We start from the raw sequence: 114,654 nt of genomic DNA on the forward strand, positions 1-114,654 counted from the left end.
CCGCGCCGCTTTCCTTGCGCAGCGACAGCGGGGCCGCCGCGCCCGGGCCGGCGGCGGCCGCCGGCAGATCCGCGGTCAGCGGCGCCAACTCCCCGTACGTACGCGCCCGGTAGGCCGCCTCCAGCCGCTCGTCGAACTCCGCCATGTCCAGCCGCCCTTCGGCGACGGCGTCCCGGAGAATCTCGGCGACCCGCTCGCGGTCGGCATCGGCGGCCCGCAACTCGGGGAGTTTTTCCGTCATACAAGCAGACTAGACCGTGTCCATGCCCGAGACGGCACGGTCGCGGGGGGAACCTCCGCCCGCGTACAGCTTCGCGATCACTTCCTCGATGTCCGGCTCCCGCACCGACAGGTCCACCAGCGGAAAGCGCTCGGCGACGGCCGCGACCAGCGGCGCCGCGCTCTGCGCCGCCGGGAACGCCAGCCACTGCCGCGGCCCCTCCACCTTGACCGTACGGGCCCCGGGCACGCCGTCGATCGGCGGCAACTCCCGTTCCAGGTCCACCACCAGCGTCCGCTCGCCCTCCCCGGCCGCCCGCAGCCCCGCCAGCCCGCCGTCGTACACCAGCCGCCCGTGGTCGATGACCATCACCCGGCGGCACAGCTGCTCGATGTCCGTCAGGTCGTGGGTGGTCAGCAGGACGGTGGTGCCCCGCTCGGCGTTCACCTCGCGCAGGAACTCCCGTACCTTCGCCTTGCTGATGACGTCGAGGCCGATGGTCGGCTCGTCGAGATAGAGCACCTCGGGGTCGTGCAGCAGCGCCGCCGCGATATCGCCGCGCATCCGCTGGCCGAGCGACAGCTGCCGTACCGGGACGTCCAACAGGGGTCCCAGGCCGAGCAGTTCGACGCAGCGCGCGAAGTTGGCGCGGTAGACGGGCCCGGGGACCCGGTACATGCGGCGGACCAGTTCGTAGGAGTCCTTCAGCGGCAGGTCCCACCACAGGGTCGTGCGCTGGCCGAAGACCACCCCGATCCGCCGGGCCAGCCGCGTCCGCTCGCGGGCGGGATCGATACCGGCGACCCGCAGCCGGCCCCCGCTGGGGGTCAGAATGCCTGTCAGCATCTTGATCGTGGTGGACTTCCCGGCGCCGTTCGGTCCGATGTAGCCGACCATTTCACCGCGCGGCACCCGGAAGGTGATGCCGTCCACGGCCCGCACCTCGTGCCGCACCCGGCGCAGCCGGCCCGCCCTGCGCCGTACCGAGAAGACCTTCTCGATCCCGTCCACCTCGATGAGCGTCGTTTCCGCCCCGTCCGTCATACGCCTCTCCTCAGCTCCCCGTGCTCCGGTACGCGCGCAGCCCGCAGCGCCACGCCAGCCCCGCGCCCGCAGCCATCAGCGCCGCCACCGCCGGCCCCATGAAATCCACCCAGCCCGGCAGCCCCAGCGGGTCCGGACGGCCCAGCAGCCGCAGCGCGGGCAGCCAGTTCACAAAGGCCAGCGGGATGACGAAGGTGACCCCGCGCACCAGGTCCCTGGCGAAGACGGTGGGCGGGTACTGGAGCAGCGTGTTGCCGCCGTAGGTGAAGGAGTTCTGCACCTCGGCCGCGTCCTGCGCCCAGAACTGGAAGGCCGCACCGGCCGTGAACACCGCCGCGAAGATGACCGCTCCGCACACCGCCATCACCGGCACCAGCAGCATCCGGCCCGCCGTCCAGTCCACCTCCAGCCGGGTCAGCGACCAGCCCAGGACCAGCACCGCCTGCCCGATCCGGCCCAGCCGGCGCAGCGCGAACCGGTCCGCGGCGACCTGCGCGAAGACCGGCACGGGGCGCAGCAGCAGGGTGTCCAGGGTGCCGTCGCGCACCCGCGCCCCGAGCCGGTCCATGCTGCCCAGCGCCAGGTCCGCCAGGCCCAGCGAGAGGCTGGAGGTGCCGTAGAGAAAGGCGACTTCGGGCAGCGAGAAGCCGCCCAGGACCTCGATCCGGGAGAACATCAGCAGGATCGCGACGAAGTCCAGGGCGCTGGCGGCGAAGTTGCCGACCGCCATCAGCACGAACGACGTCCGGTAGGCGAGGGTGGAGCGGATCCACATCCGGACGATCAGGACGTACGCGCGCAGGCCGTGCGCCCACAGCGCCGCCCGGCCCGTCCGCTCCCCGACGGCCCCGCTAGCCACCCTGCACCACCACCTTGCGGGTGGCGGCGCGCTGCACCAGCCGCCCCAGCGCCAGCAGCGCCACCCCCCACCCCGCCTGGAAGGCCAGCCCGCGCAGCAGCGAGCCGCCGGTCCGGACGCCGATCAGCACATCCACCGGCACCTGGAGGACCGCCGCCCACGGCAGCAGCTGCGCCACCTCGGCGAAGCCACCGGGAAAGGCGCGCAGCGGCAGCACCATCCCCGAGAAGAACAGGCACGCCAGGCCGCTGATCAGGGCCAGGCCCGCGCCGTCGAGCAGCCAGAAGGACGCCAGGGAGACGAGATAGCGCAGCGCGAAGCTGACCAGCAGCCCGAGCAGCACCGAGAGCAGGAACGTCAGCCAGGTCAGCGCCTCGCGGGGCAGGGCCAGCGGAAAGCAGACGGCGCCCACCGCCAACGGCACCACGCCACGGCCGATCAGCTGGAGCGCGGCCCGCCCCAGGTCCGCGGCCAGCCACCACAGCTGGAGGTCGGCGGGGCGGTAGAGGTCCACCGCGATGTCGCCGCTGCGGATCCGCTCCTGGAGCTCGTCCAGGCCGCCGCCCATCAGCAGCGCCGACGCGGCCAGCAGCGCCTGCGCGGTCCATACGAACGTCAGCGCCTGCGCCTGGTCGTAGCCGCCCAGATGCGGGCGCTCGGTCCACAGGGCGATGTAGGTGGAGGCGACGATGAAGCCGAAGACGGTGTTGGTGAAGACACCCGCCACGGTCGCGACCCGGTAGGTGGCGTACCGGCGGAAGCTGCCGGCCGCCACGGCCGTGCACCACGACACCTCCGCGCCCCCTCTTGTCGTTGCTCTTGTCGTTGCTCTTGTCGTCGAGCGGCAAAGCATCGGAGCCTAGTTGGGCCGACGTCGGCCGCACCATCGCTTTATCACCGGTTCGGGTGAGTCCGGGGCGCCATCCGGCCGGTCAGGGGGCGGTCGTCGGTGCGCGCCACCCCTCGCGACCGGGACACATGATGCGACAGTTCTCCAACAGGGCCTTCCGTTCCTTATCGGGTGAGCGCACCTTTCCGGGCATCACGCGCGATTCCCCGACGCCATATCGATCCGCCGCAGCACAACCTTCGGCGGCCGCCGAGGAGTCCATACAGACATGAGCGACGATCCGGAGGGCAGGACGACCGCCCGGGACAGCGCCGCACGCCCGCGGCGCACCGGCTGGCGCCGCGCCATCCCCACCTGGCGGACGGTGCTGGCCGCCGTGGTGCTGTTCCTGCTGGTGATCGTGGGCGGCCTCGTCGCCGGGTATCTCCTGGTGGACATCCCGCCCGCCAACAGCGCCGCCCAGGCCCAGAGCAGCGTCTATCTCTACTCCGACGGCTCCTTCCTGGCCCGCGACGGCGACATCAACCGCGAGAACGTCTCACTCAGCCAGATCCCCAGGTCCACCCAGCAGGCCGTACTGGCCGCCGAGGACCGCGATTTCTACTCCGAGTCCGCCGTCGACCCCGCCGCCATGGTCCGCGCCGCCTGGAACACCGTCACCGGCAAGGGCAAGCAGTCCGGCTCGACCATCACCCAGCAGTACGTCAAGAACTACTACCTCGGCCAGGAACAGACGATCACCCGCAAGGCCAAGGAGTTCTTCATCGCCATCAAGCTCGACCGCGAGGAGACCAAGGACCAGATCCTCGAGGGCTACCTCAACTCCAGCTACTACGGACGCAACGCGTACGGCATCCAGGCCGCCGCCCAGGCCTACTACGGCAAGAACTCCGAGCGCCTGACCACCGCCGAGGGCGCCTACCTCGCCACCCTCCTCAACGCCCCCAGCGCCTACGACATCACCGCCCACCCCGAGAACAAGCGGCGGGCCCTGGCGCGCTGGAACTACGTCCTGGACGGCATGGTCAAGAAGAAGTGGCTCCCCCGCGCCGAGCGCGACGCCATGAAATTCCCCGAACCGGGCCCCGTCAAGGCCTCCGCCGGGCTCTCCGGCCAGCGCGGCTATGTCGTCGAAGCCGTCAAGGACTACCTGATCCGCAACAAGATCCTCGACGACGACACCCTGCGGGCCGGCGGCTACCGCATCACCACCACCCTCGCCAAGGACCGCCAGGACGCGTTCGTCGACGCCGTCGACAGCCGCCTGATGGACAAGCTCGACCACTCCCGCAAGGTCGACACCTACGTCCGGGCCGGCGGCGCCTCCATCGACCCCGCCACCGGCCGGGTCGTCGCCATGTACGGCGGCATCGACTACGCCAAGCAGTACGTCAACAGCGCCACCCGCCGCGACTACCAGGTCGGCTCCACCTTCAAGCCGATCGTCTTCGCCTCCGCCGTACAGAACCGCTCCACCACCCAGGACGGCGTCCCCATCACCCCCGACACCGTCTACGACGGCACCAACACACGCATGACCCTCAGCCACGGCTCCCCCACCGGCTTCGCCCCGGCCAACGAGGACGACCGCTCCTACGGCCCGATCACGGTCTCCGAAGCCACCGACAAGTCCGTCAACGCCGTCTACGCCCAGATGGGCATCGACGTCGGCCCGGCCAAGGTCAGGAAGACCGCCGTCGCCCTGGGCATCCCCGCCGACACCCCCAGCCTCTCCTCCTCCCAGGGCGCCATCTCGCTGGGCACCGCCACCCCCAGCGTCCTGGAGATGACCCAGGTCTACGCGGGGTTCGCCCACCACGGCACCCAGCGCCCGTACACCCTCGTCGACAAGGTCTCCAAGAGCGGCGAGATCCTCCCGCTGCCCGAACGCGCCGAACGCACCGCCCTCGACCGCGGCGCCGCCGACACCACCACCTCCATCCTGCAGAGCGTCGTCGACGGCGGCACCGGCACCGCCGCCCAGGGCGCCGGACGCCCGGCGGCCGGCAAGACCGGCACCGCGGAGAAGGACAAGGCCGCCTGGTTCGCCGGCTACACCCCCGAACTCGCCACCGTGGTCGCCGTCTTGGGCCAGAACCCGGAAAGCGCCGCTCAGGAGCCGCTGTACGGGGCAGCGGGACTGCCGCGCATCAACGGCGGCGGCTTCCCCGCCCAGATCTGGGCCGACTACACCGCCGCCGCCCTCGAAGGGCAGCCGATCACCGACTTCGACCTCCAGCTGGAAGCGGGCGCCGGCTCCCCGCCGCCCGCCCCGACGACCACCGCCCCCCTGCCCCCCGACGAGTCCGCCCCGCCGACCAGCACCGAGCCGAGCGTGCCGCCCACCTCCGGCGCGCCGACGACCGGCATCCCCGGCACGCCGACCGTCGAACCGCCCAGCCCCACCTTCCCGACCGAGCCGCCGACCACCGAGCCCACCGAGGAATTCCCCACCGTGGGCCCGGAGGGCGCGGAGGCGTACACGGGGCGGCGGACGCTGTGGGACGGCCTCGCGGCACCCCCGGTATGACGCCGGCGCACGGCCGGGGTCAGTGACCGGACGTCGCCTTGAGCCCCACCACCGCCACCAGCAGCAGACAGATGAAGAAGATCCGGGCCGCGGTCATCGGCTCCCCGAGCATCAGCATGCCCACCACCGCCGCACCGGCCGCACCGATACCGACCCATACGCCGTAGGCCGTACCGATGGGCAGCGTCCGGGCCGCGTACGAGAGCAGCAGCATGCTGGCGACGATGCCCGCGCCGGTGAACACACTGGGCCACAGCCGGGTGAAACCCTCGGTGAACTTCATCCCGACCGACCAGCCGACCTCCAGCAGACCGGCGACGACAAGCAGGACCCATGCCATGACGGCACCTCCGTGAAAACGCTGCAACAGCTTCAACAGGGGTGCGTCGTCTTGTCGTGACCCGGTACGGCGCGTCTCGTCGGGTACTTACGAGGCTAGCAAGCGGCGGACGGACGGCAGACGGAACGGGCGGTGACCTCGGTCACCGCCCGTCGTGGACAACAGCGGGGAAAGCTACGGGGTACGGGGTACGGACCCGCCGACCAGCCGACTACAGGTACAGGCCCGTCGAATCCTCCGCGCCCTCCAGCCGCTCCGCGGCCACCGCATGCAGATCGCGCTCCCGCATCAGCACATACGCCACACCGCGCACCTCGACCTCGGCACGGTCCTCCGGGTCGTACAGCACCCGGTCCCCCACCTCGACGGTCCGCACGTTCTGCCCGACCGCGACCACCTCCGCCCAGGCCAGGCGGCGGCCGACCGCCGCGGTCGCCGGAATGACGATGCCCCCGGTCGAGCGCCGCTCGCCCTCGGGGATGTCCGTCCGGACCAGCACGCGGTCGTGCAGCATCCGGATCGGCAGCTTGTCGTGGGTGTCCTTGGTGTTATTCGGGCTCACGGCATGACCGTACCTGCCCGCCGCCCGCCACCACGCACCAACGCCGGACCCCGCAGCCCGCACCCGCCGACGCCGGACCCCGGACCCGCCGACGCCGGAGCCTGCACCCGCCGACGCCGGACCCCGGACCCCGGACGAACGGGCCCGGCCCTCCGGACAGCGGCCGACCCTCCGGACAGCGGCCCAACCCTCCGGACAGTGGCCCGGCCCTCCGGACAGCGGCCCGGCCGCCTGGGCAGCGCCCCGGCCATCCGCTGGCGAAGGGACCACCTGCCTGAGCCGCCACGGGAACTCCCACCCGGCGAGCCCGCGGGAATACCCGTCCGGCCCCGCCGCGTTGTGGCCCCGCAGGGGGCGCTCGGAACCCCTACGGGTTGCGTTCGACCGTCCCCTAGGAGCGGCGCCGCTTGGCGCTCAGCGCCACCAGGCCCAGCACGGCCACACCGATCATGGCCACCGGAACGATCCGCTCGAGCCGCGGTGCCCCGTCCTCCGACACCAGCTGGCCCCGCACATCCGACACAGCACGGTGCGCGGCCACATACGCCCGCCCCGCCGTACGGTCCACCGCCGCCGCGGTTGCCGCCTTCGCATCGCCGATGATCGTCTTCGGGTGCAGCCGCACACCGATCTCGTCGAGCGTCACGGCGAGCTCGCGCCGCCTGCGGACGATGTCCGCCTCGATCTGCGCCGGGGTCCTGGCCTCCGCCACCGCGCTGCCTCCGTCGTCTCGCGCCATCCGTGATGGACAGTCTGTCAGCTCACACCCGTACGCGCCCCACAGCACCCCCGTTTCGCGCGGCCGAGGCGCCCGCGCACCCATCGCCCGGCCCACCTGGCTAATGTCGGGGGCCTACGGATCCAGCCGAAGGAGAACCATGAGCGAGCGACTGCAGCCCGGCGACACCGCCCCCGCCTTCACCCTGCCCGACGCCGACGGCAAGCAGGTCTCGCTCGCCGACCACAAGGGCCGCAAAGTCATCGTCTACTTCTACCCCGCCGCCCTGACCCCCGGCTGCACCAAGCAGGCCTGCGACTTCACCGACAACCTCGACTTCCTCGCCGGCCACGGCTACGACGTCATCGGCATCTCCCCCGACAAGCCGGAGAAGCTGGCCAAGTTCCGCGAGAAGGAAGACCTCAAGGTCACGCTGCTCGGCGACCCCGACAAGAGCGTCCTCGAGGCCTACGGCGCCTTCGGCGAGAAGAAGCTCTACGGCAAGACCGTCACCGGCGTCATCCGCTCCACCGTCGTCCTCGACGAGGACGGCAAGGTCGAGCGCGCCCTCTACAACGTCAAGGCCACCGGCCACGTCGCGAAAATCATCAAGGACCTCGGGCTGTAACCCCCAAGGCCGGACCGGCGCCCCGCGTCGGGGTGGCCCCGGGCAGGAGCCGTCGTCGGCTGCGGTGAACGAAACACCGACCCCCGGCGCCCTCACCGCCGGCGCCCCGCGTCGGGGTGGCCCGGGGCAGGAGCCGTTCTCGGCTGCGGTGAACGGAACACCGACCCCCGGCGCCATCGCCGCCCGGTCCGGCAGTTCCAGCACCGCCGGCGCCCCGCGTCAGAGTGGCCCAGGGCAGGAGCCGTTCTCGGCTGCGGTGAACGAAACACCGACCCCCGGCGCCATCGCCGCCCGGTCCGGCAGTTCCAGCACCGCTTCGGCGCCGCCCTCCGCGGCGGCGCCGAAGTCCAGCCGCGCCCCCAGCACATCCGCCTGCCCCGCCGCGATCGTCAGCCCCAGACCGTGCCCCGTACCCCGCTCCGGCGCCGCCGTACGGAACCGCCGCGGCCCCTCCGTGCACAGCTCCGCCGGATATCCGGGACCGTGATCGCGCACCACGATCCGCGTCCCCTGCACCACCACCTCGATCGGCGGCTTCCCGTGCTTCGCCGCGTTCGCCAGCAGATTCACCAGCACCCGCTCCACCCGTCGCCGGTCCGTCTCCACGATCTGCGGTGCGCCCTCGACGGCCACCGACACCTCGTCGACGCCCCACTGCCGCTCCGCTCGCCGGACGATCCCGCGCACCAGCGACGGCAGCTCACAGGCGTCCAGATCCGCCCGCTCCACCCCCGAATCCAGCCGCGACACCTCCAGCAGGTCCTCGACCAGCCGCCGCATCGCCTGCGCCCGGTCCTGGACCATCTCCACCGCCCGCGGCTGCGGCAGCAACCCCGCCGCCGCCACCAGCCCGGCCACCGGGGTGCGCAGCTCGTGCGCCACATCCGCGGTGAACTCCCGCTCCGCCTCCACCCGCGCCGCCAGCGACATCGCCATGTGGTGCACGCTGCGGCCCAGTTCGGCCACCTCGTCCCGGCCCTTGCTGGCCAGCGCATCCGCGTCCGGCGGCGCACCCGCCGCGATCCGCCGCGCCGCCGCCGCACTCAGCCGCAGCCGCCGCGACAGCCGCTGCGCCACGAACCACGACACCACCGCCATCAGCACGACCGTGCCGCACCCGGCGATCAGCAGCGCCCGGTCCAGCGCCAGCAGCACCGGATCGTCGTCCGGAAAGACCGCCGACACCGACAACGACCGCGCCGGACGGTTCCCGCCGCCGTCACCGACCCCGGTCGCCGCCCATACGCGCGGATCCTCACCGCCAGTGACATACGTCCCCGACCGGTTCTTGAACACCGCCTCGCGCAGCGGCGACGGCACCTTCGTATCGTCCAGCTGCGCGCCGAGCGCCAGCGTCCCGTCCCGCTCGTAGAGCTGCAGCGCCGAACTGAGCCGGGCGTCCTGGAAGGCCCGCGCCGATCGTTCCCGCTCCGCCTCCGCTATGTGGTGCACGGCGAACCCGAGCACCACCACGGCCAGCGCCGTCACACAGGAAATGGCCAGAGCGATCCGGCCTCGAATGCCCATCACGCGAGGTCGTACTTCTCCGTCATGTCGCCGAACGGCGTCGAGCCCTCGTACGTCACCTCGAGCTCCGTGAAGGCCCGCGCTCCGTCGATCGTCTTGACGCCGTAGAGCCGGAAGGTCGCCGGGAACCCGGAATCCGTCGCCACTCTCGCGGCCTTCTCCCCCACCTGCACCACACCGGTGCCCTCCGCCTCCCCGGGGCCGTACCGGTCCCAGGTGATCGCGGTCGCCACCATCCCCGCATCCGCGCAGGCCAGCGTGATCACCGGCGGCTTGACCTGCGGATCCCCGATCCCGCAGTCGCGCACGCCCGGCAGGCCGCCCTGGTCCTGGACGTCCTCCTTGACGTCCTGCACCGCCGCGGTCCTCGGCGCCGTGTCCAGCGCCGACGCGCGGTCCGACGCCTGGCTGAACCACACCCCGCCGGCCGCCAGCACCGTCACCAGGACGAATGCCGCCACAGCGGTACGCCCGCGAGCCCAGCGGGACCCAGCGCGCTCGGTCATCACCCTCTCCTCCCGGGACTCACGCCCCGTACCCCCACAGCACACACCCGCGCACCCGCGCCGCCCGAACGGGCACCGGTGAGTGAGCGCCACACGCTACGGAAGAGCGGTTTCACGACCGCCACGTTCCCCCTCCCCCGCACAAGGTGACTGCTTGGACACGGCAATATCCGCGCGGGCGTGTACCAGTCCTGTAACAGCCCCGCCGATTCCCTGGCACGCAGCCTCCCTCCCATGAAAACGAGCGGACTCCGTCGGGCGGACACCCCGCGTGCCGCACCTCACCCGACCCGCGAATTTCGGCCAGAGTGGTTTGGAACGCGCTCCGCTGTGCAGGCGCACCTGTCGTATCCGTCGCATCCCCACCGCGCACCGCGCGCTGACCGACCCGAGAGGACCGCCTTGTGACGCACGGGAGCACCGCAGTGGAACCACCCTTCGAGGACAAAGAGGCCCTCCGCCGGCACCGCGTCCTCTTCCGCGCCATCGCCCGGCGCCGAAATCCCAAGCTGCGGCGCACCGATATCACCATCACCGACGAAAAGGTGGTCAAGCGGGCCGTCAAGGCGGCCGCCCTCGGTAACGCCATGGAATGGTTCGACTTCGGGATCTACAGCTATCTCGCGGTCACCATCGGCAAGGTCTTCTTCCCCGGCGGCAGCGACACCACCAGCCTGCTCTCCTCCTTCGCGACCTTCGCCGTGGCCTTTCTCGTACGGCCGCTCGGCGGCGCCTACTTCGGCCCGCTCGGCGACCGCATCGGCCGCAAGAAGGTCCTCGCCCTCACGATGATCATGATGGCGCTGGGCACCCTCTGCATCGGCCTGATCCCCTCGTACGCGGCCATCGGCTTCTGGTCCCCGGCGCTCCTCATCCTCTTCCGCCTCGTCCAGGGCTTCTCCACGGGCGGCGAATACGGCGGCGCCTCCACCTTCATCGCCGAATACGCCCCCGACAAGAAGCGCGGCTATTTCGGCAGCTTCCTGGAGATGGGCACCCTCATCGGCTACACGGGCGCGGCCGGCATCGTCCTGCTCCTGAACACCACGCTGGGCGACGACGCCATGCTCGCGTGGGGCTGGCGCCTTCCCTTCCTGATCGCCGGCCCCCTGGGCCTGGTCGGCCTCTATCTCCGGGTCAAGCTCGACGAGACCCCGGCCTTCCAGAAGCTGGAGGCCTCCCAGACGCATTCCGCCGCCGGCTCCGCCGTCGAGGCCGAGGCCGAATTCTCCCACCTCTCGGAGAACGCCCCGAAGAAGAAGCTGCGCGAGATCTTCGCCCAGCAGTGGCCGACGCTCATCCTCTGCATTGCCCTGGTCGGTGCCTACAACATCACCGATTACATGCTGCTCTCCTACATGCCGACGTATTTGACCGACACCCTCGAATACAAGGAGTCGCACGGCCTGCTGATCCTCCTCGGCACGATGATCGTCCTGATGTGCATCATCAGCACCATCGGCAGGCTCAACGACCGCTACGGCCGCAAGCCCCTCCTGATGACCGGCATGCTCGGCTTCTTCCTCACCGCCATCCCCGCATTCCTCCTGGTCAAGCAGGGCAGCGTGCCCTCGGTCATCGGCGGCATGGCCCTCCTCGGCCTCTCCCTCGTCTGCCTCCTGGGCACCATGTCCGCCGCCCTCCCCGCCCTCTTCCCCACCAACGTCCGCTACGGCTCCCTCTCCATCGGCTACAACCTCGCCGTCTCCCTCTTCGGCGGCACCACCCCCCTGGTGATCACCGCCCTGATGGACGTCTTCGACAAGAACGTCATGGTCCCCGCCTACTACACAATGGGCGCCGCCCTGGTGGGCGTCATCGCCGTGGCCTGCATGAAGGAAACGGCCCAGCAGCCGCTCGACGGCTCGCCGCCTTCGGTCGCCACCAAGGAGGAGGCCGTGGAGATGATCGAGGCCCAGACACCGGAGCCTCGCTTCTGAGAAACGGCAGTGACTGATGGGGCCTTGGGGTTTTCCCACCCAAGGCCCCAGGGCCTCGAAGTCGACCATCGCAACGGCGACCGGCTGGACAACCGCCTGGAGAACCTGCGTTGTCTGTGCCCCTCCTGCCGCAGACCGGCAATTTCTCCGGTCGGTCACCGCGTCCGGGCATCCCCCGGCAGGTGCGCGGCCGGGCACAGTAAAGTAGGCGGCGCGCGGGCCCGTACCCCAGCTGGCTAGAGGGTGCCGGTTTAGGTCCGGTATGTCGTGGGTTCGAGTCCCACCGGGCTCACCTACGCACACGGCCTCCCCCGTCATCGGACGAGGGGGGCCGTTTCCGTACGCCCGCGGTTAGCCCAACAACTCCCGCACCACCGGCACCAACGCCCGGAACGCCTTCCCCCGATGGCTGATCGCGTTCTTCTCGTCGGCGGTCAGTTCGGCGCAGGTGCGGGTCTCGCCGAGGGGCTGGAGGACGGGGTCGTAGCCGAAGCCGCCGGTGCCGGAGGGGGCGGGGCGGAGGGTGCCCTCGAGGGTGCCCTCGACGACTCGCTCGGTGCCGTCGGGCAGGGCGAGGGCCGCGGCGCAGGCGAAGTGGGCGGCGCGGTGTTCGTCGGAGATGTCGCCGAGCTGGGCGAGCAGGAGGTCGAGGTTGGCCTGGTCGTCGCCGTGCCGGCCGGCCCAGCGGGCGGAGAAGATGCCCGGGGCGCCGCCGAGGACGTCGACGCAGAGGCCGGAGTCGTCGGCGACGGCCGGGTGGCCGGTGGCCCTGGCGAGGGCGTGGGCCTTGAGGAGGGCGTTCTCGGCGAAGGTGACGCCGGTTTCCTTGACGTCGGGGACGTCGGGGTAGGCGTCGGCCCCGACGAGTTCGACGTCGAGGTCGGCGGCTTCCAGGATGGCCCGGAGTTCGGTGATCTTGCCGGCGTTGCGGGTGGCGAGGATGAGGCGGGTGCGGGGCGCGGGGCGTCCGTCCGTTCGAGGCTGCATGGGGAGTGATTATCCCGGGGGACGGGGGCCTCGTGGGGCGGAAGTGGTCAGCCGGGGGTGCAGGTCTTGGTGAGGTCGCCGGCCCCGTCGGTGATGGGCTGGAGATCGGGGACGTTGTTGCTCTTGATGTCCTTGCGGGCGTTCTTGATGCCGGCGTTCATCTTGTCGAGGGACTTGGCGAGTTCGGGGTCGCTCGAGGAGTCGCGGACCTTCTTGAGGTTCTGGTCGATCTTGTCGAGGGCCTGCTCGGCCTTCTGCGGGTCGTCGAGGGAGTTCTCGGCGGCCTGCTGGAGCTTGTCGACGGAGTTGACGATGGCGGTGGCGGCGTCGGCGCAGTCCATGGCCTTGTTGACCGCTCCGCAGGCGGAGAGCAGCGGTATCGCGAGGGCGGCGGCGGCCAGCGTCGCGACGGCGGTGACGGGGCGGCGGTGGCGGCGGGCGGGGCGAGGGGTGCGCGGGGACATGGAAGAGGTTCCTCCTTGGGTCATGAGCGGGCAAAGGGAGAAACGCATGGCGCCCCGTTTTGGTTGACGGGGCGCCAAGGAAGGGTGGGCGGCGGGCCGGAGTCCGGACAGCCGGGCGGGTGGTGGGGCGACGGGCCGGGGGCGGCTCAGAGCGTCGCGGCCAGCGCCTCCCGCTGGGCGGTGTCGAGTGTGGTGCAGCCGGTGACGGCGAGGTCGAGGAGGGCGTTGAGTTCGTCGCGGGCGAAGGGTTCGGCTTCGGCGGTGCCCTGGACCTCGACGAAGCGGCCGTCGCCGGTGCAGACGACGTTCATGTCGGTGTCGGCGCGGACGTCTTCCTCGTAGCAGAGGTCGAGGAGCGGGACGCCGGCGACGATGCCGACGCTGACGGCGCTGACCGTGCCGGTCAGCGGCTGGCGGCCGTGCTTGATGAGCTTCTTGTGCTGGGCCCAGGCGATGGCGTCGGCGAGGGCGACGTAGGCGCCGGTGATGGCGGCGGTGCGGGTGCCGCCGTCGGCCTGGAGGACGTCGCAGTCGAGGACGATGGTGTTCTCGCCGAGGGCCTTGAAGTCGATGACGGCGCGCAGGGAGCGGCCGATGAGGCGGCTGATTTCGTGGGTGCGGCCGCCGATCTTGCCGCGTACGGATTCGCGGTCGCCGCGGGTGTTGGTGGAGCGGGGCAGCATCGAGTACTCGGCGGTGACCCAGCCTTCGCCGCTGCCCTTGCGCCAGCGCGGGACGCCTTCGGTGACGGAGGCGGTGCAGAAGACCTTGGTGTCGCCGAAGGAGATGAGGACGGAGCCTTCGGCGTGCTTGCTCCAGCCGCGTTCGATGGTGACCGGGCGGAGCTGTTCGGGGGTGCGGCCGTCGATGCGAGACATGGCGTAGACCCTATCGGGAATGGCAAGGGCCCCGTTCCGGTACGGGCGCATGCACCGGCGGGGCCCTGGGTGAGCGCTGGGCTCAGCTCACATCATGTCTTCGATCTCGGCGGCGATGGGGTCGGCGTCGGTGCCGATGACGACCTGGATCGCGGTGCCCATCTTGACGACGCCGTGGGCGCCGGCGGCCTTGAGAGCGGCCTCGTCGACGAGCTCGGGGTCGGCGACTTCGGTGCGGAGGCGGGTGATGCAGCCCTCGACCTCTTCGATGTTGTCGAGTCCGCCGAGCCCGGCGACGATCTTCTCAGCCTTGCTGGCCATGTCCACTCCTGCTTGTCTCGGCCGTCGGCGGCTCCGCCGAGCGGTTTTTCCACCGTAGTGCACGCATATGAGCGTTTGTGTGGGTCTGTGCCCGTTCAGCCCAACTATGCGGGCGGTTGGGCGCCATCTGGCGAAGGATGGCGATCACTCGAAGTGCGTGCCGGGCTGCCGGCCCGCACCCCAAGTGGTCTACACCATCAGTATGCGGCAAGCGCCGGGGCGGTTGTCGACGGGCCTTGCGACGGGACGCGTCGACGGGGCCCGTCGAACGGGACTTGTCGAACGACCCCGCCGATGGACCCCGTCGACGGGACCGGCTCAACGGACCTGGTCGGGACGCCGACCGCCGGGAGGACGGAGATGAGCGCGAACGCCGCGGCGGCGGAGCCGAGGAAGCGGCCGGGGAAGAGCAGGGCGTCGGCCGTCTTCCAGGGCCTGCAGAAGATGGGCCGCAGCCTTCAGCTGCCGATCGCCGTACTGCCCGCAGCGGGCATCCTCAACCGCCTCGGCCAGCCGGACGTGTTCGGCGACAAGGGCCTGGGCTGGAACGACGTCGCCAAGGTGTTCGCGGGTGCGGGCGGCGCGCTGCTGGATTCGGGACTGGGGCTGCCGCTGCTGTTCTGCATCGGCGTCGCCATCGGGATGGCGAAGAAGGCGGACGGTTCGACGGCGCTGGCGGCGGTGGCGGGCTTTCTCGTGTATTTCGCGGTGCTGCACCAGTTCCCGGTGATCTGCGGTGCGGGGCAGACATTCACGCAGGCGGGACCGTGGGGCGGGGTGTGTGTCGACAAGGGCGGGAACGCCACCCAGGCGACCTTCCAGAATCCGGGGGTCTTCGGCGGCATCGTCATGGGCTTTCTCGCCGCCTGGTTCTGGCAGCGGCTGCACCGGGTGAAGCTGGTCGACTGGCTGGGCTTCTTCAACGGCCGCCGACTCGTACCGATCGTGATGGCCTTCATCGGTCTGGCCTTCGCGGTGGTGTCCCTGTGGATCTGGCCGCCGATCGGTGAGGCGCTGACCGCCTTCAGCAAATGGCTGACGGATCTGGACTGGCTCGGGTCGGGGCTGTTCGGTGTCGCCAACCGCGCGCTGCTGGTGATCGGGCTGCACCAGTTCCTGAACACCTTCGTGTGGTTCCAGTTCGGCAGTTATACGGAGCCGGACGGCACGGTCGTGCACGGTGACATCAACCGGTTCCTGGCGGGCGACCCGACCGCGGGGCAGTTCACCACCGGCTTCTTCCCGATCATGATGTTCGCGCTGCCGGCCGCGGCGCTGGCCATTGCGCACTGCGCCAAGCCGCATCGCCGCAAAGAGATCGCCGGAATGATGCTGTCGGTCGGGCTGACGTCCTTCGTGACGGGCGTGACCGAGCCGATCGAGTATTCCTTCCTCTTCGTCGCACCGTTGCTCTATGCGCTCCATGCGCTGCTGACCGGTGTGTCGATGGCGGTGAGCTGGGCGCTGGGGGTGCACGACAGCTTCAGTTTCTCGGCGGGGCTGATCGATTACGTCATCAATTGGGGGCTGGCGACCAAGCCGTGGCTGATCATTCCCATCGGGGCGTGTTTTGCGGTGGTCTATTACGCCGTCTTCCGGTTCGTGATCACGAAATTCGACCTGCCGACGCCGGGGCGCGAACCGGACGAGGTGGGGGACGCCATGGAGGAGGAGAACATCAAGTAGGCGGCGGAGCAGGCGGCGGCCGTCGCCCCGCACCCGGCCCCCAGGTCCCCGGACTTGGGGGCCGTCGCCGTGTGGTCCACACCACTTGGAAGAATGGATTCCTTTGTTCCGGGACGGCGTGCTAAGAATGGTCTAAACCACCAGTGGTGTAGACCAAGGTGTAGACCAAAGACCAGGGTAGACCAAACAAGCGGGCCGTCCCCCTCTTCCGAGTGCCCGCCTCACCAGGAGGAATCCGATGAGTTCGGACACTGCCGCGAAGGCGGCCCCGGAGAAAAAGGGCCGCGGCTCCAGCGTCATGGCAGTGGGGCAGCGCATCGGCCGCAGCCTCATGCTGCCCATCGCCACGCTGCCCGCCGCCGCGCTGATGGTCCGCCTGGGCCAGCCCGACATGCTCGGCAACAAGACCCTCCCGGCATTCCTGAACAAGCTCGCCGAGTTCATGGCGGCCGGCGGCGGCGCCCTGCTCGACAACATGCCGCTGCTGTTCGCGGTCGGTATCGCCATCGGCTTCGCCAAGAAGTCGGACGGCTCCACCGCCCTGGCCGCCGTCGTCGGCTACCTGGTCTTCAGCAAGGTTCTGGGCACCTTCACCGACGACAACCTCCCCAAGGTCCAGCAGGTCGTCGACGGGAAGATAGCCGAGGTCGCGCCGCCGGTGAACGCGGGCGTCCTCGGCGGTGTCGTGATCGGCATCGTGGTCGCCCTGCTCTACCAGCGCTTCAGCCGCAAGAAGCTCCCCGACTGGCTGGGCTTCTTCAGCGGTCGCCGGCTCGTCCCGATCCTGGCCTCGTTCGCCGGCCTGGTCATCGGCATCGTCTTCGGCTACATCTGGCCGGTCCTCGGCGCCGGTCTGCACAACTTCGGTGAATGGCTGGTCGGCTCGGGCGCCGTGGGCGCGGGCATCTTCGGCGTCGCCAACCGCGCGCTGATCCCGGTCGGCATGCACCACCTGCTGAACTCGTTCCCGTGGCTGCAGGCCGGTGACTTCCACGGCAAGCACGGCGACATCGCCCGGTTCCTGGCCGGCGACCCGAGCGCCGGGCAGTTCACCACCGGCTTCTTCCCGATCATGATGTTCGCCCTGCCGGCCGCCTGCCTGGCGATCACCCACTGCGCCCGCCCCGAGCGCCGCAAGGTCGTCGGCGGCATGATGGCCTCCCTGGCCCTGACCGCCTTCGTCACCGGCGTCACGGAGCCGATCGAGTTCACCTTCATGTTCATCGCGCCGGTGCTGTACGCGATCCATGCGGTGCTCACCGGTGTGTCGATGGCGCTGACCTGGGCCCTGGGCATGAAGGACGGCTTCGGCTTCTCGGCCGGCGCCATCGACTTCCTGCTCAACCTGGGCATCGCGTCCAAGCCCTGGATGCTGGCACTGGTGGGGCTCTGCTTCGGAGCGCTCTACTACGCGGTCTTCCGCTTCGCCATCGTCAAGTTCAACCTCCCGACGCCGGGCCGCGAACCCGACGAGGAGCTGCCCGAGCCCGAGCAGGCCAAGGCCAAGAGCAAGGCGGCCCTGGCCAAGTAGGCCCGGACCCCGGACGGTGCAACGGCCTCCCCGCGAAGAAGCGGGGAGGCCGTCGGCGTTCCCGGGAAGCCGCGGGCCGCACGGCCGGCGCCCCGGCCGCGGGCCTTCAGATCTCGTACGACGCGCCCGCCTTGGCGACCTCGACCGGGCCGTCGTAGACCTTCTGCGCGTCGCGGATGTTGATGTCCGGGTCGGTCCACGGCGGGATATGGGTCAGCACCAGGCGGCCGGCGCCGGCCCGGCGGGCGTGTTCGCCGGCCTCGCGGCCGTTGAGGTGCAGGTCCGGGATGTCTTCCTTGCCGTGGGTGAAGGACGCCTCGCACAGGAAGAAGTCGGTGCCCGCGGCGAGGGAGTCCAGCGCCTCGCAGGGGCCGGTGTCGCCGGAGTACGTCAGGGACCGGCCCGCGTGTTCGATGCGGAAGCCGAACGCCTCCACGGGGTGCCTGACCCGTTCCGTGCGGATCGTGAACGGTCCGATGGTCCGCGTACCGGGCTCGAGCGTGCGGAAGTCGAAGACCTCGCTCATCGCCCCGTCGTACGGCAGGTCGGCGTGCGCGACGGTCAGCCGGCGCTCGGTGCCGGCCGGGCCGTAGACCGGAATCGGCGCGCAGCGGCCGCCGTCCGGCCGGTAGTACCGCACGACGAAATAGCCGCACAGGTCGATGCAGTGGTCCGCATGCAGATGCGACAGGAGGATGGCGTCCAGGTCGTAGAGACCGATGTGGCGCTGCATCTCGCCGAGGGCGCCGTTGCCCATGTCGATGAGCAGCCTGAAGCCGTCGGCCTCCACGAGGTAGCTCGAGCAGGCCGATTCCGTGGAAGGGAACGACCCCGAGCATCCGACGACAGTGAGCTTCATGCGGGCGTGAACCTCCGTGGGCGGGGGCGGCGGGACGGGGGCCTCCCCCTGCTCACGGGGTCTCCGCCCTGCTCGAGCGGGGTCGAGAGGGCGGGGGAGCCGTGGAGAGCTCGGGGAAGGGTCCATCCGGGGTTTCTCGGCGGGTCCTTGCCGGTATGTGCCGGGTCTTGGGTGGTTCTGTGCGGTGCCCACGAGCGTAAGGCGCGAACGGTCCCCTGGCGCCTGTAGCGGGGCGAGCTGTGGGCGGAATCACCAGTCCGGGTGGGGCCGTACGTCCGGCATTGCGCCGTCTTCGATTCTCCCGGGCGCGCGCGGTGCGGGGACGGCCCGCGGTGCGGCGGATCGCGCCGGGCGCCCGCCGCTGCCCCGGTCGCCACGGCGCCGCGCCGCCGGAAGTGCGGCGCCGCCGTGGCACGGGGCCACGGCGGCGGGGGGACGGGCGCGGCCGTTCGGCCGGACGGGCGATGCCTAGGCCCAGAGCTGGCCGTGCAGGGTGGCGATCGCCGCTTCCGTCGACTCGGCGGTGTAGACGCCGGTGGAGAGGTACTTCCAGCCGCCGTCGGCGACGACGAAGGCGATGTCGGCGCTCTGCCCGGCGCGTACCGCCTTCTTGCCGACGCCGATCGCGGCATGCAGCGCCGCGCCCGTGGAGATGCCCGCGAAGATGCCTTCCTCGGCGAGGAGTTCGCGGGTGCGGCGGACCGCGTCCTCGGAGCCGACCGAGAAGCGGGTGGTCAGGACGGACTCGTCGTAGAGCTCGGGGATGAAGCCCTCGTCGAGGTTGCGCAGGCCGTAGACGACGTCGTCGTAGCGCGGCTCGGCGGCGACGATCTGGACGCCGGGGACGTGCTCGCGCAGATAGCGGCCGACGCCCATCAGCGTGCCGGTGGTGCCCAGGCCCGCCACGAAGTGGGTGACGGAGGGGAGGTCGGCGAGGATCTCGGGGCCGGTGGTGGCGTAGTGCGCACCGGCGTTGTCGGGGTTGCCGTACTGGTAGAGCATCACCCAGTCGGGGTGCTCGGCGGCCAGCTCCTTGGCGACGCGTACCGCGGTGTTGGAGCCGCCGGCCGCGGGCGAGGAGATGATCTCGGCACCCCACATGGCGAGCAGTTCGCGGCGCTCGGAGGAGGTGTTCTCCGGCATGACGCACACGATGCGGTAGCCCTTGAGCTTGGCCGCCATGGCGAGCGAGATGCCGGTGTTACCGCTGGTGGGCTCGAGGATCGTGCAGCCGGGGGTGAGCCGGCCGTCCTTCTCGGCCTGTTCGATCATGTGCAGCGCGGGCCGGTCCTTGACCGAGCCCGTGGGGTTGCGGTCCTCCAGCTTCGCCCAGATGCGGACGTCGTCGGAGGGCGAGAGGCGCGGCAGGCGGACGAGAGGGGTGTTCCCGACCGCCGCCAGCGGGGAGTCGTAGCGCACCGTCAGACCATTCCGCCGGCCACGGCCGGGAGGATCGTGACGTTGTCGCCGTCGGCCAGCTTGGTGGAGATGCCTTCGAGGAAGCGCACGTCCTCGTCGTTGAGGTAGACGTTCACGAAGCGGCGCAGCTGCTGCTCGTCGTCGACCAGGCGGGCGCGGATGCCGGCGTGCCGGGTCTCCAGGTCGGCGAAGAGGTCGGCGAGGGTCTCGCCGCTGCCCGGGACGGCCTTCTCGCCGTCGGTGTAGGTGCGCAGGATGGTCGGGATTCGGACCTCGATGGCCATGGGAGTGCTCCTGTGGGAGTGGGGTGGCGGGCGGGTGCTGTGCGTCCGGGTGCGGGGCGGCGCTGGGGCCGTACGGCGTGCCGGGAGGCGTCGGGTGACGCGGGGGTGCGGGAGCGCCGGGCGGTGCGTGCCGCGCGCCCGGCCGGGGGGCCGGGTCAGGCGGCGGCGCAGCGCGGACAGATGGCGCTGGAAAGGCGGCACAGATCGACGTGCAGCCGTGCGGCTCCGCAGCCGAACGCGCCCAGCAGGGCAGATGCGGAGCGACGCGTGGCGAGCGGAGCGAGCAGCAGCATGCCCGGCCTCTTCTTCTCGCTCACGTCGTGGTCAACCATGCGGTCATCGTATCGATTCCCGGTCCGGGTATTGGAACCTCGTCCCATGATGCGGACGATCGGTGTACGCCAGGTGGGACGCGATCATGCGCGGGGCCCGCCGGGCGGTCAGGAGTACGCCGTGACGACCTCGACGTCCTCCTCGGTGACCTGGCCGTCGACGATCCGGAACGAGCGGAACTGGAAGGGTCCGGCGTCGTCGGCGTCGGCGGTGGAGACCAGGACGTAGTGGGCGGCGGGCTCGTTGGCGTAGGAGATATCCGTCCGGGACGGGTAGGCCTCGGTGGCGGTGTGCGAGTGGTAGATGATCACCGGCTCCTCGTCCCGGTCGTCCATCTCGCGGTAGAGCTTGAACAGGTCGGAGGAGTCGAATTCGTAGAAGGTGGGCGAGCGGGCGGCGTTCAGCATCGGGATGAACCGCTCGGGGCGGCCGCTGCCGGCCGGACCCGCGACCACGCCGCAGGCCTCGTCGGGGTGGTCCTGGCGGGCGTGCTCGACGATCCGGTCGTGGAGGGCCTTGGTGAGGGTCAGCATGCGGCCAAGAATAAGCAGAGGGCCCGTACGTACCGAAGGATGGTACGCACGGGCCCACATGCTGGACAGGCTGGAAGGTCAGTCCTTCTTGGCGAGACCGGCCGCCGCGTCCCGGCGCTTGATGCACAGGTAGCCGACGCCCAGGATGAGCGCCCAGACGGGAGCCGCGTAGAGCGAGATCCGGGCGTCCGCGTCGACACCCATCATCACGATCACCATGGCGATGAAGGCCAGCGCGAAGACCGAGGTGTAGGGGCTGCCGGGAGCCTTGAACTCGGACTGCGGCAGCTCGCCGCGGTTCGCCTTGGCGCGGTAGCGGAGCTGGGAGAGCAGGATGACGATCCAGGCCCACATACCGGAGATGGTGGCGAAGGAGACGACGTAGTTGAACGCGTCACCGGGCCACTGGTAGTTGATGTAGACGCCGAACAGCATCATCGCGACCGAGACGCCGGTACCCCAGGTGGGCAGGCCGTTCTTGCTGAGCTTGGTGAAGAACTTCGGGCCCTGGCCGTTGAGCGCGAGGTCGCGCAGCATCCGGCCGGTGGAGTACATGCCGGAGTTGGCCGAGGAGAGCGCGGCGGTCAGCACGACGAAGTTGACGATGCCGGCGCCGGCCGGGAGGCCGATCTGCTGGAAGGCGGCGACGAAGGGGCTGACGCCCGGCTTGAAGGCCGTCCAGCTGACGACGGACAGGATGATGATCAGCGCGCCGATGTAGAAGAGGCCGATCCGCCACGGCACGGTGTTGATCGCCTTGGGCAGGACCTTCTTGGGGTTGGTCGCCTCGCCCGCGGTGACGCCGACGAGTTCGACGGCGAGGAAGGCGAACATCACGATCTGCAGCGTCATCAGCGTGCCGCCGATGCCCTTGGGGAAGAAGCCGCCGTGGGACCACAGGTTGGTGAAGGAGGCGGTGTCACCGGCGTCGGAGAAGCCGAGGGTGATCACGCCGAGGCCGATCAGGATCATGCCGATGATCGCGGTGACCTTGACCATCGAGAACCAGAATTCCAGCTCACCGAAGATCTTTACGGAGATCAGGTTGATACCGAAGAGCGCACACGTGAAGACGAGTGCCGAGGCCCATTGCGGTATGCCCTCGTTCCAGTACTGCACATAGGTGGCCGCCGCGGTCACTTCCGTGATGCCGGTGACGACCCAGAAAAGCCAGTACGTCCAGCCGGTCACAAAACCGATGAACGGGCCGAGGAATTCCCGGCCGTACTCGGAGAAGGAGCCGGAGACGGGCCGGTACATGAGCAATTCGCCCAGAGCCCGCATGATGAAGAAGATGACCAGACCGACGATGGCGTAGGCCAGGATGATGCTGGGCCCGGCCATGGAGATGGCCTTGCCCGCTCCGAGGAACAGGCCAGTACCGATGGCGCCACCAATGGCGATCATCTGGATCTGGCGGTTTCCCAGACCCCGCTGGTACCCCTCTTCGGGCTCCGTTCCAGCGGCCTCGTTGCCGTCGTGATGCTTGTCGACCTGCACAGAGGTCATGAGTGGTGCGCCTTTCTCCATTCCGACCCGGTCTGTCCGGGTCGGGTCCCGACCCCCCGGATGGAGTTCCTGCACGCCGACGGTCGGCCGGCTCAGCGCTCCCGCAGCGACAGGGGTGGCGTCACTCACGGCAGGTCGTGAACATTTATCACGGTCCTACGGAGATCAACTAATGTTGGCGTGGGCCAGATCACATGGATATCCGGACAAAGGTGAAGAGCCGCGACAAGACACACACCTCTGTGTGACGCGATCGTTATTCGGATTTGAGCATCCGCTGAGCGAACATCAGGCAAACATGCAAAAGCCCCGGTCGGGGGCACCGACCGGGGCGGAACATCAGGCTTTGGGCGAAAGGTCAGCCCATCAACGACTCGACGAGGGTCTCCTGCAGCCCGCCGAGCCAGAGGTAGGCCATCACCATCGGCTTGCGAGGGTCGGTGTCGGGCAGCCTGAGCAGTTCGCCGCCGTCCTCCTCGTCGGTGACCTCCAGGCGGGTGCCGATGGCGAGCCGGAGGTCGTTGAGGGCACCGAGCCACCGACGGCACTCGTCGGGCTTCAGGCGCAGCACCGCGCCCTGGTCGAGGCCGGGGCTCAGCGCGTCCAGCGCGCGGACCAGCGCGAGGGCGTCCTCGCGCTTGCGGGCGCGCAGGTCGTTCTCGGTGTAGCGGCGGAATTCGGCGGCCGCGGCGCGGACGTCGTCGTCGGGGACGAGGTCGGGGCCGCCGTAGGCGTCGGGGAAGAGGCGGGCCAGGACCGGATCGGCGGGCGGTTCGCTGGGGCCGTCGTTGAAGATGGAGGCGAGCGGGTCGTCGGTCTCGTCGCTCTCCTCCCCCGGGCCGATCAGCTCCATCAGCTGGACGGCGAGGCTGCGCAGGATGGAGATCTCGACCTCGTCGAGGGCGACGGCGGCGCCGCCGTCGGGCAGGGGCTCGAAGTGGCCGGCCATCAGGCGCGGTCCTGCTGAAGGGTCGCCCACAGGCCGTAGCCGTGCATGGCCTGCACGTCGCGCTCCATTTCCTCGCGGCTGCCGCTGGAGACCACCGCGCGGCCCTTGTGATGAACGTCGAGCATCAGCTGATGGGCCTTGTCCTTGGAGTAGCCGAAGTACGACTGAAAGACGTACGAGACATAGCTCATGAGATTCACGGGGTCGTTGTGAACGATCGTCACCCATGGGACGTCGGGTTCGGGAACCTCGAACGGTGCCTCGCTCGACTCGGGACGCTCGATCTCCACTGGAACACTCACACGCCCCATGCTGCCACCCGGGGGCGGCCGACGCACAAACGCCCCTCGCGCGGGTCGCGATGGAGGCCCGGCAATGAAATCGTCAAAGTGACGAGTAATGGGGGTAGCATCGCTCCCATGAACACAGCAGACCTGGGGCTGCCGGTGGCCGTGCCGTCGACTGCGCTCTTCACCGACCAGTACGAACTCACCATGCTGCAGGCCGCGTTGCGGTCCGGGACCGCGGACCGGCGCTCCGTCTTCGAGGTCTTCACCCGCCGACTGCCCGAAGGCCGCCGCTACGGCGTGGTCGCCGGCACCGGACGGGTGCTGGACGCCGTGGAGAATTTCCGCTTCGACTCGACCATCCTCGACTTTCTGCGTGACCGCCGCATCCTGGACGAGGCGACGCTCGCATGGCTGGCCGACTTCCGCTTCCGCGGGGACATCTGGGGCTACCCGGAGGGCGAGGTCTACTTCCCCGGCTCGCCCCTCATGCGCGTGGAGGGCACCTTCGCCGAGGCGGTACTGCTGGAGACGGTGATCCTCTCGATCCTCAACCACGATTCGGCGGTGGCCGCGGCCGCCTCCCGGATGGCGGTGGCGGCCGGCGACCGGCCGCTGATGGAGATGGGCGCCCGCCGCACCCACGAGCTGTCGGCGGTGGCCGCGAGCCGCGCCGCGTACGTCGGCGGCTTCCACACCACCTCCGACCTGGCGGCCGGCTTCCGCTACAACATCCCCACCGTCGGCACCAGCGCGCACGCCTTCACCCTGCTCCACGACACCGAACGGGACGCCTTCACCGCCCAGGTGGACACCCTGGGCAGCGGCACGACGCTCCTGGTGGACACCTTCGACGTCACCGAGGCCGTCCGTACGGCCGTGGAGGTGGCGGGGCCCGGCCTCGGCGCCGTGCGCATCGACTCCGGGGACCTGCTGCTGGTCGCCCACCGGGTGCGCCAGCAGCTGGACGAGCTGGGCGCCGAGAAGACCAGGATCGTGGTGACCAGCGATCTGGACGAGTACGCCATCGCCTCGCTGGCCGCCGCACCGGTGGACGCGTACGGCGTCGGCACCCAGCTGGTGACCGGCAGCGGCCACCCGACCTGCTCGATGGTCTACAAGCTCGTCGCGCGCGCCGACAGCGATGCGCCGGACGCCCCGCTGCGGCCGGTGGCGAAGAAGTCGATGGGCGGCAAGACCTCCGTGGGCGGCCGCAAGTGGGCGGCCCGGCGGCCGGACGAGCACGGGGTCGCGGAGGCCGAGGTCGTCGGCACCGGGCCGGTGCCGGACGAGCTGGCCGGGCACCAGCTGCTGGTCCCGCTCGTACGCGGCGGCGAGGTGGTGGCCCGGGAGCCGCTCGACGCCGCCCGCGAACGGCACCTCTCCGCCCGCGCCGGACTGCCGCTCTCGGCAACCCAGCTCTCCCGCGGCGAACCGGTCATCCCCACCGAGTACGTGTGAGCCGCGCGACGCCCGCCGGGGGGCCGGCGGGCGTCGGGGGCCGGCCCGTGGGGCGGCCGGCGGCCGAAAGGGGCGCGGTCGGACACTCCCGCAATCGGCGCCGAATGGCTACCCTCGGTCACATCACCACACCGCGCCCCTCCCCGATTCCCAGCCGGAAGGCACGCACCATGCACCGGGCATTGATCGTCGTTGATCTGCAGAACGACTTCTGCGAGGGCGGCAGCCTCGCGGTGGCGGGGGGTGCGGATGTCGCGGCGGCCATCACCGATCTGGTGGGGCAGGCGGCCGGCAGCTGTTACCGCCATGTCGTGGCCAGCCGGGACCACCACATAGACCCCGGCGACCACTTCTCCGACACCCCGGATTACGAGCACACCTGGCCGGTGCACTGCCTGGCCGGCACCGAGGGCAGCGGCTTCCACCCGAATTTCGCGCCGGCCGTCGCCTCGGGCGCCATAGACGCGGTCTTCGACAAGGGCGCCTACACCGGGGCGTACAGCGGTTTCGAGGGCGCGAACGAGAACGGCACCGCGCTCGCCGACTGGCTGCGCGAGCGCGCGGTCACCGAGGTCGATGTGGTCGGCATCGCGACCGACCACTGCGTCCGCGCCACCGCCCTGGACGCGCTGCGCGCCGGGCTGCGCACCCGCGTCCTGCTGGATCTGACCGCGGGCGTGGCCGCGAGGACCACCGAGCGGGCGCTGGAGGAGCTGCGGGCGGCGGGCGCGGAGCTGAGCGGCAAGCCGGTCATCGTCCGGAGCTGAGCGGCACGGGCGTACGCGCCGAGCGGTAAGGGCGGCACGGACGTACGGACGACCCCGGCACACGGGGGGCAGCCCGGTGCGGTGGACGCCCGCGGCGGAGGGCGGCGGGCCGGATGGCCCACCGCCCGGTGCCTCAGCCGGCCACCACCGCCGGGACCGGAGGGGGCAGGGCCGGGGCCGGGGCCCGCAGGAGGGCGCGTATCGGGTGCCAGGACTCGGTGTCGTCGTCCGGCGTCTCGCGCCAGACCAGGCCGTCGGGGTGGTGCAGTACGGCCGTCACCTCGTCCGGCGTCGGCGGTTCGGAATTGCCGCGCAGGTAGACGGCCCGCAGTCCGTGGTTGCGCAGCCTGGTCAGGGCGCGCTGGCGGTTGCCGGCGTGGACCAGGACCCGTACGCGGCAGCCGCAGTCGTACAGGCCCGAGCGCGCGCCGTGGGGCGGTCTGGGCAGCGAGAGGGCGACCACCACGCTTCCGCCAGGAAGCCTGATGAAGCCGCCGCCGGTCATTGTCATATCTCCCCCGTGAGACTTCGCGTCAACAAGGAACTCGTAGGACGCATCTAAACGCGAACGGCCGCCACCCGCCAAGGGGTAACGGCCGATTCGCCTCTGACCTGCAACTTTACCTTTTACTTACCTGCGGGGCCGACCACGAGGATCACCACGGAGCCGTTCGGGGCCTCCTTGGCGATCCGGATCCGGGTGTTGGTGTCAGGAACGATCACGCCGCCGGTCGGGTTCGACTTGTCGTAGTAGACGCCGTGCCGGTCGTCGAAGACCGTCACGCCGCGCTTGGACTTGATCTTGGTGACCTTGCCGTCCTTGTGGAGGGTGAGGGCATCCGTGCGGTAGCGGGTGAAGGTCGAGTCGTAGGACTGGAAGCGGTTGCGCATCAGCTTGCCGTCGGCCCACTTCTCGGCCTTGGGGTGCGCGTCCACGGGGAGGATCTGCCCGTAACCGGGGTGCTTGCCGACGTTGTTGTCGGGCTGCGAGGTGTCCCAGAGCCAGATCAGTACGCCGTTCTGGTACGGGAAGTGCTCCACCCAGCCCGGCTTGGCCGTGAGCCAGCCGAAGTTGTACGGGCCGGACTTGAGGGTCTTGTCGTACGACACGTACTGGCGGTTCTCGGCGATGTAGTACTGCGGGTAGTCCTTGGTGAAGGACTCGCCGACGTGCGAGAAGCCGGTGGCGCTCCAGCCGTTGTCGCCGTCCTCGGCGTTGTCGGTGAACAGCGGCGTGCCGTCGGCGACCACGCTGAGGGTGTCGGCCGCGAAGCCCTTCTGGGCCGCGCCGCCGTCGGTCTGGTAGCGGAAGCGGAGGTCGATCTTCTTGCCCGCGTAGGCGTCCAGCGGGTAGGCGAGGTCCTGGTAGGCGGTGACGGTGCCGGTCAGGGCGGGCTTGTCGCCGCCGTCGCGGGGGATGGCCTTGCCGTTGGCGGTGCCGTCGAGGGGCGTCCAGTCCTTGCCGCCGTCGGTGGAGACCTCGGCGTAGAGGTAGTCGTAGTCCTTTTCGATGTCCCACCAGCCCTTGAGGGTGAGGGACGCCTTGGACCTGCCGGTGAGGTCCACGGACCGGGTGAGGGTGTTCTTCAGGTCGTTGCCCATGCCGCTCCACCACTGGCGGGCGCCTTCGGCGGGCCGGACGATATCGGTCCTGACCGGCTTGGCGGGCAGTTCGACGACCACGGCCTGCTTGTGCCGGGTGTTGTATTCGGCGACGCCCAGCCGGTGGAACGACTTGGTCGCGGCCTTGGCCTTGTCGTAGTTGAGCCAGCCCAGCTGGAGCTTGTCCCAGGCGCTCATGTCGCCGGGCAGATCGCCTATGGCGTGCTTGCCGGTGCCCAGCCAGGAGCCGGCCGACATCAGCGACCAGAAGTCGACGGAGGACTCGCCGGCGCCGGTGGTGTCGTACTCGTCCGGCAGGCCCAGGTCATGGCCGTACTCGTGGGCGAAGACGCCGAGTCCGCCGTTCTCCGGCTGCATGGTGTAGTCGCCGACCCAGATGCCGGTGTCGCCGATCTGGGTGCCGCCCGCCTTGTTGCCGGCCGGGCCGCTCTTGCCGGCGTCGGTGCCGTACGCGTACCAGCGGTGCGCCCAGATGGCGTTCGTCTTCTGGACGCCGCCGCCCGCGGACTCGTCCTCCCCGGCGTGCACGATCTGGAAGTGGTCGATATAGCCGTCGGGCTCGTTGAAGTTGCCGTCGCCGTCGTGGTCGTAGCGGTCCCACTGGTCGTACTTGGCCAGGTCGGTCTTGATCTCGGCGTCGGTACGGCCCTTGGCGCGCTGGTCCTTGGCCCACTGATTGACGCCGTCGCGGATCAGGTCCCAGGCGTTGGCGCAGTTGGTCTGGCCGCAGTAGTTGGAGCCGTAGCGGGCCTCGTTCGCGTCGACCTTGACCCAGTCGGAGACCTCGCCCTCGACGGAGTAGCGGCCCGAGGACTGCTTCTCGTAGTACTGGGCCAGCGACGGCTTCTTCTTGTCGTGCGAGAAGTAGAGGTCCTGGAAGTGCCGGCGGCTGAAGTCCTTCTGCCAGGCCGTGCTGTTGTCCTTGGCGCGGTCCGGTTCGGCTATGCGGTTGTGCGCGGGTCCCGGGTCGCCGCCGTATTTCTTCACCGGGGGCTGGGGGCCGTCGCCGTCCGGGTCGAACATCGTGGTGTCGTCGACCGTGTCGCCGAAGTCCACCAGGATGGTGAAGATCTTGTCGGTCTTCTGCCGGGCCAGTTCGGCGTACTTGCCGTGGTCGAGCCGGACGACCTTCGAGCCGCCGCGGTCGGTGAGCCGCGCGGAGCCGGCCATCACCTGCTCGAGGGCCTCCTTGCGCTGCGCCGCCTGCTTGTCGCTGAACGGGCCCTTGAGGTCGTGGTCCACGGCCCGTTCGGGGGCCGGGTCGTGGCCGGCGGTGCGGGGTGCCGGTGCCGGTGTGCCGGCCGTGGCCACCCCCGACGACAGAACGGCCGCCCCGATCGCGGCGATTGCCGTGGCCAGGGCGGCCGGTCCGAACACCGGTCTGTGGTTTCTCACTTGGCGCTCTCCTCCCCTTCGAGCGGTCACTGTTCGACGGCATTCGACCGGAAGCGCGGTGAAAAAGACAGATCTTGACTTGCTCATGCTCAGGGAAGTACGTTAACCGGCCCGCGAGTTGCGGCTATCGGACGCCGGGCGGCGGGGCCGGACGGCCGCGCGGGGAGTCGTTCCGGTCATCTTCCGCCTCTCCTCCACTCGCCGATGCATATGCCTCCCAGGCATGCGCCCCCGCCCCGGTCAGGCCGGACACCTCTTCCCGCCGCCCCTCGCACGCACTTTCGGCCACCGTGTGCGCCCCCCGTGCTCCGGGCCCGTGGGTTAGGTCACGCTTACCTGTCGTTCCGCTCGGGCAATAAGGACCGTAGGGTCGTGTGATGGCGCGCCCTTGACCTCCACCCTCCGCCGACCCTCCGAGGACGGATCCCGCCATGCCTCGTCCGACCGCCACCCAGCTCGCCTACGGCTCGGCCACCGTCTTTCTCTCCACCCTCGCGATGCTGCTGCTCTCGCAGACGGAGACCGGTATCGGGGTCGCGGTCATCGCCCTCGCCGGGCTCGGGCTCGGGCTCCTGGTCGCCATGACGGTCCCGATGCCGGGAATGTCGCGGGGCGCTCGCCGTCCGGTGCTGCGGGGCAAGTCGCCCGCCGCGCCCGCCCCTTTGCGGGCCGTGCCGGCGCCCGTCGAGACCCGCATCCGCGAGCACTCGGGCTGAGGGATCGCCGGAGCCCGGGGGTCACCGGAGCCGGTCGGTCCCTTGTCCATCAGGCCGTCGAGACGACCACCGTCTTGGCGGCCTTGTCGTGCAGACACTGCTGATACGGCTTGTCCCAGGTGCACCACAGGACGTTGACCAGCCAGAAGACGAAGCCGCAGCAGGGCACGATCTCCGGCAGGGTGTAGACCGCGGCCCGGATCCAGCCCGCCTGGCCGGCCGGCACCGCGCCGTTCGCGAGCATCGCGACCCGGATCTTCATCGCCATCTTGCCGACGGTCTGGCCGCACCTGGTGAGCATCAGCCCCTCGTAGAGGAGGTACACCAGCATGGTCACGCCCGAGACGGTGGCCTGTTTGCTGGTCTCGACGCTGCTGGTGCTGGTGTAGTCCACCCAGCCGACGATCAGGTTCATGATCAGGGTGACCGGTACGCCGATGATGACGGCGTCGATGATCCGCGCGACCAGCCGGCGGCCGCGGTTGGCCAGCGGCGGCATCCCGGCCAGCGGATCGGCCGCACCGTACTCGCCGCCGTACGGGTTCTGGGCGTAGGGGCTCCCGGAGTAGGGCTGCCCGGAATACGGGCCGCCGCCCTGGCCGCCCGTGGCGTCCTGGCCGCCCGTCCCCTCCTGCGAGGGGCCGCCGGCCCCCGGGGAGCCGTTGTAGGTGCCGCCGCCCTCCGAGGGCTCCTGCGGAGGTGGTGGTTTCTTCCGGAACGGATCGTTCTCCGGCGGTTCACCGGAGCCGGGGCCCGGAGGCTGATCGCTGCTCATGGCCCGAGTCGACCGCCTCCGGCGGCCCGCCGCATCCGGCGAAGTCCGTTCGGGGGACGCCCGCGGCGAACGGACCTCGAACGGGGCACGGGGGCGCGTCCGTTCGCCGGACACGCCCCCGGACCCGCCGCAGGTGAGACTCCGTCAGTCCGATGCGGGTGCCGCGTCGGAGGCCACGAAGGTCCGCGCGAGCTTGTCGTGCCAGCACTGCCGCCACGGCTGGTCGAACACGCACCACACGGCGTTGACGACCCCGATGGCCAGGACCCCCAGCAGGCTGTAGCAGAACCAGCGCTTGAGGGCCGCGCCGAGGGTGGGGGTGTCATGGCTCTCGATGTCCAGCACCCGTACCCCGCACAGCTTCTTGCCGAGCGTGCGGCCCCACTTGAGGGTCGGCAGGACCTCGTAGAGGCCGCCGCCGATCAGCAGGACGGCCAGCACGACGGCGAAGATCGGGGTGGTGGTGCCGTCGAGCAGATAGACCGTCACCTGGCGGCCGGACTGCTTGGCCGCCTCCACCTTGGCGTCGATGTGGTCCGTGACAGTGCCCCACAGCGGGACGGCGGCCGCGGCGGTGACCGCGCCGAGCACCGCGGAGTCGATCAGCCGGGCCGCGAGGCGGCGGCCGAGACCGGCCGGATGGCCCTGGGCGGCCTGCGCGGCCGCGAAGAAGACGTCGGCGGTCGGCGGCTTCCAGGGGATGACGCCGTCGGCACCGGGGGCGGCGCCGCCCTGCGGCGGGAAGCCGGCAGGCGGGGCGGACGCCTGCGGAGGCTGCGCACCCTGGCCCGGGAACCCCGGCCGGCCGGGGAACTGCTGGGCCGGGCCGCCGTGCTGCGGGGCGCCCTGCGGCACGCCGCCGCCGGACGGCAGGGACTGCGGAGCGGCGTTCCCGGGCGGGGCGGACTGCGCGGCGGACTGCGCGGCGGACTGCGCGGCGGCCTCGCCCCGCGGCAGACGGAACGCCATCGTCTGGTTGCCCTTGGGGGGCTCGGCGGGGTTGCCGGCGTCGGCCGGGTTACCGGCGCCCGGCCGTACCGCGCGGATGGCGGTGGTGCCCTGGTCGGCGGCGGGCCCCCGGCCGGGCTTGACCGCGCGGATCGCGGTGGTGCCGTGGTCGGCGGGTCCCCGCCCGGCGGCGTCCCGGCCCGGCTTGACGGCGCGGATGGCGACCGTCCCGTCGGCGGGGGCCCCGGGCTGACGGGGCGCGGGCGTACCGGCCGGATCGCCGGACTCCGCGGCGGCCTGCTCCTCGCGCTGCCCAGGCACCGCGCCCCAGGAGGCCGCGCCGGAGGGCGTACCGGCGGCTGCCTGGCCGGGCTCGGGCGAACCCCAGGAGACCCGGTGGTCGCTCTCGCCGCCGAGGCCGCCCTGCCGGGAGGCGTCGGCCTGCCAGGCGGTGGCCGGTTCGGGGCTGGTGCCGTGCAGCCGGGCCGGATCGTCCCAGCTCGCGACGGCGGGCTGCGCCGCGGCCTCGCCGGGCCGGCGGACGGCCGGTACCTGCGCGCCGCCGGTGTCCTCGTCGAGGAAGACCGGGCCGGTCTCGTCGAAGGCGGGCGGCGCGGGGGCCGCGCCGGGCGGCGGTGCGGGCATCGCCTCGCCCTCGGCCGGGGCGGGCCGGCTGGTGCCCGGCACCCATGCGGCACCGTTCCAGTACCGGATGTAGCCGGGGATGGACGGGTCCGGGTAGAAGCCTGGCGTGGGGCTGTCGCCGGCGGATCCTGAGGTAGGGGCGCTCATGTCCGAAGTCCCGTATCTGTACTCGGCCTGGTGGGTGTGGGGTGCAGTCTGCCGCAACGCAGCGTCCACATCTATCAGACGCCGGGCCGCATCTGTACGGATGCCCGCCCACGAACACCTGGAAGAGGCCCGGGAAAAAAGTTGTGCGAAGTCGCGTAATGGTCCGGCCGGTGGCGGCTCTCTTCCGGTGCGGGCCCGTCAATGGGTGCCGTACAGGGAACGAAGAGAGGCGGACGCGATGCACACCGTGGTGGAACGAGAACTCGAACTGGGCCTGGTGCTGTCGCCGGAGCGCAGCATTCCGGTGCCGGCCCGGCTGACGTACCGGACGGATGACCCCTACGCCGTCCATGTCACCTTTCACGTCGGTTCGGACTCCCCCGTCAGCTGGACCTTCGCCCGCGAACTGCTCGTCGAGGGCGTGTTCCGGCCGTGCGGCCAGGGGGACGTGCGGGTGTGGCCGACGAAGCTGGACGGGCGCAGCCTGGTCTGCATGGCGCTGTCCTCCCCGGACGGGGACGCGCTGCTGGAGGCGCCGGCCGCGGCGGTCTCGGCGTGGCTGGAGCGCACGCTGCGGGTCGTGCCGCCGGGCTCGGAGCAGGGGCATCTGGGCATCGACAAAGGGCTGAGCGAGCTGCTGGCCATGGCGCCGGGCACGGAGGGGTGGCCGGGTGAGCCCTGGGCGTCGGAGGAGTTTCCCGAGGCCGGGGCGTAGCGGTGGGTGCGGGGGCGGGGGCCTCAGCCCCGGTAGGCCTCCAGCAGCCGCAGCCACACCTCGCTGATGGTCGGGTATGCGGGCACCGCGTGCCACAGCCGCTCGATGGGGACCTCGGCGACGACGGCGACCGTTGCCGAGTGCAGGAGTTCGCCGACGCCGGGGCCGACGAAGGTGACCCCGAGCAGGACTTCGCGGTCCAGGTCGACGATCATGCGGGCGCGGCCGCGGTAGCCGTCGGCGTAGAGGGAGGCGCCGGCGACCGCGCCGAGGTCGTGGTCGACGACGCGGATGCGGTGGCCGGCGCGTTCGGCCGCCGCGGCGGTCAGGCCGACGGAGGCGACTTCGGGGTCGCTGAAGACGACCTGGGGGACGGCGGCGGTGTCGGCGGTGGCGGCGTGGGCGCCCCAGGGGCCGTTGTCGAGGAGGGGGACCTGGCGGGCGCGGGCGGTGATGGCGGCGCCCGCGATGCGGGCCTGGTACTTGCCCTGGTGGGTCAGCAGGGCGCGGTGGTTGACGTCGCCGGCGCCGTAGAGCCAGTCGCCGGGCACGTCGGTGACCCGGCAGGTTTCGTCGACCTGGAGCCAGGAGCCGGGTTCGAGGCCGATGGTTTCCAGGCCGAGGTCGTCGGTGCGCGGGGCGCGGCCGGTGGCGATCAGCAGCTCGTCGGCGATGATCTCGTCGCCGGTGTCCAGGGCGACGGTGACCGGGCCGCCGGGTGCCTCGCGGCGGACCTCGCGCACCTCGACTCCGGTGCGCAGGAACACGCCGGCCTCGGCGAGGGATTCGGCGACGAGGTGTCCGGCGAACGGCTCCATGCGGAGCAGCAGTCCGTCGCCGCGGACGAGGAGGGTCACCGAGGCGCCCAGGGCCCGCCAGGCGGTGGCCATTTCGATGCCGACGACGCCGCCGCCGACGACCACGAGGCGGCCCGGGACGCTCCGGGCGCTGGTGGCGTCGCGGCTGGTCCAGGGCTTGGCGTCGGCCAGGCCGGGGATGTCCGGGAGGGCCGGGCGGCTGCCGGTGCACACCGCGACCGCGTGCCGGGCCCGGAGCATCCGGCCGTCGACGGACACCTGCTTGGGTCCGGCCAGCCGGGCGTGCCCGCGGACGAGGTCGATGCCGGCCGAGTCCAGCCAGCGCACCTGGCCGTCGTCCTTCCAGTACGAGGCGATGGCGTCGCGGTGGGCGAGGACGTCGGGTGCGTGGAGGGGGCCGGCCGCGGCGTCGGCGAAGCCGGGGACGCGACGGGCCTCGGAGCGGGCGGTGACCGGGCGCAGCAGGGCCTTGCTGGGCATGCAGGCCCAGTAGGAGCATTCGCCGCCGACGAGTTCGCTCTCCACGATCGCCACGCTCAGTCCGGCGGCGTGGGCGCGGTCGGCGAGGTTCTCTCCGGTGGGCCCGGCCCCCAGCACCAGGACGTCGTAGGTGTCGGCTGCGGCTTCGGCCGCTCGGGTGGCTTCGGTGGCTGCCATCGGCTCGTCGCTCTCCCTGCGTGGGCGGGGTGGCCCGGCGGGCCCTTGGAGCCATCCTGGGTGCGAGGGGCCGTCAGCGCATCCGGCGTTCGACCGCTTCCTTCGCCTCGGCGAGCCCGGAGCCGGTCGCTTCGCGGTGCAGTTTGATGGCCTGGATCTTCTTGCCCGCCGCCAGCAGCCGGTCGATCTCGGCCGTACGGGGGTCCTGGGGCTCCTCCACTCCGACGTGGGCCATGAGCCGGTCCACCTTCTCCTCCAGACGCGCCAGGCGCCGCTCCAGCGGCTTGGAACGGCGGTCCACGGAGGAGGCGAGCACGCCGACGGCGAGCACGACGAGCGCTATGGAGGTGAGCGAGGTGTTGTCCATACCGGGAGCCTACTGATCCCTTTTTCTGCGACGGGACTCCGGCCCGGCTGCGGGCGCTCGGGCGGTGAATTCCCCGTCCGCAGAACCCCGTTGTGCGGCGGTCGTCCTCCGCCGGTCCGCGGGCGGCGGCCCGGGGCGTACGCCGGCCACGACGGCGTCATGGTCCTCGCCACGCCCGAGCGGGCGCGGGCGCTGCACAGGACCCTCGGCCCGCGGGTCCTCCGGAACGCCTTCAGAACACCTTGCCCGGGTTGAGGATGCCCAGGGGGTCGAAGACGTCCTTGATGCCGCGGTGCAACTCCAGGCCCACCGGGCCCAGTTCGCGGGCGAGCCAGTCCTTCTTCAGGACGCCGACGCCGTGTTCGCCGGTGATCGTGCCGCCGAGGGCGAGGCCCAGGGCCATGATCTCGTCGAAGGAGGCGCGGGCGCGGCGCTCCTCGTCCTTGTCGGCGGGGTCGAAGCAGACCAGGGGGTGGGTGTTGCCGTCGCCGGCGTGGGCGCAGACGCCGATGGTCAGGCCGAATTTCTCGGCGATGGCGGTGGTGCCGTCGAGCATGGCGGCGAGCTGGGAGCGGGGGACGCAGACGTCGTCGATCAGCATGGCGGGCTTGATCCGCTCCAGGGCCGTGAAGGTCATCCGGCGGGCCTGGAGCAGCAGGTCGGACTCGGCGGCGTTCTCGGCGGGGACGACCTGGGTGGCGCCGGCTTCCTCGCACAGGGCGCCGACGGCGGCGAGGTCGGCGGAGGGGTCGGGGGTGTCGAAGGCGGCGAGCAGCAGGACCTCGGTGGATTCGGGCAGTCCCATCTGGGCCATGTCGTTGACGGCGCGGATGCTGGTGCGGTCCATCAGCTCCAGGAGCGAGGGGGCGTGGCCGCGGGCCATGATGTCGGAGACGGCCCGGCCGGCGGCGGTGACGGAGTCGAACTCGGCGACCAGGGCGAGCTGTTGGGGCGGGTTGGGCCTAAGGGCCAGGGTGGCGCGTACGACGACGCCGAGGCTGCCTTCGGAGCCCACGAAGAGGCGGGTGAGGTCGTAGCCCGCGACGCCCTTGGCGGTGCGGCGGCCGGTCGTCAGGAGGCGGCCGTCGGCGAGGACGACGTCCAGGCCGAGGACGTACTCGGCGGTGACGCCGTATTTGACGCAGCACAGGCCGCCGGCGGCGGTGCCGATGTTGCCGCCGATGGTGCACGTCTCCCAGCTGGAGGGGTCCGGCGGGTAGTACAGGCCGTGTTCGTTGACGGCGCGGGAGAGGACGGCGTTGATGACGCCGGGCTCGACGACAGCGAGCCGGTCGACGGGGTTGATCTCCAGGATGCGGTCCATTTTGACCAGGGACAGCACGATGCAGCCGTCGGTGGCGTTGGCGGCGCCGGAGACTCCGGTCCGTGCCCCTTGGGGGACGACGGGGACGCGCAGCTCGGTCGCCGTGCGCATGACGTGCTGGACCTGTTCGACGGTGCGCGGCAGGACGACGACGGCGGGCGTGCCCGCCGCGCAGAAGTTGGCCATGTCGTTGGCGTAGGAGCCGGTGACATCGGGGTCGGTGAGGAGGGCTTCTTCGGGGAGCCCGGCGCGCAGGTGTCCGATCAGGTCCATGCCCTCAGCCTCGCACCCGTGGGCCGTACACGGAAGATCGCGTACGGCCCGGGGTGCCGGGGCGCCGCCCGTGCCCGCTCGGGGCCGTGGGGGAGGTCGGCGGCCGGTGGTCAGAGGTTGCCGCGCTTCTCCTGCTCCCGCTCGATCGCCTCGAAGAGGGCCTTGAAGTTGCCCTTGCCGAAGCCCATGGAGCCGTGTCGCTCGATCATCTCGAAGAAGACGGTCGGGCGGTCCTGGACCGGCTTGGTGAAGATCTGCAGGAGGTAGCCGTCCTCGTCGCGGTCGACCAGGATCTTCAGTTCGCGCAGCGTCTCGACGGGGACGCGGGTCTCGCCGGCCCAGTCGCCGAGGGTGTCGTAGTAGGAGTCGGGGGTGTCGAGGAACTGGACGCCGGCGGCGCGCATGGCGCGTACCGAGGCGACGATGTCGTTGGTGGCCAGGGCGATGTGCTGGACGCCGGGGCCGCCGTAGAACTCCAGGTATTCGTCGATCTGCGACTTCTTCTTGGCGAGGGCGGGCTCGTTGAGCGGGAACTTGACCTTGCGGGTGCCGTCGGCGACGACCTTGGACATCAGGGCGGAGTATTCGGTGGCGATGTCGTCGCCGACGAACTCCTTCATATTGGTGAAGCCCATGACGTTGTTGTAAAAGGCGACCCACTCGTCCATCTTGCCGAGTTCGACGTTGCCGACGCAGTGGTCGATGGCCTGGAAGCGGCGCGGGCCGGGCTCGACGATCGGGCCGGCGGCGACGAAGCCGGGGAGGTAGGGGCCGTCGTAGCCGGTGCGCTCGACGAGGGTGTGGCGGGTCCGGCCGTAGGTGGCGATGACGGCGCGGACGACGGTGCCGTGCTCGTCCTTCTCCTCGTAGGGCTCGGTCAGGCCGGTGGCGCCGTGCTCGACGGCGTAGGCGTAGGCGGCGCGGGCGTCGGGGACCTCGATGGCCAGGTCGATGACGCCGTCGCCGTGGGCGGCGACGTGGTCGGCGAGGAAGCGGCCCCAGTCGGTGGTGGGCTTGATGACGGAGGTGAAGACGAAGCGGGCGCCGCCGGATTCGAGGACGTAACTGGCCGTCTCGCGGCTGCCGTTCTCCGGGCCGCTGTAGGCGACGCGGGTCATGCCGAAGGCGGTGGAGTAGTAGTGGGCGGCCTGCTTGGCGTTGCCCACGGCGAAGACGACCGCGTCCATCCCCTTGACCGGGAAGGGGTCCGCCTTTCGGGCCGTGGCGGGACTGGTGGGCTGGGGGTGCATCGTGGTGTCTGCCATGGCGGCAGGGTCCCCCCGATCCACAAGGTGCGCAATAGTTTCCGTATCTACTGGGCATTACGTATAGCAGGCAGGGGGTTTTGCCGGGCTATCTGTACATGATGACCATCGAAATCGGAGGAGGCGGCGATGGCGATCGATCATTTGGACGGGGCGCTGCTGGAACTGCTGGCGCGCGAGCCGCGGATCGGGGTCCTGGAGGCGTCGCGGCAGCTGGGGGTGGCGCGCGGGACGGTGCAGGCGCGCCTGGACCGGCTTCAGTCGAATGGAGTGATCAGGGGTTTCGGCCCGGACGTGGACCCGGCCGCGCTCGGCTATCCGGTGACCGCGTTCGCCACGTTGGAGATCAAACAGGGGCAAGGAAGCGCCATCCGCGCTCATTTGGCGACCGTTCCCGAGGTGCTGGAGCTGCATACAACGACGGGACATGGGGACATGCTCTGCAGGCTCGTTGCGCGTTCGAACGCGGATCTGCAGCGTGTGATCGACCTGGTTGTGGGTTTTGATGGGATCATGCGGGCTTCGACGGCAATCGTCATGGAAAATCCGGTTCCGTTGCGGATCATCCCGCTGGTGAAGCAGGCATCGGGCGACTGACGGAGGAGAGCGCCGAGTGAGCTTCTGGGAGTACGTCGGCACCCGGCACGCCCAGCTGCTGACGGATACGTATCAACATGCCAGCGCGGTCTTCCAGTGCATGGTGCTCGCCACCCTGCTGGGAGTGTTCATCGGCGTCGTCACCTACCGCAGCGAATGGGCGGGCAGCCTCGCCACCACCTCGACGGCCACCATCCTGACCATCCCCTCGCTGGCCCTGATCGGTCTGCTCATCCCCGTCGTCGGCCTCGGCGTTCCCCCCACGGTCATCGCGCTGACCCTGTACGGGCTGCTGCCGGTGGTCCGCAACGCCATCGTCGGGCTGCGCGGGGTGGACCCGGCGCTGGTGGACGCGGCCAAGGGGATCGGGATGTCGCGCCTGGCCCGGCTCGTCCGCGTCGAACTGCCGCTGGCCTGGCCGCCGATCCTGACCGGCATCCGGGTCGCCACCCAGATGCTGATGGGCATCGCCGCGATCGCCGCCTTCGCCTCCGGCCCCGGCCTGGGCAACGAGATCTTCCGCGGCATCGCCTCACTGGGCAGCGCCAACTCCCTCAACCAGGTGCTCGCCGGCACCGTCGGGATCGTCATCCTCGCTCTCCTCTTCGACGCCGCATACGTCCTGCTCGGACGTCTGACCATTTCCAGGGGGATCCGTGCCTGAGCCGTCCGGGACCAGCACCGGCAACGCAGCGGAGGCGACCACCACCGGCGCCCGCATCCAGCTGGAGAAACTGACGAAGATCTATCCGGGCACCCCCAACCCCGCGGTGGACAACGTCAACATGGAGGTCAAGGCCGGCGAGATCGTGGTGTTCGTGGGCCCCTCCGGGTGCGGGAAGTCCACCACCCTGAAGATGATCAACCGGCTGATCGAGCCGACCTCCGGACGGATCCGCATCGGCGACGAGGACGTCACCGACATGGACCCGGTCAAGCTGCGCCGCAAGGTGGGCTACGCCATCCAGGCCTCCGGCCTCTTCCCGCACATGACGGTGGCGCAGAACATCGCGCTGGTACCGAAGATGATCGGCTGGTCACGGGCGAAGGTCGGCGCCCGGGTCGAGGAGATGCTCGACCTCGTCGGCCTGGATCCCGGCGAGTTCCACGGCCGCTACCCCCGCCAGCTCTCCGGCGGCCAGCAGCAGCGCGTCGGCGTGGCCCGGGCGCTCGCCGCCGACCCGCCCGTCCTGCTGATGGACGAGCCGTTCGGCGCGGTCGACCCGATCACCCGCGACCACCTCCAGGACGAGCTGATCCGGCTCCAGCACGAGCTCCACAAGACCATCTGCTTCGTCACCCACGACTTCGACGAGGCCATCAAGCTCGGCGACCGCATCGCGGTGCTGCGCGAGCGCTCGCACATCGCGCAGTTCGACACCCCCGAAGCCATCCTCACCAACCCCGCGGACGACTTCGTCTCCGGCTTCGTCGGCGCCGGCGCGGCGCTCAAGCGGCTCAATCTCACCCGGGTACGGGACGTGGGCGTGGTCGACTTCCCGACCGCCGGCATCGACGACCCCCTCCAGGACATCTTCGACACGCTGCGCTCCGGCTCCACCAACGAGCTGCTGCTGCTCGACCGCAACCGCCGCCCGTACAAATGGCTGCGCCGCGCCGACCTCGCGCGCGCCAAGGAATCGCTGGCACGGGCCGGGACGCTGGTGACCGACACCGTCACCCGCGACGCCACGCTGCGCGACGCCCTGGAGGCGGTGCTCACCGACAACGCCGGGCGGGTCGCGGTCACCGGGCGGCGCGGGGAGTACACCGGCGTGGTCGACATGGAGACGCTGATGAACAACGTCCACGAACTGCTGGAGGCGGACCGGCTGGAGGCCCTGGAGCACCAGCACCAGCTCCAGGAACAGCGCCGCCACGAGACGCAGCTGGCCCAGGAGGGCCTGGACGGCGGTGCGGACGGCGCCGCGGGGGTCAAGGCATGACGTCGCACGGGAGCGGCGGCCCGCCGGGCGACGGGCGCAAGGGGCCGCGGCCGCCGGGCGAGCACGGGGTGGAGGGGCTGGCCCACCTGGACGACACCGACATGCAGGAGCGGGAGACGGCGGCCGGGGAGGCACCCGCGCGGGGCCCGGCCCCCGGCGCCCGCCGGATCAGCTGGCAGAAGTGGACCTTCATGCCGGTGTTCCTGGTGGCCGCGCTGCTCGCCACCTGGCTGTGGTTCCGCGGCGCCCGCCTGGACTCCATCGGCCACCAGGCGGTTGACAACGGCAAGGTGTGGCTGGCGCTGCGCCAGCACATCCAGCTGACCGCCGTCTCGACCTTCTTCGTGCTGATCATCGCGATCCCGCTGGGCATCGCGCTGACCCGCGCCAAGCTGCGCAAGTTCACCCCCCTCGCGATGGCCTTCGCCAACCTCGGGCAGGCCGTGCCCGCGCTGGGTCTGCTGATCCTGCTGGTCATCTGGCTCGGCATCGGCGCGCGCTCCGCCATCGTCGGCATGGTCATCTACGCCGTGCTGCCGGTGCTGGCCAACACCATCACCGGGCTGCGCGGCATCGACCCGACGCTGACGGAGGCGGCCCGCGGCATCGGCATGTCCCCCACCGGCGTACTGACCCGGGTCGAACTCCCCCTGGCCGTACCGCTGATCCTGGCGGGCGTGCGCACCGCGCTCGTCCTGAACGTCGGCACCGCGACGCTGGCCACCTTCGGCGGGGGTGGCGGCCTGGGCGACCTGATCTCGGCGGGCATCATCACCCAGCGGATGCCCGTACTGATCCTGGGCTCGGTGCTGACCGTGGCGCTGGCGCTGCTCGTCGAATGGCTGGCCTCGCTGGCCGAACTGCTGCTGCGGCCGCGCGGCCTGGAGGGGACGAACTGATGGCGCTTCGCCGACCGCACCGACGCCCCCGCCCGCGCACCGCCGCCGTCCTGCTGGCCGGGCTGCTGCTCGGCGGGGCCGCGTTGAGCGGCTGCGGGCTGGTCAGCGGCAGTCCGATGACCGACGACGTCAAGCCCGGCACGGTCGGCCGGGGCCTGCCGCTCAAGGGCGCCACCCTCACCGTGACGTCCAAGGAGTTCACCGAGAACATCATCCTCGGCCAGATCATGGGCCTGGTCTTCAAGGCGGCCGGCGCCACCGTCATCGACAAGACCAACATCCAGGGCACCATCGGCGCCCGCGAGGCGGTGCGCACCGGCACCGCGGACGGCATGTACGAGTACACCGGCACGGGCTGGATCACCCACCTCGGCCATGAGAAGCCGATCCCCGACATCCACAAGCAGTGGGTGGCGGTGCGCGACGCGGACCGCCGGAACGGCATCGTGTGGCTGCCGCAGTCCAGCCTCAACAACACCTACGCGCTGGCGCTGAACGCCGCCAACCTCAAGAAGTACCCGGTCAAGAACCTCTCGGACGTCGCGGCGCTGCTGAAGAAGAACCCCGGCGCGGTCACGCTGTGCGTGGAGAACGAGTTCGCCACCCGCAACGACGGCCTGCCCGGCATGGCCAGGACGTACGGCATGCACATCCCCTCCGGCAACATCCGCAAGATGACCGGCGGTGTCGTCTACACCGAGGCCTCCCAGGGCAAGTCCTGCACCTTCGGCGAGGTCTTCACCACCGACGGGCGGATCGGCGCCATGGGCCTGACCGTGCTGGCCGACGACCGGCACTTCTTCCCCAACTACAACGCGGCGCCCGAGATGAACGCCGCGACGATGAAGAAGTACCCCCAGATCGCCCCGCTGCTGGCGCCGGTCACCAAGGCGCTGAACAACCGCGTCGCGCAGGAGCTCAACCGCAAGGTGGACGTGGACGGCGAGGACCCGCACGAGGTGGCCAAGGACTGGCTGGTCAAGGAGGGGTTCATCAAGGAATAGGGGACGGGTGCGGGGCCCGGCGACGCCGTCCCCGCGCCCCCGCCGTCACTGCCACCGGCGTCTGACGACCACCGTGGTGGCCGCCCGGTCGTGCAGGCACTGCCGGAAAGGCTCGTTCCAGAGGCAGGACAGGACGTTGACCAGCCCCAGCACGGGCACGATGCCCATGCCCAGGTAGGCGAGCCAGCGCCCCAGGGCGATGCCGAAGCCGACCTTCCGGCCGGACTCGAGGCGGACGACGCGCAGGCCGCACAGGGCCTTGCCGGGGGTGCCGCCCCTCGCCGTCGTCAGCGGCTCGAAGAAGAGGCCGGTGAAGAGCAGCCAGGCCAGGAGGGCGGACACCACGGGCACTTCGGCCTCGGGCGTGTGGTGCAGATACTTCGTGGTCAGCCCGACGGAGCCCACCGCCATCACCGTGATGAGCAGCGAGTCGACGAAGCGGGCCAGCAGGCGCATTCCGGGGACCGCGAGCGCCTGCGGGGGCGGGCCCTGCGGCGGCACGGGCGGTGGGGCAGGGAAAGCCGCCGCGTACTGGGGCGCAACGGGCTGTGGGGGTACCGGCTGTGGCGGTACGGCCTGCGGGGGTCCGTACTGCGGCTGCGCGGGGCCGAAGCCGGGGTAGGGGTCACCGGGTTGCGGAGGCGGCCGGAAATTGGTCACGGGAGATGATCCAATCCGATGCCGCGGCGCCGCCGCAATCGGGGCCGTGCGAACCGGCCGGAGCCGGGGTGCCGGTCAGCAGCTGGGGACCGTGGCGCCCTTGGTCCGGAGGGCGGTCAGGGCCTTGACGGCGCCGTCGAGGGTGGTGACGGGAATCAGCCGCATGCCCTTGGGCAGCTCGGCGCGGGCGTCCGCGCACTCCTGCTCGGGGACCAGGAAGACGGTGGCGCCGTCGCGGTGCGCGGCCTGGGTCTTGAGCGGGACGCCGCCGACCGCGCCGACCTTGCCGTCCGCGTCGATGGTGCCGGTGCCCGCGACGGTCCGCCCGCCGGTCAGGTCGCCGCCCTTGCCGTCGCCGGCCAGCTTGTCGGTGATGCCGAGGGCGAACATCAGCCCGGCGCTGGGCCCGCCGACGTCCGCCAGGCTCAGCTTGACCTTGATGTCCTTGGCCGATCTGCCCAGCCGGCCCAGGGCGGCGGCGGTGGCGGTGTCCTGCGACTGCCGCATCTGCCGGGCGTTGTGCTCCGCGATCTCCTCGGTGTTGCTGCCCACCGGATAGACCGCCTCGCGCGGCATCGCCGCCTCGTCCGTACGGAACCAGGCCAGCAGGACGTCCGACAGATGGACGGAGGCGTCCGGACCGGTGGCGACGATGGAGGTCATCCGCAGCTGGCCCGCCGTCTTCCGGGTGCCGGCGCCGGTGATGGTGATCACCGGTTTGCCCTTGTCCGCACCGAGCACATTGGCCGTCATCCCCGGATAGGCGACCGAGTACGGCAGCGGTGCGAGGGCCGCGGTGAGGAGAAGGGCGAGGACGAGGGCGGTGCAGAGCACCAGGGCCCGGACGCGTGCAGACACCCCGCCACCTTAATTGACCCCCGGCCCACCGGCCCCCTGCGGCGCTACCGCCTCACCGGTCGGCCACGGCGCCTTCACAGGTCGGCGCCGTACCCCGAGGGGCGGGTGTCACCGCAGCGCCTCGGACACCTCCCGGGCCGCCTCGACCACCCGCGGCCCGATCCGCTCGGAGACGGTGTCGGCGAGCATCACCACGCCCACGCTGCCCTCGATGCCGCTCACCCCGAGCAGCGGCGCCGCCGCCCCGCTCGCGCCGGCCTCCAACTCCCCGTGGGTCAGGGCGAGTCCGGCGTCCTGGATGCTGCCCTGACGGGCCTTGAGGATGGCCCGGCCGGCGGCACCGCGGTCCAGCGGGTGACGGAAGCCGGCACGGTAGGCGACGTGGTAGTCCGTCCAGGTGGGCTCCACCACGGCGACGGCCAGCGCCTCGGTGCCGTCGACGAGGGTGAGGTGCGCGGTGGCCCCTATGTCCTCGGCGAGCGAGCGCAGCGCCGGCAGCGCCGCCTCTCTGACCAGCGGATGCACCTGGCGGCCCAGGCGCAGCACCCCGAGGCCGACTCTGGCCCGGCCGCCGATGTCGCGCCGCACCAGAGCGTGCTGCTCCAGGGTCGCGAGCAGCCGGTAGACGACGGTGCGGTTGACGCCGAGCTTGTTCGACAGCTCGGTGACGGTCAGCCCGTGGTCGGTGTCGGCGAGAAGTTTGAGGACCCGCAGTCCCCGGTCAAGCGTCTGGGAGGTCTCCGCGGTCACGACGCCCCCTCCTGGTTGAGTGGCGGCGCTCGTCGGGACGTGCTGCATGTCCCGATGCAGCGTCGCAAGAGGCCGCCGGCCGCATGCACCGGCTGCGCTCCGCGGCGGCGCTGCCACGGGGCGTGTGCGTAGCGGGAATGTAGCGAGCAAGTCCGGTCAGCGGAAGAGTCCGTCCAGAATCCGGTCCCCGACGCCCGGAATATCCTGGATGGTCCCGGGAATGACGGCGGGCGGCGCCCCCTCGCGGGGTGCGCCGCCCAATCCGTGAGACGGGGTGGAACGCGGGCTCACCGCATCCGCGTGGCCCACTCCCGTACCTTCTTGATCCGCTCGTTCAGCTGGCCGGCGGTGGCCTCCGCGCTCGGCGGCCCGCCGCACACCCGCCGCAGCTCGGTGTGGATCACGCCGTGCGGCTTGCCGCTCTGGTGCACATAGGCCCCGACCAGCGTGTTCAGCTGCTTCCTCAGCTCCAGCATCTCCTTGTGGCTGACCACCGGCCGCCGCTCGGCGGGCAGCTCCAGCAGATCCGCCTCGGCGTCCGGCTTCTTCCTGCTGTGCGCGATCTGCCGGGCCTGCCGCTTCTGCAGCAGCATCTGCACCTGGTCGGGCTCCAGCAGCCCGGGGATGCCGAGGTAGTCCTGCTCCTCCTCGCTGCCCGCGTGCGCCTGCATGCCGAACTCGGCGCCGTCGTAGAGCACCCGGTCGAAGACCGCCTCGGACTCCAGCGCCTCGAAGGAGAACTGCTCCTGCTCGCCGGTGTCCTCGTCCTGCTCCTTGTTCGCCTCGTCCATCTCCTTCTCGGACTCGGCGTAGGGGTCTTCCTCCCCGTCCTTCTTCGGCTTGTCGAGCACGTGGTCGCGCTCGACCTCCATCTCGTTGGCGAAGCCGAGCAGCATCGGGACGGTCGGCAGGAAGACGGAGGCGGTCTCGCCGCGGCGCCTCGACCGTACGAAGCGGCCCACGGCCTGCGCGAAGAACAGCGGCGTGGAGATGGTGGTCGCATACACCCCGACCGCCAGCCTGGGCACGTCGACGCCCTCCGACACCATCCGCACCGCGACCATCCACCGGTCCTCGGATCCCGCGAAGTCGTCGATGCGCTGCGAGGCTCCGGAGTCGTCGGACAGCACCAGGGTGGCGCCCTGCCCGGTGATCTCCCGGATCAGCTTGGCGTACGCGCGGGCCTGCTCCTGGTCGGAGGCGATGACCAGCGCGCCCGCGTCCGGAATGGACTTTCTGACCTCCGTCAGCCGCTGGTCGGCGGCGCGCAGCACATTCGGCATCCAGTCGCCGCGGGGATCCAGCGCGGTCCGCCACGCCTGCGAGACGGCGTCCTTGGTCATCGGCTCGCCGAGCCGGGCCGCTATCTCGTCGCCCGCCTTGGTCCGCCAGCGCATGTTGCCGCTGTAGGAGAGGAAGATGACCGGCCGGACGACGCCGTCGCCGAGCGCATTGCCGTAGCCGTAGGTGTAGTCGGCGGAGGAGCGGCGGATGCCGTCGTTCCCCTCCTCGTACGTCACGAACGGGATGGGGTTGGTGTCGGATCGGAAGGGCGTACCGGTCAGCGCGAGCCGCCGGGTGGCCGGCTCGAACGCCTCCAGACACGCCTCGCCCCAGGACTTCGAGTCACCGGCGTGGTGGATCTCGTCGAGAATGACCAGCGTCTTGCGCTGCTCGATCCGGTTGCGGTGCAGCATCGGCCGGACGCCGACACCGGCGTAGGTGATGGCGATGCCGTGGTACTCGCGGCCCAGCGGGCCCGCGCTGTACTCCGGGTCGAGCTTGATCCCGATCCGGGCCGCCGCCTCCGCCCACTGCTTCTTCAGATGCTCGGTCGGCGCGACGACCGTCACCTGCTGCACGACGTGGTGGTGCAGCAGCCACGACGCGAGGGTGAGCGCGAAGGTCGTCTTGCCGGCGCCGGGCGTGGCGACGGCGAGAAAGTCTCTGGGCTGGGTCTGGATGTACCTGTCCATGGCCGCCTGCTGCCAGGCACGCAGCTTGTTCGCGGTACCCCAGGGGGCCCGTCCCGGGAAGGCCGGGGACAGGTGGTGGTTGTTGGTGGCGCTGGTGGTGGTAGTCACGGTCTCCGTCGGGCTGGCTCGGCGATCGGCAACCGCGCCACCCTATCGGGGCCCCACGTTGTCGGCCGTCCCGCCGTGGGGGTTGTTCGCCGTTACGCCTCCGCTGCGCTTGGCCTGGGCCGCGCGTTTTTGGCCGTCCCGCCGTGGGGGTTGTTCGCCGTTGCCCCTCCGCTGCGCTTGGCCTGGGCCCCACGTTCTCGGCCGTCCCGCCGTGGGGGTTTTTCGCCGTTGCGCCTGCGGCGGGCGTGGGTTTGTCGGGAGCGGTGCCGGCCCTACACGGCTCCGCCGCTACGGTCCGTCCCCTCCCGTGGGTGGGTGGAAAGGGTTGGTAGGGGCGGGCCTTTCACGTCGGCTCACTGTGACGGGATCCACAGCCTGCACCTGACCGTCGGCCTCCAGCCCAGCCCTCCTTCTCCCACCCCCGACGGAGAGGGGCCGGGCCGCGGGACGAAGTCCGGAGGCCCGGTGCCTCTGCCGAAAGCAGCCTCGCGCAGCGGCACCAGCCCGTCGCTGGGGGTACCTCCCGCGCCCTTTGGGCAGTGGGGGAGCAACGGCGAACGATCCCCACGGCGGGACGGCCGACAACGTGCGGCCCGGGCCAAGCGCAGCGAACGGTCTAAGCACCGCGAACCCGAAGACGGCCCGACACAGCCGCCCCCGCCACGGCGACCAGCGCCATCGCTGCGAACACCGCCACGAAGGCCGCCGGATGGATCGCCGCCGCCGCACCGGCCGTCCCGGCCCCGGCGGTGGCGATCGAGCCCCCGCCGAACGCCACGAACAGCACCCCGCTCAGCCCCACGAACGCGACGTTGCCCAGCGCGTCGGCCATCTGCAGCGAAGCGGCGTGGCTGCCCGCCTCCTCGGGCCGCGACAGTTTCAGCAGCAGGACGCCACCGCTGGAGATATTGAGCCCCATTCCGAAGCCGCCGAGCGTCCAGGCGGCCGCCACGATCCAGACCGGGACCCCGTCGAGCAGCGCCAGCGGAACCATGACGATGGCGGCGGCCAGGAAGGCCATGCCCAGGCCCATCAGCCGCTCGCGGTACGGCTCGAGGCGGGGGCGGCTCTGTACGTACGAGCCGAGCGCCCAGGTCAAACCGCCGCCGGTGAGGGAGAGGCCGGCGAGGGTGGCGGACAGGCCGCGCTGGGTGACCAGCATCAGCGGGATGAAGCTCTCGGCCGCCACCAGCGCCCCGGCGGCCAGGCCGCGCAGCAGGATCACGGACGGCAGACCGCGCGCCGCCCGGAAGGTGCCGCGGGGCAGCAGGCGCACGATGCCCGGCACCAGCAGCGCGGCCCCCGCGGCGGCGGGCAGCAGCGCCGGCCAGGCCGGGTGCTGGCCCGCGTACTGGAGCAGGCAGGCGCCGGCCGCGACGGCCAGCGCGAGCAGACAGCGCCGGTTGCCCAGGACGTGCCGCGCGCCGCTGCCCGCGCCCGGCTGCGTACGCGGCAGATTGCGCAGCGCGGGGAGCATCACCGCGAGCGGCAGCAGTATCAGTACGGGGATGGAGAGGAAGACCCAGCGCCAGCCGAGGTGTTCGGTGACGGTGCCGGAGACCAGCGGGCCGACGATCACCGGTACCACCCAGGCGGCCGAGAACGACGCCATGATGGAGGGGCGCAGCCGCTCGGGGTAGGCGCGGCCGACGACGACGTACAGCGAGACGATCACCAGTCCGCCACCGATGCCCTGGACGCCGCGGCCCGCGATGAACATCCCCATGGTTCCCGCGCCGCCCGCCACCAGCAGTCCCGCCCCGAATGCGGCGATCCCGGTGAACAGCGGCGCGAGCGGGCCGCGCCGGTCGCTCCATTCGCCCGACAGCGCCATGGCGAACAAGCTCGCGGTGAAGAAGGCGGAAAAGGCGAAGGCGTAGAGCCCGATGCCGTCCAGGGCGCGGGCGGCGACCGGCATCGCGGTGTTCACGGCGCTCGCCTCGAAGGCGACGAGCGAGATGACGGAGATGATGCCGAGGGTCAGCGCGCGGTACGGGCGGGACAGCACCCCACCGTCGTCGGCGCGGTCCGCTCCCGCCCGGTCCCGGCGGGAGCCGGGTATGGCGGGGCGGTCGTCGGGGGCGGCGACGTCGGTGTCGCCCGGGTGGGGGCCCGGGTGGGGGCGGTCAGCGGTCATCCGGCCAGCGTAAGGGCCACAGTGCGGTTGCGCCCCTGTCCCGAGAGGGGGATCGGGTCGGGCTTTGGTCCTAGTCGCCTCGGTCGATTGCCACTACGGATCATGCATGTCCCCTGCGGGCCGTCAACGTTCCCGCGAGCCACGCACGTCCCCTGCGGGCGGTACGCGTTCGCCATGCACCGTGCACGTCGCCTGCGGGCCGTACGCGTTCGCCATGCACCGCGCACGTCGCCTGCGGGCCGTACGCGTTCGCCATGCACCGCGCACGTCCCCTGCGGGCCGTACGCGTTCGCCATGCACCGCGCACGTCCCCTGCGGGCCGCGAACGTGCGCTGTGTGCCGTGCGCCGTGCCGGTCCGCCGTGAGCCGTGTCGTGAGCCGTGAGCCGTGCCGGTCCGCCGTGAGCCGTGAGCCGTGCGAGTCCTGGGTGCCCCGGGCGTCGTCCGCAAGCCATGGGAAGGCGCCGTAGGTCATGGGAAGGCGCCGTCGGTCATGGAACGCTCCTGCCGGCCCATGGGAAGTGCCGCAACCCATGGGAAGCCGCCGCGCAACCCGGGAATACCGCCCCGAAGCCACGGCGTTGAGGCCCGCAGGGGGCCCGCCGGACCCCTACGGGATCCGTTCGGTTCCCGGTTCCCCGTTCCCGTCCCCGGTGGCGGGCCCCGTATCGGGCAAGCTGTCCGTATGCCGCACTTCCGTACCTACGACGATGCCGAGCTCCACTACCGCGTGCTCGGACCCGCCGGTTCGCCGCTGCCGCCGCTGCTGTGCCTGGCGGGCGGTCCGGGGCGGGACGCCGCCTACCTGGGCGACCTCGGCGGCATGGCCGCGCACCGGCAGTTGATCATCCCGGACAGCCGCGGCACCGGCGCCTCACCGCCCGCCGCCGATCCCTCCCGGTACGCGTTCCCCCGGCTCGCCGAGGACCTCGAGGCGCTCCGCGCGCATCTGGGCCTGGAGCGGTTCGCGCTGCTCGGGCACAGCGCGGGGGCCACCCTCGCGCAGGCGTACGCGGCACTGCATCCGCAGCGGCCGACCCGGCTGGTGCTGGTCTGCCCCGGCTCCCGTCTCCAGGGCGAACTCACCGACGACGCGGAGCAGATCTTCGCGGCGCGGTCGCACGAGGAGTGGTGGCCGCAGGCCTCGGCGGCGGTGCAGCGGCTGGCCGAGGCATCGGATCTGAGCGAGGTGCGCGAGCTGCTGTCGGCCGCGGCGCCGCTCGCGTACGGGCGGTGGGACGAGCCGCAGCGGGCCCATGCGGCCACGGAGGGTGCGCAGTTGGGGCCGGTGCCGCGGGCCGGGTTCTGGCAGGGCGTGGACGAGCAGACCCGGCTCGCGCTGCTGGCCGGGCTGGAGCGGGTGACGTGCCCGGTGCTGGTGGTGACCGGGGACCGGGACGCGGTGACCGGCATGCGGGCGGGGGAGCTCGCGGCGGCGGCCTTCCCGGACGCGCGGGTCCGGCCGCTGCACGGGGTGGGGCACTACCCGTGGGTGGATGCGCCGGAGCTGTTCGGGCCGGTGGTGGAGGAGTTCCTTCGTACGGCGTGAGGGGCGACCGGTCCGGGTGGCGGGCGCCGGGCCGCCCCGCGGCGCGGCCCGGCCGGGGCCCTGGCTCAAAACCGTACGGCCGCTGATGACAGCCGTATGAACGCCCCGTGCCAGGGTCCCGGAAGCCATGGACTCCTCGACTCTCCCGCCTTAGCCTCGGCCGCCGTTGCCGACGGATGAAGGAACTCGCATGCAGACAAGGCTTTTCGGGGCGCGTGACGGGCGGGGCGGGAGACGCGGCAGGCGGCCCGTGGGTCGCGGCCGACGGCTCGGGGCGCGCGCCGGCGCGGCCCTGACCGCCCTGCTCCTCGCCCTCCCCGCCTCCGCGGCGCTCGCGCCCGCCGCGCAGGCGGCGCCCATACCGCCCGCCCCCGGCCACCGGCTGGTCCCGCAGTACGAGGGCGCCCCGGCCACCGCCGACCCGCTCCCCGCCGGCCAGGCGCCGCCGCAGCACCCGTACCTGGCGCCCAACGGGCGGGCCGGGATGCACGGCGACGGGGCGAGCAGCGACACCCACCCCTTCCCCGGGCCGCTCGGTGCCGAGCCCACCGTGACCAGCGAGAAGATGGCGGCGCTCGGCGGTGAATGCGCCACCGTCACCTTCGACTCCGCGGGCCGGATACTGACCGTCTGCGGCACTTTCCAGGGCTTCCGGCTCAAGCTGCTGGACCCGAAGAGCCTGGCCACCCTCGCCGAGTACAAGCTGCCGCAGCGCCCGTCCACCATCGAGGCGATCACCCGCCTCGACTTCTCCAAGATCTTCAAGGACACCTCGGGCGGCGCCTACTTCTACCTCGACAACCAGGACCGGGTCGTCCTCGCCGACTCCCGCCAGCACGTCCTGCGGCTGTCCCACACCCGGTCCGCCGACGGCAGCTGGCACTTCACCGTCGACGACGACTGGGACCTGACCCCCTACGTCCCGCACGACTGCGTCGGCTGGACCAACCTCTACCCGCGCGGGGAATGCGACCCGGTCACCTCCGTCCAGCCCGACTGGGACGGCCGGATCTGGTGGGTCACCCGTAAGGGCCGGATCGGCACCATCGCGTCCGGCAGCGGTGCGGTGCGCACCACCCAGCTGCCCGGAGAGGAGATCCAGAACAGCTTCTCGGCGGCCGAGGACGGAGTGTCCATCGTCTCCGACCATGCCCTCTACAGCCTGCACGCGGACGCCGACGGCACGCCGCGCGTCCAGTGGCGCCGCACCTACGACCGCGGTACGGGCGGCAAACCCGGCTCCATCAACCAGGGCTCCGGCACCACCCCCACCCTCCTCGGCGACTCCGCGCACCCCTACGTGGCCATCACCGACAACGCCGACGACCGGATGAACGTCCTGGTCTACCGCCGCACCGGCCCGGACGCCGGCCGGCTGGTCTGCACGGTCCCGGTCTTCGGCTCCGGCGCCTCCACGACCGACAACTCCCTCATCGGCTACGGCAACAGCCTCATCGTCGAGAACAACTACGGCTACGAGAACGTCACCTCGCTCCTCCTGGGCAAGTCGGTGGTCGGCGGCATCACCAGGGTCGATATCCGGCCGGACGGCAGCGGCTGCGACACCGTCTGGGAGAGCAAGGAACGCGCCCCCTCCAGCGTCGCCAAACTCTCCACCGCCAACGGCCTCCTCTACTACTACACAAAGGACCCCAACCGCCTGGGAATCGACGCCTGGTACCTGACCGCCGTCGACTTCCGCACCGGCCGGACCCGCTTCAAGCGCCTGACCGGCACCGGCCCCTTCTACGACAACAACTGGGCCCCGATCACCCTCGGTCCGGACGGCACGGCCTATGTCGGCGTCTTCAACGGCTTGGTCGCGGTACGGGACAGCGCACCGGAGAGCTGACCGCACCCGGTTCATGGAGGGCGGGACGCACCCCTTCGGTCCCCCCTTCATGAACGCCGCATTGCGGCCTCATGGCAGCCCGCCGGGAACCCTTGCCCCGGCCCCCGTCCCGCACCGTAGAGTCGCGGCATCACCGCATCTCGACCCGGCCGTGTGCCCGAGTGGTTCAGGGGCTCGCCTGCAAAGCGAGTTACGTGGGTTCGAATCCCGCCACGGCCTCCACAGCTCTTTCATGACGTCGGCCTGTCGGCGCTGAGCGCCGTCACGAACCGGTAGGTGTCCCGCATCTCTCCTTCCTTGGTCGGGCGCAGCAGTTCCACCAGGGCCATCGGGCGGTCCACCGGCTCACCGGTGTCGGGGTCGAAGGAGATGGTGCCGCTGACGCCGCGGACGCGGGCCTTGCCGTTGGTCTGTTCCAGCATCGCCAGGACCATGCGGGGGGTGACCCGGCGGGTGCCGTAGACGTTCACGGCGCTCCGGGCGGCCTTGCCGATGGTGTACGTGGCGTCGTGGCCCAGCATCGCCTGGCCGCTGTCGAGATCCGCGGTGGGGCCGCCGATCTCCCTGCCGTAGGCGCGCTCGAAGTCGGCGTACGGGCCGCTGCCGGCGCCGCCGTACACCTGCTTGGGTATCTCGGGGTGGGTGTAGGCGGTGTAGTAGACCTTCAGCCCGCTGTCCTGCCATTGCCCGGCGAGCCGGGCCAGTTCGTCGCGGTGGCGGTTGCCGCCGGTGTCGAAGTAGACGCCGAGCGCGCTGGAGCCGGAGACAACCGTTGTGCGGCATCGCCGGCCGCCCTCGCCCGCCGCCTCGATGAACCGGCGCAGCTCGCGCCCGCGTCCGGCGAAGTAGACGGCGTCCGGTGGCTTCGGGTCGCCGCAGACCTTTTCGGCGACCAGGGACAGCGCGTTGCCCACCGTCGCCTGCTCCCCCTCACCGGAGCGGAACGGGATGACCTCGTCGTCCACTGCCAGGCCCACGCGTGTCTTCGCGGCGCGGAAGTCGTCGTAGAGAGAGGTGTTGTAGTCGTCCTCCTCATTGCCGTCGCGGATGACCTGGACGCGGTAGCCGGGGTGCTTTTCCTGCTGTTCCCTGAGGTAGCGGGCGGCGGCCAAGGTCTGTTCGCGGTTGGGGAAGGAGACCCGGTAGAACCCGGCCCTGGCAGAGCTGAGGCCGTCGGCGGCGACGGTCGCGCCGACCATCGGTATCCCGGCATCGCGCAGCCGCTCGACCGCGCGCATCGTGCGTTGGTTGCTCTGCCCGAAGCCCGCCACCGCCACGAGATGTTCCTTGTCCTTCATGGCGATCAGCTGGTCGACCACCTGTTCCCACTGGCGGTCGCCGCGGCCGGTGTTGGCGAGCAGCAGCCGGATCTTCGGCAGCGTGCTGCGCTCGGCGTTCAGGGCGCGCTGGGCGAGATAGGCACCGCCGACGGCCTGCCGGGTGGCTTCGGGGCCCCGGTCCTCGGAGCCGCCCGCCATGGCCTCGAGATAGGCGATCGCCACCGACGGGTCACCGGACGTGGCGACCTTGTCGTTCTCGGCTCTGATCCTGCCGCTCAGGCCGTGCATGTTCTCGAAGGTGTACGAGCCGTCCGTGACGCCGACGCACTCGCCGCCGTCGGCGTGCTCTACACCGTCGCCGCAGCTGCCGAGCGTGCCGAGGCCCCATACGACGAGCGCGGCCAGCACCGCCAGTACGGCGAGCGCCGAGACGCTCCACACTCCCCAGCGGCGGTGCGGCCGGGGCGGTTCGAAGATCCGCTCGCTCACAGCCAGGGCTCCTTCCCGTACTGCTTGGCCTTCCGCAGCAGTGCGGCCGTCCAGGACACGCTGTCGGCGTGCACCGCGAGGGTGTGGAAGCGGGCCTGGATCTCGCCGTAGAGCTCGGCGCCCGGATCGCCGAGCGGGTCGCGGTAGGGGTCGCCGACCCGGTCGGTGCGGGGGTCGTCGGGCGGCTCGGGGCCGATCCAGACGGCGGCCAGCAGGCGGGTGATGGTCCGCAGCCGCTGGTCGACCGCGCCGTCGTTGAGGTGGTCGACCAGCCGTTCGTAGCGCTCCCACAGCGGCCGGGCGAGGGCGCCGCCGGGCTCGTCGGCGAGCGGGGCGCGGCGCAGCCGGCACAGCTCGGCGCACCACTCCTCCGGGGTGATCCGCTCGAAGGCGTCGTCCAGGTAGGCGGCCGCGGCGGGCAGATCGCCGCCCGCGAGGGCGTGATAGGCCGCGGCACCCTGCTCACCGGCCGCGGACGCCCGCTCCCGCAGCGCGGCGTGGACGGCGCTCCAGCCGCGCACCGGGTCGGGGGCGGATCCGGCGGAAGGGCCGGCGTCGCGCTCGGCATCGGGAGCCGCGGCGAGCCGGCGCAGCAACAGCAGGCGCAGCAGCGGGTGCGGCGTTTCGGTCCGGCCGTCGGACTCCTCGTCGCCGCTGTCGAGGTGCATGGTGCGCAGCACGTCGGTACAGAAGTCGTTGTACTCCTCCTGGAGACGGGCGCCGGATTCGTCCCACAGGGCGCGCCCCGCCTGCGCCTGGGCCAGGTCCACGGCCGCCGAGGCACGGGCCAGCGTCCGGGCCAGCTCCCCGCTCGCGTCGATCGGCAGCAGCCGCTCCAGCAAGGCGTCGACCAGTTCCGAGGAAGGCCGCAGGACCCGCCGCAGCCGGTCCTCCCACCCCGCTTCCGCATCGCATTCCAGGAGGGCGTCCAGCAGTTGGGCGGTGCCCGCCGGATGGCCGCGGGTCAGTTCGTGCACCACCCAGCCCAGCCACTGCACGCCGTTGTCAGCGGCCGGCGGCGGCACCCGGCGGCCGGCCGACCGCAGCACCTCCTCGGCCTGCTGCTCGACCTCATGACGCGCCAGGTCCCGCAGCCGGCCCACGGCCAGGCCCTTGACGACCCGCTCCGGTACGAACTTCTCCTCGTCCGCCGGCCACCGCCCCGGAAGCGCCCCCGACCGCCTCGGGCCGCCGAACGCAAAGCTCTCCAGCGCCGCCGGATAGCTGCCGGCGGTGGCCAGCACCAGCAGCGGATCCATGGCCTCCGCTTTCCTGCGGGCGTTCAGCAGCGCCGTCAGGAAGTCGTTGCCCAGCGGGCTGTCGACGTTGTCCAGCAGCACCAGGCACTGCGTCGTCCGCCGTTTGTCGCCGCCGCGCGAGCCGTAGGCCCGCCGCAGGTCGTCGAGGAAGGCGTCGAAGAGCACGGCCTCGGCCCGCTGGCGCTCGGCCTCCTCGCGATCGCCGTAGCGCTGGTTGAGGTTGATCAGAAAGCCGTCCACGGAGCCGCCGCCGCGGGCCCGCCGCCGGATCCGGGCCAGCCGCCAGCGGACCCGCAGCCGTACCCAGTGGCGCCGCCATTCCGGCAGCAGCGGCAGCGCGGCGGTCACCGCGGCGGGCGCGCCCAGGACCGTGGCGGCGTACTGCGCCAGCTGGTTGATGACTTCCGAGCGGCTGCCGGGCGGGCCGACCAGCGCCTGTTCCATCTGCCGTACGGCCGCGTCCCGGTCCGCCGTCTCCATCCGGGCCGCGACGGCGATGGTCAGCAGCCCGAAGGCCGGAAAGCGCAGCCGCGCGAAGTCCCTTTTCTTGTCGTTCAGTTGAAAGACCAGCGCCGCCAGCACATCGATCGGTTTCCGGCCCTCCTGCCCCAGCGCCGCCAGATCGAGCCGCGCCACCGGCACTCGCCGGGCCCAGTCCTCCAAGTGCCGCAGCACGGTGGTCTTCCCGCTGCCGCGCGGCCCGAGCAGCAGCGTGGCGGGCAATTCCGCCCGGCTGCCCGGCCGCCGCACCAGAAGCTCCTGGACGTAGCGTTCCACGGCCCGGTCCCGCCCCGACTCCCCCGCCCACTCCTGAGGCATCCCACTCCCCCTCGGCCCCGCGATCCCCGTCCCTCTCACAACCGGCCACCCCTCACTCCGGCCGCCCCAGGATCCTCCAATTACGGTGCCTTGCAAGCCCTTTGAGTCCATTCGGACCACCCGCCCCCACTCACTCGACGCCACACCTCGCAGCCGAAAATTACTGTAAGTGACGGCACTGACAATCGAGTGACGGAGCGTGAAGGAGTGGGGGCGGGGTGGACACAGGGGCGGGGGGGCAGGGGGCGGGGGGCCTCGATGAGCCGAACAGCGCGGACGGGGCTACGAGTTCAAGGCCATCCGGGTCCTGACGTCCCCGCCCCACGGGCGCGCACCTGCCCTCGCGGTGCACCTGCCCTCGCCGTGCGGGCAACCGCGCTCATACACCCGCCCACCCCCCGAAGGGGGGTGGGCGGCGGGGAAAAAACACCCCGCCCCTACTGCTGCACCACCTGCGCCACCGCCGCCTGCGGGCGGATCGGGAGGCGGCCGATGGGGCGGCCGGTGGCGGCGCGGACGGCCGAGGCGACGGCGGCCGGGGAGGTGACCACCGGGACGGCGCTGGCGGGCTTGGCCCCGAAGGGGGCGACCACATCGCGTTCCTCGACGAGTTCGACGATGCGGATGTCGGGGGCGTCGAGGGCGGTGGGCAGCGCGTAGCCGGTGAGGTCGGGATGGCGGACCTGGCCGCGGGTGGTGCGCAGGTTCTCCATCAGGGCGGCGCCCAGGCCCTGCGTGACGCCGGCCTCGATACGGGCCCGCAGCTGGCGCGGGTTGAGCACCCGGCCCACGTCCTGCGCGACGGCCATCTCCACCACGCGGACGGTGCCCAGCTCGATGTCGACGTCGGCGACGCAGCGGATGGCGGCGAAGGCCAGGCCGACGAACGCGTCGCCCTGCCCGCCCTCGTCCAGCGGCTCGGTCGGGTGCGGCCGGCACTGGGCGGTGGCCCACAGTTCCTTGCCGTCCAGCGCCTCCGCGACGGTCGTGCTGAGCACCCCGTCGTACGAGGTGATCTTGCCCTCGGTGATGCTGAGCAGCTCGGTGGACATGCCGAACTTGTGGGCCAGCGGCTGCAGGAGCTGCGTACGGACCATCTTGGCGGCGCGCTCGACGGCGCCGCCGGAGACCCAGGTGTGCCGGCCGTGGCAGGCGGGTCCGGCCGGGGGCTGGTCGGTGTCGACGCCCGCGACGTGGACCTCGTCGACGCCGAGGGTCTCCTGGACGATCTGCCGGGCGAGGGTGGAGAACCCGGAACCGGTCTCCACGGCCGCGCAGATGACGGTGGCGACCGAGCCGCTGACCTTGACGGTGGCGGTGGAGACCTCGTCGGTGCCCTCGGCTCCCAGCATGTGCACCATGCCCAGCGCATAGCCGACGCCGCGGCGCACCGCGCCCGGCTCGCCCGCGCCTTCGGGGCCGCCCGGCAGCAGCCATTCCGCTTCGGGGGCGTCCTTGGGCAGTTCGGGCAGCGGCGCTTCCTTGACGGCGCGCAGGAGTTCGGCGACCGGGGCCGGGCAGGTGACCGGCTGTCCGGTGGGCAGGAGATCACCGGTGGCCATCACGTTGCGCATCCGGATCTCGTCCGGCTCCAGGCCCAGCTGGGCGGCCAGCTTGTCCATCTGACCCTCGTAGGCCGCGCACACCTGCATCGCGCCCTCGCCGCGCATATGGCCGGACGGCGGGTTGTTGGTCCGTACCGCCCAGCCCTCGATCACGGCGTGCGGGACGACGTACGGGCCGCAGGAGAACGAGACGGCGGCGGCCAGGGCCTCGGCGGAGGTGTCCGCGTAGGCACCGGCATCCATCAGGATCTGCGCCTCCACCTTCACCAGCTTGCCGTCGGCGTCGGCGTGGTGGCGGTAGCGCAGCAGCGTGGGGTGGCGGTGGGCGTGTGCGAGGAAGGACTCCTCGCGGGTGGCGGCGAGCTTGACCGGGCAGCCCGTACGCAGCGCCAGGAGGCCGAGCGAGAGCTGGATGCCGGGGTCCTCGCGGTCGGCGGTGGCACCGGGGACGCCGGTCACGACCACCTTGACGCGCTCCGGGTCGAGGCCGAAGGAGGCGGCGGCCAGGTCGCGGTCGGTGTGCGGATCGGTGGAGGCGGTGTAGATCTCCACGCCGCCGTCGGGGCGCGGCACCGCGAGTCCGGCCTCGGCCCCGATGGGGGCCGGGTCCTGGCGGCCGATCCGGTAGAGCCCCTCGACCATCACTTCGCCGACCGCCTCGGCGTCGCCGAAGCGGAGCGGGATGTGCCGGATGAGGTTGCCGTCGGGGTGCAGCGGCTCGGCCTCGAAGGCCAGCTGAGGGTCGGTGACGGCGTCCAGGAGCTCGTACTCGACGGCGATGGCGGCGGCGGCCAGCCGGGCGGTGTCGGGGTGGTCGGCGGCCACCGCGGCGATCGGCTCGCCGTGGTGGCGGACCTCGTCCTTGGCGAAGACGGGGCGGTCGGGGGTGCCCCGGCCGTGCCCGGCGTCTCCGGGAACGTCGTCATGGGTGAGGACCACGTGGACGCCGGGCATCTCCGCGGCGTGCTTGGTGTCGATCGACAGGATCCGCGCGCGGGGGTGCGGCGAGCGCAGCACCGCGGCCCACAGCAGTCCCTCGGCCCACAGGTCGGCGGCGTACGGGAAGGTGCCCTCGGTCTTGGCCGACGCGTCCGCGGGCGTCAGCGAGACGCCCAGGCCGTGCGGCGGCGGCTCCACCGGCGGGACGGGGACGCCCGCCGCGGGGGTCGCGGTGGCCGCGCCGGCGCCGTCTGTCATGCCGCTCATGCCGAAACCTCGCTTCGCCCGGCCTCGCACTCGCTCGGCGCGCGCCTCTTCCCGACTCTGCCCCTGGGGGTACCTCCCGGCGCCGGCCGGGGGACTTCGGCCGGGGAGACCGCCCTGCGTCGGGCGCTCATGCGGCGCCTCCCGTCTGCGGATCGGCGCCCGGTCCCTGCTGGGGGTGGTGGCCGGGGGAATCCTGGTGGTGCGGGGCATGGCCAGTGGGGTCCGAGGGGCCCGCCTGGTGGGGGATCCGGGGCTTGTCCATCGGAGCGTCCGGCGGGGTCCGGTCCTCGGCGTGCGCCGCCTCGGCGGCCTCCGTACGGGCCTTGACGACCTCCTCGACGGCGTCCAGCACGCCCCGGTAGCCGGAGCAGCGGCAGAGGTTGCCGCACAGCGCCTTGCGGGTCTCCAGCTCGCTGGGGGCGTGGTTGCCCTCCAGGAGATCGTGCACGGTCATCGCCATGCCCGGGATGCAGAACCCGCACTGCACGGCGCCGGACGCGGCCAGCGCCCGCTGCACGTCGGAGGGCACGCCGTCCTGCGCGAGCCCCTCGACGGTACGGACCTCGCTGCCCGCCGTGGTGGCGGCGGGCACCAGGCAGGACGCGACGAGCCGCCCGTCCACCTGGACGGAGCAGGCCCCGCACTCGCCCTGCGAGCAGCCGTCCTTGGCCCCGGCGAGGCCGAGCCGCTCGCGGAGCACGTAGAGCAGCGACTCGCCGATCCAGGAGTCCGTGACGGGCCGGTCGGTGCCGTTCACGCGCAGGACGTAGGAGGCGGCGGGGTGTTCGTCGTGGGCCTGCTCGTCGGCGGCGCCGGCGGGGGCGAGGGTGTCGGGGACGGGGGCGGTGGGATCCGTGGGATCGGTGGGGTCAGGGGTGCCGGTGGGGTCGGGGGTGGTCTCGGGGCCGGCGTGGCCGGTGGAGTTGGCGAGCCCGCCCGTGAGTTCGGTGAGCTCGGTCGGCTCGGTGGGACCGGCCGGTGCGGCCGGGTCGACGGGATCGGCCGCCCGGGGCAGGTCGTGGTGCACGTCGTGGTGCGCGTCCTGGCCCTCGGCGGGTGACGGGGCGCCCACGGCCGCGCTCTCGGGCTCCGGGCCGGGCTCCGGCTCCGTCGCGGCGCTCTCCCCGGCCGCCCGTTCGTCCCCGTCGGCGGGACGGTCCTCTGCCGCCGCCCGGGGCTCCTCGTACGCCCCATAGGCCTGATAGGTCCCGTACGCCTCCCCGGCGCCGGCTCCCTCGCCGGCCCCGGGACCGGTCGCCGGGCCGACCGCGAATTCCCCGGAGTGGTCGGGCTGTTCCCCCTCGGCCACCGGGACCGCCCACCGATCGGCACCGGAACCGGCACCTATGCTCGGCGCCGCCTCCTCCGGCCGGGGGGTCGGCTCCTGCTGGGCGGGCGGCCACTGGGCCAGCGCGTCGGCCGGCAGCGACCAGTGACCGGTCGCACCGGCGGCCGGGGCGTCCGTCCGGCCGACGCCGGTCCCGTACGGATCGCCGTCAACCGCTTCACCGCCGTCCGCCAGGCCGTCCGTCGAACCGTCCGTCAGGCCGTCCGCCGGGTGGCTCGCCGCGTACGGATCGCCGGCGGGCGCGCGGAACGGGTCGTCGGCGGCGGTCCCGCCCTGCCCGGGCACGCCGGTCGTGGCGCTCAGCCCGGCCGTGAAGTTCCAGTGTCCGGTGCGGCCGGCTTCGCCGGAGTCCGCCGGAACCTCGGCTCCGCCGTAGGTGTCCTGATAGCCGCCCTGGTAGTCGGCGGCGCCCCCGGGCCCGGGGTGATGCCCCGCCTGCCCCTGGTGTCCCTGGTGTCCTTGGTAGCCCTGGTGGCCCTGGTGGCCCGGCAGGCCGTCCTCGCCGACCAGGTACTCGCCGGACTCCTCCAGGCCGTCGTCCGCCGCAGCCGGAACCGACCACGCTCCGGCGGCCTCCGCGCTGCCCGCGACCGGCCAGTCCACCCGGTCGCCGCCCCACGGCTGCGCCGCCTCGGGCGCGCCGCCCTGATAGATCGCGGCGGAATCCTGATGTCCCGCGTGACCCGAGTGATCGGTGTGGCCCGAGTGGGCCGGGTATCCGGCGGACGGGTCGACGTATCCGGCCGACGGGTCCGCGAACGGCATCGTCCACTGGCCGGTCGACGCCGGGTCGGTGCCCGCGTCCGGGACCGGTGGCGCGGCGGCGTGCTGGGCGAAGGAGGACGGCGGGGTGTAGCCGTGGCCGGGCGCGGCGAGCGGGTCGGCGCCCGGGTTGCCGTAGCCGCTGCCGTAGCGGCCGGGCACGCCGCCGTAGACCCCGGTGGTGAAGCCCTCGGGGAGCTGGACGAAGGCGGTGGCCTCCGACTCGTACTCGCCGCCCTGCGGGAGTGGTTGCCAGCCCTGTTCGGGGTGCGGCTGCTGCGGGGTGTGGTTGTCATCGCTCACGAGAGCGCCCTCCCAAGTGCGCGGCGGGCCAGGGCTGCCACCGTACGGCGCAGGTGCAGCGCGGCGGGCGGCAGGGTCACGGGTTCCGAACCGTCCTGCGGCGGCACCGGGTCGGGAATGCATGCAGCGGCCACGTAGTCGCCGAAGGCCGCCAGGGCCTCGGGCACCAGGCCGCGTTCGCCGTCCCAGTCGATGAGCGAGGCCACCCACTGCTCGGCCTCCAGGGGGCGCAGCGGCATCGCGGCGACCGCCCCGACGGCGCAGCGCACGCCGCGCCGGGCCGGGTCCAGGACCAGCGCCACCGAGGCGGTGGCCCGCCCGGGCCCCGTACGGCCGGTGGCCTTGAGGAAGGTCTGCGGGGCATGCAGCAGCGGTACCCGTACGAAGCCGACGAGTTCACCGGGGTGCAGCATCTCCCGGCCCGCCAGGAGGTGGCTGACGGGGATCTCGCGGCGCGCACCACCGGGGCCGGCGATGATCACGGTCGCTTCGAGGGCGGCGAGCACGGGCAGGGTGTCGCCGGTGGGCGCGGAGGTGACGATATTGCCGCCGAGCGTCCCGGCGTTGCGGATCTGCGGGGGTCCGGCGGCACGGGCGGCGGCGGCCAGGCCCGGGATCAGCGCGGCGAAGTCGGGGCGCCCCATCCGGGCGAGGGTGAGACCGGCGCCGAGCAGGGCGTGGCCGTCCTGGTACTGCCAGCCGCGGATCTCGCTGATCCGGCCGAGGCCCACCAGGGCTGCGGGTCTGAGGAGTCCGGCGTTGACGGCCGCCATGAGGTCCGTGCCGCCCGCGACCGGAACGGCGGCGGGCATGGCGGTGAGCGCCGCCACCGCCTCGTCGAGCGAGGCCGGCAATGTCACCGTTGGTGACGCCTGCGGTGCGTGGGTGGTCAAGCCAGCTGCCCCTTCCCCGGTGTCCCGGCAGTTCCGCTCCGCCGTACGGTACGTGCTCACGGCCCGGACGTGGCAACTCTGGCACATCTTCCCGGACCCACGGCGAGAGGGTCCGCGAAGCGGCGTTCCGTCCCCGGCGGCGCGCCGGTCCCCTTCGCCCGGCGCCTGCGGGGGTGCGGCGGGCGGCGCGGGGGTACGGCGGACGGTACGCACTTCGTGGGCGTTCACCGCCCGTATGGCGGTGCGGGGCCACCACCGTCCCAGGCTCCGGCCGTGCGGGGCCCCTTCTTGCGCACGGGCTCACACGTTTGGGGGCGCCCCGTCGATCGGGCGTCCGAGCACACCGGGGCGCCGCTGCCAGGGGTGCGGGCCGCCGGGCGGGCGGTAGTCGACGCCGAGGGCGTCGAGGCGGGCGTAATGGGCGGTCATCCGGCGGGCGAAGTCCTCGTGGTCGCGGTCGGCGGGGCGGGGCAGCCGCGCCCAGGCGACCTCGGCGAACGCCGCGAGCCGCGGGAAGACCTGGTAGTCGAGGCGCTGCTGACTGTCCATGGCCTCGGTCCAGACGTTGGCCTGGGTGCCCAGGACGTGCGCGGCCTGTTCGTCCGTCAGCTCCGGCGGCACGGGATCGAAGCGGTAGACGTCCTCGAGGGTGCGGACGAAGCCGATCGGCACCGGTTCGTCGGGGTCGGCGTGCTGACGGTGGTCCAGGTAGACCTGCTGCTCGGGGCACATGACGACGTCGTGGCCGGCGCGGGCGGCGGCGATCCCGCCCGCGTAGCCGCGCCAGGAGGAGACGGCGGCGCCGGCGGACAGGCCCGTTTCCGTCGTCCCGTCCCCGGGCGCCCGATTCCCGCCCTCGAGGATTTCGTCCCACCCGATCAGCCGTCTGCCGCGGCCGGCGAGCCAGCGGTCGAAGTGCCGGATGAACCAGCTCTGCAGCGCGTCCTCGCCGGACAGGCCCAGTTCGGCGATGCGCGCCCGGGCGGTGGCCGAGGCGCGCCACTGGTCCTTGGGGCACTCGTCGCCGCCGATGTGCACGAACGGGGAGGGGAAGAGGTCGAGGACCTCCTCCAGCACGTGCTCGTAGAAGCGCAGGGCGTTGTCGGTGGGGGCAAGTACGTTGGGGTTGATGCCCCAGGTGTCCCAGACCTTCAGGGAGGTGGTGTCGATGACGTCGGTGTTGCCGAGTTCCGGATACGCCGCGATGGCGGCCTGCGAGTGGCCGGGGATATCGATCTCGGGGACGACGGTGATGTGCCGCGCGGCGGCGTAGGCGACGATCTCGCGGATGTCGTCCTGGGTGTAGAAGCCGCCGTGCGGGCGGTCGTCCCACAGCGGCGAGGCGCGGTGGCCGAGTTTGGTGCGTGCGCGCCAGCCGCCGGTCGCGGTCAGCCGGGGGTAGCGCCGGATCTCGATGCGCCAGCCCTGGTCGTCGGTGAGGTGCAGGTGCAGGACGTTGAGCTTGTGGGCGGCCAGCAGGTCGAGGTAGCGCAGCACGCCGTCCTTGGGCAGGAAGTGCCGTGCGACGTCGAGCATCATGCCGCGCCAGGCGAACCGCGGTTCGTCCTCGACGACGACCATCGGTACGTACCACTCGGCCCGGTCCACGACCGGCGCCCGGCGGAACGCCTCGGGTCCGAGCAGCTGCCGGAAGGTCCCCGCGCCCCAGAAGACGCCGGCCGCGCTGCCGCCGTCGATGCGGATCGCGTAGCCGTCCACGACGATGCGGTAGGCCTCGGGCGCCAGTTTCCGGTCGATGGCGAGCACGATGCGGTTGTCGTCGTCGTCACCCGGCGCGAGCGGCAGCCCGGTGGCCGCGCCGATCGTGGACCGCATCCAGCGGGCCACGCCCTCGGTGCCGGGCCGGGCCTCGAGCAGCGTGTCGCGGTCCAGGGGGAAGAGCCCCTGGACGGGCGGCACCCAGCCCAGACGCCGCGGCCGCGGGATCAGGTCCGTATGTGCCGGGTACGTCTCTGCGCCGTGCGACTCCGCGCTGTCCGTTTCTGCGCTGTCCGTTTCTGCGCTGTCCGTCATACCGCCGAATCTGCCACGGCGGACATGCAGACGGCTCCGGTATGCGCGGATACGCACACCGGAGCCGCCTCACAGAGCCGCGGAAGCGGGCCGGCTACTTCTTGCCGCCGTCCTTGCCGCCCTTGTCCTTGTCGCCACCGGCGCCCATGGACTCGAAGATCTCCTTGCACATCGGGCAGACCGGGTACTTCTTGGGGTCGCGCCCCGGTACCCAGACCTTGCCGCACAGCGCGACGACGGGCGTGCCGTCGAGCGCGCTCGCCATGATCTTGTCCTTCTGGACGTAGTGGGCGAAGCGCTCATGGTCGCCGTCGCCGTGCGACACCTGCGGTGTCGGCTCTACGAGGGTCCCCGTACCTGCCCCGCGCTCGGGCTCAAGAGTGCTCATAACTGCCAAGGGTACTCATGCCCGCCGCAACCCGGGAGCGACGGCCTGTCGCCGTATGGAGGACAAGTCCCAGGGCCGCCACCCCGGCCGCCGCCCAGGGCAGCGCGTACGGGGGCATGCCCGCGGCCAGCGCGAGTCCGCCGAGCGCCGAGCCGACGGCGCTGCCCAGATAGAGCGCCGAATTGTTCAGGGCGAGCGCGATGGTGCCGCGGTCCGCGCTCAGTGCCAGCAGGCGGTGTTGCTGGGGCACCTGCATCGCCCAGCCTGCCGCGCCCCACGCCACCAGCGCGGCCACCGCACCGGGCAGCGCGGCGCCGGCCAGCGCGGGCAGCAGCGCCTGCGCCCCGACGACCACCACGAGCACCCCGCCGACCAGCGCCCGGACCCGCCCCGTACGGTCCACCAGCGGCCCGGCCAGCACACTGCCCAGCACCCCGCCGGCGCCCCAGGCCCACAGATACGGCGCCACCTCGCCGACGCCGCCCGCGGCGGCCAGTACGGGCGCGAGGTAGGTGTACAGGCCGAGGCTGGCGACGGCGCCCAGGAAGGACACCCCGACCACGGGGGCCACAGCGCGGTCCGTGACGGCCGTCAGCCGGGCGCGCAGCGGCACCGCGGGTGCGGCGGGTATCTGCGGCAGCAGCGCCGCGAGTCCGCCGAGCGCGAGGACGCCCAGCGCGGTCACCAGCCACAGCGTGGCGCGCCAGCCGGCGTGCTCGGCCAGCAGCACCCCGATCGGCACGCCCAGTACGGTGCCCGCGCTCATCCCGCCCATCACCAGGGCCAGCGCCCGCCCGCGCCGCCCTTCGGGGGCGAGCGCGGCGGCGGCCGCCGTGGACAGGGCCGAGTAGACGCCGGCCCCGGCTCCGGCAATCACCCGGGCAACCAGCAGCACCGCCAGTGAGGGCGCGAGGGCGGAGACGGCGTTACCGAGCGTGAAGACCGCGAGCGCGGCCAGGATCAGCGCACGGGGCCGGGCGGCGGCGAGCAGCCCGGCGACCAGCGGCGCGGCGATCGCGTACGCCAGGGTGAAGGCCGTGACCAGCTGGCCCGCCAGCGCGACCCGGGTGCCGATGTCGTGCGCGATGACCGGCAACAGCCCGGCCATCACATACGCGTCCAGGCCGAGGGTGAAGGCCCCCAGCGTCAGCAACCACACCTTGCGCACCGCACTCAACTCCCGTGATCGTCCGGGGCGGTGGGGAGGATCCCGGCCCCGGGGTGAACCGATGCGGGAAACGTAGGAGGTCTCCGGATGGCCGGGGAAATGCCCGGTGGGGTGCATTTATGCTGGGGCCGCATGGATGACGGCGGCACTCTCGACAACTGGTACGGGCTCGACGGCATCGAGCTGCGCCATCTGCGCGGCTTTCTGGCCGTCGCCGAGGAGCGCAGCTTCACCCACGCCGCCGACCGGCTGCGGACCGGCCAGCCCGCGCTGACCCGGGCCGTCCGGGCGCTGGAGACCGCGCTCGGCGCCCGGCTGCTGGACCGTACGACCCGGCGCGTCGAGCTCACCGACGCCGGCCGCCGCCTCTACGCCGAACTCACCCCGCTGCTCCCCCGGCTGGCCGACGCGCTCCGTTCGTCCACCGGGCCGGCAATCCTGCGGCTGGGTTTCACCTCGCTGCTGCCTGCCGCCTGCATCGGGCTCACCGCGGAATTCAAAGCGGCGACCGGTGCCGGCGTGCGGCTGGTGCGCCGGGACTCCCCGCTCGCCGGGCTGGAGAGGGCGGAGTCGGATGTCGTGGTGCTGCGCGGCGAGGTCCCCCGGGACGCCGGGCTGCGCAGCACGGTCCTCCTGCACGAGCCGCGGGTCGCCGCCCTGGCGCGTACGCCGCTGGGAACGTCGGCGGCGGGCGCCGTGCGCGCCGTGGCCCGCCGCCGGGTGCTGGACTGGGCCGAGCTGGCCGAACTGCCGCTGGTGGTCAACACCGTCACCGGCAGCACCCGGCCCCAGCTGTGGCCCGAGGGACGGCGCCCCCGGCTCGCCTGCACCGCAGGGAACTTCGACGAGTGGCTGGAGGCGGTGGCGGCCGGGCACGGCATCGGGGTGGCCCCGGACGCGGTGGCGCAGCGGCACACCCACCCCGGCATCCGGTACGTACGCCTGAAGAACGCGCCGCCCGTGCCCGTGCACCTGGCCCTGCCCGCCCGCGACGCGCATCCGCTGGCGGAACGCTTCTTCTCCCTGGCGCAGCGCGGAGATCCGTCAGAGGCGGCCTAGGACGCCACCGGCACTCCGCCCCTGTCCTCGGCCGTCAGGCCCAGCTCCACCGCGAACGCCAGCGCCGCCTCCGGGCGCACCGCGTACCAGGAATCCTGATCGCAGACCGCGTCCAGCAGCGCGGTGATGTCCGCCGCGCCGACCGTACGGGCCTCGGCGGCGGCGATGAAGGCGCGGACCGCGGCCGCCGGATCGACCTCGGTCTCGGTGACCGCCACCAGGTCCTCGACGATCCGCCCGATCGCGTCGTCACCCGTCCCGGCCCAGCTCAGGGCCATCTCCAGGCCGTCGTCCAGCATCGTCTCGGGGTACGGGGCGCGGGCCCAGGCGCCGTCCTGCCACCAGTAGACGAAGCCGAAGAGATTGCCCTCGGCGTCGTGGCGCATCCGCTCCCAGGGCAGCCACTGCGGACCGCCGGCCAGGAAGTCGATCTGCCGCTTCCCGCTGTGGGTGTAGCTGCCGTCCGAGTCCTGGCCGCACAGCAGGGCGCGGCCGTCGTCGTACAGCTTCAGCCGCCACCAGTAGGCGCCACCGCCGTTCCAGCACTGCAGCCCCAGAGGTCCCCAGGAGAAGTCGTCCCAGTCGTCCATGGCCGCCGCCACCACGGACAGCGTCGCGGCGCGCGCCCACAGCCGCTCCGGATGGTCCAGATCCTCGGGCACGCTCGGCCTGTGCATGGCGCTCCCCCGTTCGTGTCCGCGCGGCCGCGCCGTCGCGCCCGCGCACCGTCCCCTGCAATCCGAACCATAGCGACGGGGTCCGACAATTCCCCATGACGAACCCGTAACAAGCCGACCGTGAGGCGCCGTTCGGTTCGGTCAGGCGCCGTTCGGTTCGGTGAGGGGCCGTTCAGTTCAGCGAGGGGTCGTCCGGATACGTGGCGACCATGGCCAGTTCATTGCGCTGGCGCCGCAGCACCGCGCGCCACAGCTGCTCGGGATCGGGCGAGGAGACATCGCCCGGCTCGGACTCGACGACGTACCACGCGCCCTCCACCAGCTCGTCCTCCAGCTGGCCGGGGCCCCAGCCCGCATACCCGGCGAAGATCCGCAGGCTGCCGAGCACCGCCGCGAGCAGCTCCGGCGGGGCCTCCAGATCGACCAGGCCGATCGCGCCGTGCACCCGGCGCCAGCCCAGCGGCTCGTCACCGGGCGGCAGGTCGTCCGTGTCCGCGGCGGCCGCGCCCCCGGCCGCCGCATCGCCGCCGCCGGCCCGCGCACCGCTCTGCGCGGAGGCGACGCCGCCGTCACCCGACAGCCCGCCGGGCACCACCGCGACGCCGAGCGCCGAGTCCAGCGAGACCGGGCCGCCCTGGAAGACGACCCCCGGCTCGCCGGCGAGCGCGGCCCAGGGTGCGAGGATGTCCGCCACCCCGACCGGCGTGGGGCGGTTCAGGACGACGCCGAGGGAGCCCTCCTCGTCGTGGTCGAGGAGCAGCACGACCGCGCGGTCGAAGTTGGGGTCGGCGAGCGCGGGTGTGGCGACGAGCAGCCGCCCTGTGAGCGAGGACACCTCGGTCATGGGCACATGATCCCGCAATTCGGCCCGAAGCGGGGAGTCAACGGCCCGACCGCTGCAAGAGCAGGGCAGGGCGTACGGCGGCAGCACCGGCGCACGAGGCGAAGAGCAGATGACCCATTCGAGACATTCAGCGTCATTTTCAGCCAAAAGGCGATTACGGATCAAAGGCGGATCGTAGCGGAGCGTGTTGTGACAAAGCCATTACATGCCTAATCGGTGCACGGCCCTACGGACACGCCCTCCGGCGCCCTTACCATTTCTGCTTGGCCCTGCCCGTCTCCAGGAACGCGAGATCCATGACCGTCTCTACTGACGACGTACTGCTTGTCCACGGCGGCACCCCGCTCGAGGGCGAGATCCGGGTCCGCGGTGCGAAGAACCTCGTACCGAAGGCCATGGTCGCCGCCCTCCTGGGCAGCGGCCCGAGCCGGCTGCGCAATGTGCCCGACATCCGCGACGTCCGCGTCGTGCGCGGGCTGCTGCAGCTGCACGGCGTCACGGTCCGCCCGGGTGACGAGCCCGGCGAGCTGATCCTCGACCCGTCGCACGTGGAGAGCGCCAACGTCGCGGACATCGACGCGCACGCCGGCTCCTCGCGGATCCCGATCCTGTTCTGCGGCCCGCTGCTGCACCGCCTCGGCCACGCCTTCATCCCGGGCCTGGGCGGCTGCGACATCGGCGGCCGTCCCGTGGACTTCCACTTCGACGTGCTGCGCCAGTTCGGTGCGACCATCGAGAAGCGCGACGACGGGCAGTATCTGGAAGCCCCGCAGCGACTGCGCGGCACCAAGATCCGGCTGCCGTACCCGTCGGTCGGCTCGACCGAGCAGGTGCTGCTGACCGCCGTGCTGGCCGAGGGCGTCACCGAGCTGTCGAACGCCGCCGTGGAGCCGGAGATCGAGGACCTCATCTGCGTACTGCAGAAGATGGGCGCGATCATCTCCATGGACACCGACCGGACGATCCGGATCACCGGTGTCGACAAGCTCGACGGCTACAACCACCGCGCCCTCCCGGACCGCCTGGAGGCCGCCTCCTGGGCGTCCGCCGCGCTGGCCACCGAGGGCAACATCTACGTCCGCGGCGCGCAGCAGCGGTCGATGATGACCTTCCTCAACACCTTCCGCAGGGTCGGCGGCGCCTTCGAGATCGACGACGAGGGCATCCGCTTCTGGCACCCGGGCGGCTCGCTCAACGCCATCGCCCTGGAGACCGACGTCCACCCCGGTTTCCAGACCGACTGGCAGCAGCCGCTGGTCGTCGCCCTGACGCAGGCCTCGGGCCTGTCGATCGTGCACGAGACGGTGTACGAGTCCCGGCTCGGCTTCACCTCCGCGCTCAACCAGATGGGCGCGCACATCCAGCTCTACCGCGAGTGCCTGGGCGGCTCCGCCTGCCGCTTCGGCCAGCGCAACTTCCTGCACTCCGCGGTCGTGAGCGGCCCGACGAAGCTCCAGGGCTCCGACCTGGTCATCCCCGACCTGCGCGGCGGCTTCTCGTATCTGATCGCGGCGCTGGCGGCGCAGGGCACCTCCCGGGTGCACGGCATCGACCTGATCAACCGCGGCTACGAGAACTTCATGGAGAAGCTCGTCGAGCTGGGCGCCCATGTGGAACTGCCGAACAAGGCGCCGCGGGCCGAGCCCGCCCACGCGGAGGGCTGAGACCGCACCGGACGGCCGGAGCGCCCCGCCGGAGGCCTGAGCCCCGGCGGGGCGCTCCGGCCGCGGCGTTCCGGCCGGGTGCAGTCGACCGACGCATCCGGCCCGACCGAACAGCGAGCCCGTATGTCTTCTCCCCCCGCCCTCCCCGCCGCCCTCCTCTGCGACATGGACGGCACCCTCGTCGACACCGAGCACCAGTGGCTGGCCGCCGTCGCCGGTTTCCTGCGGGAGCAGGGCGTACCGGCCTCGGACGGGGTGCTGGCGGCGTTCGCCGGTGCCCCGGTGGAAGCCGCCGCCGAGCGCCTGGTGCGTGAGCACGGCATCGCCCTCGGCGTCCGCGAGACCGCCGCCCGCCTGGACCGGGACTTCACCGCCCGGGTCGCGGCCGGCGTCACCGTCCAGCCGGGCGCGCTGCGGCTGCTGGACCGGGCGCAGGCGCTGGGCGTACCGGCCGCGCTGGTCACCGCCTCCGAGCGGCATGTGGCCGATCTGGTGCTGCGCACCCTCGGGGCGCATCGCTTCGCGCTGTCGGTGGCCTCGGGCGAGGCGCCGCGCGGCAAGCCGCACCCGGACCCCTATCTGGCCGCCGCGGCCCGTCTCGGCGTCGACCCGGCGGACTGCCTGGCCGTCGAGGACACCCCCACCGGTGCGGCCGCCGCGCTGGCGGCGGGCTGCCGCCTGCTGGCCGTGCCGAGCGTGCCGGGCATCGTGCCCGGCCCCCGAACGGCCGTGGTCGCCTCTCTGGAGGACATTGACCTGACGGACTTCCCGTTCGCCCCGGCCGTCTGAGGCGGCGCCGCAGAACCGGCCACAGGGCCCGTACGGCCGGTGCGCAGCCCGCCGCCCGGGCCGCGGAACGGCGCGACGCGGCCAGGGCGGCCGAAAAGGCAGCCAAAAGGGCGGCCACCCCCGGAGGGATGGCCGCCCTTCATGGCTTCGTGCGGTGCTGCCTGAGGGTCTTACTTACCCTTGGCGGCTTCCTTGAGCTTGGAGCCCGCGGAGACCTTCACGCTGTAGCCGGCCGGGATCTGGATCGGGTCGCCGGTCTGCGGGTTCCGCGCGGTGCGAGCGGCACGGTGGGTGCGCTCGAAGGTGAGGAAGCCGGGGATGGTGACCTTCTCGTCGCCCTTGGCAACGATCTCGCCGGTCACCTCGGCGAGGGCGGCCAGAACGGCGTCGGCGTCCTTGCGGGTCACCTCGGCGCGATCGGCCAGAGCGGCCACCAGCTCACTGCGGTTCATGTTTGTACTCCCGTGTTCTTCTTGCCAATGAGGCGTGAGATCGAAGCCGATGCTGCCAGGGCCCTCGGACAGTCCCCGGACCCGGGTCTGCTGCCAGACCCTCGCGCCCGATTACGCATCCTGCCCCTACCTGCGGGACTAAAGCCAATCCGGAACCCTGGAGGGTCACACGAAAGTCCCACTGCCTCGTCATGGTGACGTTCCGTAGCACGCCGCTCCGGGCCGGCCCCACAGGGCGGCGGTCGTTTGCTGACCGCCAGCCTATGGGGGGCCTACGGAGGCCGTGTCACGCGACGCGCCGTACTCAGAGGGCCGTGGTGGCCATCACATCGGGGTCGGCGGCCTTGGCCGCATCCCGCACCGCACCGGCCACCGCGCCCGCGACCTTGTCGTTGAAGACGCTGGGGATGATGTAGTTCGGGTTGACCTCGTCGTCCAGGACAACCTCGGCGAGGGCACCGGCCGCGGCCAGCATCATCTCGGTGTTGACCGTGCGGGACTGCGCGTCGAGCAGACCGCGGAAGACGCCGGGGAAGACCAGGACGTTGTTGATCTGGTTCGGAAAGTCGGAGCGGCCGGTGGCGACGACCGCGGCGGTCTGCCGGGCGATGGCCGGGTCGACCTCCGGGTCGGGGTTGGCGAGTGCGAACACGATCGCGCCCTCGGCCATCTTCGCGACGTCGTCGCCGTCCAGGACGTTGGGCGCGGAGACGCCGATGAAGACGTCCGCGCCGACCACGGCCTCCTTGAGGGTGCCGGTGACGCCCTCGGGGTTGGTGTTGTCGGCGATCCAGCGCAGCGGCGAGTCCGGGTCGGCGTCGACGAGGTCGGCGCGGCCGGCGTGCACCACGCCGTGGATGTCGGCGACGACGGCGTGCCGGACGCCGGCCGCGATCAGCAGCTTGAGGATGGCGGTGCCGGCGGCTCCCGCGCCGGACATCACGACCCGTACGTCCTCGATCTTCTTGCCGACGACGCGCAGCGCGTTGGTGAGGGCGGCGAGCACGACGATGGCGGTGCCGTGCTGGTCGTCGTGGAAGACGGGGATGTCCAGGGCCTCGCGCAGCCGCGCCTCGATCTCGAAGCAGCGGGGGGCGGAGATGTCCTCGAGGTTGATGCCGGCGAAGCCGGGGGCGATGGCCTTGACGATCTCGACGATGGCGTCGGTGTCCTGGGTGTCCAGGCACAGCGGCCAGGCGTCGATGCCCGCGAAGCGCTTGAAGAGGGCCGCCTTGCCCTCCATGACGGGCAGGGCGGCCATGGGGCCGATGTTGCCGAGGCCGAGGACCGCGGAGCCGTCGGTGACGACCGCGACGCTGTTGCGCTTGATGGTCAGGCGGCGGGCGTCCTCGGGGTTGTCGGCGATGGCCTGGCAGACCCGCGCGACGCCGGGGGTGTAGATCATCGAGAGGTCGTCGCGGCTGCGGATGGGGTGCTTCGACGACATCTCGATCTTGCCGCCGAGGTGCATCAGGAACGTACGGTCGGAGACCTTGCCGAGCGTGACGCCGATGATCTCGCGCAGTTTGGAGACGATCTCGTCCGCGTGCGCGGTGGACGTCGCGGCGATGGTGACGTCGATCCGGAGCTTTTCGTGGCCGGAGGCGGTCACGTCGAGGCCGATGACCGACCCGCCGGAGGACTCCACGGCCGTGGTGAGCTGGCTGACGGCGGTGCCGCTCGCGGGAACTTCCAGTCGCACCGTCATCGAATACGAGACGCTAGGCGCCGTTGCCATGGCCGACTTCCTCTGCTTTCCCTTGTTTCTCTCTAAGCGGCTCCGTGACCCGGGGATGCCCAAGGTACGGAGCGCGTTGTCCGATCGTCCCACCTACCAGCCGGTACACGGTAACCAGCTACGAAATTCGGAAAGACAATTCCACCATACGAGAGAGCACGGGTGAGTGGAACCCCCCTCCCCCGATCTCCACAAGGCGTTTTCCGGCACGGACCGATCCGGCACCGACCGATCCGGCAGGGACCGAGGGCCCGCCCGCACGGGCGGAACGACCGCGGGCGCCCCTCCCGAAGGAGGGGCGCCCGCAGACTGCTTAGGACACCGACCCGCCATGCTCGCCTCGCGGCAAGTGGTCGCTCGTAGCGACGATGGTTGGGCCCGGGGGCTTGGATCGAGCCGGTGCCGTCACCCAGGCTAACAAACCATCCTCGGATGCGAATCCCGTCCCGGGCAGCCGATTCCAGGACCCCTCGTACGGCGGCCGGTCCCCTCCCCCGTACGGAGGCGGCCGGCCGCGCGGACGGCGGCGGTCAGTCGCGCAGCAGGTCGGGCACCCCCGCCGCGTCCGGTTCGTCGCGTGCGGTGGAGAGCACCGTCAGCTGCTGGGTGGCGCGGGTCAGTGCCACATAGAGCACCCGCAGCCCGGCCGGTGACTCGTCGGCGATCTCGGCGGGCGAGACCACCAGGGTCGCGTCGTACTCCAGCCCCTTGGCCTCCAGCGAGCCCAGCGCCACCACACGGTCGCCGAGCCCGGCCAGCCAGCGGCGGGCCTGCTCGCGGCGGTCCATGGCCACCACGACGCCGACCGTGCCGTCCACCTCGCCCAGCAGCCGCCCGGCCTCGGCCACCGTGGCCCGCGCCAGTTCCTCGTCGGCGGCGGCGCCGTCGGGGGACGTCACGGCGAACCGCGGCTCCAGTCCGGTGGAGCGGACCGCGTTCGGCGACCGCATGCCGGGCATGGCCAGCGCCAGCACCTTGGCCGCCAGTTCGGCGATCTCCGCCGGGTTGCGGTAGTTCACGGTGAGCGTGAAGCGGCGCCGCGGGCGGGTGCCGAGGGCCTCGTCGCGGGCGAGGGCGGCCTCGTCCGGGTCGGACCAGGACGACTGCGCCGGGTCGCCGACCACCGTCCAGGTGGCGTGCCGACCGCGGCGGCCGACCATCCGCCACTGCATCGGCGTCAGGTCCTGCGCCTCGTCGACGATGACATGGGCGTAGTCGGTGCGCTCCTCCTCCAGGCGCTCGCGCCGGCCGCGGCCGCCGGAGTTGCGGTCCGCAAAGGTCGACAGCTCCTCCAGACCGGTCAGGTGGTCCAGCGGATCGGCCTCGCGCGGGCGGGCCGGGCGGGCCGGAGCGCCCAGGATCTGCTGGAACTCGTCCAGCAGCGCGACGTCGTGCACCGACAGCGGGCCGCGCCCGTCGGGGCCCAGCCGACGCAGCGAACGGGCCAGCTGGCGCACCTCGCGCGGGTTGAGGATCCGGCGGGCCCAGCGGCCCAGCAGGCGCTCGTCGGCCATCGCGGCCAGCACCCCGCGCGGGGTGAGCTCGGGCCACCAGGCGTCCAGGAATTCCTGGAAGTCCGGCTCGGTGCCGAGGTCCTCGTCGAAGCCCTGGCGGACCTCGGCGGCCAGCTCGGGGTCCGTGTAGCGGCGGGCGGCGCCCGACTTGGTCCACAGGGCGTCCAGGATCAGCCGGCGGGCGCGCGGGCGCAGCAGGTTGACCGGGGCGGTGCCGCCGAGCGCGGCGTGCCGGATGTTGCGCAGCTCGTCGGCGTCCAGCTCCAGGCGCCCGCCGAAGGCGACGACGCGCAGCCGGGTGGTGTCCCGCTGCCGGTCCCGCGGCAGGTCCAGGGCGCCGCGGGCGGCCTTGCGCAGCAGCTTCTGCATCCGCGAGGAGCCCTTGACGCGGGAGACGGCCGGCGGGTCGTAGGCGGTGGCCTCGGCGCCGTCCACCAGGGAGCCCAGCGCGCGGATGGCGACCTGGCCCTCCTCGCCGAGCGAGGGGAGTACGCCTTCGGTGTAGGCGACCAGCAGCGGGGTCGGGGAGACGACCAGGATGCCGCCGGCGTAGCGGCGGCGGTCCTGGTAGAGGAGGTAGGCGGCGCGGTGCAGGGCGACCGCGGTCTTGCCCGTGCCGGGGCCGCCCTCGACCTCGGTGACGGAGTTGGCGGGGGCGCGGATCACCATGTCCTGCTCGGCCTGGATGGAGGCGACGATGTCGCGCATGGTGTGGCTGCGGGCCCGGCCGAGCGCGGCCATCAGCGCGCCGTCGCCGATGGCGGGCAGTTCGACGCCGTCGAGGGTGGCGGTGATCTCCGGGCGCATCAGATCGTCCTCGACGCCGAGGACCTTGCGGCCCTTGGAGCGGATGACGCGGCGGCGGACGACCCGGCCGGGCGCGACCGGGGTGGCGCGGTAGAAGGGTGCGGCGGCCGGTGCGCGCCAGTCGATGACCAGCGGGGAGTAGTCGGCGTCGAGCACTCCGAGGCGCCCGATGTGCAGCGTCTCGGCGATCGCGGCGCGGTTGTCCACGATGGCGCCGTCGGCGGGCTCGACGGAGGTGTAGGCGCCGTCCGGGCCCTTCTTTCCGTCCTTGCCGAGGAGCAGGTCGATCCGGCCGAAGAGGAAGTCCTCGTACTCGGAGTTCAGGCGGTGGAGATGGACGCCGGCCTGGAAGACCTGGGCGTCGCGTTCGGCGAACGCGCCGGGCGTGCCGACCTGGCCGCGTTTGGCGGCGTCGTCCATCAGGAACTCTGCTTCGTGGATCTTCTCCTCGAGGCGCCGGTAGACGCTGTCGAGATGCGTCTGCTCGGCCTCGATCTCACGGTCGCGAACGGAATCCGGTGCGTGACGGACGGCATCCGATGCGTGATCCGGTGCGTGCGTGGCGTTCTGCGCGGCCACCCAGGCCCCCTTCTGCTGTGCGTAGGGCAGCCGTCAACCGTACGCGAACCAGGCACCGTACGCATCTGGCCATACGGACAAAAAAGGGCGTGTCCGGTCGGATGTTGACCTAGACGTTAACGTCGGCACAAGTCCAGGTGACGGACGGTGCGGGTCCCGGATCGCTCCGGGACCACATCCGCCCGTCCGGTGGCGGCCCGGCGGACGCACGGCCGGTCTCAGACGTCGACGCTGGCCAGCCGGTCGCCGTCGAGCGTACGGATTTCGAAGCGGTCGATGTCGCCGCGGTTGAGGGCCGCCCCGCCCGCGGCGTAGAGCGGCTCGCGGTTCCATTTGGCCGTGCTGCCCTTGATGCCGTAGCCGCTCCTGGGGACCGCCCAGGTGGTGACGGTCTGGCGGCTGCCGTCCTTGCCGACGGCGACCAGGTCGCAGGTGAGCGGCCCCTTGACGCCCGCGAGCTGGAGGACGACCTGGGTTCCCCAGGGCCGGGCAGCCATGGAGACGCCCGCCGAGACCTTGGTGACGGGGTCGACGGCGGTCACCCGCTCGCCCGCGGCGTACTGCGCGCGGACGGCACCGGCGAGCGCGAGCGGCGGCGCGGCCGGCTCGTTCTTCGCTTCCGCACCGGTCAGGGCGAAGGTGGCGAGCGGCCCGCCGATGATCAGTGCGGCGGCCGCGGCGACGAGGTACAGCCGGCGCCGGCCGCGGCCGCGCCGGGTGGCCGCCACCTCGTCGAGCAGCCCGTCCAGGACGCCGGGCCCCGGTACGGCGGTGATCGTCTCCGGCGTGGGCGCGGTCTCCTTGAACTCGGCCAGCAGCGGGGACAGCATGAGCAGTTCCTCGAGTTCGGCCGCGCACCGGTCGCAGCCGGCCAGATGCTGCTCGAACCGCTGGGCGTCGGCGCCGTCCAGGACGCCCAGCGCATAGGCGCCGACGTCGGTGTGCCGGTCCGGCTGCGTGGGCGGGGTCACTCCGTCACTCCTCGTTCCTCTAGCGAGAGCTTCAGGGAGCGCAGCGCGTAGAAGACCCGGGACCGTACGGTCCCCGCCGGTACGCGCAGTACCTCCGCCGCCTCGCTGACCGTACGCTCCTTGAAGTACGTCTCGACAAGGGCTTCCCGGTGGGCCGGGCTCAGATCGCTCAGCGCCTCGGAGATCGTCATCATGCGCAGCGCCCGGTCGATCACATCGGCCGCCGGCATCGTCTCGAGGGGCGTCGCGTCGACTTCCTGGGGCCGGGCCTGGCGGCTGCGGTGGCCGTCGATGACGATCCGCCGTGCGACGGTCACCAGCCATGGCCGGATGGAGCCGGTCGCGCTCTGCAGCTGCTCGGCATTGCGCCAGGCACGCACCAGCGTCTCCTGCACCACGTCTTCCGCCCGGTGCCGGTCGCCCGCCACCAGGCGCAGGACGAAGGCGAGAAGCGGCCCCGCATGCTCGTCGTAGAGGGCTCTCATGAGCACCTCGTCAGGTGTCGTCCGGTCTGCCACGGCGGCATCCTTGCGCACTCCAACTCCCGGGTCGATAGCGCGGATCACCGGAGAGCGCCCGGGACCATGCCATGAATCGGCCTTGCGGGGAGGGATACGGACGGGACGGGCGGGTTCACTCAGGGTCCGGCGAATATTTTCGGCCAAGATTTCGAGCCAAGATTCCGGCCGGGGTCCGGCGCGGGCATCCGGGCGCCGCCTTCCGGGCGCGGGGATCGGCCCGGCGCCGCGGTACGGCCCGCGGCGCGGCGCTACCGTCCGCCCGGCCCGGCATTCCGGGCGCCGGCCCCGCTGCGGGCCGCCGTCCGCCTGCGGTGCCGCGCCACCCGCTCCCGGTTGCCGCACACCTCGCTGGAGCACCAACGGCGCCGCCGCCCGCGGGAGGTGTCCAGATAGACCAGCGAGCAGCTCTCCCCCGCGCACTGCCGCAGCTGCCCGCGCGCCGCGGCATCGGTCAGCAGCCCCACGGCGTCGCGGGCCACCGCGGCCAGCAGCCCGGTGCAGTCCGGCGGCCCCGGGAAGGTGCGGGCCAGCGTGCCGTCCTCGGCCCGTACCACGTGGACGGCGGGCGGACCGGCGGCCCCGGCCGCGGCGTTGAGCAGGTCCAGGTCGGCGTCGGCCGCCCGGCCGCGCAGTTCGTCGTGCACGACCCTGCGCAACAGCTCGCGCAGCGCCCGGAAGCGGGCGACCCACTGTCCGTCGACGCCGTCCAGCCGGACGCCGCGGGGCACCACGCCCGCGCCGGTCAGCCAGGCCGTCAAGTGCTCGGGGCCGGTGAGCCGTTCGGCGTCCTCGCCGGTCGTGGCCACCAGGTCCAGGCAGATCCGCCCGCAGTCGAACCGCAGGTCGTAACGCGCCTCCATGTGCCTGTCACTCCTTAGGGAACCAACGCGGAACACACGCGTGTGCTCCCAGAGTGCCCGGCGGGGGCGGCCGCCGGAAGCCTGCGGCGGTGGGGCCCGGTCCGCTCCCCGTTCGCACACCCACGAGTAGACACGAAGCGTAGACACTGCAAGTAGACATGATGCGTATACATCTCATGTATAGTCCGTCGGCATGTCGCCCACATCCCTGCGCAAGAACCGCGCCAGCCTGACGCACAAGATCGGCTACGCGGTACGGAACCCGGCCCGCATCACCCCGTACGTCAAACGCACCGCCCGCGACACCTGGCTGCGCCTCAAGCACCCCGATCACGTGGACTACTACCGCGCGGTGATGGCCTCGGACACCGGCCGCAACCCGGAGGCCGCGGTCGGCAGCCGCACCCATGAACGCTGGCTGGCGCTGGGCGAGATGCAGTTCGACTACCTGATGGAGCACGGCCTGCGGCCCGGCCACCGGATGCTCGACATCGGCTGCGGCAACCTACGGGCCGGCTGGCGGTTCATCGCCCACCTCGACGCGGGCCACTACTACGGCATCGACATCTCCCCGGACATCCTGATATCCGCGAAGCAGACCCTGACGACCTACGAGCTCCAGGACAAACTCCCGCACCTGACGATCACCCGGAACCTCACGCTGGACTTCCTCCCGGCGGCCCACTTCGACATCGTCCACGCGCACAGCGTCTTCTCGCACTCGCCGATCGACGTCATCGACGAGTGCCTGGCGCATGTCGGCCGGATCCTGGCACCCGGCGGCTTCTTCGACTTCACCTTCGACCGCACCGAGGGCACCGAGCACCAGGTGCTGCGCGAGGACTTCTACTACCGCACCGAGACGCTGCTGCGACTGGCCCGGAAGCACGGCCTCGAGGCGCGCTTCATGGAGGACTGGGAGACCCGTAAGCACGGCCAGTCCAAGATCCGCGTCAACAATCCGGCCTGAGGCCCGCCGGCCGGACCCCGCCTGCGCGCCGGCTCGCCGCCCGCCGCCCCGCCGCCCCGCCGCGTCAGCTTCCGTCGTACTTCCCGGTCTCCGCATGCGGATCGAGCGACAGCCGGTACCCCCGCTTGACCACCGTCTGGATCAGTTTCGGCGCGCCCAGCGCCGCCCTCAGCCGGGCCATCGCCGTCTCCACCGCATGCTCGTCCCGGCCCGCGCCCGGCAGCGCCCGCAGCAGATCCGCGCGGGAGACCACCCAGCCGGGGCGGCGGACCAGCGCGCGCAGCAGCGCCATCCCGGCGGGCGGCACCGGGCGCAGCTCGCCGTCCACCACGACGGCGTGCCCGCGGATCTCGACACGGTGCCCGGCGATCGGCAACGGCCGCGCCCGGCCCGGCAGTTCATGGCACAGCAGCTGCACCAGCGGCCCCAGCCGGAACCGCTCGGGCTGAAGGGTGGGGACGTCCTGCGCCTGGAGCGGCAGCGCGGTGACCGGCCCCACGCACACCGCCAGCACCTCCTGCCGCAGCGCCGCCAGCACCTCCTCCTGGATGCCGCGCTCCCCGGCGCGGCGCAGCAGGGAGGCGGCGGCCGGCGCACTGGTGAAGGTCACCGCGTCCAGGCCGCGGCCGACGACCGCGTCCAGCAGGCGGTCCACCGGGCCGATGTCCTCCGGCGGCATCCAGCGGTACACGGGGACGCCGACGACCTCGGCGCCGCCGTCCCGCAGCGCCTCGACGAACCCCGGCATCAGCTCCCCGTGCAGCTGGATGGCCACCCGGCGCCCGGCGACGCCCTCCTCCAGCAGCCGGTCGAGGACCTCGGCCATCGACTCGGAGGCCGGTGACCACTTCTCGCGCAGCCCGGCGGCCCGGATCGCGCCGCGCACCTTCGGGCCGCGGGCCAGCAGCTCCACGCCGGCCAGCCGGTCCAGCAGCACCTCGCCCAGCCCCCAGCCCTCGGCCGCCTCCACCCAGCCGCGGAATCCGATGGCGGTGGTGGCCACGACCACGTCCGGCGCGCTGTCGATCAGGGCCTGGGTCGCGGCGAGCAGCTCGGTGTCGTCCGGCAGCGGAACGATGCGCAGCGCGGGTGCATGCATGACCTGGGCGCCTCGCCGCTCCAGCAGCGCCCCCAGCTCCTGCGCCCGCCGGGCCGCGGTGACCCCCACCGTGAACCCGTCCAGCGCCCGCACGGCGGCCTGGCTCTCGTGGTCCTGCTGCTGATCGTGCATGGTCGTCCGTCCCGCTCCGCCCCCGAAGGTGCGCTGCATCGTCCTCCCCCGCCGCCGCGGCTCGGGCGGCAGGGGATCCAAGGCGTCAAGCCTGCCAACGGCTCGTGACAGGCCAGGTCTCCCAGTATTTCCCGTCTGTTACGGGCGCCCCGGGGGCCCCGCCCGGTGACCGGTGTGTCCGCGGGACCGCGGTGGCCGGCGGGGGCGCCTCAGACCTCGGCGTACACCGGCCGCGCGGCCCCCTCTCCGGCCTCCGGCGCCGTCACGGCCCGCCCGCGCGCCGCCGGCCGCAGGTATACGGCCCAGGTGACCACGCCGCACACCACATAGCAGGCCAGGAATGCCACGAAGGCCGGCGTCCCCGACCCGGTCTCCAGGAACGACTGCCGGAAGGCGAGGTTGATGCCCAGCCCGCCGAGCGCCCCCACCGCCCCGATCAGCCCCATCGCGGCCCCCGACAGCCGCCGCCCGTAGGCCGCGGCCGCCTCCCCCGCCAGCCCCCGCCGCAGCGCCTGGGCCTGGAAGATCCCCGGGATCATTTTGTACGTCGAGCCGTTGCCGAGCCCCGCCAGCACGAACAACGCCACGAACCCCACGAGGAACTCCGCCGGCGACCGCTGCGCCGCCGCATGGATCACCACCCCGGTGGCCGCGCCCATGGCGGCGAAATTCCCGAGCGTGATCCGCGCGCCCCCGAACCGGTCCGCCAGCCGCCCGCCGACCGGCCGCACCAGCGACCCCAGCAGCGGCCCGATGAACGTCAGCGACGCCGCCTGCAGAGGCGTCCGCGCGAACTGGCTCTGCAGCACGAGCCCGAACGCGAAGCTGTAGCCGATGAACGACCCGAACGTGCCGACGTACAGCAGCGCCATCACCCAGGTGTGCCGCTCCTTGGCCGCCTCCACGACCGCCCCGGTGTCGTTGGTCACCGGCGCCAGATTGTCCATGAACAGCGCCGCCAGCACCGCCGCGGCCACGATCAGCGGCACATACACACCCAGCACGATCCGCGGCTGGGCGGCCCCCGCCGTACCGATCACCAGCAGCCCCAGCAGCTGGATCACCGGCACCCCGATATTCCCGCCGCCGGCATTCAGCCCCAGCGCCCACCCTTTCTTCCGCAGCGGATAGAAAGAGTTGATATTCGTCATCGACGAGGCGAAATTCCCCCCGCCCACACCCGTCAGCGCCGCCACGACGAGGAAGGTCGTGTACGACGTCCCCGGCGTCATCACCAGCGCCGCGGCGCCCGTCGGCACCAGCAGCAACAGCGCGCTGCACACCGTCCAGTTACGTCCGCCGAACCGCGCCACCGCAAAGGTGTAGGGCACCCGCAGCACGCCTCCCACCAGCGTCGGCACCGCCACCAGGAAGAACTTCCCGGCCGGATCCACCCCGTATTCCGGCCCCATGAACAGCACCATCACCGACCACAGGCTCCAGATGGAGAACCCGATGTGCTCGGACAGCACGGAGAACACCAGATTCCGCCGCGCCACCCGCTCCCCGGTCTCCGCCCAGAACTCCGCGTCCTCCGGCTCCCACCGCTCGATCCACCGCCGCCCCCGCCGTGTACGACTGCCTCCACGGCTCCCACTGGGGGCACCGCCCGCCGCGTCCGTGCCGACCTCGGCCGTCATCCCGCCTCCCATGTCCCTGGCTCCTGCTCCCGAAGCTAGGGACGGCGGGTTTCCCCCCGATGCCGCCCGATGACGCCGACGAAACCTTGCACTCACGGGGCGGGCCGGGAGGTGGTGAGGGCCGGGTCAGCCCGGGAGCGTACGGGACGGGCGCCCCATCACCTCGGCATCCGCCTCCGGGAGCCACCACGGCTCCCCCGGAGGCGACAGCCACCCGGCCCGCTCCCCGAGTTCCCGGGCCACCGCCCGCAGCGCCTCCAGCCCCGGATGGCGCAGTCCCCGCCGCCACACCATCGACACGGGCGACAACGGGACCGGGTCCACCAGCGGCCGCAACACCATCCCCGGCACCTCGATGAACTCCACACTCGCCAGCACCGACCACCCCCGCTTCCGCACCACCCGCACGAATTCCTCGGGCCCCTCGATCTCCGGGAACGGCTCGGCCATCGCGATGCCCCGCCCTGCGAACAGCCGCGCCGCCAGGCCCGTCCACTCGGCGGTCCCGGCGTTCCCGGCGCCCGCGTAGAGCGTCTCGCCGGCCAGCTCCGCCAGCGGTACGGCCGCCCGCGCGGCCAGCGGATGATCCTCGCGCAGCAGCACCGCCATCGGCTCCAGCCGCACGGGCCGCTGCGCGAGCCCGGTCCGTATCCCCTGCGGGAGCCCCGCGAACCGCCCGAACGACACATCCAGCCGCCCCGCCGCCAGCTCCCCCGCCGCCCCGGTCAGCCCGCTGTGGAAACGCGCCACCAGCTCACAGTTCTCCGGCACCCGCTCCCGCGCCTCCGCCAGCATCCGGTACGCGGTCCCGACCGGCGCCCCGACATCCACCAGCAGCGGCCGCTCGGCGGCGCCCCGGAACGCGGCGGCCAGCTCGTCCTGCGCGCTCAACACCTGCCGCGCATACGGAAGCAGCCGCTCCCCCTCCGCCGTCAGCGCCACCTGCCGCGTGGTCCGCACGAACAGACCGGCCCCCAACTCCCGCTCCAGGCGACGGATATCGCGGCTGAGCGCCTGCTGGGCGACGTAGAGGCGCGCCGCGGCCCGGGTGAAGTGGAGCTCTTCGGCAACGGCGACAAACGACCGCAACAGCCGGGGCTCCATGTCGTACGCCATCGCGCCAGCCTCCCAGCCGCCTCACCAACTCACAACCCAGGTGCGTGAATGGGCCCCCGCCAGGTGTTGGACGCCCCTCGGCACCCCTTGCGACCGTGGACGCATGATCCTCTTCCTCGCCGCCCGCCCCGTGACCGCCCCTCCCGTACGCCCCACCGCCCCGTCCGCACCCGGCGCACGGCCGCCCACCCGCCCACGACCCGGCGCCCGCACGCCCCGCCGCCGCACGCCCCGCCGCCGCCTCCTCGCCCCGTACCGCCGGATCTTCGCCCCGCCCGGCACCCGCGCCTTCACCGCCGCCAATCTGCTGGCCCGGCTGCCGATGGGGATGCTCAGCGTCAGCGCGGTCCTGATGATCGCCGGGAGCCGCGGCTCCTACGCCCTGGCGGGAGCCGTCACGGCGACCGGCCTGGCCGCAACGGCGCTGGTCGGCCCGCTGACCGCCCGCCTCGTCGACCGGCACGGCCAGGCCCGCGTCGCCGTCCCGGCCACCGTCCTCGCCGCCCTCGGCTCCCTCTCCCTCCTTCTGTGCGTCCGCTACGACGCCCCCGCCTGGACCCTCTTCGCCTCCTACGCCGCCACCGCCACCACCCCCAACACCGGCGGCATGTCCCGCGCCCGCTGGGCCCACCTCTTCCGCGACGACCCGGCCGCCCTGCACACCGCCAACTCCTTCGAACAGTCCGCGGACGAACTCTGCTTCATGCTGGGCCCCGTCCTCGCCACCTTCCTCTGCACCACCCTCTTCCCCGAAGCCGGCACCGCCGTGGCGGTGACGCTCCTCCTCACCGGCGTCCTGCTCTTCGCCGCCCAGCGCCGCACCGAACCCCCCGTCACCCCACGCCCCTCCCCCGCGTCCTCCGCCTTTCCCCGACCTTCCCGGCCCCGTTCGCCGCTCCGCCTGCCCGGACTGCCGCCGCTGCTCCTCACCTTCCTCGCCACCGGCGCGATCTTCGGCTCCCTGGAAGTCGTCACCCTCGCCTACGCCGACGACCGCGGCGTACGCTCCGCAGCGGGCGCCCTGCTCGCCCTCCAGGCGGCCGGCTCCTGCACCGCGGGCCTCCTTTACGGCCTGCTGCGCCCGGCGAACCGGCCCGGACATCCCTCGCACCGCTTCCGTCTCTGCGTGGCCGCCATGGCCGCCCTGATGCTGCTCCCCCTCCTCGCCGCCCGGACCGGAAACCTGACGGCGCTGGCCTGCGCCCTGCTCCTGGCGGGGATGGCCACCGCGCCGACCATGGTCACCGGCATGGGGCTGATCCAGTCCCGCACTCCCGCGGCCCAGTTGAACGAGGGCATGACCCTGGCCGTGACCGCCCTGCTGAGCGGAATCGCGGCCGGTTCCGCGGCGGGCGGCTGGGCCGTGGACCACCTCTCCGGCACGGCGCGGAGCCCCCTCCTCGGCCCCGCCCTCGCCTACGCGGTTCCCGCCACCGCGGCCGCCCTGGCCCTCGCCCTCACGCTGATCACCGCGCGTACCCGCTCCACCGCCGGGCCCGCCGACCCCGCCTGACCGGCGCCGCATCCCACCGGCGGCGGTCGACCGCATCGGCCCATGGCAGGCAAAAAGCCACTGCCCCGCGAGGTTCCTCGCGGGGCAGTGGCTTACATGGGATGAGTGGAGATGGCGGGAATCGAACCCGCGTCCAACGGTGCAGAATCAGGGCTTCTCCGAGTGCAGTTCGCTGCGATTTTCTCGGCCCCGGAGATCACGCGAACAAGTCTCCGACGGGCCCAGCCACTGTTTGATTTCCTTCTAAACCCCGTGACCGGGTCTAGAAGTTTAGTTCCCTAGCTGATGCCAGGATCCGGGTCGGGAACAGCCCCGGGCTGACACTTCGCAAGTCGCTACTTAGGCAGCGAGGGCGAAGGAATCGCGCTTGGTGTTGGCGATTATTGTTTGCGACATATGGTTAACGAGATCATTGCCGCTTCCTCGACTCGCTTCCCCTGCTTCGACATCCGCTGTCGAAACCGATCATCCCCATGTTGATTTATCAAGCCGGCACCTACACCGGGGCGCCTGCACCCTCCGTGGGGTGCTCGGCCATCGTACGTGACCAACGCGTGCCGTTGCCAGCGTATTCCCCGGCAGGGCCACCGCGGGGCCGTCGCAGGACGGATTCCGCGGCCGGCGGGCGCGGCGCGGGCCCGGCTCAGGCCGCCCGCTGCCGCCGCCGCGCCGAGGAGATGGCGCGGTCCGTCTCGCGGCGGTCCTGTTGTTCGCGGAGTGTCTGCCGCTTGTCGTATTCCTTCTTGCCCTTGGCCAGTGCGATCTCGACCTTGGCGCGGCCGTCCTTGAAGTAGAGGGCCAGCGGCACGATCGTGTGGCCGCTCTCCTGGATCTTGGACTCCAGCTTGTCGATCTCGTGGCGGTGCAGCAGCAGCTTCCGCTTGCGCCGGGCACTGTGGTTGGTCCAGGTCCCCTGTGCGTATTCGGGGATGTGAACGTTGTGCAGCCACGCCTCATTGCGGTCGATCTGGACGAATCCGTCCACCAGCGACGCGCGGCCCTGCCGTAGCGACTTCACCTCGGTGCCGGTCAGCACCAGGCCACATTCATAGGTGTCCAGAATGTGGTAGTCGTGTCGCGCCTTCTTGTGCTGCGCCACGAGCTTGCGCCCGGGGTCCTTGTCCTTGCCCTTTTGGTTAGCCATAGTGCGGCCATTTTCGCACTACGAGCCGGTGCCGAGGCCACTCAATACTGTGCGGGCCCGTTTTTCCGCGTGGTCCTCGGCGATCAGGTCGGGGCTGATGCCCCGGCCGTCGACGGCCCGGCCGGACGGGGTGCGGTAGTGGCCGACGGTGAGCTCGGCGACCGAGCCGTCGGCGAGCCGGCTGGGCATCTGGACCGATCCCTTGCCGAAGGTCGGGGAGCCCACCACGATCGCCCGGCCGCGGTCCTGGAGGGCGCCGGCCAGCAGCTCGCCGGCGCTCATCGTGCCGCCGTCGACGAGGACGACCAGCGGGACACGGGTGTTGCCGCCGCGCTCGGCGTACAGGGCCCGCTGACTGCCGCGGACGTCGTAGGTGGCGACCAGTCCGCCGTCCAGGAACGCGGAGGCGGCGGAGACGGCCTCGGTGACCAGGCCGCCGGTGTTGCCACGCAGGTCGAGGAGCAGCCCGCCGCGCGGGGCGGCGCGGCGCACCGCCCGGCGGACCGCTTCGCCGGTGCCCTGGGAGAAGGCGGCGACCTTGATGCGGGTGGGTCCGTGCGGCCCGGCGGGCGGCACGACGGTGACGTTCTGGGTCTTCAGACGGGTGCGGTGCAGGGTCGTGCTCCAGTGCCGGGGGCCGCGCTGGAGGTCCAGCTCCACGGGGGTCCCGGCGCCCTCGGCGGGCTCGCCGCGCAGCCGGGCGACGATCTCGGTGACCGGTCTGCCCCTGACGGCCCGGCCGTCGATCGCGCGCAGCCCGTCGCCGATGGCGATCCCGGCGCGCTCGGCGGGGCTGCCGGGCTGGACCCGCGACACCCGGATCCGGCCGCCGTCGGCCTGCCGTACCCACAGGCCGACGCCGACGTAGGAGCCGTCCAACTGCTGCTCGAAGTCCTTGAACTCGCCGGGGGTGTAGATCGTCGACCAGCGGTCGCCGCTGCGGCTGACCACGTCGGCGGCGGCCTGCGATCCGGACTTGCCGTCCTCCATGGCCTGGGCCGCGGCGCGTTCGACGGCCGCGCGGTCGGCGGTACGGCTCGTGGCGCCGGCCTCGGCGGAGATTGCGCCACCGGAATCCGGCCGTCCCGCCGCGCCCTCGGCCCGCTCGCCCCAAGTGCCGGTCGCCACACCGGTGGCGAGCACACTCGCGAAGATCAACGTCAGGGCTGCCCCGCGGCGAATGCGGCGGGGCCGGTCGTACGAACACGGGCCCGACATGCCGGTGAGTCTAGGGGACAAAAGGGCGCCGTACGGTGAGTTGACCGTACGGCGCCCTTGGCAAAGCTCACACCTTGAGGTACTTGCGCAACGCGAAGAATGCGGCGAGCGCGGGCATCAGCAGCCCGATCAGCAGCACCAGCGGCAGCACCTGCGCCACCGAGTCCCAGCCGATGAAGTTGATCACCTGGATCTTCTTGGCCAGCCAGTTGTTGATCAGGATGGCCTTGCCGCCGACGATCAGCACACACGCGAAGGCGGCGCCGAGCAGGCCCGCGATGGCGGCCTCCAGGATGAACGGCATCTGGATGTAGAAGCTGGACGCGCCCACCAGGCGCATGATGCCGGTCTCCCGCCGCCTGCTGAACGCCGAGACCCGGACGGTGTTGACGATCAGCATCAGCGCAACGACCAGCATCAGCCCCATCACGCACAGCGCGGCGATGTTCATGCCGTTGAGGAGGTTGAACAGCGGCTCAACGGTGTCGCGTTGGTCCTGCACCTCCTGGACGCCGGGCCGCTCGGAGAACGCCGACTTGATGACGTCGTACTTCGTGGGGTCCTTGAGCTTGACCCGGAAGGACTCCGGCAGCTGGTCGGGGGTGACCAGTCCGGCGACGGGCGTGTCGCCGAACTGCTCCTTGTAGTGCTTGTATGCCTGGTCGCTGGTTTCGTGCTGCACCTTCTGCACGATCGGCAGCCGGTGCAGCTCCGCCAGAATGTCGTTCTTCTGCTGCTGGGTGGCGGCGCCCTTGGCGCAGTTGGCCCCCGTGGCGGCGTCGTTCTTGTTGCAGAAGAAGATGGAGACGTTGACCTTGTCGTACCAGTAGCCCTTCATCGTGCTGACCTGGTCGCGCATCAGCAGCGAGGCGCCGAACAGGCCCAGCGACAGGGCCACGGAGACGATGACGGCAAAGGTCATCGTGAGGTTACGGCGGAGACCGACGCCGATCTCCGACAGGACGAACTGGGCGCGCATGGCGTCCTTTCAGTGCTGGGGGCCGTACACGCTTAGTGCTGGTAGCCGTACACGCCGCGCGACTGGTCGCGTACGAGTCGGCCCTTTTCGAGTTCCATGACCCGCTTGCGCATCTGGTCGACGATCTGCTGGTCGTGGGTGGCCATGACCACCGTCGTACCGGTCCGGTTGATCCGGTCCAGCAGCTTCATGATGCCGACCGAGGTCTGCGGGTCGAGGTTGCCGGTGGGCTCGTCCGCGATGAGCAGCATCGGACGGTTGACGAAGGCCCGCGCGATGGCGACGCGCTGCTGCTCGCCGCCGGAGAGCTCTCCGGGCATGCGGTCCTCCTTGCCGCCGAGGCCGACGAGTTCGAGGACCTCGGGGACCGTCTTGCGGATCTGCCCGCGCGGCTTGCCGATGACCTCGAGGGCGAAGGCGACGTTCTGCCCCACCGTCTTGTTGGGGAGCAGCCGGAAGTCCTGGAAGACGGTGCCCACCTGGCGCCGCATCTGCGGAACCTTCCAGTTGGACAGCTTCGCGAGGTCCTTCCCCAGTACGTGCACGGCGCCATGGCTGGCGCGCTCCTCGCGCAGGAGCAGGCGCAGGAAGGTGGACTTACCGGAGCCCGAGGAACCCACCAGGAAGACGAACTCGCCGCGCTCGATCTCCAGGGAGACATCCCTGAGAGCGGGGCGGTTCTGCTTCGGGTAGGTCTTGGAGACGTTGTCGAATCGGATCACTGATGCACCACGGTCGACCTGGGTAGGGGCACGGTTTGCCGTGTTGCGGCTCCCGTCGGTGTGCGTGACCATACGCGAACCTCGTGATGCGGTGCAGTCACCGGAGGGGGTTGGTGCGTTTATTCACGGCATCTAGCCGGACATTCTCGGCATCTGGGTGGGGCGGTCGCGGCGCCCGGAGCGGGAAAAAGGAGCACAATTCCGCGGGGCGCGCCGTTCCGGCCGGAAGCTGGCACAGTGGTAGGGGGAACCAACGCGCCTCCCGGTGCGTTGGCGCAGTGAAGAAGGAGGTCGCATGACGTACGACCGATTGGTGTGCGCCAATTGCGCGGCCCCTGTGAGCGAGGGCCGCTGCCCTGTGTGCCGGGCCAGCAGAGAGCGGCTTCAGCAGCAAGAGGGCATATTCGGCCAGCTCAGCCCCGTGGCTCTGGTGACCCTGCTGATCGCGCTGATCGCGGTCGCGGCGCTGCTCCATCAGGTCGTCTGAGCCGTCGTAGCGGTCGGCCCGCCGAGGGACGGTACGGGGCGACGGGCGCGGGGTGACGGGGCGGGCGTGCGCGATGTCACTCAGCGCGACCGACCATGCGCGTACCGGTGGGAATGTCGAGGTGAACGCCGGAGGGCCCGGGGTGCGGATGCGCCCCGGGCCCTTCGTCGTGTGCGTGTCAGCGTCAGGCCGCGGCCGCGCCGCCACCGTTCTTGTTGATCAGACGGGGCAGCATACGGAAGCCGACACCGCCCGCGATCATCGTCGCCGCACCGATGAGCAGGAAGGTGGTACCGGAGGAACCGGTCTCCGCCAGCTCTCCGCCCTTCGCCTGCTGCTTGGCCTGGCCGGGGGTGTTGGACATCCCCTCCTTGCCCTGGCCCGGCTGCTCGATCGGCTTGGAGCCCTCGTTGTCGGTGCCGGTGCCGGTGCTGTCGCCGCCACCGTTGTCGCCGCCGGTGCCGTGACCGCCGGTCTGACCGCCGTTGTCGTGACCGCCGGTCTGGCCGCCGTTCTGGCCGCCGTTCTGGCCACCGTTCTGACCGCCGGTGTCCTGGCCGCCGTTCTGACCGCCGTTCTGACCGCCGTTCTGGCCGCCGTTCTGGCCACCGTTCTGACCGCCGGTGTCCTGACCGCCGGTGTCGGTGCCGCCGTCGTCGGTGCCGCCGGCGTCCTGACCACCGGTGTCGGTGCCGCCGGTGTCGGTACCGCCGTCGTCGGTGCCGCCGGAGTCGGTGCCGCCGGTGTCGGTACCGCCGTCGCTGGTGCCGCCGTCGACCACGCCACCGAGGGCGCCGCCGGTGGAGTCGTCGCCGCCGGTGTCGCCGCCGGTGTCACCACCGGTGGAGTCACCGCCGCCGGTGTCGTCGCAGAACCAGTGCAGCGGGTCGAGCGGGCTGCAGTTGTCGCCAGCGCTCTGGCTCTGGTCCGTCGGCGCCGCGGAGGCGACGCCGGCCGCGGTGAGCGACGCACCCGCCGCGATCACCGCACCGGCTGCAATGCGCGCTACGCGCAGCCGCGTCTTCTTCGTCATGTACTGCTACCCCCAGTAGCTGAACTCGTCATTGGAGCACCGCTGTACGGGGCGAGATCCGATGGGGGTACGCGAGTCACGGCCCCGCACAGCGGGCAGGCCACTCATCTCCCCGTTCATACACGCGCCCCAGACATACGCATGCCGCGCCCAGCCTTCCCAGTTCGGCCAACATCGTCAAGGTCGAATAAAGTCCCGATGCCCGAATTGCTGGGAGTTGGGCGGTACATGGACATACGACTGTGACCAAACCCCCGAAGCGAAAAACAACTGCCTCCCCGCGGGAGACAGTTGTCCGGGCATCGGAGCCGCCTCGGATCCGGTCCGGGATCCGGCCTCGGGAGGGTCCGGCGGCTACTTCTCCTGCTGCTTGCGCCAGCGGATGCCGGCCTCGAGGAAGCCGTCGATGTCGCCGTCCAGGACGGCGGTGGGGTTGCCGACCTCGAACTCGGTCCGCAGGTCCTTGACCATCTGGTACGGGTGCAGGACGTACGAACGCATCTGGTTGCCCCAGGAGTTGCCGCCGTCGCCCTTGAGGGCGTCCATCTTGGCCTGCTCCTCCTGGCGGCGGCGCTCCAGCAGCTTGGCCTGGAGGACGTTCATCGCCGAGGCCTTGTTCTGGATCTGCGAGCGTTCGTTCTGGCAGGAGACGACGATGCCGGTGGGAAGGTGCGTCAGCCGGACCGCGGAGTCCGTGGTGTTCACGCCCTGGCCACCGGGGCCGGAGGAGCGGTAGACGTCCACCCGCAGGTCGGACTCGTCGATCTCGACGTGGTCGGTCTTCTCGACGACGGGCAGCACCTCGACGCCCGCGAAGGACGTCTGGCGACGGCCCTGGTTGTCGAACGGCGAGATGCGCACCAGGCGGTGCGTGCCCTGCTCGACGGAGAGGGTGCCGTAGGCGTAGGGGACCTGGACGGCGAAGGTGGTCGACTTGATGCCGGCCTCTTCGGCGTACGAGGTCTCGTACAGCTCGGTCTTGTAGCCGTGGCGCTCGGCCCAGCGCAGATACATCCGCTGGAGCTTCTCGGCGAAGTCGGCGGCGTCCACGCCACCGGCCTCGGCGCGGATGTTGACCAGCGCCTCACGGGCGTCGTACTCGCCCGACAGCAGCGTGCGGACCTCGAGCTCGTCGACCGCCTTGCGGACGGCCGCGAGCTCCGCCTCGGCCTCGCCGCGGGCGTCCTCGTCGTCCTCGGCCTCGGCCAGCTCGAAGAGCACCTCGAGGTCGTCGACCCGGCTGCGCAGCTCGTCGGCCCGGCGCAGCTGACCCTGGAGGTAGGACAGCTGGCTGGTGATCTTCTGGGCGTTCTCCACGTCGTCCCACAGGGACGGCGCCGCGGCCTGCTCCTCGAGCACGGCGATATCGGCCCTCATCTTGTCGAGGTCCAGGACGGCCTCGATCGACCCCATGGTCGAGGAGAGGGACTTCAGCTCTTCGGATACATCGACGACTGCCACGCACCCAGCCTAACGGCTACCGCCGACAGTGTGTCCCGGCCGGGGCGGTCGGGTCCTCCGGGCATGCGGTCGCAGGGGCCCGGAGGGGCCGGACGGCCCTGCGGTGCTCAGGGGGTGTCGGGCTGGTGGATGCCCGGCCCGGCGTCGCCCGGGCCCTCGTCGCCCGAGGCCAGCCAGCCGCCGAGGCCCGCCGCCACCAGCACCGCGGCGGCCGCCGCGCCGAGCCTGATCCGGCGGCGGCGCACCGCCTCCGGGGCCGAGCGGTGCCGGGCCGACCCGGCCCGGCGCTGGCCGGCGACCCTGGGCATGCGGGCCGTGCCGTGCGCGCCGCCCGCGAGCTCGTCGGGGCCGGGGACGCGCATGCTGGTGTGCGTGTCGCGGTTGGAGTCCGGCGCCGCGCCCTGGACCAGCGGGACCGCGCCGCGCGGCGGGGTGTCCTCGGCCTGGGCGGGCGGCGGATAGTCGCGGGCCCCGGTGGCGGGGGCACCCTCCGTGTCGTTCTCCGGCTGCTCGCCGTCGGGCTCGTCGATGTCCAGCGGCGGGATGCCGGCCAGGTCCGGGAGCAGTTCGCGCAGCCTCGCGGCGAGCTCGGGGGCGCGCAGCCGGGAGGCGGGCGCCTTGGCCAGGCACTGGAGCAGCAGCTGCCACAGCTCGTCGGGGATGCCGGGCAGCGGGGCGACGCTCTCGGTGACATGGCGGCGCAGGACGGCCCCGGGGTGGCCGCCGCCGAAGGGGGTGAAGCCGGCGAGCAGCTCGTACAGGACCGTGGCCAGCGCGTAGACGTCCACGGAGGCGCGCGGCGGCAGGCCCTCGATGATCTCGGGGGCGAGGTAGTCGGGGGTACCGATGACCTTGGTCGAGCGGAGCGCGACGGGACTCCCCCCGGACGGAGGCTGGGGCAGGGCGCGCCGTGGCGAGTCCACCAGGCGGGCGATGCCGAAGTCGGTGAGCAGCGCGGGGTGCGCGCCACCGGGGCCGAGCGCGCCCTGCATGTCCAGCAGGACGTTCTCGGGCTTGACGTCGCGGTGCACGATGCGTTCGGCGTGCGCGGCGGCGAGGCCGTCGGCGACGTCGGCGACGATGGCGACGGCGGCCTCCGGGGCCAGCCGTCGCTCGCGTTCGAGGCGGGTGCGCAGGTCCGTGCCCCGTACGAGGTCCATGACCAGCGCCAGGTCGTTGCCGTCGACGACGAGATCGCGGACGCCGACGACATGCGGGTGCTCCAGGCTCAGCAGCGCCGTACGCTCCTGCACGAAGCGGCCGACGAGCTCCTGGTCGGAGGCGAGATCCTCACGCAACAGCTTGATGGCCACGGCCCCTTCGGGACCCTCGCCCAGCCATACCGTGCCGGCACTGCCGCGCCCCAGGATCTGGTGGGCGGTGTACCGGCTGCCGATCTTCCGTGCCAAGACTGCTCCGACGTGTCGGGCCCCCGAGCGTCCTGCGGGGGCTGAAGTTGGCGTCAAAGCTACGCGGGCGCCGAGGGGTTCAGTGCCCCCGACGGCCGCAACCCTCACTTCTGTGCGCGAAATTGCCCATCAGAAGTCGACAAATCCATGAAGTCGCCCCCGGACCCTGGGGTCCGGGGGCGTCGGGCGTCAACCGCCGAGCTGGTTCACGAAATGCTCCACCTGGCGGTACACGTGCCCTATCTGGGCGAAGAAGCCCCGGGTCGTACCGATCCACTCCTGGAGGGGGGTGAGCTCCCAGATGAGCCAGCCCGCCACGAAGAGCAGTATCAGCGTGAAGAGGCAGCCCTTGAGGCAGCCCAGGCCCGGGATCTTCATGGGGTTGGCGCTGCGCGGGCGGGGCTCGCGGCGGGGCCGGGGCTCCGGGGCGGGCGGACGCTGCGGCTCGTAGCGCTGCGGCGGGGGCTCCTGGCGGCGCTGCGGGGCCTGGCGCTGCTGCTGGGCGTACGGCGGCGGCTGCTGCTGGCGGTACTGCGGCGGCGGGGGCTGCTGGGGCTCCGCCGGGCGGCGCTGGGGGCGGCGGCGCAGCGGGTCGTCGTTCGGGTCCAGGTACTGCACCTGGGTCTGTTCGTTGCGGTCGCGGGCGGCGCGCAGCTGGGACTCCCAGGGGTGCGGCCCCTCGGGCTCCTGGGGGCCGGGGGCGCCCGTCGGCATCGGAGGCATCGCGCGCGTCGGGTCGGCGCCTCCCTGGCCGTAGCCCTGGCCGCCGGGCCCTCCGGTGGAGGGCAGCACGCTGGTGGCCGCGGCCGGGTCGTACGAACCGGCATTGGACGGGAGGACCTGGGTGGGGTCGGCGTCGCCGGTGCCCTGGCCGCCGGTGGCCGTGCCGGGGACCGTGGCGGGCGCCGGGTCGGGGGCGAGCAGCGCGGCCACGCCGAGGGCGGCCTCGGCGTCGGCCGGGGTGGCGTGCACGCCGACGCCGGCCGCGACGGTGCGCAGCGCGCGGGCGAGGTTCTCGGCGCTGGGGCGCTCCTCGGGGCGCTTGCGCAGACAGCGCTCTATCACCGTCCACAGGGGCTCGGGCACCGTGCTGGGGCGGCGCGGCTCCTCGCTCAGGTGGCGGTGCAGCACCTCCAGGGCGGTCGAGCCGGCGAACGGCGGACGTCCGGTGACCAGCTCGTACAGCAGAATTCCGGCGCCGTAGATGTCCACGGCGGAGGTCTGCGGGCGCCCCTCGGCGGACTCCGGCGCCACATAGGCGGGGGTGCCGACGAATTCATGAGTGCGGGTGAGCCCCGGGGAGTCGGCCAGGCGGGCGATGCCGAAGTCGGTCAGCATCGGGTGCATCGGGCCGCTGCCGTCGGAGCCGGCGAGCAGGACGTTGGCGGGCTTGAGGTCGCGGTGGACGACGCCGTCGGCGTGGCTGGCCGCCAGGGCGTCGGCGATCTGCGCGGTGAGCAAAGAGGCGGCCACCGGGCTGAAGGGGCCGTTGTCGCGCAGGTAGCGGTGCAGGTCGGGGCCGTCGACCAGGTCCATGACCAGGGCGAGCAGATCGCCCTCCACCACCAGGTCGCGGGTGCGGACGATGTTGGGGTGGGTGAGCCGCAGCAGGACGGAGCGCTCCCGCAGGAAGCGCATCACCACGTCCGCGTCGTTCGCCAGCTCCTCCTTGAGGACCTTGATCGCGACGGTCTCGCCGGGCTCGCCGGCCACGGCGGCCTCCGCGCCCGCCGTCTCCCGCTGGCGGGCACGCCAGACGGTGCCCGTGGCGCCGCGTCCCAGCGGCTCCTCGAGCAGGTACTTGCTGCCTACCGGCCGCACGTCATGCGCTCCCTGTCGTGGTGGATCCTGCGCCTGGCCCGCCGGGTCAGACGCTTGTGGGCGATCATGGCCTAGCTCGCGGCCCGTCCGACCCACTGTAGGCCGTCGGGCAAATTCGCGGCCCGGCGCCGGGCGAGGCCTGTCGAGGCTTGTGGGGAAGACGCGGGAGACGGGCGGATGGTTGCCGCGGACCGCCCGCCGATGGGCGCGGCGGTCGCGCCGAGGGGTCCCGGCCGCCGCCGCAGCTGACCACGGCGGTCGAAATCAGGCCGTTCATCGCGCGCAAGCCGGCACTTTTTCGCCCTTAGAAGACCAATCAAGATCACCAGGAGGCGGTCGGCGGGCGTGTTGTCAGTGGCAGGTGCGAGGATGCCCCCAGCACGCATTGTGGTGGGGGCGCGCGCTCTCCGTCGCGACGTGCGCTTGGGACTTGTACGTGCCGACGTGCTCGGGCGCGGTGGGGGAGGAGCGAGCCCCTGCCGGATTCCCGGCAGAAGGGACCGTTGACGGCGATGCAGATCCGGCTGACCGTCCTCGGGCCGCGCAGCGGCCACACCACACGCGCCTGCGACGTGCTCGTGACGGCCCCCGCCGGGACCGCCCTGGCGGCGGTGGCAGGCTCCCTCGCGGCGTCCGTGGCCGGCTCGGGCGCGGATGTGGGCGGCGGCGCGGGCGGCAGCGGCCCCGTTGTCCTGTACGCGGGCAACGAGCGGCTCGATCCGCAGCGCGCGGCGATCGGCGAGCCGCCGCTGATCGACGGCGCGGTGCTCGCCCTCCACGGCCCCGGCCCCGCACCGGCACACGGCCTGCCGCACGGCCCGGCCCGGCTGCGCGTGGTCTCGGGGCCGGATGCCGGCGGCGTCCATCTGCTGCACGGCGGCCAGATCCGCATCGGCCGCTCGGCCGACGCGGACGTCCCTCTGGACGACCCGGACGTCTCCCGGCTGCACTGCGCGGTGACGGTCGAGCCCGACGGCTCCGTCCACGTCGCCGACCTGCGCTCCACCAACGGCACCGCCATCGACGGCAACGACCTCGGCGAACGGCCCGCCCCACTGCGGCCCGGCGCCCTCCTGCGGGTCGGCGAGTCCGCCCTGCGACTGCAGTCCTCCCCCGGCGCCCCCGACCCGGCGCTGCCCGCCGCCCCCGACGGCGAGGGGCATCTGCGGGTCGCACCGGAGTCGGCGACGGGCGTCGCCCCGCTCATGAGGGATGCGGCGGCGGCCACCACGATGGGAGCGCGGTTCGCGCCGGGAGCCGCGCCCGGGGAGACGGGCGCCCGGGAGGCCCCGTACGGCGCCCGGCCCCGGGCCGCCGTCCCCTACCCGGCCCCGCCCGCCGCCCGCGCCCCGCAGAGCGGGCCGGACCGCCGGGACACGCCGCTGCGCGGTACGGCGCTCGACGACGGGCCACGGGCCGGCGCGACGGACCGGCCCGGACCGGCCCCCGCCTACGGCCACCAGGAATACGGGCCGACCGGCCAGGACGGCACGCACGCCGGCCGACAGCAGCTGGCGCCCCCCGACGCCCCCAGGACGGCCCGCCGCGGCGGCATCGGCGCCTGGGCGCGGCGGCTGACCGGTGGCCGCGCTGCCGGCGAGCAGCCGGATACCGCCGGGGCGGCGCTGCCGGACCCGGCGGCCGATCCCGCGTACGAGGCCCACGAAACGTACGACGCACACGGGCCGGGCACGGAGGCGCCCGCCGCCCATGAACGCTGGCCGGATGCCGCCGCCGTCCTCTTGACGGCGCTCGGGCCGGGCCCCCGCCTGTGGGAGCGCGCCCAGGAGCACCCCGATGCGCTGGCCGTCCGGCTGGGAACGACCAGCAAGGGCGGCGGCCGGATCGCCGCGCCGGTCACCGTCGAGCTGCGCCGGGCGGGCTCCCTGGGCCTGGCCGGGCCGCGCGAGCGGCTGGCCGGGCTGGCCCGCTCGGCCGTCGCCCAGCTCGCCGCCCTGCACTCCCCCGGCACCCTCGAAATCGTGCTGATCTCCACGGACCGGGGCCGCAGCACCGAGGAGCGGGTGGCCGACTGGTCCTGGCTCGGCTGGCTGCCGCATGTCCGCCCGGCCCACGGCCAGGACTGCCGGCTGCTGCTCGCCTACGACAAGGAGCAGGCCGCGGCCCGTACGGCCGAGCTGGTGCGCCGCCTGGACGACGGCCCGCTCGGGCCCAACTGGGCCAGCGCCGACCGCGCCGAGGTGGCCGCCGCCGCGGCCCGCCACCAGGGCCCGTACACCGTCGCGCTCGTGGACGGCGACCTCGGCTCGTCGGAGCTGCGCGAGGTCGCGGCCCGACTGGCGGCGGGCGGCCCGGCCGTCGGCATCCACCTCATCTGCCTGGCGGAGACGCCCGCCGCGTCCCCCGCCTTCCCGCTGGCCGCGACCTACGAGGCCGCCCGGAAGGCGTCGCCCGCCTTCGGTGAGTGCGGAGCGGTGGCGGTCCTCAGCGGCGATGTGGCCACGGCGCTGCGGGTCGTGCAGCCCGGTTCCGGCCCGAACGGCACGGTGGCGGCCGTGGACGCGGTCTCCGCCGCCTGGGCCGAGCGGTTCGCCCGTGCGCTGGCGCCGCTGCGCGAGGCCGAGGCGACGGCCACGGTCGGCGGCCACCAGGTGCACCGCGCGGCCGTCCCGCTGCCGGATGCGTCCCGGCTGCTGGACGAGCTGGGGCTGGCCCGCGCCACCCCCGCGTCCCTGATGGCGCGCTGGGCCGCCGCCCTGGACACCGACCGGCCCAGCGCGCCGGCGGTGCTGGGCGCGGGCCCGCACGGCCCGCTGGCCGCCGACCTCGCGGCCGAGGGCACGCATCTGCTCCTGGAGGGCGCGGCGGCCACCGGCAAGACGGAGCTGATGCGTTCGCTGGCCGCCTCCCTCGCCGCCGCGGACCGCCCGGATCTGCTGTCGCTGGTCCTGGTGGACGGCGGCGGCAGCGAGCGCGGCGAGGGGCTGCGGGTCTGTACGGACCTGCCGCATGTCACGACGTATCTGGCCGCCTCGGATCCGGTCCGGATGCGGGAGTTCGCCCAGGCGCTGTCCTCGGAGCTGAAGCGGCGCGCGGAAATACTGGCCGGCACGCCGTTCGCCGAGTGGCGCGCCAAGCATCTCCCGGCGCCGCGGATCATCGCACCGCGCCGCTCGACCGAGAGCGGCGACACAGCCGGTAACACACCGCAGGAACTAATCACTCTCCGTAATCGTTGCCGTAATGAGGAAGAGGGAGGCGGCACGGCGGCGGACCCGTCGGGTACGGGCACCTTGCGACTGCGGGCACGCAGCGGGGCGCCGGACACGGAAGACCAGGCGCCGCCGATGCCGCGACTGTTCGTGCTGGTCGACGACTTCGACGCGCTGGTGGCCCCGGCGCTGGGCAGCACGGGCCGGCCGGCCGCCGGTTCCGTGGTGCGGGCCCTGGAGGCGGTCGCCCGGGACGGCGCGGCGCTGGGCGTCCATCTGATAGCCGCAAGCGGCCATCCGGACCGCACGGCGGAGACCGCGACCTGCGAACGGGCCGGCCTGCGCGTCCGGTTGGGCGCCCCGGCCGACCCCTCGTCCGAGCCGGTGCCGCCGGGCCGCGGGCGGCTGGACCGGGCGGAGGACGGCTCCTCGACGCCGTTCCAGGCGGGCCGGGTGACCGGCCGGATACCCCGTACGTCCACCCTGCGGCCGACGGTCGTCCCGCTGGAGTGGCAGCGGATGGGGGACCCGCCGGCCCGGCGCCCGCTGCGCGAGCTGGGCAACGGCCCCACGGATCTGGCCCTGCTGGCCAGCGCACTGCAGCGGGCCGGGCAGTCCTTGGGGGCGACCGTCGGGCCGCCGCTGGTGTGAGCGCCCGTGGGATGAGCGCCCCTGGTGAAGGAAGTAGCCCGTGGTGGGAGGTGCGGGCGGAAATCGGCCGGGGCGCCCAAGAAGCAGCCCCTGGTGAGAGCTGGCAGTCCCCTGGTGAGAGGTGTAGGAGTGGCTCCTGGTGAGACGTACGGGCGGCCGTCCCAGTGAGACGTTCGGGCGGCCGTCCCACCCGCCCGTAACAGCCTCTCCCGCCCGGCAGCCGCTCCCGCCCGACGCGCCGCGTCCCACCGGCAGGCCCTCCCGCCCGACGCGCCCCATCCCACAGGCAGGCCCCATCCCGCCGGGAGCCGCATCCCGCCCGGCAGCCCCATCCCACCCAGGCTTCCGCCCGTAACAGCCCCTCGCGCCCTCGCGGCTCGGCGTCCGCCCGTAACAGCCCCATTACAAAAGGTCAGTTGAGGCCGGATGCGGTATTGCGGCGCCGGGGATCGGGGCGTAGACCTGTCGCACGCCACGGGGCACACCGCGTGCGCGCCACAGAGGGCCGCAGGATCCGGAAGGCCGGAGGGTCGGGAGGGTCCGGAGGACCCGCGAGCGTGGAGCGAGCGCTCCGGGGCACGGCACCGCCCGGGGCGTCCGGACGCCGGGGTACCCGGGGCGCCCGGAGTGCCCGGAGTGCCCAGGACGCGCGGGGCACCCGGGCCAGGCCGGGGCACCCGGGACGGACGAGAGCGACCGACGAGAGCACAGCGCGACGGCGTCGCCGCATCGGATGAGCGGTGCCGCACCGGCACCACCGCGGCGCATGCGCGGGTGCGCCCGCCGCACCGAGCACCGCACCGCGCGAGCGGCACCGCACCACGCCGCACCGGCACCACCGCACCGCGAGAGCGGCACCACGCCGCACCGGCACCACCGCACGCACGGCAGGCGCAGCGATAAGGGGCTACGGGGATGCGCAATCGATTCGACGGCATGGCTGGACGCGCCACGACCGCCCTGGCGGCGGCCGCGGCCCTCGCCCTCGCGCTGGCCGGCTGCGGCGGCGGGACGAAGGACGAGGCGGGCGGCGGCGCCACGGGCGGGAGCACCGCCCCCACGGTCCGGCTTCCCCGGCTCAACGGGCAGAAGCTCCAGGTGACCGCGGTCTGGACGGGGCCCGAGCGGGAGAATTTCGTCAAGGTGCTGGACGAGTTCGAAAAGCGCACCGGTGCCAAGGTCGACTTCGTGCCGAGCGGCGACGACATGGCCGGTTTCATCGGTTCCAAGGTCGCCGGTGGCGGTCCGCCGGACATTGCGATGCTCCAGCAGGTCGGCGTGCTCAACGAGTTCGCGCAGAAGGGCTGGCTCAAGCCGCTCGGTGCCGCCGCCAGGGCGCAGCTCGCGAAGAACTACACCAAGGGCTGGCAGGATCTGGGTGCCCACAAGGGCACGCCGTACGGCGTCTATTTCAAGGCCAGCAACAAGTCGCTGGTCTGGTACAACGCCAAGGCGTTCGAGAATGCGGGGGTCGCGGAGCCCAAGGACTGGAAGGGCTTCCTCAAGACCGCGCAGACGCTCGCCGAGTCGGGTGTGGAGCCGGTGTCGGTGGGCGGTTCGGACGGCTGGACGCTGACCGACTGGTTCGAGAACGTCTATCTCTCGCAGGCGGGGCCGGAGAAGTACGACCGGCTGGCGCGGCACGAGATCAAGTGGACGGATCCCTCGGTCGAGCAGGCGCTGACGACGCTGGGCCAGCTCTTCGGGCGTAAGGATCTGCTGGCGGGCGGCAACTCCGGTGCCCTGGCGACCGACTTCCCGACGTCGGTGACGCAGACGTTCAGCGGTGGCGACGCCCCCAAGGCCGCGATGGTTTCCTCGGCCGACTTCGCCGCGGCCAACATCACTCAGACGAAGTCGAAGGTCGGCACCGATGCCAAGGTGTTCGCGTTCCCGGCGGTGGGTGCGAAGTCCCCGGTGGTGACCGGTGGCGATGTGGCGGTGGCGCTCAAGGACAGCAAGGCGTCGCAGGCGCTGCTGACGTTCCTGGCGTCGACGGACGCGGCGAAGATCTGGGCGCAGGCGGGCGGGTTCATCTCGCCGAACAAGGAGCTGGACCAGGCGGCGTACGCCAACAGTGTGATGCGCAAGATCGCCAAGGCGCTGGTCGCGGCGGGTGACGACTTCCGGTTCGACATGTCGGACCAGGCGCCGGCCTCCTTCGGCGGCAAGCCGGGCCAGGGCGAGTGGAAGGACCTGCAGGACTTCCTCAAGAGCCCCAAGGACATCGCGGGGACGCAGGCGCAGCTGGAGAAGGACGCCGCGAAATCGTTCGGGCGCTGATCGCGGTGTTCGGGCCTTGACGGCGCAGTGTTCGGGCATGGACGCCGACCGCCTCGACCGGACGGGGGGACCGTCACGATGAGCGAGTTACGAGCCGCCGCAGCTTCCGGCGGTGCACGGAGACCGAGGGGTAAGCGCAAGGGTGTGCTGGGGACGCGTCCCTGGATTGCGGTCGTCTTTCTGCTGCCGGCGCTGGTGCTGCTGGGCGCGTTGGTGGTCTATCCCATCGTCTTCTCGGTGTACCGCAGCCTGTTCGATGCGTCGGGCGACGGTTTCGTGGGGCTGGGCAATTACGGCGAGATGTTCTCGGACGACGGGATCCGTACCGCGCTGAGGAACAACGTCGTCTGGGTCGTGGTGGCGCCGACCGTCTCCACGGCGCTGGGGCTGATCTTTGCGGTGCTCACCGAGCGGATCCGCTGGGGCACGGCGTTCAAGCTGGTCGTCTTCATGCCGATGGCGATTTCCATGCTGGCGGCGGGCATCATTTTCCGGCTGGTGTACGACCAGGACCCGGAGCGCGGGGTGGCGAACGCGGTGTGGGTGGGCGTGCACGACACGTTTGCGGAGCCGGCGCCGTTCCCGGGTGCCAAGCCGCGGCCGAATGCGGATCTGCGGCCGTCCGGTGGCGGTGCGTTCACCACCGGGTCGGCGGTGGGGGCCGGGGCGGGCGCGGCTTCGGCGGATCTGCCGCTGGTGGCCGTGCAGCAGGCCGATGTGCGGGACGCGGAGCCGGCGGCCGTCGCGAAGCCGCGGCCGGGCAAGGTCACCGGCACGGTCTGGCTGGATTTCACGCGTGGTGGCGGTGGGCGGCCGAATGTCATCGACGGCCGGGAGAAGGCGCTGGCGGGTCTGACGGTCGAGGCGGTCAAGGGCGGCAGGGTGGTCGCGTCGGCGACGACGGCGGCCGACGGGACGTACGCGCTGCCCGCGGACAGGGCCGAGGGTGCCCGGCTGCGGCTGCCCGCGGCGAATTTCGCGGAGGCCTACAACGGCGTCGACTGGCTCGGCCCGGCGCTGGTGACCCCGGCCATCATCGGGTCCTATGTGTGGATGTGGGCCGGTTTCGCGATGGTGCTGATCGCGGCGGGGCTGGCGGCGGTGCCGCGCGAGCTGCTGGAGGCGGCGCGGGTGGACGGGGCGGGTGAGTGGCAGGTCTTCCGCCGGATCACCGTGCCGCTGCTGGCGCCCGTCCTGGTGGTCGTTCTGGTCACCCTCATGATCAATGTGCTGAAGATCTTCGATCTGGTCTACATCATCGCGCCGGGTTCGAGCATCCGGTCCGCCAATGTGCTCGCCCTGCAGCTTTTCCAGTCGTCGTTCGGTACGGACGTCGACGAGGGGCTGGGCAGCGCGATCGCCGTATTCCTGCTGCTGCTCGTGCTGCCGGTGATGTACGTCAATCTCCGGCGCATCCGGAAGGAGCGTCGCCGATGACGACCACGGAGGGGGCCCTGCCCGCCGCGCGGGTGGAAGGTGCCGGCCGAGTGCCGGTCAAGCAGCCGCTGGCCACGCGGATCGCGGCCCGGACCGGCGGCGGCGCGCTGCGGATCTTTCTGATCCTGGTGGCGCTGTTCTGGCTGATGCCGACCGTCGGGCTGCTGCTGTCCTCGCTGCGCAGCCCGCAGCAGATCGCCGAGTCGGGCTGGTGGGAGGTCTTCGCGAAGCCGGCCCAGATCACCTTCGACAATTACAGCCGGCTGCTGGGCAACGAGAAGGTGATGGGTTCGCTGCTGACCACGGCGGCGATCACGGTGCCGGCGACGGTGCTGGTGGTGGTGATCGGGTCGCTGGCCGGTTATGCCTTCGCGTGGATGGAGTTTCCCGGGCGGGACGGCTGGTTCATGGTGGTCGTGGGGCTGCTGGTGGTGCCCGTGCAGGTGGCGCTGATCCCGGTGGCCAAGCTGTTCGGCGCGGTGGGGCTGTTCGAGACGACGGCCGGGGTGATTCTTTTCCATACGGCCTTCGGGCTGCCGTTCGCGGTGTTCCTGCTGCGGAATTTCTTCGCGGAGATTCCGCGCGAGCTGCTGGAGGCGGCGCGGCTGGACGGGGCGGGCGAGCTACGGCTGTTCACCCGGGTCGTGATGCCGTTGGGCGGGCCGGCGATCGCGTCGTTGGGGATCTTCCAGTTCCTGTGGGTGTGGAACGACATGCTGATCGCGTTGATCTTTGCGGACAGCGGTAATCCGCCGGTGACCGTCGCGCTGCAGCAGGAGGTGCGGCAGTTCGGCAACAACATCGATGTGCTGGCGCCGGGGGCGTTCGTGTCGATGGTGGTGCCGCTGATCGTCTTCTTCGCCTTCCAGCGGCAGTTCGTCTCCGGTGTGATGGCCGGCGCGGTGAAGTAGCGGGGGCGGGCGCCGGTGGCCCGTTCGGGGGCCCGGCGCCGGAGGGGGCGGCCCGTGCCGTCCCGCCGGGGGTGGGTGGCCCGCGCCATCTTCCGTTCATTTCTCTCCGCCTACCATGACGGCGGATGGTGGCCGCGGACGGTCGGTGCCGCGAAACGCATGGTGCGACGGGGCCTTGTCGTGGACACTGCGTAGACGCGTCCGGACGGTATGTGTGCCGGGCGGCGGCGCCCCGGCCCCTGTGTGGGTGGCGCCCGCGCGGAACCGGCTCCCATGTCGGCCGCATCTACAACAGGAGAAGCACCGGCGACGGCCGGAGCTTCGGCAACAGCAGACACTTCCACATCGGTTGCACCTCTATATCCACGGCAGAACACGCCGGCACATACCTTCCGCACACATCCGCATACGCGTCGCACATCGCCATCGATTCCCGACCGTCTGGAGACGGACCGCACATGACTGCCCCCACCGCAGACCAGAGTGCCGAACAACTCCCCTGCCCCACCCGGCTGTCCGACGTGAAGGGCTGGTTCTTCACCGCCGACCAGCTGCTCTTCGACTGGTTTCTCGCGCATCAGCGGGACCGGTCGGTCTCGGGCGACCTGCTCGAGCTGGGAGCGTATATGGGCAAAAGCGCCATTTTCCTCGGTGCTCGGATGCGCTCCGAGGAGCGCTTCACGGTGTGCGACCTCTTCGATTCGCCCGCCGAGGACTCCTCCAACTCCAAGGAGATGAAGAAGTCCTACGCGACGTTGACCCGCCGCGCCTTCGAGGCCAACTACCTCTCGTTCCATGACGAGCTGCCCACCATCGTGCAGGGCCTCAGCTCCGTCGTCCGTGACCATGTCGCCGACGACTCGGTGCGCTTCGCCCATATCGACGCCTCGCATCTGTACGAGCATGTGCACGGCGACATCCAGTCGGTGCGCGCGCTGCTCGTCGAGGAGGGCGTGGTCGTCATGGACGACTACCGCGCCGAGCACTGTCCTGGGGTGGCCGCCGCCACCTGGCAGGCCGTGGCGAACGAGGGGCTGCGCCCCATCTGCATCACCGGCACCAAGTTCTACGGGACATGGGGCGACCCGGAGCCGCTGCAGAAGGCGCTGCTGGAGTGGCTGCAGTCCCGTAAGGACATCTGGCACGAGGTGCAGTACGTCAATGACGCCCCGCTGATCCGGCTGAGCGCCAAGGGTGCCGAGGAGCCCGCGCAGCCGGCGTCCCGGCACCGGCCGAAGGCCGCGGCGCGCCCGTCCACGCCTTCGGGGGCCCGGGCGCCGCAGGCGTCCGCGGCCGTCCCGCGGCCTCGCCCGCAGCGCAGCGTGCTGCGCCGGGTCGCGCTGGACGTGCTGCCGCCGATCGTCACCCGGGCGATCGTCTCCGCCCGCCGGAAGGGCCGTACGGCGGGGCGCTGAACCGGCGGGCGGGCGGGCCGGCGGCCGGCTGACCCGCCCCGGCCCGTCCGCCTATCGCGGCACCTGCCCCACCAGCGCGAACACGTTGCGCCGCAGCAGCCTCCCGGCGGCGCGCGGCAGGGGGTAGGAGTAGGTGCGCCGTACGTCCAGCCCCGCCGATTCGGCGAAGGCGCGCAGCAGCGTGAAGTCGGTGAAGCGGACCGGGGCCGGCTCGGCGCGGTGGCCGGCCTCCTGCGGGGTGATCAACAGGACGCCGCCGCCCGGCCGTACGTAGGGGAGGTAGGCCCGCAGCAGGCCCTCGACCTGTTCGTCGTCGAGATGCTCCAGGACGTGCGCGCACAGCAGCGCGTCGAAGGCGCGGGGCCGGGCGTGCGGGCCGGCGAGGAAGGTGTCGGCCGTGTAGGCGGTGAGCCCGCGGGCCCGGCACTTGTGGACCGAGCGCGGGTCGTGGTCGATGCCGACGCTGCCGGGGGCGCAGTCGGCGAGCGTGTCGCCCGCGCCGCAGCCGATCTCCAGCACCCGTCCGGGGCCGATCCGGCGCAGTTGCCGGCGGTAGCGGGGCCGGGCGGGCAAGGGCCGTACGACGCCGGTGCGTTCGCCGTCCGGGAAGCGTGCGGTGGAGGCGTGCGGAGCGGTGCCGGCACCGCCGGCGGGCCGGGTCCCGCGGGTCTGGGGGGCGGGTACTTCGGGCCTGTTGGTGGCGGCGGAGCTGTCGGTTCGGCCGGGCATCGGTCGCGGTCACCTTTCCCTGGGGACATGGCGCGTGGGGCCATGACGCTGCCCAACGGTCTACGGCATCGAGGGGGAGGCGTGCGGCGCGGCACGCCGCCCCTGTGCGCGCCCCGGCCGTCTCACCCTTTCAGCGCAGATCCGGTGACCGTGCCGCCGACGGGCGAGTTGAACGCCGCAATCCCGTGATTCGCCTGATCGGCACGTGTTCGGAAAGGCAGGTCCGCGCGTATGAAGCCTCGGCTCACCGTGGTCGTCCCGGTCTCTCGCAGTGAGGGGCCGGAGCCGAATGTGGAGGAGTGCCTGGAGTCGGTGGCGGCCCAGACGCTGACCGAGCTGGACGTGGTGCTGGTGGAGGACGCAGCCGCGGAGCCCGTCGCCCTCGCCCGCGCATGTGCGGACCGGGACCCGAGGTTCCGTATCGTCCGCCCGTCGGCGGGCCCCGCGGCCGGCAGCGGGGTCCGCCGTCCGGGGGGCGTCCTCACCCTCGGTGCGGCGCGCAACGCCGGTGCCCGGCACGCCTATCCGGGCACCGCCTATCTGGCGTTCCTCGACGCGGACGATGTGCTGCTGCCGCGCGCGTACGAGGATCTGACAGGTGTGCTGGATGCGTCCGGCGCCGATTTGGCGACCGGCAATGTCTACCGGCTGGGCGCGGCGGGCCGCAGTCAGTGCCGGCTCCATCCGGCGCCGCGGGAGACCGCGTTGCGCACCCATGTCACCGAGGACCGCACGCTGCTGTCGGATCACTTCGCCCGGAACAAGGTCTTCCGTCGCAGTTTCTGGGACCGCCACGGATTCGCCTTTCCGGAGGGGGAGTTGTGCGACGACGCGTCGGTGACGCTGCCCGCGCATTTCCTGGCCGAGGCGGTGGATGTCCGGCACGAGCATGTCGTCCACCATCGTCTGCCGGAGGGCCCGGAGCGGCACCGGCGGCTCGATGTGGCGGGTGTGCGGGACCGGTTCGCGGCGGTGGACGGGATCCGGCGGTTCCTCGCCGATCCGGCGCATCCGCGTCGCCACGGCTGCCGGCGGGAGTACGACCGGTGGTTGCTGACCGATGGGCTGCTCGATCTCGTGGCGGCGCTGCCGGCGGCCGCGCCCGAGTGCCGTACCGCGTTCCTGGAGGGTGCCCGCGGCTTTCTCGCGGGGGTCGATGCCCGGCTGTTTCCGACGCTTCCGGTGGAGCTGCGGATGCGCTGGTACTTGATCCGCGCGGGCCGGCTCGCGGATCTGCTGACGCTGCTCGTGCACGAGGTCCGTGATCCGGCCGGGTTCGATGTGGCGGGCCCGCCGCTGCGCAAGCGCGCGGTGCTGCCGTTCGCTCCTGCGCTGGAGCTGCCGCCGGGAGTGGCCCGGCTGGACCGTACGGATTTTCCGGTGCGGGCCCGGGTGCTGGAGGCGGTGTGGCGGGACGGGTCGCTGGTGCTGCGCGGCTATGCGTATCTGCGCAATCTGGATGCGGCCGCCCGGGGCAGCTATCTCAGGACGGTGGTGCTCGCGCAGGGGCGGCGCCGGATCCTGCTGCCGCTGCGGGCGGTGGTGATGCCGCAGGCGACCGCCGAGTCCGGGCAGGAGCGGCATTGTTACGACTGGGCGGGGTTCGAGGTCACGCTGGATCCGGCGCGGTTGCGCAGGGGCGGGCGCTGGGAGGAGGGGGTCTGGACGGCCGGGGTGATCGTCGCGTCGGCGGGCGTGGTGCGGGCGGCGGCGCTGGGGGCGGCGGACACCGGCACGGGTGCCGCGCCGCTCGCGTACGAGGCGGGCGCGGACGGTGTGTGGATCGCCCCGGGGTACGTCGACGGGCGGCTGCGGCTGTCGGTCGAGCGGCGGACGCGCCGGTTCGCCGGGCAGCATGCCGCGTCGGCCGAGGCGCTGGAGCTGACCGTGTCGGCGCCCGGCCCGCGCCCGGTGGGTCTGCGGCTGACCCATCAGGGGACGGGCACGGTGGTGACGTTTCCGGTGGAACCGGCGGTTCCGGAGGGGGCGGGGTCCGGGGATCTCCTGACCCTGCGCCTCCGCCTCGATGCGCTGGCCGCCGCGCGCCCCGTCCGGGACGGCGCGCCGCGGGCGCTCGCGCCCGTGCACACCGAGACCTGGATGCCGGAGCTGGTGCTGCCGGACGGCGGTACGGACGCGATCGCCTGCCCTCCCGGTCTGTCTCCGGTGGGCCATCCGCTGCCGCAGGGCCGCGAGCTGGTCGTCGCGGCCACCGCCGCGGGTGGCCTCGTCCTGCACGACCGGACCCCGCAGCCGTATGTGGACCGTGTCGTCTGGCGGGCGGACGGCACGTTGCTGGTGGCGGGCCGGCTGCCGGCCGCCGCACCGCCGGCCGCCGAGGTCGTCCTCAAGCACGGTGCGCATGCGGTCGAGGCGGCCTTTCCCGCCGCCCACGACGGGGACCGCTTCCATTGCGCTCTCCCGCTGGCCGCCCTGCCGTCCCTCGCGGGTGAGCTGCCGCTGCGCGAGGGCCGCTGGACGCTGCATCTGCGGGAGGTGGGTGCGCAGGGCTCGCCGCTGGATGCCCCGGTCCGGTTCGCGCCCGACGTCTTCGAGGGGCTGCCGGCCTCCCGTACGGTCGCCGGCAAGCCGCTCACCCTCGACCGGCACCGCCACGACGAGGCGCTCGTGACGGCGGGCCCGGCGCTGCCCGCCACGGACCGCGGCCCGTACCGCCGCCGGGTGCTGCGCGAGCTGCACTATCCGCTGCACCGGGGGCGTCCGCTGCGCGAGGCCGTCCTCTACAGCAGCTTCGGGGGCCGGGCGTACGGGGATTCGCCGCGGGCGGTGCACGAAGAGCTGGTGCGGCGCGGGACGGACGTCAGGCATCTGTGGGCGGTGCGCGATGCGCAGGCCGCGGTGCCGGACTCGGCCCGCGCCGTGGTCGTCGGCAGCGCCGAGTGGCACGGTGCGCTGGCGCACAGCCGCTGGATCGTCACCAACACGCATCTGCCGTCGTGGTTTCTGCGCCGCGACGGCCAGAGCGTCGTCCAGACCTGGCACGGCACCCCGCTCAAGCAGATCGGCGCGGCGCTGTCCGGCACGCTCTGCGGCGGGTTCGCCCATCTGGCGCCCCGGCCGCGGCTGGGCCGGCAGTGGAGCGTGCTGCTGTCGCCCAACGCGCACAGCACGCCGGTGCTGCGCTCCGCCCTCGGCTACCGCGGTGAGCTGCTGGAGTCGGGGCTGCCGCGGACGGACGCGCTGGTGGCGCCGGACCGGGAGAGCAGGGCGGCGGCCGTACGGGCGCGCCTGGGGATCGAGCCGGGCCGCACGGTCGTGCTCTACGCCCCGACCCTCCGCGACGATCTGGCCTACGACGCCGCCCACCACCGCCTGCATCTCCCGCTCGACCTGGAGCGGGCCCGCCGCGCGCTCGCCGACGATCACGTCCTTCTGGTGCGCAGTCATCCCTTGGTGGCCGACCGGCTGCCAGCCCACCACGCGCCTTTCGCCCGCGATGTCTCGGCCCACCCCGATGCCACCGAGCTTCTGCTGGCCGCGGATGTGCTGGTCACGGACTACTCGTCGCTGGCCGTCGACTTCGCCAACACCGGCCGCCCGATGCTGTTCCTGACTCCCGATCTGCCGCACTACCGCGACACCTTGCGGGGGTTCACCCTGGATTTCGAGGCCCGGGTGCCCGGTCCGCTGCTGGCCGGCACCGGTGAGCTGATCGATGCGCTGGGTGATCTGCCGGCCATCGGCCGGGCGGGTGCGGAGGCGTATGCGGAGTTCCGGCGGTCCTTCTGCCATTGGGACGACGGGGGCGCGGCGGCCCGGGTGGCGGATCTGCTCGGGGGGTGAGGGGCGGGGAAGCGGCGGCGGGCGGGCGCGGCGGCAAGGTGGTGGCGCGCGGATCGGCATCGTGCGGCCTTCGCGTCGTTACAGCTTGTGCAGAAGCCCTTACGGACTTCTGCATGCCCGAGCCCGGTCTTCCGGTCAGTAAGAAGACGGCAAGAACGCGGAAATCCGCGGCGACGGGTGCAACCGTGCGACGGGATTCCTCCTCTGACCCATCAGACAAAAGGATCGGATCCCGCTCGCGCCCAGAGATGCTGTCGACACGAAATGTAGATGTAGTGACTGTGAAAGAAGCCCTTGAGCCGCGGCCTGGGCCCACCATCACGCCAACCGCCCAGGTCAGCATCGTCGTCATCGCCTTCAACGATGCCGCCCATGTCTGCGATGCCGTGCGTTCGGCGCTCGCGCAGGGGGCGTCGGGGGACACCGCCACCGAGGTGATCGCGGTGAACGACGCCTCGACCGACGGCACCGGCGATGCCCTGGACGCCCTCGCCCGTACCGAGGCCCGGCTGCGGGTGATCCACCGCACCGAGAACAGCGGCGGCTGCGGTACCCCGCGCAACGACGGGCTGCGGGCCGCCACCGGCCGCTTCGTGATGTTCCTGGACAGTGACGATGTGCTGCCGCCGGGTGCGGTCCGGGCCCTGCTGGCCGCTGCGCTGCGGCACGAGGTCCCGGTGGCGGCGGGCGCCTGTGTGCGCCGCGAGCTGCCCGCGAAGCGGGATGTTCCCTGGTTGCCAGCCCTCTACCGGGAGCCGGCCGTGCACGACTCGGCCGGCGCGAGCCCGCATCTGGTCCGCGACACCCTGTGCGTCAACAAGCTCTATGAACGAACGTTCCTGTCGGCGCACGGCATCACCTTCCCGGAGGGCCGCTACACCTACGAGGACTTCGTCTTCACGGCGCGGGTGCTGGCCGCCGCGCCGCGCATCGCCACCATCCCCGACCACGTCTACATCTGGCACGTCCGTCGCAGCGCCGCCAAGCAGTCCATCTCCCTGGACCGTAAGAGCGTCGCCAACTGGCAGGCCCGGATCGACGCCCACCGCGCCAGCGTGCAGATCTTCCAGGACGCCGGGCACAAGGCCCTGGCGCACGCCGCGGACACGAAGTTCCTCGACCATGATCTGCGGCTGTACGTCCGCGAGCTGCACACCCGCGGCGCCGACTACCGCACCGAGTGGTGGCGGCTGACCCGTGAGTATCTGGCGGGCTTCGACGAGGCCGATCTGCGGGCCGCCCGCGCCCCGGCGCGCTGGCTGGCCCGTGTCGTGCTGGCCTCCCCCGCCCCGCGTGACCTGGAGCGCCTGACCCAGCTCGCGGCCCGGCCGGGGCGGCTGCTGCCCCCGTACGCCGAGGCGGACGGCCATGCCGTGTGGTCCCCCGACCTGCCCGAGGTCGAGCTGGATGCGCTGGGCACCAAGCCGATGCACCGTCTCCCGGTGACCATCGACGCCGAACCGCTCATCGGCACCCGCAGCCGGCTGCGTCTGCGCGTCCATGATCTGTACGGACGGCTGGCCGCGGCGGGCCCGGTCAGCATCGACATAGAGCTGCGCCGCCGCCGGGACGACCGGCGCGGCCCGGTCCATACCGCCGAGCTGACCCCTGCCCCGGCCGCCGCCGGGTCGGAGGCGTGCTGGACCGCCGAGGTGGTCCTGGATCTGGCGACCCTGGTCGACCGGCGCACCGGTCATGCGGCCGACCCGGAGCCGTGGGACCTGATGGCCGAGGTCCGCTGCGCCGATGCCTCCAGCTTCCGCGCCTCGCTGCGCGCGACCGGGTCCGGGCTGCGCCGCCGCGCGCTGCCCAGCCGCCGCCATGGGCTTCTCCTGGCGCAGCCGTACGCGACCACCGGCGGTGCGCTCTCACTGCGGGTCGCCGCCGGGCTGCGCAGCGTATGGCGCATCGCGGCACGCAAACTCCGCCGCTGAGCCGCTCCCCTCCCCTGTCCGCCCACCGACCTAGGATTGGCGCCATGTCTTACTTGATCACGGGTGGTGCCGGCTATATCGGCGCCCATGTCGTACGGGCCCTGCGCCAGGCGGGCAAGCCGGTCGTCGTGCTCGACAACCTGACGACCGGCATCGCCGACCGGATCCCTGAGGACGTCCCCCTGGTCGTCGGTTCCACCCTCGACCGGGCGCTGCTGGACCGTACGTTCGCCGCGCACGAGATCACCGATGTGGTGCATCTGGCCGCCAAGAAGCAGGTCGGCGAGTCCGTGGAGATGCCGCTGCTCTACTACCGCGAGAACGTCCACGGCCTGCAGACGCTCCTGGAGGCCATGGCCTCCGCCGGTGTCGGCCGTCTGGTGTTCTCCTCCTCGGCGGCGGTCTACGGCATGCCGGACGTCGATCTGGTCACCGAGGACACCCCCTGCGTGCCGATCAATCCGTACGGCGAGACGAAGCTGGCCGGCGAGTGGATGGCGCGCGCGGTGGGCAAGGCGCACGGCATCAGCACGGCGTGTCTGCGGTACTTCAACGTCGCGGGTGCGGCCACCCCGGAACTGGCCGACACGGGCGTCTTCAACATCGTCCCGATGGTCTTCGAGAAGCTCAGCGAGGGCGCCGCCCCGCGCATTTTCGGTGACGACTACGACACTCCCGACGGCACCTGCATCCGCGACTACATTCACGTCGCCGATCTCGCCGACGCCCACGTCGCCGCCGCCCGCAAGCTCGCCGAGCCCGGCCCGGTGCGCGATCTGACCCTCAACATCGGCCGCGGCGAGGGCGTCTCCGTGCGCGAGCTGATCGGCCTGATCTGCGAGGTCACCGGGCACGAGGGGGTCACCCCGGAGGTGACGCCGCGTCGGCCCGGCGATCCGGCGCGGGTGGTTGCCGCCGCCGACCGGATCGGCTCCGAGCTGGGGTGGAAGGCGCGCCATGACGTCCGCGACATGATCGGCTCGGCCTGGGCGGGGTGGGAGCGGCTCCGGGGGCGGTAGCTCCGGGGTCGCCCCGTTGCGGACGGCTTTCGTGTGGACGGTTCGTCGAGGCGGGGTGGCGAGTCGCGGAAGCCTCTGTGAATGGGGCGTGGAGGGCGTTTCAACGGGACGCCGCAGGCAAAGCGTGGGCCGTGACTCATACCCATGGCCGCTCGGCGGAAAACGACCCATACAACGGCAACGCAAACTCTCTGTACGACGACGGGCGAAACGCCCCGTACGGCCCCAACGGGAGCCCTGCGACGGGCAACCGGAGGGGCGTCGGGGCGGAGAGAACGGCCCTGATCATCCACACCCTCGCGGACATCGCCGCGGGATTTCTCGGCCTGTGGATCCTTCTCTACCTGCTCGATGCGAATCAGGCGAATGTGTTCGTCGACTTCGTGCACGGCCTGGCCGGCTGGCTCGCCGGCTGGTCGCAGGACATCTTCACGATGGACACGGAAGGGCTGCGGGTCGTCTTCAACCACGCCCTGCCCGCGCTGATCTACCTGGCGGTGGGCCACGGCGCCGCCGCGTGGGTGCGCCGCCTTTGAGCGCACCGCCGCCGGGCTCCCGGCGTACCGGCGCCCCGCACACCCCGTGAGCGCGGGGCGCCGGTCCCGTTGCGGGAGGCGTCCCGGCGGGGACCGTCAGGGTGCGCGGCGGTCCGGCTCAGCGCCGCGGACGGCGCGGCGGCAGGGTGAGCGTCAGCGGTCCCGGCCCGTCGGAAGCGGCCACCGGCCAGCGGAGCCGCAGCGTCCCGGCGATGAACCGGACCGCCACCTGCCATGTGCCCCGGGGTGCGCCGCGCAGCCGGGCGCGCAGTGTGAGGCGGTCCCCCGCGCCCCGTTCGACCGTTGTGCGCAGTCCCGCCATGCGGGTCGCGTCCGCGAGGATCAGCTGGAGTTCGGCGTCGGCGGGGCACCCGGGGAGGGTGAGGCAGGCGGTGATGCCGGTGCGGCGGGTGGGCGTGCCGGTGATCCTTCCGTGCAGGTCGCCGCCGATGGGCCGGCGTACGCCGCGGGCGTCGAGGTCGAGGTGGAGGTGGCCGTGGGGGTGGGAGAGGAAGAGGGCGGCGACGGTGGGGCCGGCGGGGCCGCGGCCGAGGATGCGCGGGGCGTGGGTCCTGGGGTCGTCGGTCTCCGGGTGCAGCCAGGCGGCGCGGCGTACGGCCGGGCCGGTTGCGCCGTGCGCGGTGACCGCGACCTTGAGCCCCCAGATGCCGTCGGGCAGGGGGGCGCCGTCCGCGGCGGTCGCCGGGTCGAGGGCGGCGTGCCAGCCGCCGTCCAAGTGGCGTGCGGGGAGGCGGTATTCGGCGCCCCGGCCGCGGAGTACGAGTTCGGTGGCGTGGGCGACGAGGCCGGGGAGTTCGGCGGTGCCGTGGAGGTGGAGGGTGCCGTCGCTCCAGTGGTGGCCGGTCAGGCGCTGGCGGAGGGCGAGGCGGGTGGTGAGGTCGTAGCAGGCGTCGGGGACGGGGTGGGCGGGGTCGCGGAAGTAGGGGTAGGCGGCGTAGGCGCGGCCGTCGGGGTCCACATGGGGCGGTCCGGGGCGGGTTGCGGTGTCGGCGCGGACGATGGCGGTCAGCTCGTCGTCGAGGCCGGCCCGCAGGCAGTGGGCGCGCAGGCGGAGGCGGGGCGGCAGGGCCGCGAGGACGCGGTCGGTGAGGTAGCGGGCGACGAGGGGGCGGGCGGCGTCGGCCATGTCGCGGCGGCCGGCCGGGGCGCGGGCGAGGTAGGGGGCGGCGAAGGGCATGAGGATCTCGCCGTGGAAGTGCCGGACCATGAGGGTGTCGCGGCCTGCGCCGGGCGGGACCTGGGCGGCGAGGTCGGCGAGGACGGTGGCGATGTAGGCGAGGTATTCGGGCCAGTCGGTGTCCTGGCGGCTGGCGTTGCTGTCGTCGTCGCGGCCGTGGAGGTAGTAGCAGTCGTAGTCGGCGAGGACGGAGACGACGTCGGCGCGCAGCAGCGCCGCGATGCCGAAGGGGAGGTCCTCGGCCAGGAGGCGGCCTTCGACGAAGCGGAGGCGGTGGCGGTCGAGGAAGGAGCGGCGGAAGAGTTTGTAGGCGGCCAGGCTCCAGTAGACGGGGGAGTCGAAGAGGGAGACGCGGGGGTTGGTGGTGCGCAGGTCGACGGGGGCGGCGCGGCCGTCGGCGCCGACTATGCGGCCGTAGACGATGTCCGAGCCGTGGGTCCGGGCCATCCGGGTGAGCCGGGCCAGCGCTTGGGGGCCGAGGCGGTCGTCGGAGTCGAGGAAGAAGACGTAGTCGCCGGTGGCGTGGGCCAGGCCGGTGTTGCGGGGGCGGCCGGCGCCGCCCGATGCGGGGCGGTGCAGGACCGTCAGGTTGGGGTGGGTGCGGGCCGCTTCGGTCAGCCATGCGTGGCTGCCGTCGGTGGAGCCGTCGTCGACCGCGATCACTTCGATGCGGTCCTGGGGCAGGGTCTGGGCGAAGACGGAGCCGAGGCTGCGATCCAGGTAGCGGCGGGTGTTGTGGACGGGGACGATCACCGAGACGGTGTCGGAGGGGGCCGGTCCGGCGGTGCGGCCGGGCGGGGGACTGTCGGTTGCGGCCACCTGCACTCCGTTTCTTC

95 protein-coding genes, 2 tRNA genes, 1 other RNA gene and 1 riboswitch (1 of these 99 cut by a window edge) are annotated in these 114,654 nt (G+C 72.2%); of the genes, 34 read left to right on the forward strand and 64 right to left on the reverse strand.

Annotated features, from left to right (window positions below; translation table 11 throughout):
• The 4 genes from ACIGWZ_RS07475 to ACIGWZ_RS07490 all read right to left on the reverse strand — a co-directional run.
• On the reverse strand, positions 1–241 hold the start of the coding sequence (locus ACIGWZ_RS07475; RefSeq protein WP_400061773.1) for a DUF1707 domain-containing protein. 455 nt of this gene lie to the left of the window's left edge; the window shows 241 of its 696 coding nt (coding positions 1–241); the start codon lies at positions 239–241; its stop codon lies off the left edge, out of view.
• A gap of 9 nt (positions 242–250) precedes the next feature.
• Positions 251–1,264, reverse strand: coding sequence for an ATP-binding cassette domain-containing protein (locus tag ACIGWZ_RS07480; RefSeq protein WP_400061775.1), 1,014 nt, complete (start codon positions 1,262–1,264; stop codon positions 251–253).
• Between the two features lie 10 nt (positions 1,265–1,274).
• Positions 1,275–2,039: an ABC transporter permease gene (locus ACIGWZ_RS07485; RefSeq protein ID WP_400062030.1), complete on the reverse strand. Its 765-nt coding sequence runs from the start codon at positions 2,037–2,039 to the stop codon at positions 1,275–1,277.
• A gap of 76 nt (positions 2,040–2,115) precedes the next feature.
• Positions 2,116–2,916: an ABC transporter permease gene (locus ACIGWZ_RS07490; RefSeq protein ID WP_400061777.1), complete on the reverse strand. Its 801-nt coding sequence runs from the start codon at positions 2,914–2,916 to the stop codon at positions 2,116–2,118.
• A gap of 325 nt (positions 2,917–3,241) precedes the next feature.
• On the opposite strand from ACIGWZ_RS07490, the gene ACIGWZ_RS07495 reads away from it, so the two are divergent.
• Positions 3,242–5,503 carry a transglycosylase domain-containing protein gene (locus ACIGWZ_RS07495; RefSeq protein ID WP_400061779.1) on the forward strand — a complete coding sequence of 754 codons (2,262 nt, stop codon included), beginning with the start codon at positions 3,242–3,244 and terminating at the stop codon, positions 5,501–5,503.
• A 19-nt stretch (positions 5,504–5,522) separates the two neighbouring features.
• Here the strand turns inward: ACIGWZ_RS07495 and ACIGWZ_RS07500 are convergent, their stop codons facing one another.
• The 3 genes from ACIGWZ_RS07500 to ACIGWZ_RS07510 all read right to left on the reverse strand — a co-directional run bounded on the left by ACIGWZ_RS07500 (position 5,523) and on the right by ACIGWZ_RS07510 (position 7,117).
• The gene (locus tag ACIGWZ_RS07500) at positions 5,523–5,843 is read right to left on the reverse strand and encodes a DMT family transporter (protein ID WP_400061781.1); all 321 of its coding nucleotides are present in this window, start codon (positions 5,841–5,843) and stop codon (positions 5,523–5,525) included.
• Positions 5,844–5,883: 40 nt separating this feature from the next.
• Positions 5,884–5,951, reverse strand: a riboswitch (guanidine-III (ykkC-III) riboswitch).
• A 103-nt stretch (positions 5,952–6,054) separates the two neighbouring features.
• Entirely contained in the window at positions 6,055–6,357 is a 303-nt protein-coding gene (locus tag ACIGWZ_RS07505) for a co-chaperone GroES (protein WP_042155576.1), read from the reverse strand.
• A gap of 439 nt (positions 6,358–6,796) precedes the next feature.
• Positions 6,797–7,117: a DUF3618 domain-containing protein gene (locus tag ACIGWZ_RS07510; RefSeq protein WP_400062031.1), complete on the reverse strand. Its 321-nt coding sequence runs from the start codon at positions 7,115–7,117 to the stop codon at positions 6,797–6,799.
• A gap of 166 nt (positions 7,118–7,283) precedes the next feature.
• Here ACIGWZ_RS07510 and bcp point away from each other — a divergent pair, with 166 nt between their 5' ends.
• The gene (gene bcp, locus ACIGWZ_RS07515; RefSeq protein WP_400061783.1) at positions 7,284–7,751 is read left to right on the forward strand and encodes a thioredoxin-dependent thiol peroxidase; all 468 of its coding nucleotides are present in this window, start codon (positions 7,284–7,286) and stop codon (positions 7,749–7,751) included.
• Positions 7,752–7,970: 219 nt separating this feature from the next.
• On the opposite strand, the gene ACIGWZ_RS07520 is transcribed toward bcp, so the two are convergent.
• Positions 7,971–9,278 (reverse strand): sensor histidine kinase, encoded by a 1,308-nt coding sequence (locus ACIGWZ_RS07520; protein WP_400062033.1) that lies wholly within the window; start codon positions 9,276–9,278, stop codon positions 7,971–7,973.
• Positions 9,278–9,784 (reverse strand): hypothetical protein, encoded by a 507-nt coding sequence (locus ACIGWZ_RS07525; protein ID WP_400061785.1) that lies wholly within the window; start codon positions 9,782–9,784, stop codon positions 9,278–9,280. Before ACIGWZ_RS07525 ends, ACIGWZ_RS07520 begins: the two co-directional genes overlap by 1 nt.
• Before the next feature lie 404 nt (positions 9,785–10,188).
• On the opposite strand from ACIGWZ_RS07525, the gene ACIGWZ_RS07530 reads away from it, so the two are divergent.
• The 3 genes from ACIGWZ_RS07530 (at position 10,189) to ACIGWZ_RS07540 (ending at position 12,016) form a co-directional block, all read left to right on the forward strand.
• Positions 10,189–11,724: an MFS transporter gene (locus tag ACIGWZ_RS07530; RefSeq protein ID WP_400061787.1), complete on the forward strand. Its 1,536-nt coding sequence runs from the start codon at positions 10,189–10,191 to the stop codon at positions 11,722–11,724.
• A gap of 9 nt (positions 11,725–11,733) precedes the next feature.
• Positions 11,734–11,964 carry an HNH endonuclease gene (locus tag ACIGWZ_RS07535; RefSeq protein ID WP_400061789.1) on the forward strand — a complete coding sequence of 77 codons (231 nt, stop codon included), beginning with the start codon at positions 11,734–11,736 and terminating at the stop codon, positions 11,962–11,964.
• Positions 11,942–12,016, forward strand: a tRNA-Leu gene (locus ACIGWZ_RS07540). Before ACIGWZ_RS07535 ends, ACIGWZ_RS07540 begins: the two co-directional genes overlap by 23 nt.
• Positions 12,017–12,075: 59 nt before the next feature.
• Here the strand turns inward: ACIGWZ_RS07540 and rdgB are convergent.
• The 4 genes from rdgB to ACIGWZ_RS07560 all read right to left on the reverse strand — a co-directional run bounded on the left by rdgB (position 12,076) and on the right by ACIGWZ_RS07560 (position 14,380).
• Positions 12,076–12,711 carry an RdgB/HAM1 family non-canonical purine NTP pyrophosphatase gene (gene rdgB / locus ACIGWZ_RS07545; RefSeq protein ID WP_400061791.1) on the reverse strand — a complete coding sequence of 212 codons (636 nt, stop codon included), beginning with the start codon at positions 12,709–12,711 and terminating at the stop codon, positions 12,076–12,078.
• A 47-nt stretch (positions 12,712–12,758) separates the two neighbouring features.
• Positions 12,759–13,175, reverse strand: a complete 417-nt coding sequence (locus tag ACIGWZ_RS07550) for a hypothetical protein (protein WP_400061793.1) — start codon at positions 13,173–13,175, stop codon at positions 12,759–12,761.
• A gap of 146 nt (positions 13,176–13,321) precedes the next feature.
• Positions 13,322–14,053, reverse strand: coding sequence for a ribonuclease PH (gene rph, locus ACIGWZ_RS07555; protein WP_400061795.1), 732 nt, complete (start codon positions 14,051–14,053; stop codon positions 13,322–13,324).
• An 87-nt stretch (positions 14,054–14,140) separates the two neighbouring features.
• Positions 14,141–14,380 carry a glucose PTS transporter subunit EIIB gene (locus ACIGWZ_RS07560; protein WP_400061797.1) on the reverse strand — a complete coding sequence of 80 codons (240 nt, stop codon included), beginning with the start codon at positions 14,378–14,380 and terminating at the stop codon, positions 14,141–14,143.
• Between the two features lie 354 nt (positions 14,381–14,734).
• Between ACIGWZ_RS07560 and ACIGWZ_RS07565 the strand changes: the two genes are divergently transcribed.
• Both ACIGWZ_RS07565 and ACIGWZ_RS07570 read left to right on the forward strand, forming a co-directional pair.
• A complete protein-coding gene (locus ACIGWZ_RS07565) occupies positions 14,735–16,060 on the forward strand; it encodes a PTS transporter subunit EIIC (protein WP_400061799.1) in 1,326 nt (441 codons plus the stop codon).
• Between the two features lie 238 nt (positions 16,061–16,298).
• Positions 16,299–17,591 carry a PTS transporter subunit EIIC gene (locus ACIGWZ_RS07570; protein ID WP_400061800.1) on the forward strand — a complete coding sequence of 431 codons (1,293 nt, stop codon included), beginning with the start codon at positions 16,299–16,301 and terminating at the stop codon, positions 17,589–17,591.
• Between the two features lie 106 nt (positions 17,592–17,697).
• Here ACIGWZ_RS07570 and ACIGWZ_RS07575 read toward each other — a convergent pair whose 3' ends face one another.
• The 8 genes from ACIGWZ_RS07575 to clpS form a co-directional block, all read right to left on the reverse strand.
• Positions 17,698–18,450 (reverse strand): MBL fold metallo-hydrolase, encoded by a 753-nt coding sequence (locus ACIGWZ_RS07575; RefSeq protein WP_400061802.1) that lies wholly within the window; start codon positions 18,448–18,450, stop codon positions 17,698–17,700.
• 468 nt (positions 18,451–18,918) lie between these two features.
• Positions 18,919–19,869 (reverse strand): PLP-dependent cysteine synthase family protein, encoded by a 951-nt coding sequence (locus ACIGWZ_RS07580; protein ID WP_400061804.1) that lies wholly within the window; start codon positions 19,867–19,869, stop codon positions 18,919–18,921.
• A 2-nt stretch (positions 19,870–19,871) separates the two neighbouring features.
• On the reverse strand, positions 19,872–20,153 hold the full coding sequence (locus ACIGWZ_RS07585) for a MoaD/ThiS family protein (RefSeq protein WP_400061806.1): 282 nt from the start codon (positions 20,151–20,153) through the stop codon (positions 19,872–19,874).
• Between the two features lie 155 nt (positions 20,154–20,308).
• Complete coding sequence (locus ACIGWZ_RS07590; protein WP_400061808.1) at positions 20,309–20,485, reverse strand: putative leader peptide; 177 nt, start codon at positions 20,483–20,485, stop codon at positions 20,309–20,311.
• Positions 20,486–20,593: 108 nt separating this feature from the next.
• Positions 20,594–21,019, reverse strand: coding sequence for a Mov34/MPN/PAD-1 family protein (locus tag ACIGWZ_RS07595; protein WP_400061810.1), 426 nt, complete (start codon positions 21,017–21,019; stop codon positions 20,594–20,596).
• A 78-nt stretch (positions 21,020–21,097) separates the two neighbouring features.
• Entirely contained in the window at positions 21,098–22,528 is a 1,431-nt protein-coding gene (locus ACIGWZ_RS07600) for an amino acid permease (protein ID WP_400061812.1), read from the reverse strand.
• Between the two features lie 358 nt (positions 22,529–22,886).
• Positions 22,887–23,477, reverse strand: a complete 591-nt coding sequence (locus ACIGWZ_RS07605) for a DUF2017 domain-containing protein (protein WP_400061814.1) — start codon at positions 23,475–23,477, stop codon at positions 22,887–22,889.
• Positions 23,477–23,788: an ATP-dependent Clp protease adapter ClpS gene (clpS, locus tag ACIGWZ_RS07610; RefSeq protein ID WP_400061816.1), complete on the reverse strand. Its 312-nt coding sequence runs from the start codon at positions 23,786–23,788 to the stop codon at positions 23,477–23,479. The genes ACIGWZ_RS07605 and clpS overlap by 1 nt, the downstream gene beginning before the upstream one ends.
• Before the next feature lie 108 nt (positions 23,789–23,896).
• On the opposite strand from clpS, the gene ACIGWZ_RS07615 reads away from it, so the two are divergent.
• Positions 23,897–25,225, forward strand: coding sequence for a nicotinate phosphoribosyltransferase (locus ACIGWZ_RS07615; RefSeq protein ID WP_400061818.1), 1,329 nt, complete (start codon positions 23,897–23,899; stop codon positions 25,223–25,225).
• 170 nt (positions 25,226–25,395) lie between these two features.
• Complete coding sequence (locus ACIGWZ_RS07620) at positions 25,396–25,992, forward strand: isochorismatase family protein (RefSeq protein ID WP_400061820.1); 597 nt, start codon at positions 25,396–25,398, stop codon at positions 25,990–25,992.
• A gap of 133 nt (positions 25,993–26,125) precedes the next feature.
• Here the strand turns inward: ACIGWZ_RS07620 and ACIGWZ_RS07625 are convergent, their stop codons facing one another.
• Together ACIGWZ_RS07625 and ACIGWZ_RS07630 are read right to left on the reverse strand one after the other, a co-directional pair.
• Positions 26,126–26,497, reverse strand: coding sequence for a hypothetical protein (locus ACIGWZ_RS07625; protein ID WP_400062035.1), 372 nt, complete (start codon positions 26,495–26,497; stop codon positions 26,126–26,128).
• Positions 26,498–26,619: 122 nt separating this feature from the next.
• Positions 26,620–29,010, reverse strand: coding sequence for an immune inhibitor A domain-containing protein (locus ACIGWZ_RS07630; RefSeq protein ID WP_400061821.1), 2,391 nt, complete (start codon positions 29,008–29,010; stop codon positions 26,620–26,622).
• Positions 29,011–29,441: 431 nt separating this feature from the next.
• On the opposite strand from ACIGWZ_RS07630, the gene ACIGWZ_RS07635 reads away from it, so the two are divergent.
• Complete coding sequence (locus ACIGWZ_RS07635) at positions 29,442–29,726, forward strand: hypothetical protein (protein ID WP_400061823.1); 285 nt, start codon at positions 29,442–29,444, stop codon at positions 29,724–29,726.
• 49 nt (positions 29,727–29,775) lie between these two features.
• On the opposite strand, the gene ACIGWZ_RS07640 is transcribed toward ACIGWZ_RS07635, so the two are convergent.
• Together ACIGWZ_RS07640 and ACIGWZ_RS07645 are read right to left on the reverse strand one after the other, a co-directional pair.
• Positions 29,776–30,501, reverse strand: a complete 726-nt coding sequence (locus tag ACIGWZ_RS07640) for an RDD family protein (RefSeq protein WP_400061825.1) — start codon at positions 30,499–30,501, stop codon at positions 29,776–29,778.
• A gap of 144 nt (positions 30,502–30,645) precedes the next feature.
• Entirely contained in the window at positions 30,646–32,241 is a 1,596-nt protein-coding gene (locus tag ACIGWZ_RS07645) for an RDD family protein (RefSeq protein WP_400061826.1), read from the reverse strand.
• A 238-nt stretch (positions 32,242–32,479) separates the two neighbouring features.
• Between ACIGWZ_RS07645 and ACIGWZ_RS07650 the strand changes: the two genes are divergently transcribed.
• Positions 32,480–32,956 carry an SsgA family sporulation/cell division regulator gene (locus ACIGWZ_RS07650; protein WP_400061828.1) on the forward strand — a complete coding sequence of 159 codons (477 nt, stop codon included), beginning with the start codon at positions 32,480–32,482 and terminating at the stop codon, positions 32,954–32,956.
• Positions 32,957–32,979: 23 nt separating this feature from the next.
• On the opposite strand, the gene ACIGWZ_RS07655 is transcribed toward ACIGWZ_RS07650, so the two are convergent.
• The 4 genes from ACIGWZ_RS07655 to hppD all read right to left on the reverse strand — a co-directional run bounded on the left by ACIGWZ_RS07655 (position 32,980) and on the right by hppD (position 37,660).
• Complete coding sequence (locus ACIGWZ_RS07655) at positions 32,980–34,431, reverse strand: dihydrolipoyl dehydrogenase family protein (protein ID WP_400061830.1); 1,452 nt, start codon at positions 34,429–34,431, stop codon at positions 32,980–32,982.
• Positions 34,432–34,504: 73 nt separating this feature from the next.
• Positions 34,505–34,798: a ribosomal protein L7/L12 gene (locus tag ACIGWZ_RS07660; protein ID WP_400061832.1), complete on the reverse strand. Its 294-nt coding sequence runs from the start codon at positions 34,796–34,798 to the stop codon at positions 34,505–34,507.
• A 232-nt stretch (positions 34,799–35,030) separates the two neighbouring features.
• The gene (locus tag ACIGWZ_RS07665; protein ID WP_400061834.1) at positions 35,031–36,395 is read right to left on the reverse strand and encodes an FAD-binding oxidoreductase; all 1,365 of its coding nucleotides are present in this window, start codon (positions 36,393–36,395) and stop codon (positions 35,031–35,033) included.
• A 110-nt stretch (positions 36,396–36,505) separates the two neighbouring features.
• Positions 36,506–37,660 carry a 4-hydroxyphenylpyruvate dioxygenase gene (gene hppD, locus ACIGWZ_RS07670; protein ID WP_400061835.1) on the reverse strand — a complete coding sequence of 385 codons (1,155 nt, stop codon included), beginning with the start codon at positions 37,658–37,660 and terminating at the stop codon, positions 36,506–36,508.
• A 129-nt stretch (positions 37,661–37,789) separates the two neighbouring features.
• On the opposite strand from hppD, the gene ACIGWZ_RS07675 reads away from it, so the two are divergent.
• From ACIGWZ_RS07675 to ACIGWZ_RS07695, 5 genes are read left to right on the forward strand one after another with little or no spacing between them, the layout of a single operon-like run.
• On the forward strand, positions 37,790–38,257 hold the full coding sequence (locus ACIGWZ_RS07675; RefSeq protein WP_400061837.1) for an Lrp/AsnC family transcriptional regulator: 468 nt from the start codon (positions 37,790–37,792) through the stop codon (positions 38,255–38,257).
• Between the two features lie 16 nt (positions 38,258–38,273).
• Positions 38,274–38,921 carry an ABC transporter permease gene (locus tag ACIGWZ_RS07680; RefSeq protein WP_400061840.1) on the forward strand — a complete coding sequence of 216 codons (648 nt, stop codon included), beginning with the start codon at positions 38,274–38,276 and terminating at the stop codon, positions 38,919–38,921.
• Positions 38,914–40,203 carry an ABC transporter ATP-binding protein gene (locus ACIGWZ_RS07685; protein ID WP_400061842.1) on the forward strand — a complete coding sequence of 430 codons (1,290 nt, stop codon included), beginning with the start codon at positions 38,914–38,916 and terminating at the stop codon, positions 40,201–40,203. Before ACIGWZ_RS07680 ends, ACIGWZ_RS07685 begins: the two co-directional genes overlap by 8 nt.
• Positions 40,200–41,102, forward strand: coding sequence for an ABC transporter permease (locus ACIGWZ_RS07690; protein ID WP_400061844.1), 903 nt, complete (start codon positions 40,200–40,202; stop codon positions 41,100–41,102). Before ACIGWZ_RS07685 ends, ACIGWZ_RS07690 begins: the two co-directional genes overlap by 4 nt.
• On the forward strand, positions 41,102–42,106 hold the full coding sequence (locus ACIGWZ_RS07695; RefSeq protein ID WP_400061846.1) for a glycine betaine ABC transporter substrate-binding protein: 1,005 nt from the start codon (positions 41,102–41,104) through the stop codon (positions 42,104–42,106). The genes ACIGWZ_RS07690 and ACIGWZ_RS07695 overlap by 1 nt, the downstream gene beginning before the upstream one ends.
• Before the next feature lie 45 nt (positions 42,107–42,151).
• Here the strand turns inward: ACIGWZ_RS07695 and ACIGWZ_RS07700 are convergent, their stop codons facing one another.
• From ACIGWZ_RS07700 to ACIGWZ_RS07720, 5 genes are all read right to left on the reverse strand, one after another.
• Entirely contained in the window at positions 42,152–42,766 is a 615-nt protein-coding gene (locus ACIGWZ_RS07700; protein ID WP_400061848.1) for an RDD family protein, read from the reverse strand.
• A gap of 75 nt (positions 42,767–42,841) precedes the next feature.
• The gene (locus ACIGWZ_RS07705) at positions 42,842–43,624 is read right to left on the reverse strand and encodes a S16 family serine protease (RefSeq protein ID WP_400061850.1); all 783 of its coding nucleotides are present in this window, start codon (positions 43,622–43,624) and stop codon (positions 42,842–42,844) included.
• A gap of 108 nt (positions 43,625–43,732) precedes the next feature.
• Complete coding sequence (locus ACIGWZ_RS07710; RefSeq protein WP_400061852.1) at positions 43,733–44,374, reverse strand: IclR family transcriptional regulator; 642 nt, start codon at positions 44,372–44,374, stop codon at positions 43,733–43,735.
• A 287-nt stretch (positions 44,375–44,661) separates the two neighbouring features.
• The gene (locus tag ACIGWZ_RS07715; protein ID WP_400061854.1) at positions 44,662–46,458 is read right to left on the reverse strand and encodes a DEAD/DEAH box helicase; all 1,797 of its coding nucleotides are present in this window, start codon (positions 46,456–46,458) and stop codon (positions 44,662–44,664) included.
• Between the two features lie 616 nt (positions 46,459–47,074).
• Positions 47,075–48,595, reverse strand: coding sequence for an MFS transporter (locus tag ACIGWZ_RS07720; RefSeq protein WP_400061856.1), 1,521 nt, complete (start codon positions 48,593–48,595; stop codon positions 47,075–47,077).
• A 684-nt stretch (positions 48,596–49,279) separates the two neighbouring features.
• Here ACIGWZ_RS07720 and ACIGWZ_RS07725 point away from each other — a divergent pair.
• The 3 genes from ACIGWZ_RS07725 to ACIGWZ_RS07735 all read left to right on the forward strand — a co-directional run bounded on the left by ACIGWZ_RS07725 (position 49,280) and on the right by ACIGWZ_RS07735 (position 52,217).
• Positions 49,280–50,143, forward strand: a complete 864-nt coding sequence (locus ACIGWZ_RS07725; protein WP_400061858.1) for an alpha/beta fold hydrolase — start codon at positions 49,280–49,282, stop codon at positions 50,141–50,143.
• A 190-nt stretch (positions 50,144–50,333) separates the two neighbouring features.
• Positions 50,334–51,995 carry a hypothetical protein gene (locus ACIGWZ_RS07730; protein WP_400061860.1) on the forward strand — a complete coding sequence of 554 codons (1,662 nt, stop codon included), beginning with the start codon at positions 50,334–50,336 and terminating at the stop codon, positions 51,993–51,995.
• Between the two features lie 147 nt (positions 51,996–52,142).
• Positions 52,143–52,217, forward strand: a tRNA-Cys gene (locus ACIGWZ_RS07735).
• An 8-nt stretch (positions 52,218–52,225) separates the two neighbouring features.
• On the opposite strand, the gene ACIGWZ_RS07740 is transcribed toward ACIGWZ_RS07735, so the two are convergent.
• The 8 genes from ACIGWZ_RS07740 to ACIGWZ_RS07775 form a co-directional block, all read right to left on the reverse strand.
• Positions 52,226–53,764 carry a hypothetical protein gene (locus tag ACIGWZ_RS07740; protein WP_400061862.1) on the reverse strand — a complete coding sequence of 513 codons (1,539 nt, stop codon included), beginning with the start codon at positions 53,762–53,764 and terminating at the stop codon, positions 52,226–52,228.
• The gene (locus tag ACIGWZ_RS07745; RefSeq protein WP_400061863.1) at positions 53,761–55,842 is read right to left on the reverse strand and encodes an ATP-binding protein; all 2,082 of its coding nucleotides are present in this window, start codon (positions 55,840–55,842) and stop codon (positions 53,761–53,763) included. Before ACIGWZ_RS07745 ends, ACIGWZ_RS07740 begins: the two co-directional genes overlap by 4 nt.
• Positions 55,843–56,279: 437 nt before the next feature.
• Positions 56,280–58,613 carry a xanthine dehydrogenase family protein molybdopterin-binding subunit gene (locus ACIGWZ_RS07750; protein ID WP_400061865.1) on the reverse strand — a complete coding sequence of 778 codons (2,334 nt, stop codon included), beginning with the start codon at positions 58,611–58,613 and terminating at the stop codon, positions 56,280–56,282.
• Between the two features lie 127 nt (positions 58,614–58,740).
• Complete coding sequence (locus ACIGWZ_RS07755) at positions 58,741–61,026, reverse strand: 2Fe-2S iron-sulfur cluster-binding protein (protein ID WP_400061867.1); 2,286 nt, start codon at positions 61,024–61,026, stop codon at positions 58,741–58,743.
• Positions 61,023–61,919: an FAD binding domain-containing protein gene (locus ACIGWZ_RS07760; protein ID WP_400061869.1), complete on the reverse strand. Its 897-nt coding sequence runs from the start codon at positions 61,917–61,919 to the stop codon at positions 61,023–61,025. Before ACIGWZ_RS07760 ends, ACIGWZ_RS07755 begins: the two co-directional genes overlap by 4 nt.
• A 300-nt stretch (positions 61,920–62,219) precedes the next feature.
• The gene (locus ACIGWZ_RS07765; RefSeq protein WP_400061871.1) at positions 62,220–63,953 is read right to left on the reverse strand and encodes a beta-N-acetylhexosaminidase; all 1,734 of its coding nucleotides are present in this window, start codon (positions 63,951–63,953) and stop codon (positions 62,220–62,222) included.
• 94 nt (positions 63,954–64,047) lie between these two features.
• On the reverse strand, positions 64,048–64,341 hold the full coding sequence (locus tag ACIGWZ_RS07770) for a DUF3039 domain-containing protein (protein ID WP_026169910.1): 294 nt from the start codon (positions 64,339–64,341) through the stop codon (positions 64,048–64,050).
• Positions 64,328–65,509: an MFS transporter gene (locus tag ACIGWZ_RS07775; protein ID WP_400062037.1), complete on the reverse strand. Its 1,182-nt coding sequence runs from the start codon at positions 65,507–65,509 to the stop codon at positions 64,328–64,330. Before ACIGWZ_RS07775 ends, ACIGWZ_RS07770 begins: the two co-directional genes overlap by 14 nt.
• Positions 65,510–65,641: 132 nt before the next feature.
• On the opposite strand from ACIGWZ_RS07775, the gene ACIGWZ_RS07780 reads away from it, so the two are divergent.
• Positions 65,642–66,568 carry a LysR family transcriptional regulator gene (locus ACIGWZ_RS07780; RefSeq protein ID WP_400061873.1) on the forward strand — a complete coding sequence of 309 codons (927 nt, stop codon included), beginning with the start codon at positions 65,642–65,644 and terminating at the stop codon, positions 66,566–66,568.
• On the opposite strand, the gene ACIGWZ_RS07785 is transcribed toward ACIGWZ_RS07780, so the two are convergent.
• On the reverse strand, positions 66,565–67,245 hold the full coding sequence (locus ACIGWZ_RS07785) for a hypothetical protein (protein WP_400061875.1): 681 nt from the start codon (positions 67,243–67,245) through the stop codon (positions 66,565–66,567). The two genes, ACIGWZ_RS07780 and ACIGWZ_RS07785, sit on opposite strands and share 4 nt — an antisense overlap.
• 172 nt (positions 67,246–67,417) lie before the next feature.
• A complete protein-coding gene (locus ACIGWZ_RS07790; protein WP_400061877.1) occupies positions 67,418–68,089 on the reverse strand; it encodes a YqgE/AlgH family protein in 672 nt (223 codons plus the stop codon).
• A 296-nt stretch (positions 68,090–68,385) separates the two neighbouring features.
• Here ACIGWZ_RS07790 and murA point away from each other — a divergent pair, with 296 nt between their 5' ends.
• Together murA and ACIGWZ_RS07800 are read left to right on the forward strand one after the other, a co-directional pair.
• Positions 68,386–69,753: a UDP-N-acetylglucosamine 1-carboxyvinyltransferase gene (gene murA, locus ACIGWZ_RS07795; RefSeq protein ID WP_400061879.1), complete on the forward strand. Its 1,368-nt coding sequence runs from the start codon at positions 68,386–68,388 to the stop codon at positions 69,751–69,753.
• A gap of 123 nt (positions 69,754–69,876) precedes the next feature.
• A complete protein-coding gene (locus ACIGWZ_RS07800; protein WP_400061881.1) occupies positions 69,877–70,542 on the forward strand; it encodes an HAD family hydrolase in 666 nt (221 codons plus the stop codon).
• Between the two features lie 170 nt (positions 70,543–70,712).
• On the opposite strand, the gene ACIGWZ_RS07805 is transcribed toward ACIGWZ_RS07800, so the two are convergent.
• The 6 genes from ACIGWZ_RS07805 to ACIGWZ_RS07830 all read right to left on the reverse strand — a co-directional run bounded on the left by ACIGWZ_RS07805 (position 70,713) and on the right by ACIGWZ_RS07830 (position 77,984).
• On the reverse strand, positions 70,713–70,994 hold the full coding sequence (locus ACIGWZ_RS07805; RefSeq protein ID WP_030069353.1) for an HU family DNA-binding protein: 282 nt from the start codon (positions 70,992–70,994) through the stop codon (positions 70,713–70,715).
• A gap of 304 nt (positions 70,995–71,298) precedes the next feature.
• Positions 71,299–72,732: an NAD-dependent malic enzyme gene (locus tag ACIGWZ_RS07810; protein ID WP_400061883.1), complete on the reverse strand. Its 1,434-nt coding sequence runs from the start codon at positions 72,730–72,732 to the stop codon at positions 71,299–71,301.
• 530 nt (positions 72,733–73,262) lie between these two features.
• Positions 73,263–75,632 carry a HelD family protein gene (locus tag ACIGWZ_RS07815; RefSeq protein ID WP_400061884.1) on the reverse strand — a complete coding sequence of 790 codons (2,370 nt, stop codon included), beginning with the start codon at positions 75,630–75,632 and terminating at the stop codon, positions 73,263–73,265.
• 218 nt (positions 75,633–75,850) lie between these two features.
• Complete coding sequence (locus ACIGWZ_RS07820) at positions 75,851–76,603, reverse strand: anti-sigma factor family protein (RefSeq protein WP_400061886.1); 753 nt, start codon at positions 76,601–76,603, stop codon at positions 75,851–75,853.
• On the reverse strand, positions 76,600–77,139 hold the full coding sequence (locus ACIGWZ_RS07825; RefSeq protein ID WP_400061888.1) for a sigma-70 family RNA polymerase sigma factor: 540 nt from the start codon (positions 77,137–77,139) through the stop codon (positions 76,600–76,602). Before ACIGWZ_RS07825 ends, ACIGWZ_RS07820 begins: the two co-directional genes overlap by 4 nt.
• A 233-nt stretch (positions 77,140–77,372) precedes the next feature.
• Positions 77,373–77,984: a CGNR zinc finger domain-containing protein gene (locus ACIGWZ_RS07830; protein WP_400061890.1), complete on the reverse strand. Its 612-nt coding sequence runs from the start codon at positions 77,982–77,984 to the stop codon at positions 77,373–77,375.
• A gap of 193 nt (positions 77,985–78,177) precedes the next feature.
• Here ACIGWZ_RS07830 and ACIGWZ_RS07835 point away from each other — a divergent pair, with 193 nt between their 5' ends.
• Positions 78,178–78,954, forward strand: coding sequence for a class I SAM-dependent methyltransferase (locus ACIGWZ_RS07835; protein WP_400061891.1), 777 nt, complete (start codon positions 78,178–78,180; stop codon positions 78,952–78,954).
• Between the two features lie 64 nt (positions 78,955–79,018).
• Here ACIGWZ_RS07835 and ACIGWZ_RS07840 read toward each other — a convergent pair whose 3' ends face one another.
• The 3 genes from ACIGWZ_RS07840 to ACIGWZ_RS07850 form a co-directional block, all read right to left on the reverse strand.
• Complete coding sequence (locus ACIGWZ_RS07840) at positions 79,019–80,185, reverse strand: uroporphyrinogen-III synthase (protein ID WP_400061893.1); 1,167 nt, start codon at positions 80,183–80,185, stop codon at positions 79,019–79,021.
• A 209-nt stretch (positions 80,186–80,394) separates the two neighbouring features.
• Complete coding sequence (locus tag ACIGWZ_RS07845) at positions 80,395–81,837, reverse strand: nitrate/nitrite transporter (protein ID WP_400061894.1); 1,443 nt, start codon at positions 81,835–81,837, stop codon at positions 80,395–80,397.
• A gap of 114 nt (positions 81,838–81,951) precedes the next feature.
• On the reverse strand, positions 81,952–82,941 hold the full coding sequence (locus tag ACIGWZ_RS07850) for a LysR family transcriptional regulator (RefSeq protein ID WP_400061896.1): 990 nt from the start codon (positions 82,939–82,941) through the stop codon (positions 81,952–81,954).
• A 103-nt stretch (positions 82,942–83,044) separates the two neighbouring features.
• On the opposite strand from ACIGWZ_RS07850, the gene ACIGWZ_RS07855 reads away from it, so the two are divergent.
• Positions 83,045–84,454 (forward strand): MFS transporter, encoded by a 1,410-nt coding sequence (locus ACIGWZ_RS07855; protein ID WP_400061897.1) that lies wholly within the window; start codon positions 83,045–83,047, stop codon positions 84,452–84,454.
• Positions 84,455–84,557: 103 nt separating this feature from the next.
• Here ACIGWZ_RS07855 and ssrA read toward each other — a convergent pair.
• The 5 genes from ssrA to ftsE form a co-directional block, all read right to left on the reverse strand.
• Positions 84,558–84,927, reverse strand: a transfer-messenger RNA (tmRNA) gene (gene ssrA / locus ACIGWZ_RS07860).
• A gap of 170 nt (positions 84,928–85,097) precedes the next feature.
• Positions 85,098–85,598, reverse strand: coding sequence for an SsrA-binding protein SmpB (gene smpB, locus ACIGWZ_RS07865; protein ID WP_400061899.1), 501 nt, complete (start codon positions 85,596–85,598; stop codon positions 85,098–85,100).
• Positions 85,599–85,616: 18 nt separating this feature from the next.
• Positions 85,617–86,816: a S41 family peptidase gene (locus tag ACIGWZ_RS07870; RefSeq protein ID WP_400061901.1), complete on the reverse strand. Its 1,200-nt coding sequence runs from the start codon at positions 86,814–86,816 to the stop codon at positions 85,617–85,619.
• 67 nt (positions 86,817–86,883) lie between these two features.
• Complete coding sequence (gene ftsX / locus ACIGWZ_RS07875) at positions 86,884–87,795, reverse strand: permease-like cell division protein FtsX (protein WP_400061903.1); 912 nt, start codon at positions 87,793–87,795, stop codon at positions 86,884–86,886.
• Between the two features lie 32 nt (positions 87,796–87,827).
• Positions 87,828–88,517, reverse strand: coding sequence for a cell division ATP-binding protein FtsE (gene ftsE / locus ACIGWZ_RS07880; protein ID WP_030069385.1), 690 nt, complete (start codon positions 88,515–88,517; stop codon positions 87,828–87,830).
• 295 nt (positions 88,518–88,812) lie between these two features.
• Between ftsE and ACIGWZ_RS07885 the strand changes: the two genes are divergently transcribed.
• Positions 88,813–89,004, forward strand: a complete 192-nt coding sequence (locus ACIGWZ_RS07885; RefSeq protein WP_400061905.1) for a hypothetical protein — start codon at positions 88,813–88,815, stop codon at positions 89,002–89,004.
• 184 nt (positions 89,005–89,188) lie between these two features.
• Here the strand turns inward: ACIGWZ_RS07885 and ACIGWZ_RS07890 are convergent, their stop codons facing one another.
• From ACIGWZ_RS07890 to ACIGWZ_RS07905, 4 genes are all read right to left on the reverse strand, one after another.
• Positions 89,189–90,037, reverse strand: coding sequence for an LPXTG cell wall anchor domain-containing protein (locus ACIGWZ_RS07890; protein ID WP_400061906.1), 849 nt, complete (start codon positions 90,035–90,037; stop codon positions 89,189–89,191).
• Positions 90,038–90,391: 354 nt separating this feature from the next.
• A complete protein-coding gene (prfB, locus tag ACIGWZ_RS07895) occupies positions 90,392–91,498 on the reverse strand; it encodes a peptide chain release factor 2 (protein WP_400061908.1) in 1,107 nt (368 codons plus the stop codon).
• Between the two features lie 107 nt (positions 91,499–91,605).
• Entirely contained in the window at positions 91,606–92,907 is a 1,302-nt protein-coding gene (locus ACIGWZ_RS07900) for a serine/threonine-protein kinase (protein ID WP_400061909.1), read from the reverse strand.
• Between the two features lie 189 nt (positions 92,908–93,096).
• Positions 93,097–94,728 (reverse strand): protein kinase, encoded by a 1,632-nt coding sequence (locus ACIGWZ_RS07905; RefSeq protein ID WP_400061911.1) that lies wholly within the window; start codon positions 94,726–94,728, stop codon positions 93,097–93,099.
• Between the two features lie 512 nt (positions 94,729–95,240).
• Here ACIGWZ_RS07905 and ACIGWZ_RS07910 point away from each other — a divergent pair.
• From ACIGWZ_RS07910 to ACIGWZ_RS07930, 5 genes are all read left to right on the forward strand, one after another.
• On the forward strand, positions 95,241–98,552 hold the full coding sequence (locus tag ACIGWZ_RS07910) for an FtsK/SpoIIIE domain-containing protein (protein ID WP_400062039.1): 3,312 nt from the start codon (positions 95,241–95,243) through the stop codon (positions 98,550–98,552).
• Positions 98,553–99,488: 936 nt separating this feature from the next.
• The gene (locus ACIGWZ_RS07915; protein ID WP_400061913.1) at positions 99,489–100,835 is read left to right on the forward strand and encodes an ABC transporter substrate-binding protein; all 1,347 of its coding nucleotides are present in this window, start codon (positions 99,489–99,491) and stop codon (positions 100,833–100,835) included.
• 78 nt (positions 100,836–100,913) lie between these two features.
• Positions 100,914–102,272: a carbohydrate ABC transporter permease gene (locus ACIGWZ_RS07920; protein ID WP_400061915.1), complete on the forward strand. Its 1,359-nt coding sequence runs from the start codon at positions 100,914–100,916 to the stop codon at positions 102,270–102,272.
• Complete coding sequence (locus ACIGWZ_RS07925; RefSeq protein WP_400061917.1) at positions 102,269–103,183, forward strand: carbohydrate ABC transporter permease; 915 nt, start codon at positions 102,269–102,271, stop codon at positions 103,181–103,183. Before ACIGWZ_RS07920 ends, ACIGWZ_RS07925 begins: the two co-directional genes overlap by 4 nt.
• Before the next feature lie 458 nt (positions 103,184–103,641).
• Positions 103,642–104,598 (forward strand): class I SAM-dependent methyltransferase, encoded by a 957-nt coding sequence (locus tag ACIGWZ_RS07930; protein WP_400061918.1) that lies wholly within the window; start codon positions 103,642–103,644, stop codon positions 104,596–104,598.
• A gap of 51 nt (positions 104,599–104,649) precedes the next feature.
• Here ACIGWZ_RS07930 and ACIGWZ_RS07935 read toward each other — a convergent pair whose 3' ends face one another.
• Entirely contained in the window at positions 104,650–105,327 is a 678-nt protein-coding gene (locus tag ACIGWZ_RS07935; protein WP_400061920.1) for a class I SAM-dependent methyltransferase, read from the reverse strand.
• A gap of 231 nt (positions 105,328–105,558) precedes the next feature.
• Here ACIGWZ_RS07935 and ACIGWZ_RS07940 point away from each other — a divergent pair, with 231 nt between their 5' ends.
• The 4 genes from ACIGWZ_RS07940 (at position 105,559) to ACIGWZ_RS07955 (ending at position 112,620) form a co-directional block, all read left to right on the forward strand.
• A complete protein-coding gene (locus ACIGWZ_RS07940) occupies positions 105,559–109,131 on the forward strand; it encodes a CDP-glycerol glycerophosphotransferase family protein (RefSeq protein WP_400061922.1) in 3,573 nt (1,190 codons plus the stop codon).
• 281 nt (positions 109,132–109,412) lie between these two features.
• Positions 109,413–111,065, forward strand: coding sequence for a glycosyltransferase family 2 protein (locus ACIGWZ_RS07945; protein ID WP_400062041.1), 1,653 nt, complete (start codon positions 109,413–109,415; stop codon positions 111,063–111,065).
• A gap of 44 nt (positions 111,066–111,109) precedes the next feature.
• Positions 111,110–112,084, forward strand: a complete 975-nt coding sequence (gene galE, locus ACIGWZ_RS07950) for a UDP-glucose 4-epimerase GalE (RefSeq protein ID WP_400061924.1) — start codon at positions 111,110–111,112, stop codon at positions 112,082–112,084.
• Between the two features lie 191 nt (positions 112,085–112,275).
• Positions 112,276–112,620 carry a hypothetical protein gene (locus tag ACIGWZ_RS07955; protein WP_400062043.1) on the forward strand — a complete coding sequence of 115 codons (345 nt, stop codon included), beginning with the start codon at positions 112,276–112,278 and terminating at the stop codon, positions 112,618–112,620.
• Between the two features lie 118 nt (positions 112,621–112,738).
• On the opposite strand, the gene ACIGWZ_RS07960 is transcribed toward ACIGWZ_RS07955, so the two are convergent.
• The gene (locus ACIGWZ_RS07960; RefSeq protein ID WP_400061926.1) at positions 112,739–114,637 is read right to left on the reverse strand and encodes a glycosyltransferase family 2 protein; all 1,899 of its coding nucleotides are present in this window, start codon (positions 114,635–114,637) and stop codon (positions 112,739–112,741) included.
• Positions 114,638–114,654 lie beyond the last annotated feature (17 nt).

It is taken from the genome of Streptomyces sp. NPDC053427, assembly GCF_044544985.1.
Lineage (GTDB): Bacteria > Actinomycetota > Actinomycetes > Streptomycetales > Streptomycetaceae > Streptomyces.

Coding starts and splice junctions, on each gene's coding strand:
- ACIGWZ_RS07480 (WP_400061775.1), bottom strand. CDS start 1,264: ATGACGGACGGGGCGGAAACGACGCTCATCGAGGTGGACGGGATCGAG.
- ACIGWZ_RS07485 (WP_400062030.1), bottom strand. CDS start 2,039: ATGTGGATCCGCTCCACCCTCGCCTACCGGACGTCGTTCGTGCTGATG.
- ACIGWZ_RS07495 (WP_400061779.1), top strand. CDS start 3,242: ATGAGCGACGATCCGGAGGGCAGGACGACCGCCCGGGACAGCGCCGCA.
- ACIGWZ_RS07500 (WP_400061781.1), bottom strand. CDS start 5,843: ATGGCATGGGTCCTGCTTGTCGTCGCCGGTCTGCTGGAGGTCGGCTGG.
- ACIGWZ_RS07505 (WP_042155576.1), bottom strand. CDS start 6,357: ATGCTGCACGACCGCGTGCTGGTCCGGACGGACATCCCCGAGGGCGAG.
- bcp (WP_400061783.1), top strand. CDS start 7,284: ATGAGCGAGCGACTGCAGCCCGGCGACACCGCCCCCGCCTTCACCCTG.
- ACIGWZ_RS07520 (WP_400062033.1), bottom strand. CDS start 9,278: ATGGGCATTCGAGGCCGGATCGCTCTGGCCATTTCCTGTGTGACGGCG.
- ACIGWZ_RS07525 (WP_400061785.1), bottom strand. CDS start 9,784: ATGACCGAGCGCGCTGGGTCCCGCTGGGCTCGCGGGCGTACCGCTGTG.
- rdgB (WP_400061791.1), bottom strand. CDS start 12,711: ATGCAGCCTCGAACGGACGGACGCCCCGCGCCCCGCACCCGCCTCATC.
- ACIGWZ_RS07550 (WP_400061793.1), bottom strand. CDS start 13,175: ATGTCCCCGCGCACCCCTCGCCCCGCCCGCCGCCACCGCCGCCCCGTC.
- rph (WP_400061795.1), bottom strand. CDS start 14,053: ATGTCTCGCATCGACGGCCGCACCCCCGAACAGCTCCGCCCGGTCACC.
- ACIGWZ_RS07565 (WP_400061799.1), top strand. CDS start 14,735: ATGAGCGCGAACGCCGCGGCGGCGGAGCCGAGGAAGCGGCCGGGGAAG.
- ACIGWZ_RS07570 (WP_400061800.1), top strand. CDS start 16,299: ATGAGTTCGGACACTGCCGCGAAGGCGGCCCCGGAGAAAAAGGGCCGC.
- ACIGWZ_RS07575 (WP_400061802.1), bottom strand. CDS start 18,450: ATGAAGCTCACTGTCGTCGGATGCTCGGGGTCGTTCCCTTCCACGGAA.
- ACIGWZ_RS07585 (WP_400061806.1), bottom strand. CDS start 20,153: ATGGCCATCGAGGTCCGAATCCCGACCATCCTGCGCACCTACACCGAC.
- ACIGWZ_RS07590 (WP_400061808.1), bottom strand. CDS start 20,485: ATGGTTGACCACGACGTGAGCGAGAAGAAGAGGCCGGGCATGCTGCTG.
- ACIGWZ_RS07595 (WP_400061810.1), bottom strand. CDS start 21,019: ATGCTGACCCTCACCAAGGCCCTCCACGACCGGATCGTCGAGCACGCC.
- ACIGWZ_RS07600 (WP_400061812.1), bottom strand. CDS start 22,528: ATGACCTCTGTGCAGGTCGACAAGCATCACGACGGCAACGAGGCCGCT.
- ACIGWZ_RS07605 (WP_400061814.1), bottom strand. CDS start 23,477: ATGGCCGGCCACTTCGAGCCCCTGCCCGACGGCGGCGCCGCCGTCGCC.
- clpS (WP_400061816.1), bottom strand. CDS start 23,788: ATGGGGCGTGTGAGTGTTCCAGTGGAGATCGAGCGTCCCGAGTCGAGC.
- ACIGWZ_RS07615 (WP_400061818.1), top strand. CDS start 23,897: ATGAACACAGCAGACCTGGGGCTGCCGGTGGCCGTGCCGTCGACTGCG.
- ACIGWZ_RS07620 (WP_400061820.1), top strand. CDS start 25,396: ATGCACCGGGCATTGATCGTCGTTGATCTGCAGAACGACTTCTGCGAG.
- ACIGWZ_RS07625 (WP_400062035.1), bottom strand. CDS start 26,497: ATGACCGGCGGCGGCTTCATCAGGCTTCCTGGCGGAAGCGTGGTGGTC.
- ACIGWZ_RS07635 (WP_400061823.1), top strand. CDS start 29,442: ATGCCTCGTCCGACCGCCACCCAGCTCGCCTACGGCTCGGCCACCGTC.
- ACIGWZ_RS07640 (WP_400061825.1), bottom strand. CDS start 30,501: ATGAGCAGCGATCAGCCTCCGGGCCCCGGCTCCGGTGAACCGCCGGAG.
- ACIGWZ_RS07645 (WP_400061826.1), bottom strand. CDS start 32,241: ATGAGCGCCCCTACCTCAGGATCCGCCGGCGACAGCCCCACGCCAGGC.
- ACIGWZ_RS07650 (WP_400061828.1), top strand. CDS start 32,480: ATGCACACCGTGGTGGAACGAGAACTCGAACTGGGCCTGGTGCTGTCG.
- ACIGWZ_RS07655 (WP_400061830.1), bottom strand. CDS start 34,431: ATGGCAGCCACCGAAGCCACCCGAGCGGCCGAAGCCGCAGCCGACACC.
- ACIGWZ_RS07660 (WP_400061832.1), bottom strand. CDS start 34,798: ATGGACAACACCTCGCTCACCTCCATAGCGCTCGTCGTGCTCGCCGTC.
- ACIGWZ_RS07665 (WP_400061834.1), bottom strand. CDS start 36,395: ATGGACCTGATCGGACACCTGCGCGCCGGGCTCCCCGAAGAAGCCCTC.
- hppD (WP_400061835.1), bottom strand. CDS start 37,660: ATGGCAGACACCACGATGCACCCCCAGCCCACCAGTCCCGCCACGGCC.
- ACIGWZ_RS07675 (WP_400061837.1), top strand. CDS start 37,790: ATGGCGATCGATCATTTGGACGGGGCGCTGCTGGAACTGCTGGCGCGC.
- ACIGWZ_RS07690 (WP_400061844.1), top strand. CDS start 40,200: ATGACGTCGCACGGGAGCGGCGGCCCGCCGGGCGACGGGCGCAAGGGG.
- ACIGWZ_RS07695 (WP_400061846.1), top strand. CDS start 41,102: ATGGCGCTTCGCCGACCGCACCGACGCCCCCGCCCGCGCACCGCCGCC.
- ACIGWZ_RS07720 (WP_400061856.1), bottom strand. CDS start 48,595: ATGACCGCTGACCGCCCCCACCCGGGCCCCCACCCGGGCGACACCGAC.
- ACIGWZ_RS07725 (WP_400061858.1), top strand. CDS start 49,280: ATGCCGCACTTCCGTACCTACGACGATGCCGAGCTCCACTACCGCGTG.
- ACIGWZ_RS07730 (WP_400061860.1), top strand. CDS start 50,334: ATGCAGACAAGGCTTTTCGGGGCGCGTGACGGGCGGGGCGGGAGACGC.
- ACIGWZ_RS07745 (WP_400061863.1), bottom strand. CDS start 55,842: ATGCCTCAGGAGTGGGCGGGGGAGTCGGGGCGGGACCGGGCCGTGGAA.
- ACIGWZ_RS07750 (WP_400061865.1), bottom strand. CDS start 58,613: ATGAGCGGCATGACAGACGGCGCCGGCGCGGCCACCGCGACCCCCGCG.
- ACIGWZ_RS07765 (WP_400061871.1), bottom strand. CDS start 63,953: ATGACGGACAGCGCAGAAACGGACAGCGCAGAAACGGACAGCGCGGAG.
- ACIGWZ_RS07770 (WP_026169910.1), bottom strand. CDS start 64,341: ATGAGCACTCTTGAGCCCGAGCGCGGGGCAGGTACGGGGACCCTCGTA.
- ACIGWZ_RS07780 (WP_400061873.1), top strand. CDS start 65,642: ATGGATGACGGCGGCACTCTCGACAACTGGTACGGGCTCGACGGCATC.
- ACIGWZ_RS07785 (WP_400061875.1), bottom strand. CDS start 67,245: ATGCACAGGCCGAGCGTGCCCGAGGATCTGGACCATCCGGAGCGGCTG.
- ACIGWZ_RS07790 (WP_400061877.1), bottom strand. CDS start 68,089: ATGACCGAGGTGTCCTCGCTCACAGGGCGGCTGCTCGTCGCCACACCC.
- murA (WP_400061879.1), top strand. CDS start 68,386: ATGACCGTCTCTACTGACGACGTACTGCTTGTCCACGGCGGCACCCCG.
- ACIGWZ_RS07800 (WP_400061881.1), top strand. CDS start 69,877: ATGTCTTCTCCCCCCGCCCTCCCCGCCGCCCTCCTCTGCGACATGGAC.
- ACIGWZ_RS07805 (WP_030069353.1), bottom strand. CDS start 70,994: ATGAACCGCAGTGAGCTGGTGGCCGCTCTGGCCGATCGCGCCGAGGTG.
- ACIGWZ_RS07810 (WP_400061883.1), bottom strand. CDS start 72,732: ATGGCAACGGCGCCTAGCGTCTCGTATTCGATGACGGTGCGACTGGAA.
- ACIGWZ_RS07830 (WP_400061890.1), bottom strand. CDS start 77,984: ATGGAGGCGCGTTACGACCTGCGGTTCGACTGCGGGCGGATCTGCCTG.
- ACIGWZ_RS07835 (WP_400061891.1), top strand. CDS start 78,178: ATGTCGCCCACATCCCTGCGCAAGAACCGCGCCAGCCTGACGCACAAG.
- ACIGWZ_RS07840 (WP_400061893.1), bottom strand. CDS start 80,185: ATGCACGATCAGCAGCAGGACCACGAGAGCCAGGCCGCCGTGCGGGCG.
- ACIGWZ_RS07845 (WP_400061894.1), bottom strand. CDS start 81,837: ATGGGAGGCGGGATGACGGCCGAGGTCGGCACGGACGCGGCGGGCGGT.
- ACIGWZ_RS07850 (WP_400061896.1), bottom strand. CDS start 82,941: ATGGCGTACGACATGGAGCCCCGGCTGTTGCGGTCGTTTGTCGCCGTT.
- ACIGWZ_RS07855 (WP_400061897.1), top strand. CDS start 83,045: ATGATCCTCTTCCTCGCCGCCCGCCCCGTGACCGCCCCTCCCGTACGC.
- smpB (WP_400061899.1), bottom strand. CDS start 85,598: ATGGCTAACCAAAAGGGCAAGGACAAGGACCCCGGGCGCAAGCTCGTG.
- ACIGWZ_RS07870 (WP_400061901.1), bottom strand. CDS start 86,816: ATGTCGGGCCCGTGTTCGTACGACCGGCCCCGCCGCATTCGCCGCGGG.
- ftsX (WP_400061903.1), bottom strand. CDS start 87,795: ATGCGCGCCCAGTTCGTCCTGTCGGAGATCGGCGTCGGTCTCCGCCGT.
- ACIGWZ_RS07885 (WP_400061905.1), top strand. CDS start 88,813: ATGACGTACGACCGATTGGTGTGCGCCAATTGCGCGGCCCCTGTGAGC.
- ACIGWZ_RS07890 (WP_400061906.1), bottom strand. CDS start 90,037: ATGACGAAGAAGACGCGGCTGCGCGTAGCGCGCATTGCAGCCGGTGCG.
- ACIGWZ_RS07910 (WP_400062039.1), top strand. CDS start 95,241: ATGCAGATCCGGCTGACCGTCCTCGGGCCGCGCAGCGGCCACACCACA.
- ACIGWZ_RS07915 (WP_400061913.1), top strand. CDS start 99,489: ATGGCTGGACGCGCCACGACCGCCCTGGCGGCGGCCGCGGCCCTCGCC.
- ACIGWZ_RS07920 (WP_400061915.1), top strand. CDS start 100,914: ATGAGCGAGTTACGAGCCGCCGCAGCTTCCGGCGGTGCACGGAGACCG.
- ACIGWZ_RS07925 (WP_400061917.1), top strand. CDS start 102,269: ATGACGACCACGGAGGGGGCCCTGCCCGCCGCGCGGGTGGAAGGTGCC.
- ACIGWZ_RS07930 (WP_400061918.1), top strand. CDS start 103,642: ATGACTGCCCCCACCGCAGACCAGAGTGCCGAACAACTCCCCTGCCCC.
- ACIGWZ_RS07935 (WP_400061920.1), bottom strand. CDS start 105,327: ATGCCCGGCCGAACCGACAGCTCCGCCGCCACCAACAGGCCCGAAGTA.
- ACIGWZ_RS07940 (WP_400061922.1), top strand. CDS start 105,559: ATGAAGCCTCGGCTCACCGTGGTCGTCCCGGTCTCTCGCAGTGAGGGG.
- galE (WP_400061924.1), top strand. CDS start 111,110: ATGTCTTACTTGATCACGGGTGGTGCCGGCTATATCGGCGCCCATGTC.